Consider the following 81601-nt stretch of genomic DNA (forward strand, 5'->3'; position numbering starts at 1 on the left):
CTCATTTATCAACCCTTTCTCTCTCTAAATCGACAACCAGATGAGTTAGCTTGCAAAAATAAGATAGCGGGGCCTCTTCATCAGCTATTTCCAATTTTGCCCTGCCGGGACACCAGGAACAGAGATACCAATAGAGACAAGTTTTACATTTAGAATTGGTTTTAAATTTTTTATTTCTTATTTCCGACAATAATCTATTATGACTCTCCTGTATAGAAGCAGTTGTATCTAATAAATTAATCGAAGGTTCTCTTACCAAAGTACATAAAATCATTTCACCGGTAGGTGTAATATGAAATGTATCCAAACCAATAGCGCAACGAAAGAGATTATCTGATGGAGGTTGATTAGCTACATCGGTTGAGAATTTTATATTAGGCATCTCATCCTCTTGCATAGAATTAAGTCTAAATCTTTCATTTATCTCTAAAACCTTCTTAGGGGAAAGTCTTAGAGTAACTGGTGTCAAATCTCCATTCAAACAAGCATTGAGTATAGCAGATACCCTAAATTTAAGACCCCGCTTTTCAATAAATTCTTTAATGGCATCTAATTCCTGATAATTCTGTTTTGTAGCCTGAGTTTTAATCTTTAAGGAAATATCTCTTTTTATTAAATTTTCTATTCCATTTAATGCTAACTTAAATGAACCTTTAACCTGAGAAATCTCTTCATATATTTTTTCTGTTACTGCATTCAATGTAATCTCAATACAAAAAGGTGGAAATCTTTTAAAATAATCTGCTATTTTTTTATCAATTAATGCAGCATTAGTAAAAACAGTTATAATAAATCCTTTCTTTTTGGCATAACTATAAATTTCTATAAAATCTTCTCGTTTCAATGGATCTCCCCCTGTAAAACAAAGCCAGAATATACCTTCTTTATATAATTTATCCAAAATATCAATTACTTCTTTAGTATTAAGCTCTCTCTTAAGATATTCAGAATTATTATAACAATTAGAATAACAGTGCCTACAATGCATATTACACCCAAAGGTAAGTTCAAATTGAGCAACTACAGGGTTTTTTTTCTGCCATTTTTTTTGATGCAGTTTTAAACTAAAGTCTCTATATTGGATTTCTTCCATTTTAACGCAAATTTATATAAATCCTACTTTTGACAAAAGAGATAACTCAGATTTTCTCTTCCTATCAGTTTCATAAACCCCATTTTTTATATACGTTTTTTCATTGCCAAAATTTACTAAATATTCTATCTTGTAATCCATTGTTCTTGGATAATAACAAAATTGCTTTTCAAATATTTTGGGCATACTTAAAACCAATTTTATCTCAACAATTATTTTATTCTTAATTATAAAATCTGGCTCATAAATTTCTATCTCTCTCTCCTTCTAAATTTAATCTTAAACCTTTTATCATTCTGGTATTTTTTCTCTTCTTTATTAAAAATTAAAAACCACTTTTAAAGCTCTATGATCAATCTATCTTTTATGAACAGGGCTTAATTCGTTATAAACTTTATAGAAATAACCTACAATCTTAAAAAATAAATACTTCTATAAGAACTTTTTATTTAAACCTCTATCCACCTGTAGTTATCTACATTTACTAACTAAAAATTTTTTCTGCTTTTTTAAGTGCTCTCATATCTCCTTCCAATTTAGCTAATACCATCGCATAGCTACGATGGTAAGAACTGCAGGCATCAAGCCTACCTTCTTCAAGAAGGCCTCGCGCCGGACACCAGGAGCAATATTTAGCCAAAGGGCAACTATTACATTTATAATCAGGGCCAGGCTTTATATTCTTTACAAAATCTACTATTTTACTCCAACCTTCTTCTAAGCTTCCGTTTAATATATTATATTTGGGATAAGAGATGTCTATACAAGTTTTCATTTCTCCATAAGGAGATATAATAACATCGGTTTTCCCTGCTCCGCAGTTAAAAAGTACTTTTCTATTTTTCTTTATCCCCATTTTTTTTCTTAGCTTACCATCTTTATCGTATTTTTCAAATAATTGAGGATAATATTTTCGGCGTAAATTTTCTGCTTCTTCAGGTAATATACGGTAATTCAATGGTACCTTACATCCATCACTCCTATGAGAAATAAAAGTATCATAGCGAAATATGATACCTAAATTTTCTACAAGTTCCTTCATTTTTAAAAATTCTTTAATATTTGGTTTTATAATAATTGATTTAAGTCCCAAAGGTATACTTCTCATTTTGAGTAAATCAACTGCTCTATAAACTTTTTCAAATGAACCAGATATACCAGATATTTTATCAAAGGTTTTCTTTGTTGCCCCACGTAAAGTTATATCAACTTTATTGGGAGAAAGTTTTTCTATTTTATCAGCAACTTTTTCATCAATCAAAGAACCGTTAGTCAAAAGTATTATTTCAAACCCTTTATTTTTAGCATAAAAAAGAATATCAAAAATATCGGGACGCATAAATATCTCACCGCCAGTAAAACCAAGATAGAATGTTCCCATATTATAAAGCCCATCAAGAATAGAAAAAACCTCCTTCGTAGTAAGCTCTTTCTTTTCTGGCTCAGGAACAATATAACAATAGCTGCATTTATGATTACATTTATGAGTCAATTCAAATAAAGCTCTCAAAGGAAAACGTTTCTTATCCGCTTTTTTAAGTAACTTTAATGAAATATCACTAGAATCTACTTCTTGCATAATCTTTTCTCCGTTGGTATTTTGCTTTGGCTAAGCGACAGAAATATTCAACCGGAGCTTCTTCATTCCCTGCTTCTAAATATGTTCTGGCAGGACAATGAAAACAGACAGACCGTAAATCGCAATTTTTACACTCAGAATTAGTTTTAAATTTTTCCTTGAGCAACTGAGGAAACACATTAAAAAAACCTTCTTTGAAAGAAACTTTCTTTAAATCAGTACTAAATCTATCTGTTAAATAACAAAATTGTAATCTGCCGTAAGGATTTATAAAAAATTGAGTTAGCCATGCATTGCATTGATAAAGATACTCGGAAGGTCTTTCAAATTTATACGGTTGATGAAATCCTTTTTCTATCTCCTCTCTCATATCTGGATCCTGCGATTCAAGTTTTAATATTTCCTCCGGCTCAAGTCTATACTGACAAAGCTCCATTGAACCATCAAGGCGGGCAGTTACGAAAGAGTCGAATCTGAATTTATGTTTACCTAATAAACTTTCAGCATAGGATTTAATCTTCAGGATTTCATCTCTATTCTGTTTTAATCCATTGGTCTTTAAAATTAAAGGTAATTTTTTTTCTACTAATACCGGAATAATACTCATTATTCTCTCAAAAGAGCCAGGAATTCGAGTAATTGTCTCATAAGTATTTTTAGTTATGCCGTTTAAAGTTATCTCAATTGAATATGGAGGATACTTAGATAGGTAATTAATTATAGACCGGCTCAATAGAGAACCGTTTGTGAAAATTTTTACCAAAAATCCTTTTCCTTTAGCATGAGAATATATATCTAAAAAATCTTCTCTTAGAAGCGGCTCCCCACCTGTAAGGCAAAGCCAAATACATCCCTCTTTATAAACCTGGTTTAAGATATTTTTTATCTCTTTTAAAGTTAATTCTCTATCTTCTAACTCTTGACCTTTGACTTCCGAACCTTTGCAGTAACAATGGATACAGTTAAAGTTACAGCGGTAAGTAATTGCGAACTGACCGCTTAAAGGTTTTCGTACCTTAAATTTCTTATAAATATTTTCTACAAACGCATCCTGTTTGACTTCGTTCATTTAAATAATAGCTTCTATCTCTTTCAAATCCTTCAAAAATGCTGAGAGTTCTTTTTTTAATTCATTTCTTGTGGTGTCAAATTCTTTCAAAAGTATTTGTTTAATTTCACTTAATGTTTTTTTTCCATTAATTAGCTTCCAAACTCTTGCTGCCACATCATTTAAGGTATAAAGATATTTAATATCTTGGGAAGATTTATACAGAGGAAGCAGAATAACTTCTCCTTCAATTTCACGAACAACAAATTTTTTACTTTTCTTTAATACTTGAGAATCTTTTGTCATCCTAACCTCTCCTTTTTTATAAATTATCTCAATAATGGCCTAAACTTCCTGTCTTTTTTGCCTCCCTGACTGCAAATTTAAAAAACAATAATGAAGTTGGAAACAACAATATTGCAAATCCCGACAAAATAATTATATCATAAAATACCTGATAAAAAGAGTAATTTTGCAATAACGCATACCTTGCTGCTCTTAAGGAATAAGTAATAGGTAAAAGGTGAGAAATCCATTGTAATTTCTCTGGCAATACAGTAATGGGATAATATACTCCTCCAAATAACCCTGAAAAAATCCCCATTAGCCACTGAATAGGATTGCCTTGCTTAAAAACTATGATAAATCCAGCTGACATTATGCCAATACTTGAAAATATTAGAATAGTTAAAAATAGAATAAAAAACACTAGAATCCAATTAGCATTAAAAAAATTGCCGGCTAATAATATCCCGACTAGAAAATAAACAATAATATTAATAGAAGAGAAAGTAAATCTCCATATGCTACTCCCCAAAATAACAGTAGAAAGGCGGGCTTTACTCACTAGGATATACTCTAAAGTTCCCAGCATCTGTTCTTGCCTAATACTGCTGCTAAAAGAACTCAAGGCAGTCGAAATATACTGTGAAAATGCTAAACCAATTAAAACAAAAGGAAAATAACTTCCTCCATAATCTTCTAAATAAGGGTTAATTCTATTACCAAATAATTTAGAAAGGAAGAAAAATGTTAAAATATTGACAACCATTCCCCACCAGCTGAATATAAAAGACATCTTATAACTAACCTGTATTTGAAAATCACGTTTAACAAAATAAAACATTCCTCTTATGAAATTAAGATATCTCATTTTTCTTTAGTAAGTTTAACAAAACTTTCTTCCAAATTTTTACTATTAGTAGCCTTGTTTACTTGATTCAAATCACCTTTATATTTAATCCTACCTTTATGTAGAATTGCCAACCGGTTAGCCAATTTTTGAGCCTCATAAAGATTATGGGTTGTAAACAGAATCGCTTTCCCTTGCCTGGCAATCTTTCTTAAAATTTCATGAACTTGAGTAGCTGAAGCAGGGTCTATGCTTTTAGTAGGCTCATCCAGCAAAAGCACTGCCGGGTCGCTAAGAAGACCTCGTGCAATGTTTAACCGCTGTTTCATACCGCTAGAATAAGTCTGAAATATTTTGTCAAGATAATCTATCTCTAACAGATTGCACAATTGTTTAATCTTAAATTTAGCTTTTTTACCATAGAAACTATACAGAGAAGCAAAAAAAATCATATTCTGCCATCCTGTCAAACGCCAATAGAAACTACGTTCTTCGCCAGATATAAAACCTATACGAGGCTGAATTTCCTTTTTACATTTCTGGATATCATATCCATCAATATAGACAATCCCTGCTGTAGGGAGAATGAGTGAAGATAAAATCTTAAGTAAAGTTGTTTTACCAGCCCCGTTTTTCCCCAAAAGAACATAAACTTCTCCTGAAAATACGCTCAGATTGATATCTTGAAGTGCAATAATTTCTTTGGATTTCGTCAAGGGGTGGAGACACCATTGAGATAAACTTTTCGTCTGTTTGAAAATTTTACTAAGATTGTCAATTTTAATTGTCTCTTGAAACATAAAAAAATTATTTCTTTACATTCTACAAATATTATTTTTTATAAGCTACCATTTAAAAAACAAACTTTTGACGAAATCTCATCATTACCTATAAAAAACCGCATAATGTTTATAATACTCTTTTTAGATGAGTTGCTATTTTATGATTATCACTAAACTACTCTATTCTCAATTTTCCGATATTTGTATTAAATACATTTACTCAGAAATCATATCGATTATATTCAATCTTTTAATATTCCGCCAATAATTTTCAAAGTCTACTCTATCTCTAAAAGATTTAATACCTAGTTGAACCAATTTAACTCCATTAAGACATATAGATCCTGGTATGTCTATTAAAAATCCGGGTTGATTTCGTTTTGATTTTAAATTTTCAAAAATTACAAATGTATTATTTCTATGAACACTCAGGGGGAATGCAGACTTTTGTATAATACTTTTCAAAGAGGTGTATTTCAATTGTTCAGTCTTTTCCTCTATAGGAAATAAGATTATAAATATCTCCTTATCTTTATCTAATAGCTTGGCACTAATCTTAAATTCATTACCGCTTTTTATGATTTCAAAATTCAATTTGTGTGGAAAATCACGCCAGCAAAACCGCCCTTTAATTTTATCAGAAGCAACTTTTACATAATCACAGGTACCCATCGTTGAAGATATAAGAACAGAAGGTTTTTCTACGATAACAAATTCAATTTTGAATTTGTTGTTAGATTCAACCTTAGAAATCAATGTTATATTTTTATTATCTATTGTTACATAGAAAAACTCATTTTCCAGAATTTCTAATTTCTGAGCATAGATATACGCAGTTTTACCTTCCGGTAATTTAATTTCATCTACAAATTCAAATTTGGCCCTGGTTTTTAAAATCCAGTTTGGATTAATATCTTCAAGCAATTGATTTGATTCATCTAAAGAGCAATGGTGTTTTTGATCAAACCGATCTTTATTTTCAGCAACTATCACTTGAAAGACAAAATGTCTCGAATTTATCGCTGGTAAAAAAAAATGCTTTATATTTTTTCTGTTTTTCAACTTATTAATTATATCGAAATAAGCAATAGAAAATCTTGCATACCTTGTCCTGTCTCTACTAATCAATACATATTCTAAAGGTAGATCAAACCTGTTTTCTTTGTTATATTTTTCAATAACATTTAATATTTCTTTATACTTCCAGTCTTCTCGACTCGGAGCAGCATAGCCTGAGATGAAAGAATTTTCTCCTCCTTCTACTTGCCTTGGCATATAACCCAATAACTTATATCCAAAAGCTAAAGGAACATAGGAAATAAGGAAAAAATTGATAAAAGCATATCCGATAAGAAAAATAAATAGATACTTTACTTTTTTATTCCAAAAAATATCTAAACCATATCCCGCAATAAGAGATACCGGAACTAATAAAGGAATCAAATGCCTTTCGTTGCAAGATTTTAATAAAGATGTGAACAGAATTGGAAATACAATTGTCAAAAGCAAAGAATATTTAAATTGAAATTTTTTAAAAGAAAAAACATATATACCGGAAAATATAAAAATTAAAAAAAGCGGTAAAGAACAATATTGAAAGACTGCTATTTTTAGATAAAAAAATATTTCTTTCATATAATTCAAAAATGTAAGAGATTCTTGATCTCCACATAAAATATAACTTTTTGCCTTAAACAAAAACTCTCTAATATGATGGGGGGTATACCAAACTATTATTACTGTTGATATAGCCGAGAATAGCAATAAAAGATATTTGTTTTTATCTTTTTGTGGCATACTGAAATACAGACTGCAAAAAAGAGGAAATAGAAAAATAAAAAATGACCATTTGATTAATGCCCCGATTAAAAGTACTACAAATAGATAAATAAATTTTTTAAAAGACCAAGACTTATTAAATGAAACAACTGCATATACACCTAAAGCCACAATGCTTGTTAAAGCAAGTTCCAACATAAAAGTTCTACTACAACCATATATAGTAGGAGACAAAGAAATGAATAATAAAGAAAAAATCCCTGACCTAGCATTAAACAGTGTTTTGCCTGTAAGATAGATAGAAATAAGAAGTATGATAAAATAAAACAAATTTGTAAAAAGAACTGTAGATATGTAGTTAGAAGAAGATAAAAAACTGAAAATAGCTCCTGTAATATAATATAAAGGCGGCCAAAAAGAATGTCTGTATATCTCAATCAGATGTTTTAGCCCCTGTTCAAAAAAATGTATATGATAACTTAGAGAAGTAACAAGATGAACGAATTCATCTTCTGCTGATGGCGATTTATTTAACGAAAGCCAGATATAATTGTTTATTGCATAAAAAACAACACATACCGTAATTGTTATAATAATCTTTTTATAAGTTTTCATGCCCCTCTACTATTTTGTTAAAAGACATTTTTACTCCCAATTGTTAAGAAATAATTATTTCCGCAAGAAAACAGAAATTCATAACTCATGCAATTTCAATACGTTGTGCTAAAAGAATATTGACTTCTTATAGCTCCTGTTATCTTTTAACTATATATAACTGGGTCAATATAACAATGAGCAACGTATAGGTCAAGTTTTATTTTTTTTATTATTTTTATTATTATTTTTTTATGCTTTTTATTTCTCCTTCTTCATCAACATCTTACATGAATTATTCCACATTATTTACGAGAGAACCAAATTTATTATTCTTTTCAGCAAATGGAAATTATTGATGTTATTAAAACGGTAACCTTGGCTGATAAATTATTCTATCTATTCCTAATTTTTTTAAATATTTATCAGAAGGACTCTTAGATTTATAGAATACTGTGTTCCCAATACCATAAAAGGGAACAGGCAAAGTATTATTTTCTAAACGCAGGAAATATTTCTTGCATTCTTTTTTGCAAGCAGCATAAGTTAAGGTCAATCTCCCGCATGCTCTTGCAGTAGTAATATAACCATAAGGAAGGTAAATTGAAACTTTCACCTTTCTATTTACCTTAACATTCATTTTCCAAACCAGATTATCAATTTCAACTCGATTAATGTTTTGAGATAAAAGGTATTTTTGAAAAATAGGACTATTTATTATAGACGCCTGATAATGTTCAAACAAAGCATAAGGAACCTTTTTGGGGTATACCATTGCTTTTATTTTATTGTTTGGGTTAAGAATTTTTATAGTTTTCTGTTTATGCAAAAATATTTTCAGTATCCTTGGGTCTCTACGCTGCTTGGTCAAAAGCCTTCCTAAAACAGGATCGAGGTTTTCGAAATTATCCTTTATTAGTTTAAATACACCCCAATCATTACACACTACCTCAACATTTTTTTGACTGTTCAAAAAAGTCAGTAGCTTTTTAAGCTTTTTCAATCCGAAGTTAGTTACAAAAGGAGTAACAAAAGTGAATTCTTTGTTTCTGTTTTTAGTAAAAAAGTACCACCTTTTTAAGGCATCAAGAGTGGGAATTAAATTTTCACAAAACTCATTTCCAAAATAGATTCTATCTATATTTTTCTTAATATCTTGTATTCTATTTACAAATAAAGCTTTTTCAAATTTATTTTTCATTTTTTATCCAATGGGGTGAAAAGTAACAATCGAATTTTGTACATCTACGTTTATTTTTAAAGATGATTTTTGAAAATAAATCTTTACATTTATGCTGATAATCTCTTTTAGAAATACCACCGCATGTTAAATAAGACAACGCCTCGGAAACAAGCTTAACTAATTTAGTATTATATTTCGGGTCCATTCCCCTTCCAATTATTTTCAGACTTCTTATTGGATATTTTTTAAGATCGTATAAATCGCAGATTCTGCAACCAAATGATAGATTTTTATTATATTGGAACTTTAAATTACTTTTTTTCTCTTTATGCGATGTAGCACTGAAAATCTTAAAACGCCTTCCCGCCAATTCCTCCATAAAATAAAAATTACAACCTTTGCAAGCTTGTTCTGTATTATATAATGGATACAAAAAAGTGTCGCTTTTTATTTTCATATCTTTGGTAAATTTGCTTTCACTTTCATGAGAATGAAAAAAGGTGCAATATCCATCAATAAATTGGCAACTTTCAGCAATAATAAATATTTCAAAATCTATTTTGGATTTAACTTCTTCAATAATATTTCCAATTTCGTTCGCTGTTAATTGTCTAGGTAAAACTATTCTACTAGCACCAAGATTTTGATAGAAGTCTGCCGTATTAGAATTGAAACATGTTCCTCCTGTGCTAATATGAATTTCTTTCTTAAACTTATTTTTTATCAGGGTAAGCAAAAAACCTAAATCAGCAATGATAATTCCTTTCACACCTTTTAAAAACTCAATTTTCTTCACTAGGTCAAGTAATAATGGATATTGTTCAGGAGTATAAAGTCCATTAATGGTTACATAAACAGGTAGATTATGTTTATTTGCTTGATCAACTGCCTTTCTAAAAATGTCATAATTTTCAAAACTTTGACCTTCTCCTCGACGATTCAAAATGTTAAAAGCCAATGGCCACTTTTTAATTAATTCCTCAGTAACATAGCCACAGTAAAGCTCATCCGCACCTGTATTTTTTAATAATTTGATATCTTCTATATGAGTAAATGGAGCTAAGATTCTAAAGTATTTTTTTCTCATCTTTCTCTTTAACTATAACAGGGATTCTCTTCCAATAAGTAACCAGCTGGGTTAAATACTGTTTTTATAGTATCATTTCAATCGATAATTATCAATAACTTCCAAAAAATGACTTAAATTTTTGAAGGTACTTTCTCCGCTTTTTCATTTCGACTTCCTGGTTTTAATAGCTATATCACATTTTTTACTTCCTCTAAAGGGAGGCTTCACACTAACCAATGGTCTAAATTCGGAGAAATACTACAATACACTGAGCTATTTAACGACAAAAAACAAACTTTCTTTTTAGTAAGTTTGAAGTTATTTAAAGGAGGACAGGGTTTACTTTATTTTGCAAATTTTTAAAATAATATTAAATAAAGCTATGCCTTATTTTATGTTTAGAGTTGCTGCTTGTTGAATTCTTTTGAATTTCAGAACCCCCTTTTCTAATTCTTTACTAGCTTGCTCTGTTTGACCAATATTTTTGTAGTAATTAGAAAGAGAGAGATTCACATGAAATTCTTCCGGGTTTATTTTTTCAGCTTTTTTAAGCTCTCTTATTGCTTTCTTATATTGTTTGGTTTTCTCGTAACAAAAACCTAAGATTAAATGGCCTTCTTTGTAATTTAACTCTATTGCTTTATTTGCTTCTTTAATAGCTTCTTTATAGCGTTTGAGAATAAAATAGGCTTTGGCCAAATCTATATAAATAGCGCCTTTATTTGGAAAATTTTTTAAAATTCTCTTGTACATCTTTACAGCTTTTTCACTTTCTTTAATCCTAATTGGATGGGATGGATCTAAAAAATAGCTGTTAGTTATAACTGCTTCGTTCACTAATTTACTGCAATAATTACATTCATTACAATTATGGGTACATTTAAGCATTTTTTTGAAAAAGTTATTCTCATTAAGCACTTTAGAATCAACATAGCTAAAATAGGGTAAGAGACCTGCACAATCTAATAATAGCAGTAGATTACCATTGAAATTTTGATTTATATATGCTTTTAACCTAAATTCAATTAAAGAAGTGGAAGAATCCCTGCTTGAAATTTTAAAATAGTCTCCAACCTGAGTATAATATTTTAAGGCATCAGGTGAAATAAACGGGATACTAAAGATTTTTTCAGGGTTTTTGGAAAAAATTTTCATACACCACTTTTCGAAAAAAATTCCATCTATCATCTCAACTTTGGGATTTAACTGTGCATGTGCTATAAAATTAAAATGCGCTTTTCTAAAAGGGCAGTTTCTTAAACATCCTTCATTAAGTAGTATTTTTATTTTAAGTCCGGTTTTATCCTTAATCTCTTTAATCAAAGGAATGTCTCGATTTATATCTCTATCGACAGTTAGAATATCCACACCTAAATCCTTAAGATATAGAGCATGCTCTACTGTTTTTACGTAACAGTTAATAGATGATTCTATTTCAATTCCCTTAATTTGTTCCTTAATCCCAGAGATATAAACAGAATTCGTAACTATTACACTTTTTAATCCTAAATCTTTCAATTTCTGAATATAGTTAATGATTTTTAAAAAGAATTTCTTCTCTAATCCTAATTCTCCTGCGCATGTTGCATTTAATAGCAGCTGAGATTTTATATTTAGCGAGTTGCATTTTTTAATTATTTTGGGGATTTCATTTACATAATTACTTTTTTGAGTAATATGTCTTCCTGAACCTAAGTATTGACGGGGGATTGGGAAATAAAAAGCCTCGATATTGTCTTCATACACATCTAGAAGACTTAATAGCTTGATATCATGATTATAGCCTATGGAGAATTTCATTTTTATTAGTGCCTTAAATTTTCACCTTACTCATTCTATTATTTTATCTGCTTTTTAGTTTAAAACTTTTTTAAATAATCCATTTAGTAGAACTTCTAAATATCTGCAATTGTCAATTATTTGAATTAAGGTTACTTTGTAAAATCCGATTCTATTTCGCCAATGTAACAAAAGGAATATTAGTTAGTCTCTCCTAATTTCTACTACGATATTTTTCCTACTATTTTATCTCTACAGTTCATTACTATTACAATATGATGTTGTCAATACACTTTACAAACTTAGTAATATATTAGCACTTCGACAAAATAAAAGTAAATTAAATCTTGTCCTGGTTCAAAAACAAAGATAAGCAAACCTTGCACTGTTTTACATGTATTTTATTTACTTTTTTACCTTCCTTACAACAAGTGCACAGTTCTGCCATTTGTGTATTTTTTGTAGCATAGACAGGACGAATTAAAACAAGAAAATAAAATCCATTTTATTCTATAAATTATGATAAAATGAAACTAACTTAGAATATAACATTAGTAAAAAATTGAAGCAGCAAATGAAATTATTGGAAGAAAAATTAGTTTATTCAGCCGATATTTCACTTAACACATTAACTAAAATCGGATTCAATCTTATAAAATAACCGAAAATTTAAGCTATTAAGAAAACACTGACATATTAAAAGCATCTATTAGCAAATTGCTAAATTAATAGATTTTGTTTACGGGATTTTTAGTCTAGCTCTTTAGTTTTTGGTAAGATAAATCTATATAATACAAAATGAAGATAAGAAATTGTATGAAAGGGTTTGTTCAAGGAATAAATAGAGTTATTCCACCCGAACAAACATGTAAAGTTGTTCTGAGGAAAATTCAAAATATAGATCCTCTTATCTTAAAGGGATATTTTGAAGTGCCGCGACCGAGCAAAATTTTACAATATAGGTTTATAGGAACTGATTATTACCAACAAATTGTTCAAGCAGAAGGAACTAATGGAAAAGGTCATTTTAAAGAACAAGCGTTGGCAAGCGGCATCATGGAAATGGTAGAGAGATATTCATGCTATAAATACCTTCGCAGTAAAAATACTTTCAAAATATATTCTTTTGAAGATTTAAAACATAATACATTTCAATTAAAAAATATCTACTCTAACTTTATTGATGATACTCATGTAAAGATACTGAAAAATAAAGAGATAAAAGCTGCTAAAATACGATGGTACAGAGGATACTCTTTGGATGGCAGGAGAACGTACTTACCAATGAGTCTAATTGCATATCTTCTAGAAGGTACAAACGGAATGGCTGCAGGAAATTCTCTTGAAGAAGCATTGTTACATGCCATCTGTGAAGTGATTGAGAGACACTGTTTATCCCTAATAAAAATAAACAAGCTAAAGACACCTCTTATTGATATGTCTACCATTAATTCTTCTATAGCAAAGGAACTAATAAAAAAAATGCAACTTCTAAAATATCCAATTTTAGTTAAAGATTTTTCTTTGGGTATTGGTTTACCAGTAATTGGTGTCATTAGAAAAGTAGATAAAACAAACTGCATTATTACTGCTGGTGTAGCTACGACTCGAGAGGAAGCATTAATAAGAGCTCTTCTTGAAAATTCACAGACTGAATCTAAAGAAAACTATATAAAAATTCATTTAGCCAAATACTATTTTGTAAATAACAAAATTATATCTATAAAAGATATTCCAAATGTAAATAACAAAAGTATGAAGTTAGAACTTGAAAAAATTGAAAAAATATTAAATAAGCAAAAAATGAAGATTTTTTTTATTGATACTACAGACAAAATTTTAAATATTCCCAGCGTTATAGTATATATTACAGGGGCAAAATTTTTTAGTAAAGAGACATCGTACCGAAATATATTAATAGGACTCATTGAAGAGTATTTAAGGAATGAGAATTACAGTGATATCGAAAGATATTTGAATAAAGCTGATAAAATAGATAAGAACAACAAACTTATATATTTTTATTTTAGAGGATTAATTTTAAAACATCACTCTCGATATAGAGAGGCAATACAGTACCTTTCAAAGGTTACAGAGATTAAAATAGCTGAATTTCAAAAAATTAGCCTCATAAATCTTGGCCTTTGCTACCAAGCAATAAACGATATGGATAATGCAATAGATTGTTATGCAAAAGCCATAGATTTGTTTCCCGACTTTAGTATTGAGTATCTTAGATTCTATTATGATAATGTACCTTTACTTTTTAATAATAGAAACCTTTTTGATAATGCCAAAAATTTGTATTATGAAATTAAATTATTTAGGAAACATTTTCCTATTATTAATTTACAAAAAATAAAAACTCCATTTTATAAATATCAAAAAAATAAAAAAAACATATTAATCCATCTCGAAAAAACTCAAACTCATTTTATTTCTAAACAATATAAAAAAGCTATCGAAGAAGCAAATAAAATAACAGGGTTAAGTAATACAGCAAGCAAAATGCACAATGTATATTTAATTTTAGGTTTTTGTTATGAGAAAACCAAACAATATAAGAAAGCGATAAGAGAGCTTAAAAAAGCTGAAAAAATAAACCCGGAAGAATTTCAGGTGAATCTCTCTCTTTCCAATTGCTACAAAAATATTGGTCAAACAGAGCAAGCTAATAAAGAATTAGAAAAGGGGGTTCTGAAATTCAAAAAAATTCAACAAATAGCAACTCTGGATATAAAATAAAGTAAATTTTATTTTCTTTTAAATGATTTTAGACTTACTACAGGAAAAGTTTATTTTTCTATCACTCATCATCTTTAACATTAGAGAATTTAGTACTGTTGCTGTTTGTATAAATATATTTTAAATAATGCAAGCTGCAGAGAAATGAGTTGTTCTATTTTAGATTAACTGTAGAAGCAAGCTGTATTTGGACCATAGATTAGAAGCTATTTGAAAGCTTTATTTCGCAGGTTTGAAAAAAACAATAAAAATACTGCCAGCTAAAATATGGGGTGTTTTTGAAAAAAAAGCACCTTCTTTCGAGAAATTCCAAAGGTACCGACTCTCTAAATAGCGAAAAAAAAACGGGATTTGAGAATAGTTGTCTCAGCTTATAAATATTGTAACTTCTATAATATATTGACTTTTTATCCTCTAAATTTTACCATTGGTTAGGAATAATGTTAAAACAATTTAAATCTAATCCAAAAAATATAGCTCTCATAGTTATAACAGGAACTATCCTTCGTCTATATAAATTAGGCTATCATGACTTCTGGTATGATGAAGCGATGAGCATAGCGTTGGCTCGAGTACCTCTAAACATTACCACTCCCCCTCTCTACTATCTTCTTCTTAATATATGGATGAAATTGTTCCCAATTAATGAGTTTTATCTTCGATTACCTTCATTGCTTTTCAGCGCTGTATCTATACTATTAATTTTCATTCTGGGTAAAAAATTATTCAGTCCCAACATTGCTCTTTTTGCAGCTGCTATAATGAGCTTTTGCCCTTTTCATATCTGGTATGCTCAAGAAGCCCGTCCCTATAGCCTGCTTTTATTGTTAGGCCTTTTATCTACTTTTTTACTTTATCAAGCCTTAACCAAAAACAAAACATACCTTCTAATATTATTTATATTAACTTCTGTTTTAGGACTCTATACAAGCTATTTTTTCGGAGTCCTTTTTGCCTGTCAATTATTGACTATACTTTTTCTTTTCAAAAAATTTAAATTTAAATTCACAGGAATATTTTTCCTCTTTTTTACCCCGATATTTATCTTCTTACCCTGGCTATTAAAATTTTTAAGAAGATTATGCTACATTTACCAAGGCTTCTGGATACCTGAACCTAATTTTAAATCTTTGCTGATAACTTTAGAAAATTTAAATGTTGGATACAATGCACTGCCCATTATCTATATCCTCGCAAATGTTGTAACACTAATTTCAGCAATTTATATTCTTTTAAATATTAATAAATTACCCTGGAAAAAGGTAAATTTAGTTTTTATATTATCTCTATTTTTACTTCCTATTTTCCTAATATTTGTATTTTCAAAATTTGTTACTTCCATCTATTTAGACCGAGCATTCTTAATATTTAGCCCTTATTATTACTTGTTTTTAAGCCTGGGTATCTGCTCGATTAAACCGAAGCGATTCAAAAACATTGTAATCTCTCTATTTTTTATTTTACTCTTCTATGGAAATTATGCTTATTTTACTGACAAGATGCCCTCATCAGAAATTCATCATATGGGGGCAATGCTTAAAAAACAGGTTAAACCAGCAGTTGAATTTATATCTAACAATTATAAATCGGAAGATTTAATTGCCTATACTAATTTTTCTTTTCCAATATTATTCAATTATTATTCTTCACCTGAAGCTTTAGAGACTAACTCTCACACTATTTTCAAATTCTTTAACAAGAAGAATTTACCGCAGCATACTTCTTCACACAAAACTTCTGCAAAGATGGTTAAAACCTTCGATCAGAAATACTTTATAATACCGTCTGCTCAAGACCCCTACTGGAGAAGAGGATATGCAGCTGACTATAGTATTATTAATTTGGAGAAACATTCTCCGGCTAAAGAGATTAAGACCATTTGGCTTATTTCAACTAACTGGCAAAGAGATGGTCAGTTGGATGAAAATTCCCAAGCTGTAAACAGATGGATGGATAAAAATTATAATCTTATTCTTGAAAAAGAATTTCAGGGTATATTTATATTTAAATATGTTAAAAACTTCCGAGATTAATCTATTACTTTCTTTAATTCGGAATAGTAATCCTAAAATAAAAAAAGATATAAATTGGAGCATATTTATACAGCATCTCATTACTCATGAATTAATGCCTTTTGCTTACCAAAGATTAAAACATAGAAAAGATATAGTTCCCTCCAGTATCTATAGTCGTCTTAAAAACAGTTATTATTACAATCTATCCCGTGATAATAATCTCTGGCAGGAATTTTTAAATATTGTTGATAATTTTAAGCGCAGCAATATAACCCTATTACCTATTAAAGGTATGGATTTATTTCTAAGATTCTATCCTGATTATTACTGGCGAGCTATGTCTGATATAGATATTTTGATAAAAGAAGAAGATTTCGATAAGAGTAATAAAATTTTATCCCAATTAGGCTATAAAAAAGAACTGTTAGGACATAGAGAAAGATATTGGCGTAAAAACCAATGTCATGTTTCGTTTAAAAAATTAGGTATATTCTTAGAGGTTCACTGGGCATTGGATTTTAAAAGGAAAAATAGAATTTTATTAGATCATCTTTGGAGAAGAATAAAACAAGTAAATATAGAAAATAGAAAGATAGATATTTTATCTGCAGAAGATTCGGTATTTAGTCTTGCTTTACATAACCGCCGTATGGGAAGAATACTTTCTCTAAAGCAGATCTTAGATACATCAAATATTATAAATAGCACCCTGCGTTTTGACTGGAACTATATATTAAAAGAAACACAGCAAAGTAAATTACAGGCAACAATTTATTTTTCTCTTACACAGGCGAAATTTTTTACTAATGCAAAAATACCTTCATCGTTTATCCAAAGACTGACTATACCCTGCTGGCAGAAAGAAACAATTCAGAAATTTATATTCAACAATACATTTCCTCAAAATTTCAATTTTGATATCAAGAGAGACTATCTTAAAACACATTTTCTTATTTATGATAAAATACGAGAACCCATCTGTTACATTATAAATATTCCTTATGAGCAATTCTGCAAATTTTACAACTTGAAATTATATAGAGAAAAAACAAATCTTTTATACAGAATGCGTTTAATTTTTATCCCGTTCAATCTGTTTAAAAAGATATTTTCCGGAAAAATACCTTTTTAAAAGGCCTAAGAATTATCTTTGCAATAGGGGCAAATTTAACAATGGCCCAATTCAGATACTTACTCCATATTCTATCCAGCCTTGATATTCGACCATTTCGTAAAATACCAACAGCTTTACCTATGAGCTGTTCTTCAAGTATCGGTGAATTTAATTTTATCTGATTATCTCCGCGCGGATATAAGAAATATCTGTTTTGAGAGATGATTTTTTTTACCAAACGATGGCAGGTAATCTGTTTATTAGAACGGTATACTATTATATCTCCGATATGTAAATTACTTGACTCTGTTTTCTTTACTACGACTTTCTCACCACTTTTAAGAAAAGGCCACATACTAAAACCAACTGTCCCCAATACAAACATATCCTTCTTCTCTACCGCAAAATCTCTATTCATCTGTATCTTTAGATCCATCTCTGATTTTGAGCCTCTACAGATCTATAATTCTAATTCCGTGCTTATCTGTGACTTACACTTCTTATAAACCGTACTATTTCTCTCTCTTTACGAAAACCTAATTTAAAACAGGGGATTTCCTTTATTAAGTCTAAACAGAAAGAACTTGAAATATTCATCTTATTTTCATTCCAAAAAACAGGAAATATATTAGGGAACATTAACTCAAAAGCTTTCCTATTACTTACATTCTTAATACTATTTTTTTTACTATGATAAATAAAGAGTATTTTCTTTAACTTTGCCGGCTCTGTTTCTGACTTAAGATAATCTTTAAAATCTCCATGCCAAGGTGTAGCATAAAGAGAATACTCCCCATTCTGTTTCCTTACAATCATTCTATCATCATTCAATATCTTTGCCCGGCTATATCTATGCCATAATCTTGCCATTGTAGATTTCCCTGCCCCAGATGGACCAATAAATAACATTCCACTCCCATCAATATCTTTAATTCCTGTACCATGAAAAAAAATTCCGTTCCTTTGAGTGAGATAATTTATTAAAAGAACCTGCAAAAAAGTATAAATTATCTGGTGACTATTCCACGACCACGAATCTTTACGAATTATACTTGAATTATCCCGAATTTTTAATCTACGATGACCTGCTCCTGGTTCATAATAATTTATGTTTTTAAAGCTGTTTTCATCTGTATCCGATAAATAGACATCTCCCTGATTAAAATCTTTATTTAAAAAAATAATACCTTCTATTTCTCCCGGATTGTGGAGAGCATACTGCTCTAAAACAAATCCTCCACCCCTCTTATATATCCTCCAGTTATCTGCATTATCTACAGGATGGATTGTCTCAAACAATCTCTCTGCCTCACCTACTTTAGGTAACCTGTCTACTACTTTTATTTTAAGCCTGATAGCAGGGCTTTCTCTGCCTTTATAAACAAAATTAGAAAACCTCCAGTCATAGGATTTGTTTAAAGGTTTTAATGGAAATTTACTTTTACAGGATATAATTATATCACCAATTTTTAATTTTAAACTATTATCCATTTTTTATATACCGATTGATACCAGAACTAAATCATCTATAGAATATCCCATCAAACTATTAGTAAAGCCAAGAATACCTTAATACTTTTCCCGTCTTATGTTTCAGCACAAAAGAACCGTTCTGTAATTTTTGACTCAATTATAATTATCTAAAGTACCTTTTCTATATTCACCCTGTCAAATTTAAACATTCTTCTAAACAGTTTTATACCTTGTCTTTTTATCAAACAGTAAAAGTAAAAGTTTTTGAATCTTAAAAGTTCTCATTCTTGGTTAGAGTTAACTATCTTGGTCTTCTCAGGATGAAGTTTAAATTTTAATATCTCTTTTAATAAATTCCTTACCGCATTCTATTCTGACTAATTCTTATTTAATCTTATCCAAAATAACAAAATTACTACAGCAATGCAAATAAAATTTTTGTTTATGCTGCTGAGGAGTGAACTGTCCGGTTTTACAAATGCTATAATTATCTCTCAAGAAAGGAGGCAATATGATAGAGAAGGCTATTATCACAATGGTGTTACAATAAAAATCACCCACTTTATATCCTAACTTCAGTTAATAATATACTGCATAATCACAACTCCCAGATCCATACAGCTTATACAGCCTCCGGATGAATTTAAATCTATAAGCATTGCAAGCTTATCAGGGTCTGGCTCTCTTCCCTGATAGATCAACCTATCCTCTAACTTCATAAGAGCAAACTCTATATAAGCAACACCCTTCTCATCTATTATCTCTATCTCAATTATTCCTGCATCATATAGGGCATCACTAAAGAACTCCTTAATGCTAGGATAATTGACAACAATATCATTAAAACTATTGTAATCATTTTTAGAGGCTTGGCGAAGCAGGTTATACATAACTTTAACATCTCCATTCTTCTCTCTATCTATCTCCTTAACTTTTTCCCTGATAATAGAATCTATGTTTAAATCACCGCGATAGGCATAATCAGAAGCATAAGAACGGAGAGTTAGCAACAAATTAAATATCAGAAACAGCCAAACAAACTTTCCCATAATATTATCTCCTTACAAGATAAGTAAAGTAAGCCGGGAATGTCTTAAGCAGAGCAAACTGAACATTGCGACTCTGCATAAAGTTCTTCCAGATAAACTCGGAGAAATAGTTCTCAACCATCAGAGCCGGAAAGATCACATCCATTCCGACTATCCAGTGAGAGTTTACTTCCGGCACACCCTCTCTATCTAAAGAGCCTGCATCCATCGATTCAACCAAAAGACCCGACCTATCAAAGGCTTTATCGCGTATCTTATAGAACATTAGGAATGCGGGGTTATCCAAGATGGCATATTCCTGAAAAAATGGCATCGAACCTATTGCTGCATAAGGAGCAACCGGCTTAATCCCGTTCTTTGAATTATAGAATCTCTCAGCTTCTCCAGCACCTGAAAGCGCTCCGCCAACTCTATCTCTATATTCCATAACACTTGAACCCATAGAGACCTTAGACCAGCATGCGCTTATACCAAAGATATTTTCTGGATAGTTATTATCAGAACACCATCTAATGTCAGCTAATACAGCATCTTTCGTATTCTCCCACCAGTCAACATTGTAAAGGAGATCATTGTCCAACCTTCTAAAATCAATAAAAGCATGAGCAAAGAGGTAAGTAAAGAGTGAACCGTACCAGGAATAGACATACTTACGGTCTTTATAGATACCCTCTTTCACTGTAATATTTCCAAAAGAGTCCCTGATATCTATTCTATAATCTACAACAGGTGAGCCCTGAGCAAGTATTGATATCAAAAGTATCTCATCTGTATAATAGTCCCAAAAACCAAAGAACCCGCTGTTCCAACCCATATGAAACTGCCTTCTACCGCTATGAAAGAACTCTCTCCACTCTATATTGGAATAAAATTCATTCGCCTTCTCTCTACACTCAGGATAACCCTGAGATATCAGATATTCAGATGCTGTGATTATACCTGCTAAAAGAATCGAGGTATCTATTATCGAAACTTCAACTCCGGATTTATGAACAAAACTCTTACCCGATATATCTGGAACATAAAAATGATAGAGAAAACCGGAAAAATTCTGACCTTTGGTTTTCTGAAGTTTTAAACAGCTTTCAACTGTCTCTAAAAACATGTCTTTCGCCTTCTCTTTTGAGATCAAACCTTTTTGAGCAGAGAGAGCCAGACCGGCAAGAGCAAAACCTGAAGTCGCTATATCAACCTCTTTGATGTAGGGCGAACTTTTATAAAGCCCGTTTATCCTAAAGAACTTTTGATAGCAATAATTTAACTGCTGAGTCTGAAAATCCTTCAGCATATCTACGGCCTGATAAACCTCTAAATTTGAAGCTAAAACAGCTCTGACCTGAACTGTTAAAATCAGAGCAACTACTATCTCTCTTAATATCTTCATCTTAACTTATAAATAGCAATATATATGCCAAATATAAATAACAGAGCTTATTACTGTAAGTAATTATAGACAAAGGTGTTAAGCGGAAAATGCTTTTTGACTCCCTAAAAAATTAAAAGTACAATAGTACAATATTTTCTAATCTAACTTAATAAATATTTAATAAATGCATTTAAGATTATATTACCTAAATCGTTAAAATTAAATGGGGTTAGAGTAAACTTTAGTTGCAGTTTATGGGTAGAGGCAGGTCCGTAAGCCGAATTCTGTTTTAGATAACCATCTGTCTACTATCCGAATTGCTTCGGATATTTAGCGGTTAACCCGCCCGCTGGGCCGGGCCAGCCTTAAACGCGGACTATTCAACCTTAACTCGCATAGAGATTGCCACGTTTCACCTCTCCCAGTTCAGGGAGAACTCGTCTCTGCGGCTCTTATCCTGACAGGTCTAAAAAACCTGCGTTCCGACGTTATCGGAATATGCTCACCCTCTGAGTTCGGACTTTCCTCCCTTTCAAAAGAAAGAGCGGCTATCCAACCTGCCTCTTTAAAATAAAACATCCTTGGATTCTGCAGCAGAATAAGCAAGCTTATCCGCCTCTCTATTCTCTTCCCGCAAAATATGATTAAACTCTATACTTTCAAAATTATTCAGTAAGTACTTTATATTTACAAGGAGAGGTTTTAAATGTTCCTTCTTTGTCTTATACTCCCCCTTAACCTGCTTAACCAGCAACTCGCTATCTAAAAACACCTTTAAATCATCTATCCCTAAAAGCAGCGCTTCGGTAAGACCAACGATAAGGGCCAAATATTCAGCAACATTATTAGTACTAGAACCAATGGGCAGAGAGAGCTCTTTTAAGATAACCCCATGAGAATCTTTGATCACAACACCAACCCCGGCTGGGCCAGGATTACCGCGGGAAGAACCATCTGAATAAAGCCTAAAACTACTCATCGAGATAGAATATCCTAGAGCAGCGCTCACAAGTAACAATACTGCTTGCTCTCTTTATCTCATTTATAGTTTGAGGACGTAAACTTAAATGGCAGCCACCGCAAGCACCATCAACAACTGGAACAATAGCTAAACCATCCTTGCTCTCAATCAATCTTTCATAAATAGAGAGAACCTCAGGGTCTACCTCTTGAGCGATTTTGCCTCTCTCTACTTTTTGAGATTGAATCTTCTGTTCAATTACAGCCACATCCTGCTTAACTTTATATTCTTCCTGCTGAAACTCTTCTTTAAACTTCTTGAACTCATTCTTCTCTCTGTTAAGCCTTAAGTCTATCTCATCCATGCTATCCATTAGCTTCAATATCTCGTCTTCAATGCATGAATTATCGGCCTTCTTACCCTCTATCTCACCTAAAAGAGCTTTATACTCTTTGTTCGTCTTTACTTGAAGAAGCTGCTGCTGAAACTTCCGGATCCCCTCTTCGGCAATCTGGAGTTCTAACTCCTTATCTTTTATCTTAACCTGCAGATCCTTGATCTCTTCTTCAATTCTATCAATCTCTTCTTTTTTCTGATCTAACTCAAGCCTAAAGTCCTGAAGTTTTTTAGGCATATCCTCTTTACGAAAACTCAAATCACGGAGCCTGGAATCATACCCCTGGAGCTCTTTTAAAAATTCTATCTGCTTTTTAAAGTCTTGCACTTTCATATAAGTTCATCAACTGGGCGATAGAGGACTCGAACCTCCGACATCCACGATGTGAACGTGGCGCTCTAACCAGCTGAGCTAACCGCCCGCTCAACACTTTCTAACCATACTATTAAATGGTCCCGCCAGGACTTGAACCTGGAACCAACTGATTATGAGTCAGCTGCTCTGCCAATTGAGCTACGAGACCAATCAATCAGCAAATGTTAATTTTAGCATATCAAATTAAAAAAGCAACACAACTTTACTAAAACTTGCCCAGTTTAGGAACCAAACCGTTTAGGTTTAATCCTTGCCGAGTTACCTTCTAAAGATATGATTCTTAACATCTCCTGGTGCAATAACCCGTTAGAAGAGAGTATATTAGGATAGAAAGGATTGAAATCTCCCCCGTCCATTCGCGTAACCCTGCCTCCAGCCTCTTCAATGAGGAGAATACCGGCTGCGGTATCCCAGGGATTCAAGCCCAGTTCCCAGAAACCATCCAATCTACCAGATGCGACATAAGCAAGGTCTAAAGCCGCAGCACCGCATCGACGTACACCTTGAGCATGGTATATGAAATTAGAGAAATGTTCTATGTTGGTATCTGACTGATCTTTAAAATCATAGTAGAATCCTGTTGCAACTAAGCTACGGCTTATCTTATCTATTTTCGAGACTGAAATCTTCTTTCCGTTTAAGCAGGCACCCTCTTTTGATATTGCTGAAAAGATCTCTTTTCGCGTTGGGTCATAGATAACTCCAAGAATAGGATTCTTATCTTTTAACAATGCTATTGAAACACAAAAAACCGGAAAAGTATGAGAGAAATTATTGGTACCATCTATCGGATCAACCAGCCAGTAATACTCACTATCGGCATCTCCTCCGAACTCCTCACCTACAAAATCAAAAGCAGGATACTTCCCAAAGAGATAACTCTTTATCATCTCCTCAGACCTTTTGTCTATTTCGGTGACCAGATTTCGCTCACCTTTAAACTCAATATTTTTTACCCTGCCAAGATTAGATAGAACATAATCTCCTGCATTTAAAGCAATATACTGAGAAGATTTGAGTATCTTCTTTAGATTCAAGCCTATTTTTCCTTCTTGTTCTTATTTGGCTTACCAGACATCCGCTTTCTTCTTCGCCTATTTTTCAGTCCTCTTGTCAACTTCTTACTCACAACTACCTCCTTTTCTTAAAAACATAGAATAATCTAACAACTAAAGATTAAAAAATCAATAAGAGTTTAAAAAAGATTATTATCAATCAGTTAAAAACTAACTTAAAGGACTCTTCTTTATATCTCTAAAGACTCTCTCTATTTTTAGCTTACCTCTAGGCTTATTGATATCATCCGGAATTACAATCTTATTGTTTACAAGAGATGCCCCAATAACACCACTCATCGACTGATGAAACAACCAGCCGGCAGCGCCGGTATACCCACTCCAGATCATACGTCCAACCTCGAAATTAGTAAGAATATCAGCCGGCTGCTTATTGGGCTGACCGCCGTAAATCTCTATCTTATCTTCTCCAACATGGCCAATGGGTGTTATCTTACGCCAAAGCCTATAACTGATGGCTCTATATTCATCAGCCTTCTTATAGTCACCCAACTTCTCAAAACGCTCTGTGAGAACTCTGGAAGCTCTTATGAGCCACTGTACACCGTGACAATACATTCCGTTTTCACGCACCCCCTCAGGATACCTTGAACTCCTTCCAAGGTAAGGCTTGGTATCCTCGCGTAACGCCGGCCAACCAAGCAAAATAACATCTTCTTTCTCAAGTACTTCCAATGCAGTATGGAACACTATCAACGACCTTTCTAAATTTACACCCGCTTTAACAGCCCAGGCAGCCGTTAAAGCATCTATCTCCCAGACACCGCTATCTTTTATTCCAATCTCTGTACCGTCATCGTGAATGGCACGTAAATACCTATCCTCTCTCCATGTACCTTCAAGAACATCTTCAAGTTTCTGCATCTTTCTTAGGTAGTGTTCTTTACGACCATGACCCTCTCTCTTTTCAATTATAGGAAGCATATGCCTTAAAACATAGTAGAGGAAGAACCCGAGCCATATACTCTCACCCCGCCCTTCGCTTCCTATTTCATCCAGGCCATCATTCCAATCTCCCGTTCTTATCAAGGGTATTCCATGTTCTCCCAATCGTTTTTCTAAAATAAGATCTATAGATCTTAAAGCATGCTTATAAACAGAATCTGCTCTGGTTGAACGATGATAGATATGACCCCAGCCTGTCTTATTATGCGGCAAATCGGCAAACGGAAACTCTGACCATACATATGATGTCATTTCATCCAATAACGAATAATCACCGGTAGTCCTAACATACTCTACAATGGCCCAGGGAAGCCAGAGCGGGTTATCTGAAGCATGGGAACGACAGGCAAAAGCAGTTCTGCCATCAAGCTGAGTAAAGAACCAGTGATAGACATCGCCTTCGAAGAATTGATGAGAAGCATGGAGAATAATCTGCTTTCTAGCCAGCGCAGGGTCTACCCAAATAAGGTTTACAGAGTCCTGAAGCTGATCCCTGAAACCATAGGCTCCGCTTGTTTGGTAAAATCCCCTCCGAGCCCAGATTCTCTCCGCCAAAGCTTGATATTTAAGCCAATTTTGATAGCGATCAAACTCAACTTGATTCGTCTTCACCTCTACTGTTCCCATTAAATTCAACCACCAACTACGCGTATTATTAAGACTCTTCTTAACATAATCCAAACTTTTATACTTTTTGGCTAATTTAAGTGCTTTATCTCTCTTATCTGTCTGACCAAGAATAAATGCGATTGTGTAATCTCCGCCTGCAGGAATATCCAGGGTGCTTAAAAGGGCTGCTATCTGTCTATCATCGTAGAGCTGAGCATTGTCAGCCTCACCCTTCTCTACCATAAACGGATGAGTTATACCTCTACCCAAACCAAAGAATCTCCCCCTCTTTGTCTCCACACCCTCAGAGAGAGTTGAGCTTGAAACAAAAGCCAGCCTTTACGGAACATATTACGAGGATTATAGAATAAAAGGACATCATTATCTTTGTCATAGCTTATCAATAACTCACCTGAGCGCTCAGGCATAAACTCAAGCACCATCTGGAAATAAGGAGCAATGCGGAATCTTTTTTTACGGCCGCTATTGTTCTTTATTTTCAAAAGATATACACCTAAAGGGTCATCCGGCGGTACAAAAACTGTAAGCTCGGTTGAAATATCCTTTCCTTTCATATGAAAGACCGCACTGCCATCGACACTGAACTCAGAGATATTTTTGACACTATTATCATTAAGCGGAAAATAGGTCGGAGAGTACCAGCTCTCTTCATCTATATCGTATAGATATATCGCCTCTCCGGGAATCTCTCTTGTAACCGTATCAGGCCAGTCTGGAGTCAAGCGGTTCTGCTGAGAGTTACCATTACAAGATGTATGAAGACCGCGATTTGTAACCATAACAGAGTGCCCCAGAGAGTTAGACATAGCATGGTCATAAGGTCTGGGAGTATAGGGAGTACGGACTAAAATTTTGTTTCCATTATCCATATATTCAGAATAAGGCTGCGGTGTTCCGGGAAGAATCTCTCCATGACCGATAAGTAATCTCTTCTCTCTCCTGGGTTCATAACCTACGGCAGTCTGCTTAGGTTGTAACAGTCTCTTCACCAGATCAAGAGCGCCGTTACGGCTCTCCTCGTATCCAATCATAAGATGTATAGTCTTAGAAGAGTTAGGGTCGAGCTCCACGTTAAGCATAAGACTCCCAATCGGGTCAAATGTCGGATAACGCTCGGTATTCTCGGCCTTCATGAAATCTAAAGTCTCAAGCACTCTTGGATTCCAGATGCTCTGAGCACGGCCAATGAAGTCCATTCTGGAAAATAGAATACCTTCGGGGGAAATGTCTGTCGCTAAAATACCCATAGAGTTAGTACATTTTTGCCAGGATAGAAGTGTATTAAAACCATTGATATACTCCATCTCAGGAAATAACCGCGCATACTGAGTATGGAACCTGTCATGCAAACCTCCATTAAGCACCCACTCTAAGTAGGGAACAACTTTTAAATTACGCTTGCTATCTTTAAGGTTTTTAATATTTATCTTCCATATCTCCGCCCTGCTCTCCTGATCAGATAAGGTTATATCAATAGTAGTTTTAATGCCGTTTGAAGAGTTGATAACTTTAAGAGAATCTGAGTTCATCTTGATCTCAGAAGGTTGAAACTTATCTTCCGGAAAATTACCCACTACAGGCCAATAGCGCTTTTCAGCATCGGCAGAGTTGTCAACTAAATACAGAATTCTACCGCAAGGATCTATAATATCGTAAGAACGTCTGGTAATATCATATTCCGGAGGATAGACGCCACTCTTCCTGTGGTCAACCTGACTATATATCTCTCCATTCTCCTTAAGAAATGTCCTGTACCCAACTCTATTGGCTATATGGTAGGTCTTTATGAATCTCTTTCTTGAACGCCGTCTAAAAGAACGGACCAAAAACGATATTCCGCTAAAAATAAAAACAGCAACAAAGAATGATAGCAACCTCTGGTATAGAACAACACCTTCTAAGAAAGCAAAAATACCTCCTCCAAGAGAATCACGTATAGCCGCTGATCTACTCCAGGCATAATTCCACTCCTCACCTCTTGGGAGATAAAACGGAATTAAAAGAGGGCCCCAGGTACAGAATCTTTTAACCGCTTCCGGAATGTAGCGTTGAGCTGTATCTATTTTGATAAACCGCGCAACTTTATCATCAAGCTTATCCAGTCCTATAAAACTTAAGTTGACCAACGTTGCGACACGCAGACCCATATGGTCCATCCAGATAAGAACCCTAAAGAAATCAAAAGCAAGTACATATACAAAGAGATTAAGGCTCCACTGTCTAAATGCCTGATCTGACATTGTTAAGTTATGATATATAGCAGAGAGCGTACGAATAGCTCCATCCTGATTATACCAGGTTGGATCCGGCATCATCCGCAAAAAGGTAAATATAATTGGCGACATCCATAAACCCCAACGCAAAACATATATCATATGTTCTATAAGCTGAGAGAATCCTTCTCTTGAGAAGAAAAATTTAATTGGTGCCTTATGTTTTTCAAAAAAAGCAAGAAGAAAGACTTTATTTATGGCAAATAACCAGGCGGCTATAGCCCAGTTAATAACTCCGGCAAGCGATTCATCAAACAATAATCTGACTCCGCCGCGATAGATTCCCAGATCTATCCGCCCCCACTTATTGACTAAAGGGTATGTAATATATTCCATAGCTTTAAACCCCGAGCTTGTATACAGCTTGAACTTCGCTACAACAACAGGGACCTGTAAAGCATCAAGATAGAAAGCCAACGCACTACCAATAAAAACACCTATGATAGCATCGACAAAATACCGTCTCCAGGATTGAATTCGCCCCTGAGATTTAAATCTATAGGCAGCGTCTCTTAAAATACTTATCCCTGCAGATGAGAAGATACCAAAGACTGCACCAAATATAACTCTGCCCGACATATTCCAGTTAATAAAATCACTGCTTAAAGCATAGGCAACCCCTATGCCTAAAATAGCTCCTCTTGCATAAAGCACATGGTCACGATAGCTGTAACGTGCCCTCTGAAAAAAAGGCAGGCTACCATCAAAAGTCTCTATAATGGTTTTAAACAACGGTAGGGCCAGTGCCCCGATAAAAATACCCAAAAGAAGGGGAATCTTCTCTGCCGATAGTTGCAATAGATTAAAATCCAGGAGCAGATAGATTGAGTACATGAACCCCATTAGAAGAGCACTGTAAGCCATTCCCTTTTTTACGCCTGTCTTTACATGTCCAGTCACGCTTTCCCATGAAGGAGCTACCCTGCGTCCGTAATCAAGAGCCATCCCAGTTAAGAAATAGACCACCCCCCACAGTCCTGCAAAAGAGAGCATGCTCGTCAATATAACCACAAATATCTTAACCACTTCAGGCAGAGATTCAACTCCGGCAGTAGAACCTAAGTTCGCAATCATAGGCGCAAGAACAACACCGACAGAGATAAATAAAATAAAGAGATGAAGCTTGCGTTTTTTAAGCAGTTCTCTCTTAACAACTAGGCTAAAACTATTGGCAATAGCCTCATTAAATCCAAATATAACAACAACTCTGCCCAAGGATTCTAAAAACCACCTAAATGAAGACAAAAACCCTAAAGTCAACACATTACCCAGTTGCTTAAGAAGTACCGGGGTCTGCAAAACCATTAACCAGTTAAGAAGAAAAGGTGTTAAGATGATAGAGAACCCTGTAAGAGCCCTGACGTGCTTACCACCAATTGCTAAAGAACGTGCATTGGACACCTGGTAGATTAAAAAGATGATTACTGCAGCATATTTATTTAACATTAGAACCTGACCAAAGGTAGAAGGAGCGAATAGAATACCTAGCTTGCTTGAAGATGCAGCTAAAAGCCCGACAATTAAGATGTTCTTGAATACCTGAAAAGGACTAAGATGCCTGCCTATAATTGTAAATTTAAGCAATTCTGCAATGACCGCACCCATCAAACTCAAAAAGAGAAACTCCAAACTGAAACCCTCATTTAAAGGGCAGATTGTACCAAGATAGCATATCCCAAAAGCAACCGCAGCTATTAATGTAAATGTCGACCCATAAAGCAAATCCTTTTTCACTTTAGTAAGAATAGAATTATCTGAGGAGTTGGATTTAACCCTAGACTCTGAATACCTTTCTATAGACCTTCTCTTCAGCAGTTTAATCACTGAATTAGCAAAAAAACCTACAATCGCACTCAACAAGAGAACTATAGCCAACCTAAAGAAGATATAATTTTTATGCAGAAAACTCTGTTTATAGAACTCAACATCAAAGTATAGAAAACCCTCTAATGCTTTATCTCCTGAAGCACCTCCAGAGGCAATAATCTCTTCCGCACTAGATATGGTAGTTACAACAAAACATACCTCTCTGAGATCACCTATTGTATTCCAGGCAACCTCCTCCCTGAAATATTTCCAATCATTCCTGAGATCAAGAGGTATCGATTGCATAGCGTTAGAACCTTTGATCTCCATCTTTACAGAGATTTCTTCCAACTGCTTTTTATTGGGCGCCTTGAGGGATATTTTAACAGCATCTACGCTATCTTTGCTCAAACTGGCAGGATAGTCTTTTGTCCATACCCCTACGATAGAACCTTGAGGCAACCAGTATTTAAACCTTAAGACATCCTTATCTATGACTTTGTCAAATACTCTGTCTGTTGAACCCAGCGCAACACCGATATTGAACGTTCCTTTTTGATTCGAATCTAGAATGCCGAAAGAGCTATCAACACTAGAAAACGCCGGGAGAGAGAGAAAGAATGAGATTAAAAAAACTGTGATTATTCCTGGATAGCAATTGCATTTTCTACAAAGTATCTCTTCTATTCTCATAACTCTAAACATTTTAAGCAATTAAAACAACTGGATTCCCAACAACCCCCCCCATCTTAAGCAATACTCTACATGGAGTCATTATTGTATAATATATTTTCAAAGAATGCAAATATAAATAGCTATTAAAAGAATACCTCTTATATGAAAACGAAATACCTCTTACCTTGGTATGTAATGGTGCAACTCAACCTCTCCATTTTTGGTCACAAAATATCTCGACATTTCTAAATCAGATTTAAGATAGAGATATCTCTTTAAAAATCTATCCGCTTCAATAGCAAGTACACCTCCAACCCACGGAAGCTTTGAGTTCGACCAAACTATATACCAAATTCCCGACTCTTTATCTATGGTAGGCATACCGCCCAAACCTATTCCTGCAACTGTGCTCTCTCCATCGTAATAATAACTGAAAGCACCGAGTGAAAAATCAGGCAATAACCAGATTTCATCCTGAATAGACTCATTCTCCTCAATATAATCTGCAATATTACCCCATGCGCTTTTTGGAATCTTAAAATATAAAATAGTATCATTAATATAAAGGCAACCCCAAAGAAGAATAAACAGCATTGCTATTTTTTTGCTTCTCTCATAAAGTCTAGCCATGGTATCTCCCCAACCTATAGCTATAAATGGCAGTAGATGAAAGAAGTATCGGGATTCAAACTTATAGCTTAAAGATAAAGATAGAAAAGAAACCAGCATCAATGTCAGACCAATTCTTTTGTGCTCTTTAGATAACTTTAGTAAACCAAATACAGACAATATCGCAAATAGAACAAATATAACAAAGTAAATCAAGGTCAAACTATAAGGGAGATCATAGAAACTCATTTCAGAAAAACCGGTTATATCCTTAAAAAATCTCAGGACCCAACCAATCATGTTAAGCAGCTGTGTCTTTAAAGCAAACTGGTGCTTGAGATAATAGCACTCCATCTCTATATTAAGAGACCGAGACAATATTGAAGAATATAAAAACAGGAAAGGAATCAAAACAAATATAGTCAAAAAAGATATCCTCCTATATATCTTGTTTTTAAACTTAAAAAAAAGGAAAGACAGCACTCCCAGATATGGAATTATACAAACGCTGCCATTGAGTAAGAACAAAAAAAGCGAACAGGAATAGAGAATAGAATATCTTGGGTAATCTTTGATAATCTTAATTAGAAAAAAAATCCAAAGACAGAAGAACAGTAAAGCCGCTGAATACATCCTTACCTCTTGAGCAAGAGTTAAACCGTATACTGAAAAAGAGAAGATAAATAGAGACCAGTGCCTTGCAATATTTGCTTTCAGCAACAACTTGCTTATATTAAAAAAGACTATTAATGAAAATATAGATGGAATTAAAGAAGGTAGGCGCAAAGAAAATTCTGAATCTCCAAAGACCATAATCCAAAATTTTAAAAACAGAAAGTAGAAAGGAAAATGGCCTGCATAAATTCTATCTGCCCAAATATTGTTTAAAGACAAGAACTTTGCTATATACCAACTAGTCCCCTCGTCTATCCACAGAAAATGAGTCTCTAACTTATGGAACCTTACAGCTGCTGCAACTATTATTATGACCGCAGGCAGATACCAAGCATCTCTTCTCATATCTTTAAAAAGTCAAGGGCTGTAGACAGATAGATGTTGCCATCTACTCTTTTGATTTAAGACGGGGACGACGGGAATCGAACCCGCGATCACCAGATCGACAGTCTGGGGTCTTAGGCCAGGCTAGACGACGTCCCCGTAAATGAGGTACGAATGCAAATAGTAATAGATTTTTTTATATCTGTCAACACTTAACTATTTCAATTTATCCAGTATCTGATCCAAGTTTTCAAACTCCAGTAAAACTTCCTGGCCTCTCTTCCTCAACTCAAACTTACCCTCTTTTACATAATTGGAACCCACTACTATCTGATACGGAATGCCTATCAAATCTGCATCATTAAATTTGTTTCCTGCTCGAATTGGCCTATCATCAAAAAGCACTTCCAATCCAGACTTCTCAAGAAACTGATATATCTCTTCAGATTTCCGGAGTATTTCCTCGTCGTCTATGTTTGTAGCTATAATGATCACTTTATAGGGCGCCAGAGCAGAATTCCATATAATACCTTTAGTATCATTGTTCTGCTCAATAAAAGAGGCTGCTATCCTATTGATCCCTATTCCATAGCAACCCATGATAATTTCACTGCTATTGCCTTTATCATCGACAAAGAGAGCCTCAAGAGGTTTGCTATAGCGGTTCCCAAGCTTGAATATATGTCCTATCTCAATCGCGCTTTGAATTTTTAAAGCCTTACCGCACTCAGGACATAAGTCAGACTCTTTGACGTTTCTGATATCACAAAACTCATCCAACTTAAAATCCCTGCCTTCTGATAAGTTCACCAGATGATAATCCTTTCTGTTTGCTCCTGCAACAGCACCTGATATACCTCTAACATCAAAATCAGCAATAGTTCTTAACTTTAAACCCAGAGGACCCGAAAATCCCGCATCTGCCCCAGTCTCACTCTTTATCTCAGAAGTTGTTGCCATTCTCAGCTCGCTGCATTTAAGTTTTTTACGCAGCTTAGCCTCATTAACATCGCTCTCTCCTCTCACAACTACAGCAATGAAGCTATTGCCGGATCTATATATTATGGTTTTTAAAAGCTTCTCAGCTGAAACTCCTAGAACTCCAGAAACATCAGCAACAGAACTAACACCCGGAGTATAGACTTCTTTAACAGGTTCTCCCCGGCTCTCTTCTCCCTTGACTACTTCCTCTTTTCTTCTTGCAACATCCAAGCTTGCTGAATAGTTACAACTAGAGCACAATACAACCCTATCCTCTCCGTATTCAGAAGGAGCCATAAACTCATGAGAGATATCTCCTCCCATTATCCCGGGATCCGCTTCAACGCTGAGGTAATTAAGCCCGCAGCTTTCAAATATATTGCAGTAGGCCTGGTGAATCTTTTTATAGCTATCATCCAGCGACTCCCAGTTAGCATTAAAACTGTAAGCATCCTTCATGATAAACTCACAGGTTCTTATTACACCGAATCTGGGCCTGGGCTCATCCCTGAATTTAGTTTGAATCTGGTAGAGGACCAGCGGCAGCTGTCTATAAGACTCAATCTCTTTTGAGACCAGCCAGGTTACAATCTCTTCATGGGTAGGCCCCAATATCATATTCTTCCCAGCCCTGTTTTTAAACTGAATTATATCTTCACCCAAAGTAGAGAGTCTGCCGGTTTTCTGCCAAAGCTCCTCAGGGTGTATAGCTGGAAGAAGCAGTTCTTGAGCTCCGGCTTTATTCATCTCTTCCCTCACTATAGTTATGACCTTCAGTAAAGTCTTAAAGCCTAAAGGAAGGTAAGAGTAAAGCCCTGAAGCTAAACGTCTTATCATGCCTGACTTAAGCATCAGTTGATGCGATATAGCCTCTGCATCCTTGGGCAGCTCTCTAATTGTCGGTAAAAAACCTTCTGAAAATCTCATATCATTTCTCTTACTTCCCGAACTAAAACAGTTATCAAACCCGCTTTATCCAGCTTTTTAATCTGTCTCCCTTTTTTAAATAGGATAGCACAGTTTTTTCCTCCTGCAACACCTATATCAGCGTCTTTAGCTTCGCCGGGTCCATTGACTTCACAACCCATAATAGCAACCTTCAGTCCCTTCCCTCTCTTTACCTTGACCAGCTCCTCTTTTGCTCTATTAGCCAAGTCCAATATATCAATCTGAGCCCTGCCGCATCCAGGACAAGATATAACTTCGATCCCAAACTTACGAAGCCCTAAAGCAGAGAGTATCTCTTTTGCAACTTCAACCTCACGAAACGTTGAATCAGTAAGAGAGACCCTGATAGTATCGCCCACTCCCTGCATAAGAAGAGCCCCGATGCCGATACTGGATTTAACAACAGCAGATATTCCCAGCCCTGTTGCAGTAACACCGACATGGAGTGGATAGTCAAACAAAGAGGCTGCCTTCAAATTAGCCAAGTAAGTATCCATAACAGTATTAGCTTTAAGGGATAGAAAGATATCTTTAAAATTTAAACCTTCCATATAGCTTAAATACTCCTTAAGAAGCTCTAACATTGAATCAACAGAGTCATATTTTTTTCTATAAATCTCAGGAACCGAACCGATATTAACCCCTACCCGAATTGGAATATTCTTTCTCTTAGCCGACAATACAATCTCTCTCAAACCCTCTTTTGAGATATTACCTGGATTAATCCTTACTGCATCTGCTCCAAGCTCTATCGCCGAGAGAGCAAGTTTAAAATCAAAATGGATATCCATCTCAACAGGAAGAAGGCTCTCTTTTATAATCCTCCCTATAAACCCAGTCTCATCTTCTTCTCTATATGCAATCCTTATAATCTCAGAGCCCGCTTCTTTTAATTGAGCTATCTCATCTATTATCTGGGAATATTTATCGGAACTCTTTTTGATCATGGTCTGCACAGAGACCGGATTATCTCCCCCGATCTCAACATCACCAACCCTGACCACTCTTCTCCTTCTCATTTAAAGAACACCCGCATTAAATCAAAATATGTAAGGTATAAAAGAAGAAAGAGCAACAAACCCATTCCTGCCTGAGTAAACCTCTCCTGGACAATAATAGAGACAGGCCTGCGGCGAATCCTCTCTATCAGGATAAAGAAAAGATGACCTCCATCTAAGACCGGAATAGGCAGCAGGTTAAAGATTGCAAGGCTAACATTTATTAATGCCATCAGAGTTAGCAGATAGCTTATGCCCATATCGGCCATCTTAGAGGATATATGAATGATACCTACCGGCCCTACGACTGAATCTTTAAGAGATAGCCTGCCGGTAACAATATTCAAGATAGCTCTTAGAGTCTTAGCAGAGATATCAAAGACAGTGGCTACTGACTCTTGAAGTGACTTATAAGGCCCGTATCTCTTTATAAATACATCCTCATCGTCCGGCGATATACCCAATAATCCAATTATCTTTTTCTGGCCGTCTAAGTCTAAGAGCTCCTTATCTTTAGTTTTAACTGCATAACTAAACTCACCCTGATTACGTTTTATGGTTATCTTTAGCTCCTGATTCGGCCTTGGATGTACTTCTGCTATTAAATCCTCCCAGCTTTTAACCTCCTCATTATCAACAGCAATTATCTTATCGCCAACTTTTAAACCCGAATCCTGGGCAGGATACCCCTCTTTAAAGCCGCCTATAGTAGTACCTATCACAGGAAAACCGCTGCTATAAAGTATAAAGAAGAGTATAAAAGCCAAAAGATAATTACCAAGAGGACCACCCAATATGATCAAGCTTCTCCTGCCGGGAGGTTGAGAAAGAAACTCACTTCTTTCGCCTTTTAACTCCTCTCTGGGGTTCTCGCCTGCCATCTTCACATAACCTCCAAGAGGAATAAGTGAGATCTTATACTCTGTTTCAGAGCTTTTAAAAGAGAATATTTTGGGTCCAAACCCAATCGAGAAAACCTCGACAGCAACACCCATTCTCTTAGCAACAATAAAATGGGATGCCTCATGCACAAATACAAGAAAACCAAAAGCAATGATAACTAAAATCATATCTTACCAACCTCCTTTATAATATCAGTAGATATCTCTTCTGCATCTCTAAAAACTCTCTCAATATCCTTCAGTGAGTCTATCTCAAAAACATCATGCCTCCTTACAGCTTCTTCAACAGAAGAGATTATATCTTTAAAAGCTATCTTAGAACCCAAAAACTCATTGACTATGATCTCATCAACTTTAACAATAAAAGCGGGTAAGCTTCCACCTCGCTCTAACGCATCATAAGCTATTCTTAAGGCCGGATAACTCTCTATAGATACCGCTTTAAAACTCATCTTCTCTAAGCTTCTCCAATCAATCCTCAAACCTGAATCAAACCTGTCAGGATACCCTAAAGCATGCGCTATAGATACCCTCATATCAGGCAGAGCCATTTCAGCAAATGTTGTTCCGTCTTTTAGCTCTATCATGGCATGGATAATTGCTTCTGGATGGATTATCACCTCCATAAAATCCGAGGAGAGACCAAAGAGATAGCAAGCCTCTATTACCTCAAAACCTTTATTCATCAAAGTAGCCGAATCTATTGTGATCTTATTTCCCATCTCCCACCTGGGGTGAGAGAGAGCCATATCCAAAGATACGTTCTCCAGTTCTCTATCTGAAAAATCCAGAAACGGCCCTCCAGAACAGGTTAAAAAGACCTTAGAGATCTCGTCTTTATCAACTCCTTTAAGAAGCTGAAATATCGCATTATGCTCACTGTCTAAAGGAATGATTTCAGAGCTACTGCTTGCTCTTATATTATTAACAATAGATCCTGCAGCTATTATCGCTTCTTTATTTGCAATAGCTAAATTAATATCGTTCTCTAGGGCAAATATTAGCGGTCTTATTGCATCTGTACCGGAAAGAGCTAAAATTAAAAGGTCTACCTTCTGACCAGCTACAAAGTTTAAAAAATCATTCTGGGATTCAAAAACCTCAAAGGGTAATCTGCCGATATCTTTAGCTCTATTTAAAAAAATATTATCTACTTTAAACTTTTTTGCCTGCTGAGCGAGAAGCTCTATATTTCTGTCAGAACCCAAAGCAACTATCTTAAAAAGACCGTTACTTTTCTCAACTATATCAAGAATCTGCCTGCCAACGCTGCCTGTTGAGCCCAAGATAGCAATCTTCTTCATTTAATTATAAAATTATGCATATAGATATAGTAAAACGGTAAAGCTATCAGGATGCTGTCTGATAGATCCAGTACACCGCCCAGACCAGGAATAGTCTTACCAGAATCTTTAACTCCGGCATCACGCTTAAGAACCGATTCTGAGAGATCCCCAAACTGAGCACATACACCCAAGATAAAACCTACGGTAAAAGCATGATAAAACGACATTACCCCCCAATAGATAGAGGCTGCACAGGAAACCGATATTGCAAACATAATACCGCCAATAAAACCCTCTATAGATTTTTTAGGGCTTATTCTAGGAATCAAAGGATGTCTGCCAAATTTTACACCAACGAGATAAGCACCTATATCTGTTGCTTTGATTACACAGATATAATATATTACTAAAGAGATACCTCCTTGAAGCATTCTAATCTTTATTAAAAATATTGCCGGTATCGTTATATATATTAACCCCAGCATGGTAAGCCCCAAACATAAAGCCGCATCTTTATTAGTCTTTCTCACCATCTGATAAAGAAAGAGCAATATTAATGCAAAAGAGAGCGGATATACAAGATATGCAAAACCAAGATTCTCTTTTAAAGAGACCGCGAAGAGAAGGTATGAGACTATAAAGCCAATACCGGGGTATATGCTGCCGTATCTCTTTGCAATAATCCTGTAAAACTCCCAAAGTGCAACCGTAGCAAGCATTACGATCAAAGAGGTATATATAAAGAGGTTGGCAAATATTATAACCCAGAATATAAACAGGATTATTACTATACTGCTAATAATTCTTTTAACTAAATTCCTATCAAAGAGATCCATATTTTCTCCTGCATTTTTTATAGTTTTTTATAGCTTTTATTAAATCTGACTTTCTAAAGTCAGGCCATAGTTTTGTTGTGGTATAAAGCTCTGTATAAGCTGCCTGCCAAAGTAAATAATTGCTAATACGGTATTCTCCTGCAGTACGAATCAAGAGATCGGGGTCGGGTAAATCAAAAGTATAAAGATAGTTGCTTAGGAAAGGTTCGTTGAATTCTTCAAGTTTAATCTTGCCAGATTTAAAATCGCTGGCAATTCTAACTGCTGCATTAACAATCTCTTGCCTAGCACCATAATTTATAGCTAAAGTCAGATTGAGCCTGTCAAAACCCTCTGTCTCGTGAATAACCTTCTCTATCTTCTGAGGAAGCTCACCAGGAAGAACTTTCCAATCTCCGATAATACGTACTCTTATATTCTTCTCCTCTGCAAGCTCGGTTAGATTGCTGCCTATATTCTCCTCCAACATCTTCATCAACATGTCAACCTCTTTCTTAGGCCTCTTCCAATTCTCTGTTGAAAAAGTATAGAGAGTCAGATACTCTATCCCTAACCCCAGGCAATAATCAATTACTCTGCGGACAGACCTTACCCCTCTGCTATGTCCATACCTGCGAGGAAGACCTTTGTTTGCAGCCCAGCGACCATTGCCATCCATTATAATCGCTATATGTTTTGGAACATTAATAATAGAAACCATGAATAGTTATTAGAAAATCTTAGCGTTGAATATCTGACATATCTTAAGGCTGAATCCCAGCTAACAGTTCTTCTAGTTTACCCAATTTGTCTCTAAGTTGGCTTATGCTCTCTGCAGCTTTCTTGAGTTTTATTTCAAGCGAATCTATATAATCTTCTTTTGCTTTGTTAACTTCGAACAGTTCATCTCTCTTGACGGCAATACTATCAAGTTTTTCCTGAAAACTCTGAATTTTGTCCTCCAGATAGACGCTATTTTTAACTGTTGTATGATAGTTTGATTCCAGCTTATAAAACTGCTTTGCGGTTTTAACCCTCTCTCTCCTCTCCAGTAGAGCCCAAACAAGAACGAATGCTAAAATAAAAACAAAACCAGTATAAATCTTTCTCATTTAAGACCCTCCTTCATTATTTAACATGCTCTTTAATTCTTCTCTGGCGGTCTTCTAACACTTTGCCAAGCTGCTCTAAAAATTCGGTCCGAATCTTGGTAAGTTTTTTAGGAAGCACTACTATCTCGACACGCCTATTTTTCTGCCGACCTTCTTTGGTTTCGTTTGAATCAATAGGCTTATACTCTCCGTATCCAGTAGCCTGTACACGGGCAGAGTCCAAACCTCTTTTGTCAGCAAAGTAGTGCAATACACTCAACGCTCTCGCTGCAGATAGCTCCCAGTTGGATTTCCAGGGTGAATATTTTATAGGAATATTATCGGTATAGCCCTCTATTGAAATCTTTCTATCGGGTACATCTTTTTCAAGAAATGCCGCAACCTTATCAAGCATGACATATGCTTCAGACCGCAACTCAGCCTTACCGGAATCAAAAAAAACTTCAGCAACAAACCTTAAAACCAGACCCTTCTCTTCCAAAGATAATCTTACCTCGCTATCGTCTATCTCTTTCCTGAACCTACTCTCCAAACTCTCTTTTGCCAATTCTAATTCTCTTATCTCCTGATTTTTCTCGGATTTCAATCTTTCGATCTCAATCCTTAGGCGCTGCAGCTCTCTTCTCATAATCTGTACTTTTTCAATCTCTTCCGGCGGTGTTTTCTTAAAAGTAAAAGCGCATCCTGAAACTAAAAAACTAATGGCCAATAAAACAACCCGGCTTTTTTTAAACATTTAACACCTCCTAAAGTTATCTTGCAATCGCTACTTTCAAATATTAACACCACTCTTTTTAACAGTCAAGGAAGTAAGGTCTTATTAAGAATAAGCGCAGCAAATACAATGGACGCCATAGACATTATTTTAATGAGAATATTTATAGACGGTCCAGCTGTATCCTTGCAAGGGTCGCCTACCATATCACCAATCACAGCTGCCTTATGGGCATCAGAACCCTTACCCCCAAGGTTACCCTCTTCGATATATTTCTTTGCATTATCCCAGCTGGCACCAGAATTGGCCAGCATGACAGCAAGAACAAAACCGGATACAAGCGATGCGATAAGCAGCCCTATATTGGCTTCAACTCCAAATAGTATTCCCACTAAAATAGGAGAGAGCAATGCTATGGCAGCCGGTAATATCATCTGCTTTTGCGACTCCAGAGTCACTATCTTAACGCAGCGCGCATAATCAGGCTTGGTCTTACCCTCCATCAAACCTTTTATCTCCCTAAACTGTCTTCTAACTTCAAAGACTATCTTTGAAGCAGTATTACCAACAGACCTCATCATCAAAGACGAGAACAGAAAAGGAAGCATACCTCCTATAAATAGACCTACTATGATTTTAGGGTTTAGTAGTGAGAGGTCTAAATCTGCACCTAAAAACTCGAGCCTCTCTTTGTAAGCCACGATAAGAGCCAACGCAGTCAAGGCAGCAGAGCCTATCGCAAAGCCCTTGCCTGTTGCAGCAGTAGTATTACCTAAAGAGTCTAACGCATCTGTTCTCTCTCTGACTTCAGAGGGAAGCCCAGCCATCTGAGCATTGCCTCCAGCATTATCAGCAACAGGACCATAGGCATCTGTTGCCAGAGTAATTCCCAAGGTACTTAACATACCTACTGCAGATATACCCACCCCATAGAGACCAATATTAAAATTCGAAAACCCGCCTGAGAAATAAAAACTCAAGAGTATAGCCACAGCGACAGTAACTATCGGAATAAAAGTAGATGCCATTCCAACGGAGAGCCCCGAGATTATAACAGTTGCCGGCCCGGTTAAAGCCGACTTAGCCACCGAGCGTGTTGAAAAATACCTATGTGAGGTATAAAACTCGGTTGAAAGCCCTATCAAAATACCAGCTAAAAGACCTGTTATTACCGAATAATAGATACCTAAATGTTCGAACCCTAAAACCCGGGTAATTAAGAAATATCCCATAACTGAAATTAAAATGGCTGAGAGAAAAGTGCTTCTTCTTAAAGCCCAGAGCAATGCAGATTGAGTAGACTTCTCCTTACTCCTTACGGTAACTATCCCTACGATTGAAGCGATAACACCCAGAGCAGCCATAGTCATCGGTATCGTAACTCCGGCTGCACCCAATCCGGCTGCAACAGCAAGAGCCATCGTAGCTACAATTGAACCTACGTAAGATTCATATAGGTCTGCGCCCATGCCGGCAACATCACCAACATTATCACCTACATTATCTGCTATAACCGCCGGGTTTCTAGGATCGTCCTCCGGAATCCCTGCTTCAACCTTCCCAACAAGATCGGCTCCTACATCAGCAGCCTTAGTATATATACCGCCGCCCACTCTGGCAAAAAGAGCCATAGAACTAGCTCCCAGTCCAAATGTCAACATAGTAGAAGTAATATTAAATATTTTCTCGCCTGTCTCCATGTTGCTGTAATAAAAGTCGAGAATATAATACCAGATAGATAGGTCAAGTAATCCCAAACCTACCACAACAAGCCCCATAACAGATCCTGAAAGAAAGGCTATCCTTAAGGCAGAATTAAGACTGCTGCGAGCTGCATTTGCCGTACGGGCACTGGAGTTTGTCGCTACTTTCATACCGATAAAACCGGCCAATCCTGAAAAAAACCCCCCGCTTACAAATGCATAAGGCACAAAAATTGCTATATAGCCTTGTCTAACCATCATCATAAGAAAAACAAAAGCCAAGAGAAAAAATATTGCTACCGTAGTATATTGCCTTTTTAAATAGGCTTTTGCACCTTCCCGAACCGCATTAGCAATCTCAATCATCTTTTCGGTCCCTTCATCTTTTCTTAAAATCCAGATTACAACACCAGCAGAAAAGAGAAGTGCTAAGATAGAACAGAACGGAGCTAACCAAAACAACTCTTTCATGATCTCCCCTTAATGTTCAAAAAAAATAACAATTTTATTTCCATTTTCTAATATTTTTTCACATCTTTAACCCTTAAAATAGAAAGTCTGCGCCCTCTTGGAACCAACCGATATAATAGATATTTTAGACTCTATTAATTCCGATATTCTGTTAATATATTTTATTGCATTGGCAGGCAATTCAGATAAAGAGTGAGCTGCGCTTGTATCTTTACACCAGCCTTTAACCTTTTCGTAAACAGGAATAGTCTTCTGCCAAAAATCAAAATCAGCAAGAGGATATTTATACATCTTGCCGTTATATCTGTACCCAACGCATATCTTTATCTCTTCCAGACTATCCAAAACATCCAGCTTTGTTAAAGCAATCTCATCTATTCCATTTATCTTAACTGCATAATGAACCATACAAGCATCAAACCAGCCGCACCTTCTGGGCCTTCCGGTAGTAGCGCCAAACTCATTACCTTTAGACCTAATTTTTTCCATCAAATCATCCTCAAATTGAGACGGAAAAGGACCCTCCCCTACACGCGTAGTATAGGCTTTTGCAACCCCGACAACCCTATCTATCCTGGTGGGACCAATACCGCTGCCTACACAGGCTCCGCCTGAGAGAGTCGAAGACGATGTGACAAAAGGATAAGTGCCGAAGTCAATATCCAAAAAGGCCCCCTGAGCACCTTCAAAGAGCACGCTCTCACCAGCTCTAAAAGCCTCATCAATATAGATAGCGCAATCTTTTACAAACGGCGTTAATCTCTCTGCGTAAACAAGATAATCCCGGTAAATCTCATCCAGATCAAAATTTTGGTAATTGAAAATTTTTGTCAAAATATTGTTTTTAATTTCAAGGTTTATCTTTAATTTTTTATACAGAGTATCCTCATTAAAAAGATCTATCATCCTGATACCTAAACGGTCAAACTTGTCAACATAAGAAGGCCCTATTCCTTTACCGGTAGTACCTATCTTTAAGTCACCGAGCTGATTCTCTTTTAGTTTATCCCAAACCTTATGATATGGGAAAACAACATGTGCCCTGTCGCTTATAATGAGATTTTCTGGTTCAACCTTATAACCTTTAGAGACTATTTCTTCTATCTCTTCTATTAACACTTTAGGGTCTACAACCACTCCGTTACCTATAACGCAGACTTTATCCTGATGCAATATCCCTGAAGGAATAAGGTGGAAGATATATCTATCATCTCCCACAACTACTGTATGGCCGGCATTGCTCCCACCCTGATACCTTACGATCAGATCAACATCCTCACTTAGCCAGTCTATTATCTTACCCTTTCCTTCATCTCCCCATTGTGTACCAACCAATATTCTATTCATAGTTCTCCTATGGTCTAAAAATTTTTAAACTGGTGAAATAAGACTTAGAGTTTAATCCCTTTTACAACACGTATATATTTAAAATCAAGCAACTCTTTTATAACAGTAGCATCGACGGCTATATCAAGATTTAAAACCATTAAAGCATTGCCGCCGGGTTCTTCTCTACCGAATGTCATTCCGGATATATTAGCATTATTCCTACCGAAAATAGTACCTATATGACCTATGACACCAGGCTTATCTTCGTTATATATAACAAGCATATTTCCTACTGGAGGCGCCTCAAGATAATAACCGTCAATATTGACTATTTTGGGATTGTTATTACTGAAGAGTGTTCCGGCAACCTCTTTTCTCTCTTTGTTGGTCTCGACAATTACCTGAATTAAATTACTAAAATTATGAACCTTTGAAGATTTGACCTCCTCTACACTTATCTCTCTCTCTTTTGCAATCACAAGAGCATTTACATAATTTACAGATTCAGCGAGTATCGGAGAAAAGAAACCTTTAAGTACCGCCGAAGAGAGAGGGGTAGTATCGTGTTCCAAAATATCTCCGCTATATTTTATCTCAACCTTTTTAACGTTACCCTCTACAAGCTGACCAAGCAGCGAACCCAATTTTTCAGAAAGATTAAAATAGGGCTTTAAAACCTCAGCCGTCTCAGGCTCAATAGAAGGCATGTTTACAGCATTCCTGATAACATTATTTATCAATGCATCCCTAACCTGCTCTGCAACCTCAACAGCCACATTGAGTTGCGCCTCTTCAGTAGATGCCCCTAGATGAGGAGTAAGAATAATGTTATCTAACTCAAGAAGCGGACTACTCTCCGGAGGTTCATTTTCGTAAACATCCAATGCAGCACCTGCAATCTTTTTCTCTGAAAGAGCCCTATGTAGAGCCTCTTCATCCACAACGCCGCCGCGGGAACAGTTTATAATATACGCTGTATTTTTTATCATCTTCAACTCTTTATCAGAAAGCATATGATAAGTATTATCGGATAAAGGAATATGGAACGTTATATAATCCGACCTTTTCAAGAGTTCATTGTGCTCAACTAGCTCAACCTCAATCTTAAAGGCTATATCTTCAGAGATATAAGGGTCAAAAGTAAGAACCTTCATTCCAAATCCGATAGCTCGCTTGGCCACCTCTCTCCCTATTCTTCCCAAACCCACAACGCCTAAGATTTTACCATACAACTCTTTGCCCATAAACTTTTTCCGTTCCCATTTATTCTCTTTCATCGACAAGTTGGCCTGAGGAATATTTCGAGCCAAAGCTAAAATAACAGCCATGGTATGTTCCGCAGTCGATATAGTATTACCCAAGGGAGTATTCATTACAATGACCCCCTTCTTGGTCGCAGCATCAACATCTACATTATCCAAACCGACTCCAGCACGGCCTATAACTTTAAGACTATCTGCAGCGTCTATAATAGAGGATTTAACCTTTGTTCCGCTACGGATTATAATACCATCATAGCCCTTAATCTCTTTTACAAGCTCCTCTTCGCTTAAACCTGTTTTCTTTGTAACTTCAATGCCTGCTTTGGTTAAAATATCAATGCCATCCTGAGCTATGTTATCACCAACTAAAACCTTAACCACTTTAGGCCTCCTTCTTGTAGCTTTTAAGAAACTCTTCCTCTAGTTTTAAAATTCCCGCACCAAGCTTAAACTTATGTCCAAAATAATGCAACCCAAATTCAACAGCTGCAATACCTGATAGAACATCAAAAAGATTTATGTAACCCATGTGGGCAATCCTGATTATCTTACTCTTCAACTCTGCCTGACCGCCAGCTATGCTTATACCGAACTCTGCGCGGATAAACTTGACCATCTCTGCAGAGTCTATACTCTCCGGCATCAAAACGCTGGTAACAGCGCTGGAAGGACGCTGAGCAAAGACTTTAAGCCCTAAAGAAGTAACCGCTTCACGTGTCATAGCCGCAAGTTTAGCATGTCTTCTCCACACATTCTCAATACCCTCATCAAGTATCATCTTGAGGGCTGTCCGTAAAGCTACTATCATATTCACGGCGGGAGTCCAGGGAGTATCAGACTTAGATGCCGCCTTACCAGCTTTAATCAAGTCAAAGTAATATTTAGAAGAACTGGACCTCTCTATTAAAGATTGTGCTTCTTTGGATAGGCTTATGAAGGCAAGACCCGGGGGAAGCATCAAGCCTTTCTGAGATCCGCTAACAACAATATCCAAACCCCAATCGTCCATTCTCAGTTCATCAGCTCCCAAACCACTTACAGCATCAACAACAATTAAAGCGTTGAACTCTTTAGCTAGGATAGCCATACCTTTTATATCATAGTTTACACCTGTAGAGGTTTCGCATAGTGTCGTTAGGATAATCTTACGGCTATTACCTATTTTTAACTTTTCTCTTAGAGAGTCTAAGTTTGGAGCACTCCCCCACTTTAGATCTAAAGTATCATACTCTGCGCTATAGGCTTTGGCTATCTCGGCCCATCTCTCACCAAACTTTCCTCCTACAACAGGTATAAATCTAACACCATCCTGCATTAGATTAGCTACCGCAGCCTCCATAACACCAGTACCTGAAGAAGAGACAATTAAAACCTGGTTTTTGGTTTGGAAGATAGTCTTTAAATCCTCCGAAACATCTTTAAGTATAGAACGGAACTCATCTGTTCTGTGATGAATTGTAGACTTCGCCTGCGAAAGTAAGACTTCCTCGGGAACAGGAGTTGGACCTGGAGTTAAAAGACTTTTTTTGTAAGGTTTAATCACCTCAATCCTCCTCTTTAAGATTTCTTCTTTTTAGTATAAATAACCTCGTCTATTATGCCGTAATCTTTTGATTCTTCCGCGCTCATAAAATAATCTCTATCAGTATCTTTCTTAACCTTATCAATTGATTTAAAAGTATGGAAAGAGATCAACCCGTTTATCTCATCTCTTAAGCGAAGTATCTCTTTAGCCTGAATATGAATATCTTCCGCAGCTCCCTGAACACCACCCCAAGGCTGATGAATCATTATCCTGGAATGCGGCAGAGAGAACCTCTTTCCTTTAGCGCCTGCCATAAGCAATAATGCTCCCATGCTGGCCGCCTGCCCTACGCAATAAGTAGAGATATCGGGTTTTACAAACTGCAGTGTATCGTAGATTGCCAATCCGCTCGTAACAGAACCTCCTGGTGAGTTAATATAAACACTTATATCCTTATCCGCATCCTCAGACTGCAGGAAAAGAATCTGGGCAATAATAAGATTGGCTACATTGTCATCAATAGGAGTACCTATAAAAACTATCCTGTCTTTCAACAACCGAGAGTAAATGTCGAACGCACGCTCACCTCTTCCGGTCTTCTCAACTACCATGGGAACAAGAGTCTGAGACTTAACAGGCATTATTCACCTCCATTTTTAATATTAATTATTTCAGCATGCTGCTTTAAAAATTCTATAACTTTCTTCCTTAATAAGCCAGCTTTTATATTCTCTAATCCATTATCTTTTTTAAGACTGGATTCTAACTCCTCCAGAGTACTGTTTTGACGCTTGGATAGAACTTCTAAATGTTTGCTCAATTCTTGACCCGAGACCACTATACTTTCTTTCTGAGCAATCTCTTTTAAAATAAAATAGACCTTAAGCTCTCTCTGAGCCTCTCTTTGAGCCTCTCTCTGTATCATTTCTTTTTGGGTCTCCATATCTTTTCTAGGAAACCCCCGATAGAGCAACCTCATGGTTATATCTTCAGCCGAAACACGTACTTGACGGCTTAAAAGCTGAGGCGGCAACTCGATCTTGGAATTTTCGATAAGTTCAGATATAAGGCACTCTTCTAAATCTATCTCAGCCTCCCTAATACGATGATTTTGCAACTCTTCCCTTATAACCCTCTTTAAATCATCGACATTGCTATGATTGCCAAGCTTCTTCGCGAAATCATCGTTAAGCTCAGGCTCCTTTTTCTCTTTAACCCCTTTTACGCTGACCTTAAAATCGCACTCTTTGCCAGCAATCTTTTTATCTCTATAATCATCGGGAACCTCGAGCTTAAACTCCTTGACCTCGCCGGAACTCAACCCCTTAAGATTCTCTATAAGCCCGGGAAAGAGGCTCTCTTCACTAAGATACAATGAAAGAGCTTCTCTCTTATCTAAATCACCATCTTTTGACTTTATCTCTATGTCTGCTACAATGACATCCTCAAAAACGGACGGCCTCTGGACATCCAGCCACTGGGTCTTCTCCTTCTTGATATCATCTAAAACCTTATCAATATCTTTATCCTCTACACTTGCGTCCTTTCTCTTCAATTTTATATTCTTATATTTCGACAATTTAACTTTTGGGACTTCCTCTATCTTCAATGTAAACCTATAGTCGCCTCTCTCCCCCTGTTCAATGCCAAGCAACACTGGAGCCGATATCGGATCCACTTTTGAAGCCTCTACAGCCTTTCTATAAAAAATAGAGACTACACTATCCTTGATATCTTTTTCAATCTCAACACCATATTTAACCAGCACCATCTCCAGCGGAGCTTTACCTTTTCTATAGCCAGGAATTGCAACCTTATCTTGCCAATCAGACTCTACTTTTCTTTTTAAAGACCCAATCTCTTTAGGATCCAAATAGACTTCCAGATCACTCTCAACCGTATTGATTTTTTTAATCTTTATTTTCATCTTTAAAATCCTTATCTCTATGTCTATGCATCTTTATTCTATCTTCATATTTTAAGACCTGCTGCTTTAAAACGTCGAACGATTCGTCGATGGCTAAATACATATCTTCATTTTTTTCCTTAACTTTAAAGTGAGAACTCTTAAGGTTCACATTGATCTCGACCACAGAAAGATGTCTCTCAATCTCCAGTACAACATGAACATTTATTATATCATCAACATATTTATCCAGATAGCTGATCTTACCTTCAATATAAGACTTTAAAGCGCCGGTTGTATTAAAATGCCTGCCTGTTATTGTCGTTTTCAAAATATACCCCCTTTTAATCTTTTACATCTTAAACCTTTCTCCAAGGTAGACTTCTTTTGCTTTATCATCGTTAATCAAATGGTCCGCATCTCCTGAAAGGAGGATACTGCCCTCAGAGACTATATAAGCCCTATCCGTTATCGCCAAAGTCTCTCTTACATTATGGTCAGTCAGCAATATTCCAATACCTTTTTTCTTAAGATCTAAAATTATATCCTGACATTCAGCGACAGCAATAGGGTCTATTCCGCTAAAGGGTTCGTCTAAAAGCAAGAACGATGGATTTATAGCCAGAGCTCTTGTAATCTCCAGCCGTCTTCTCTCGCCGCCAGATAAAGTATAGGCTCTGTTCTTCGCTAAATATGATATCCTTAACTCTTCCAACAGCATTTCAAGCCTCAACTTTCTCTCCTGCGGATGAATGATTAAAGTCTCCAACACCGCCATTATATTATCCCTGACACTTAGGTTTCCAAATATAGCCGGTTCCTGCGAAAGATAACCTATTCCCAAACTTGCTCTCTTATGCATAGGCAACCTTGTTATATCAACATCCTTAAAGTATACACACCCCTTATTAGGAGCAACTAAACCCACGATCATATAGAAAGTAGTGGTCTTGCCAGCTCCGTTAGGACCCAGCAACCCGACTATCTCAGAGCCAGCTACATCAAGCGAGATACTATTTACCACCCTTCTGTTTCCGTACTCTTTTATTAACCCCTTAACCTTTAACATATTTTACTCAGGATATATCTCAAGCTTAGGGTGCCCGAGAAGATTGATCTTTCCCTCTTTTAAATCATATATCGCTTCAGAAGAATAGGTAAGCGAACTGCCGCGCCTAAGTTTTACATTGCCTTTGGCGTGAACTCTAGTAATGCTTTTTTCATCTTTGTCAAAATATACAGTCAACTTATCGCAGAACAGCTCTCCTTTTCTATCTAAGACATGGACATTGTCGTTGAAGACCGCAATGTTTTTGGTGTAATCTATATTTAAGGGTCCGTCGGATTTAATTATAGCCTGAGGCACGGCTTTAAACTTGACGTCTTTTTTAATAACCGCCTTCGTTAATTTTGTATCAATCTCGCCGCCTTCGCCTGACACCTCGCTATCGTTCTTCACTATTCTCAATCTCTCTTCTGTCCAGACAACCTCTCTATCCTGATCCCAGTGTAGTATATCCGTAAAAAGCGAATCGCCTTCTGAGTTTTTTATAACAACATTTCCTGTTAACTCTACCTGCCTATTCACTCTATTCAAAAAACCTCTGTCTGCCCGCATGTTTACAGGACCATTATCACCATAAAGCCTTGCTTTAACCGATCTTAAGGCTACATCCTCTTTACTTAGCTGCGCACTCTCTCCTTCTATCTCCCATTTTTTATTATTCTGCTTATCATAACCTGTTAGAGTAAAATTATTTAAGTTCTCTTCCGTTGCATAGGAGCTTCTAATCGAAAACACCAATAATAAGACTACTATCTTTATCAACATTTTAAACCCGCCTATCCTAACATGGCAACAGAACCAAGTCAAGCTGGAGATAGACACCGAATATTAAAAAATACAACAGAGAGAGCTAATCCAATATCAGATTGGTTATTGTCTTTGTAATACCCTCTATTGCACGTAATTCTGTTACAACGAATCTCATCAACTCTTCATAGTTAGAAGCTTTAATCTGGGCTATAACATCCTGCTCTCCAGAGGTTAAATTTGCATCAATTACATTTTCAAAAGACTTCATTTTTTGAATAACCTCTCTCTCTTCACCCGGCTCTACGTTAATTTTCAAATAAGCTCTGGCCATCTCTCTCTCCTCTTTTAAATTTAAATTAATCTCTCCTCAACTTAAAGACCCTATCATGAGAACGGACCCGCTCTTTAACACCTAGGCCTACAATCTGCCCCGGCAATATCTCATTGACAGTCTGATGCTCAATCTGCATAGAGTTCACATCCATCTCAAAATCGGTTGTATGTCCTTTTATTTTGATCCTATCACCAGCCTTCAAACTTTGAGCTGTGATCTCTATGATGGCAGCAGAAGGTTTGGCATAAAAATTCGTAACAACACCTATCTCGATCCATTCTTCAGACATAACCTCACCTCCTTAAAAGATACTTTTTCAAAGATAACTAAGACCTTCACTGAGAGCAGAAGTTATTAAAGTTTTATCTAGATCCGAAGATACTGCCGCAGAACCTATAGAGTTTGGTAATACAAACCTTATGGCGCCAAATTTGGCTTTCTTATCATAAAGGATGCTATCCAAAATTTTTTTCTGCTCTATCTTTCTGTTTATTCTAGGCAGAGTCTTAAACTTCAAGATTAGACTTATTACTCTCTTCAAATCCTTCTCTTTCAAGACCCCAATCTTATTGGCAATCAAACTCTCGACAACAAGACCGAAAGATACCGCCTCCCCATGAGATACTCTCTCGTAATCAAAGACTGTCTCTATAGCATGGGCTATTGTATGGCCTAGGTTTAAGACTATTCTTACGTCTTCACTGTCACGCTCATCTCTTTCAACAAGTGACGTTTTTATTCTGCTGCATCTTGAAACTATCTCACTCCATAAACTCAGTGAGAAAGAAGATGGGTCTTCGTTTTCAGATTCCAGTAATTCAAAGAGCCCTGAATCTCCCAGAATTCCATATTTTATAATCTCGGATAACCCATTAGAGAGTTCTCTGGGAGGTAGACTCTTTAAGAAATTCAAATCAGAGAGAACCAATCTAGGCTGATAGAAAGCTCCCAATAAATTCTTGCCCCATTTTAGATCTATAGCAACTTTCCCGCCGATACTTGAATCGACTTGAGCAAGAAGAGTCGTCGGAATCTGAATAAAAGGTACACCTCTCTTGTAAATAGCCGCTAAAAACCCTACTAAGTCTCCGATAACTCCTCCTCCAAAAGCTATAAAGAGCACGCTCTCTGCCTTAGAAAACTCAACGGTTGATCTTAGGAGATCGAAAAGAACCTGCCAGGACTTGCTCTTCTCAGAATCCGCAACTTCCAAGAAAAGGCTCTCTTTGAATATCTCTAAATAAGGCTCTAAATAATCCCTGTGGAGAGAGCATATCTTTCTGTTGGATACCACAACAGCTGAATACTTCTCTAGATTTAACCTTACGACTTCATTTTTTAGAGACGCCAATGCTCCCTCTGAAACCAGAATATCGTAAGACCTATCCTTTAAATTTAGACTTATTCTCTCCATTTAAAATATGGACCCGGTTTAAGACTTTTCTTTGACAGAATCCTCTGCAGGCTTATCAGTCCGGCCTTCTACTGCCTGCTCTGCACCCTCAAGCTCTTCTTTCTTAGGCTCTTTCTTAAGCGCTTTTAACCTCTTTCTCTTGTATTTCGGTAACTTAAATACTTCTATCCCTTCCTCTCCGGACTTCTTCAAAAACATAGCTATTCTCTCAAACCTTTTGAGCACATTTCTATGCTGTAAATCCGAATCTTTAATCTTTAAACTTGGGTGCCTTGACATTACCTACCTCCTTTCAATTCTTTCATAAAAGCATCTTTGTATATTTTTCTTAATTTTACTAACACGTTCTGAGCTCTATCCTGCTCGCTATAATCTCCAACAAAGACAATCTTGTATCTGCCCTGCTCACGAATATAAGAAGGGAGACCTGCCTTTTTAAGTTTATCCCTTTCGGACTCAGCGTAGGATATATTTTTGTACGTTACAACCTGTAGAGCAAACCTTAGATCCGAAGACTCTTTTTTATTATCCAACCCGCTATCGTCAGACTCGGAAAGAATAAAACCGTAATCAACAAATTTATTTTCAACTGCTTTCTCCTTATCTTCCACCATTATACTAGAGAGAAGAACATCCGCTTCTTCTTTTGCACCGCTAACAGTTATACCTTTTTTATAACCGCCGATATAACTACCGACCATCAAAAAAAGAAAGACCATAACAGCTGTACATAGCTTCTCTTCATTTACTCGAATATACCTCTCCGTTATTAGCTTTAACCTTTTTCTTTTTTTTCGCCTGATAACATTCTCGTCAATATCAGGGAACAGATTCTCTTTATAATCTTCCATAGGTTAAACTATTCATGTTTAAAGTCGAATTTAAAATCAATCCTTCCTAAGGCTTCATCATTTACATCAAAAGAAGTCTTTATATTAGACATAATCAGCTTTACATCTTTAGCTTTTGAATTTGGCTTAAGAAAACAGAGATAGCCATCGTAAACAACGCCTGGATAGAGATAACCGCCGCTTAGCTCTATAGATTTAAGCAAGGCAAATTTTTTCTTTAAGCCTCTGCCTGCCAAGCCTTTGGCCATATCCAGAGGAGCTCCATAGATACCAGGGGCTAACGAAGACGTCGATTTTGTAAAATTATAGACTGAACTTTTAGCTTCATAAATCTCTTTAATCCTCTCCGGGCTTATATAAAGATACTGAGTACCAAGCTCATCCAGTAATACAAAATCACCGGGATTTATAAATATCCTGGATTCGGTCTTGTTCTCAATTCTTACCTTCATAACTATCATGCCATCCGGGTAAGGATTCTTTCCTGCATAGGTTCCGTATATTTTTTTATCAAGAAATATATTTTTTAAATTCTCCTCAGGCAGATACTCTACCAATATCCATATGCCCTCCTCTTCCTGCTGCTGCTGAACAGGAATAAGAGCATAGGCTATCTCTCTGCACTTTTCTACGGGCTCAAACCTGCCTTTAGTCTTCTTTCCATAAACATAGCCGCCAGCACAACCTGCCATGGATAGACATAAAAGAACAAGAGTAAGCTTTTTAATCATATCCTTCCTCTTCCATAAACTCTTTGACTGCTGCAATAATATCTCTATCTTGCGTATAAGAGTAAGCTACTGTAGTATAGCTCCTATCTTTGTTTAAAATATTCTTCTTCGTGAGATATTCCAACTGCTTAACAATGAGAGCCTCTTCCTCATCTATCCATTTGGCAATATTTTCAGCCGTATCAATACAGCCGGGATTGTTGTAATAAAATTTCAGCACTTTTTTCAAGATTAAGTCTCCGCTTATTTTTTTTAAAAATTCTTTCATCTCTTTTTCTTAATCTCTTCCATCATACGCTGAGATATTTTTTTAATCTTTCCTTTATTAGCACAGACCATAAAAGCATCTACAACATCCGGGTCAAACTGCTTAGCTCTCTGTTTCAATATCTCCTCCACGGCAGTGCTGTAATTCTTAGTCTTCTTATAAGGCCTGTGACATACCATTGCTTCAAAAGAGTCAGCGACAGCCAGTATCCTTGCCCCAAGCGGAATCTTATTACCCTTCAGACCTTTAGGGTAGCCCTTCCCATCAAACCTTTCATGGTGATGCAATATTATAGGCACAGCAGGTTTCAAAGCCTTGACCGTCTTGATTATCTCAGCACTTTTAATTGGATGCTCCCGGACAGAGCTATACTCTCTCTCTGTTAAAAGATCGGGTTTCTTAAGTATCTTCTCCGGAACAGCAACCTTCCCGGTATCCAAAAGTAAAGTTGCATATTTTATATATTCCCTCTCTTCTTGAGAAACACCGTATTCATCAGCAATAGCAAGTACCAAATCAATAAAACTTTTCGGATGGGTATAGATACTAGGAGACTTTACCTCTAAAACCTTTGAGAGAGCTTGCAAGCTCTCTATTAAAATCTTACTTTGAGTCTCATATAACTTGGCATTCTTTATAGCAACAACAGCCTGTTCTGACAAAACAGATAGAATCTCTCTGTCGTTTAAGTCGAACGGTCTTCCGTTCTGCTTCGACTTTAATCCAATTGCTCCGATAAGATCTTCTTCAATTAGAGGCACCCAGAGTGCATTCTTGCTAAGAATAAGGGTTCCGGCTTCCAGATTTTTACCAATCTTAGAATTAAAAATGTCTATCTTATGAGGCTTCTCCGAAGAACTAACAGAAGCAACGGTCTTAGGCTTTAAATAGTTTCCGGCTCTCAGATATATAACGCAACTTTTAGCCCGTATTACCTGAAGGCATAACCTTGCAAGACGAGGCAAAAGCTCGGCCATGTTAAGGGTTGAAGATATCAAACGATGAACAGTGTGAACCGAAGAGAGAGCAATAGCACGGGGCCGCAGAGTACCATGAACCTTTATCAACTCCAGCTCCTTTAAAGCTTTCTCTAGAGAGATGGCCAAATAATCCTCAACAAAATCAAGCACCTCCTTGGATAATTTTCCATTCTCTATAATAAGACAGATATAACCATAATTAGCTCCTCCATGAATAAGAGGAAAGATCCAGAGACTCTCCGTAAATCTACATCTCACCTCTTCAAAATAGCCGCTTCGAGATACTTGTCTCATTTTGCCCTTCATCTCTCCTACGGCTACTTTTTCAATCTTAGTTTTTAGATCGTACTCTTTTGCTATCTTTTTAATCTTCTTCAGCAGCTCTTGAATCGGCCTTTTTGACTCCAGCCTGGAAAAAAGAATCAATACCACATTGGAGTCTGACAGCTTATCCAAATGGAATTTTAGTCTTTCCAGATCCCCCCCCTTATCCAGGGTCTCAACAACATTTCTCTCTAAGACTATTTCATTCATATGCAATTATTCTACAACAAGAAGTAATCTTTTTCAACAATGGATAAAACAATTGGGGTATCAGATAATCAGAATCTAACTATTTAGTAACTATATAGTTAGATTAAACTATTTCCATGGGATCAAACAGCTTGCGGTATTCACCTGCAGCAAAGCTATCAGTCATAGAGGCTATATAGTCAGATATGGTACGTTTAAGTCCCTCTTTTTTTATCCTGCGCTGGATATCATCAGGTAGCTGAGCAGGTTTTTTATAATAAACATTGAATAACTCTGTTAGAATCCTACTGGCTTTATCAGACATTCTGACAACCCGATAATGGTGATAGAGGTTCTGATAGAGAAAATCTCTTAAAGGCTTTCTTCTCCTCTGCATAGTAACGCTAAAACCTATAAACCTTTTAGTTGCCGTTCTCACGTCTTCTACGGAACGAATTGATTCTAAATTCCTGAATGAACTTTTAATTAGGTCTTTAACATCCATATCTATCAGGGATCTGATTACCTGATGCTTCTTAAACCTTGCAGATATACTTGAGTAGCGCTTCTTAACTCTCTTCTCCGCCTCTCTCCATAGTTCTATCTTCTTTAAATCCGAAATAGCAATTAAACCCGAAGTTATTCCATCGTCTAAATCGTGACTGTCGTATGCAATTTCATCCGCAATATTTACAACCTGGGCTTCAAGCGTAGGCTGTTCTTGATTGTAAAACTCGCTCAGATTTAACCTGCCATATTTTTTTAAGCTCTGAGGGTTTAAATTCTTATACCCGTTATCATAACGCGTGCTATGTTTTAAAAACCCCTCTCTAACCTCCCAAGTAAGATTTAACCCGTTAAAATCCGGATACCTTAACTCCAAACAATCCACTACCCTCAATCCCTGAAGATTATGGTCAAAACCCCCGACATCGGCAACCAAATAATTCAAAACCTCTTCTCCTGAATGACCGAAAGGAGTATGTCCGACATCATGACCTAAGGCTATAGCTTCAACAAGATCTACATTTAATGACAAAACGCGGGCAACAGAACGCGCAATCTGAGCAACCTCAAGACTATGAGTCAGGCGAGTCCTATAATAATCGCCTTCATGTATCAAAAAAACCTGAGTCTTGTACTCTAAACGCCTAAAAGCAGTGGAGTGTATAATCCTATCTCTATCCCTCTGGAAGCAAGTCCTGTAATCATCTTCGGTTTCACCGTACTTTCTACCCCTGCTAAGCAAACTTTTAAATGCATAGGACGCTAATATTTTATTCTCTAAGTTTTGATATTCTTTTCTATTCATCTGACATTAGAAGCTGGTATAAATTATTCAAAGATTGAGATAAAACTTTGGTATCAGACAGAAGCGGCATAAAATTCGTATCTCCAACCCAGCGAGGCACAATATGAAAATGTATGTGGTCTTTTATTCCGGCGCCAGCTGCTGCGCCGATATTTAACCCAATATTAAAACCTTCGGGATTTAATCTCTTTTTCAATCTCTCCTTAAAACTTTTGATTAACTTAAAGATCTCGCTTAACTCAGAATCATTTAAATCAGTAATATCCGGAACATGCCTATAAGGAGCAACCATCAAGTGGCCATTATTGTAGGGGTATATATTGAGTAAGATAAAGGAATGCTCGCCTCTTGATAAAACATAATTAGTCTCATCATCCCTGCTCTTGAATTTCCTGCAAAATATACAATCCCTATCCTTGTCAGGATTTGAAACATATTCCATTCTCCATGGAGCCCAGATATTCTTCATAGTTAAAATATTATTATTAACGGAACTATTAATAAAAGCAACAGCATTAACTCGTAAGCTCTCTTTAGCTTTCTGGACCTAAGCAGAATAAACAATGTCAATGTTGTTATCTCTACAGCTGCAAGAGTATAGAGATGAGAGAGCGACGCTTCTGAAAGAAGAGGTATCCTGAAAGAGATTACCTCTAGGATAGGTATTATAGCTATATCTAACGCATTACTTCCTATTATATTACCTATAGCCATAGCGTGAGACCTGTTCATAAGCGCTGAAACTGTTACAACAAGCTCCGGCAGGGAGGTAACAAAACCTAAAAACAATGTTCCAAAAAAAACATAGTTCAGCATAGACCTCTCAACAATAATCTTGGATTGAACAACTGTAAGTTGAGCAAAAAACGCCATTGCAATCAAAGCAACTACAAATATAGCCCATTCTTTTAAATAATTTTTGTTATTGCTGGATTCGGAAAAAATGTTATCAGCCTTATTGTCTCTTAGTTCACCTTTAAGAAAAAAGAAGTATAGAATCACTATTAAAATATTCTCTAATCCAAAGTTAAAAAGATTCGGATTAAAACCAGTAAAACTCCTCAGGATAATTGAAACCACAATCAAAGCCTGCAATATTAAGACTATAAATATTCCCTTAAAATTCTTACTTCTCTTTAAAAATCCGCCCTTGGATACAAAAATATCCAGCAATATTAAAATAAAAAGATTGATTAAAAGAGATCCGAATATATTTCCTAAGGCCAGATCAAAAATCTTATTTTTAACAGCAATGGCAGAAGTGAACAACTCTGGCGAAGAGGTAGCCAGAGCAAGAAAGAAGACACCCATAAAACCTTCGGATATTCGAGTCTTCTTTGCTATCAGGTAACCATACTTACAAGATATATAGCCAAACAGAAAGATGGCAATAGCATAGGCTGTGAATTTAAGCCAAGCTATCAACATTATTCTTCCCGGTTACAGAATAAAACTCACAGAGTTTAATTAGAAATTCCATATCCCAAAGCCAAAATCCCATAGTCTTTAGTATTAAATTTACACTGTTACCCCCCAGTTGATTAGGAATAATTGCCACCTTCTGGTTAAATCTTACCTGACTATCTTTAAGTCTCTCTACAATGGTATAACTATCCTGCTCTTTAAACCCCAGGGATACTACAAGGAAGAGCCAGCATCCCGACCCCTCTCTCTTAGCGCGAAAGAGAGTATAATCTTGCCCTTGAAACTCTTTTTCAAAAGAGAAAATCTTAGGCAACTGCTTCCTTTTTCCGGCTAAATCTATAAATTCATTATCGAACCTCAAGATAAGCTCTTTGACAACAGCCTCTATCTCTGAGATCGGCTTATCGCTACAGAAAAGATTGGAACCGGAATTAACGCAGTCCAACTCTCTCTCTAACATCTCCATACGAGTTTTAAAACCTATTCCCAACCCCATAAGATCTGCGCTGTAAGCATAGAGAAGCCATATTCTGAAAAGCGGGTCCTTTATCCGGAAAAAACTGCCATTCTTCTCCAAAAAACCGTTCATAGAATAGCCAGAGTTAGCATAGGAGAGATCCAGCTTCTTAAGGCTCTTTTTCTTTGTATTACCTCTTGCAACCTCAATAATAAAAGGCAGAAATTCCTGAAACTTTTCAACCCCGGGATAATTTCTCAATTTTTCACTGAAAAACCTATAAAGAAAACCTTTATTGTTAATCAGATTCTCCCTAATCATTAGAATGAGGCTTTCAGAATCAAAGCTATCTACATTCTCTTGGACCCAGGATGTCAATATATCAAGATAGAGAGGTACACCCGCAGTTAAAGTTATTAGCCTATCTATGGCAGTGCTGTCTATCTCCTTTATTTTCCTCATTCTGGATTCTATAAACCCTCTAGACTCTTGATATAAGAACTTATCCAACTCCATAATTTCAAAATTGCCAAATAACAGAGAGAACTCTGAATTTAAGACAGATTTAGATCTATCCTGATCTGAACTTATCAATATAAATAGAGCATGCTCATCCAGCATAATATGCTCTCTTAATATCTGCATCCAATAATTTAATTTAAGCTTACCCAGGCCAAAAAATTCATCTATCACAAAGAGAGAGTTCTTTTTAAACTCTTTCTTGATCTTAAGCGGAAGGCGTAATATTGAATCCATCAAAAACTCGTAATTATTATTTTTAAGACCTGCCTCTATGTTTCTTATAATAGGACTGAAGGCTGGATAATCCCTTTCGATAACCCTCCCGCTATCAGCCGCATTATCTATAAGAAAATTACCATCTATTGAGGAAAGCTTACGCAGGGAATGGAGTAAAAATCCTAAAAAACTCTCTTTCAAAAACCCTTCTTCAAGGTTGAGATAGATAGGAAAAAGGTCTCCTTTTAAATCATCGTGGATGAATTTAAGGATGAGCGATGTCTTGCCGATGCTCCAAGGACCCAGAATAGCGAGATTTCTCCTGTAACCATCAAGATAATCGTTCTTTATCTTCTTTAATCTTTTTAGCTCTCTCTCTCTTGAAGAAAACTGTTCTTTTATTACAGGGCCTATTTTTATCATTAAGTAAAAATTATTTTAAAAATTTTAACGGGTCTAAAGGGTTATTCTCTCTTCTTAGCTCAAAGTGCAATACCCCGCTCTCTTTATCAATACAGGATATGAAATCCCCTTGTTTGACATAGTCACCTTTTTTAACTAAAAGAAGATCGTTATAAGCATAGAGCGAATAGAGCCCTTCTCCGTGATCAATCATGACAACCTTATCATAGCCTTTTATATCTTCACCAGAATAACAGACCTCACCCGAAGCCGCGGCAACTACTCTCTGAGACGAAAACAGTCTTATATCTATACCTTTATTAGCTCCCTTAGAAGTTGTATCTTTAAAATAGGATATGACTTTACCTTCAACAGGCCAAATAAAATTAGAGCTGGATATATTCGGCTTTACAGTTCTATCCGGGATATACAACAATTGGCCCTCCTTTATTCTGGAAGGATCTTCCATGTTATTAGCAATTATTACATCTTTTAACTTTACTCCATAAGAAGAGCATATTTTATAGAGAGTCTCTCCGCTTCTAACCTTATGATATTGACCTTTGGCTTTATCCCAGTAAGACTCCGTACAGACTTTAGATGCAGGTAAAAATTCAACACTCCTGCTGCTGGTTGAAGTACAGCCCCATAATAACAGCATAGCAAGAAAAATTATCATCTTCATACCACAGACTTCAAAAGACTCCTATTACTGGAGCGAGTGAGGGGGATCGAACCCCCGACATCCAGCTTGGGAAGCTGACGTTCTACCGCTGAACTACACTCGCTTATTATTTGACTAAAAACCAAACAATAGTCAAAACAGTAAAATTAAACCGCAAATTTTTTATTTAAATACTTCTCTACAATCTTTATAGAACAAAACTTGCTGCACATAGAACATGTATCTTTTATCCCAGGCGGAATTTTATTGTGATACTCTGACGCTTTTTCACTATCCAAGAAAAACTTCATCTGTTCTTCCCAGTCTCTCTCTTTACGCGCTCTATTAACCTTCAGCTCTCTCTGGACTGCCCTCTCCTTACCCCGGCAAAAGTTTACTGCCTGGGCGGCTATTTTAAAAGCCATAATCCCATCTCTAACATCATTGATATCAGGAAGAGACAAGTGCTCTGCAGGAGTGAGATAACATAAAAAATCGGCTCCGGAATAAGCCGCTATGGATGCTCCAATCGCAGCATTTATATGATCATATCCAGCAGCAGAATCTATAATTAGAGGTCCTAAGACATAGAGCGGAGCTCCTCCAATTATCTCTTTTATAGCCTTAATCTCATGCTCAATTTTATTTAGCGGAACATGGCCGGGACCCTCAACCATAGTCTGAACACCGTAATCTCTGGCTCTCCTCACAAGGTCTGAGACTATAAATGTCTCATGGTATTGCAACGAATCCCCGGCATCAAATATTGACCCTGGCCTTAATGCATCTCCAAGGCTTATAGTAACGTCATACTTCTTGGTAATCTCAAGCACTCTGTCAAAATATTCATAAAAGGGGTTCTCTCTCTCATTCACTATCATCCATTCCAGCATTAGAGCTCCGCCTCGACTAACTATATCCAGCTCCCTCTCATACCTCTTTATCTTATCAATACAGTCAGCTGTAATACCGGCATGTATTGTAAAAAAATCTACCCCTTCGCGAGCCTGCCCCTCTAAGACTTCAAAAAAATCTTCAGTTGAAGCAGTCGCAAAAGACCCCTCTCTATCGGAACATCTTGCCGCAGCTTCATAGAGCGGTACAGTTCCAAAAGGAAGGACAGTCTTAGAGATCAACTCTCTTCTTATCTTAGCAATATCTCCCCCGACAGAGAGATCCATTATCGTATCAGCCTTAAGGCGCTCTGAGAGCTCGATCTTTCTGGTTTCAAGATTCAAATCAATCTTATCCAGAGAGGTACCTATATTGACATTTATTTTGACATTCATCCCTTCGCCGATAGCAACCCTGCGCTTATTAGAATGGGCCTCATTGTCAGGTATCACCGCTCTGCCTTTTAATATTTTATCTAATAAAAAATCTTCGGTAACTTCTTCGAAATTCGCAATCTCTTTTATAAAAAGAGGTATATCTCCTTTTTTAATTTTATCTATAAGTGTCATCTGGTTATCACCTTTCTTATCTCGTCTATATATCTCTTCTTATCCCCTGCAGCTTTAAGTGAGGAGATAACAGCTACATTGGAAAAGCCATAATCTCTAACCTCGTTTATATTCTCTAAATTGATCCCTCCTATCGCCACCTGAGGAAGCTTGATATTCTCTGTTATCAATTCTATTTCATCTCTCCCTATTGTTTCAAGATCTTTTTTAGTATTACTCTTAAAGACCGGGCCGATACTAATATAATCTAAATTTAAATCTTTAACATCTAAAGCATCCTGATAACTATGGCAGCTATAACCCAGAATCTTATCCTCTCCCAATATAGACCTAACCTCCTTAGGCAGCAGATCTTCAACTCCTACATGAATACCGTCTGCATCCACAAGAAGAGCGACATCAAGCCTATCATTGATAATAAACGGTTTCCCAAAATCAGCTGCTATCTTCTTAAGAGTAATCGCAATATTGTAAAATTCCCTGTCAGAGAGATTTTTATCTCTTAACTGAATTATATCTATACCCGAAAACAGAAGCTCTTTAAGATATTCTATTTGATCAAATCCCGTATCAGATACTCCATAAATAGTGCAATCTTCAAATATTTTCATATAGCAGCAAAAGAGTCTTTCTCGATATCATAGACCTTAAAACGCAACCTCATAAACTTCTGCTTTAACTGAGGCTTTAAAACCTGAGAAACCTCCTCTAATACTCTTAATGCTTCTGTAACTCTTTGAAAGTTAAACCGCAATATATCATCATACCTGAACTTAGAACCTTTGGCATATCTAAACTTACCTTTATCTGCCCTTAGATCTCTTCTTTTGAGGAGCTCCTCTCTGCTCAATTGCGCTATTATAAGCGATAATGATCTTCTTGTCTTCTTTAGCTTAAGAGCAGAATCGGACTTGCTATAGATAAAGCGCATTATATCTTCGCAGACTCTTAAACCCTCTCTCGCCCTATTGAAATTGGCATCTACTATGCGGAAGGATTCTTTCTGCATATCTTCTTTAAAATAGATGTTGTACTATAACCTTTGAGGTAGGGTAAGAGCTTAACCTTCCCCCCATATTCCCTTAAGATATCTCTCCCCACCACAATTTTATCCCTCCAGTCTGCTCCCTTAAAAAGATAGTCCGGCTTTATCAGGAAGATAACTTCATACGGCGTCGGTTCATCAAAGACGACTATATGATCAACATCCTCTAGTGCTGATAGAACTTCAGCTCTATAATTTTGGTTATTAATCGGCCTACTCTTACCTTTAATAGCTCTAACCGAACTATCTGAGTTTAGACCTACCACTAAAGAGTCAACATGTTTTTTAGCTTCGGATATAAAATCAACATGGCCGGGATGGAGAATATCAAAACAACCATTAGTAAACCCTATAACTTTACCCTCTTTTTTGAGATTTTTGATTCTTCTCTGCAAAAGAACAAGAGAGAAAACTTTATTTTTCATATTTAAGCTTGAAATATAAGTTAAAACAATCCTTCTTCGATTAAAAGACAGAGCAGGTGTGCCAGGGTTATATGAACCTCTTGAATAATTGAGGTTTTCTTTGACGGAACAATGAAATTTAGATCTGAAAGTTCTCTCATCTTACCGCCATCTCCTCCTGTAAAAGATATCGCATAGCCATTATTATTCCTTAAGAATTTTAGAGCCTCTATCACATTGGAAGAGCTGCCGCTTGTTGAAATAGCAATCGCTATATCGCCCTGCTCGTAAAAAGCTTCGAGCTGCCTTTTGAATACAGCTTTATAACCATAATCGTTTGCTAGAGCTGTAAGGGAAGCAATATTGCCGGTTAAGGAGATAACAGGAAGAGGTTTGCGTTCTTTTCTAAACCTGCCAACAAGCTCAGCAGCAATATGCTGACTATCAGACGCACTGCCGCCATTACCAAATATGATCAATTTCTTTTTATCTTTAAAAGCAGCGGTTAATTTTTCAGCAACCTCTTCTATCTTATCAATATTAGCCTTAAAGAATCTCTCTTTGACCTCTATGCTCTCTTTAAAATAGCTCTCAATTATATCTTTCATCAGCCAAAGAAAGTAGCTGCAATACTATAAATTTTATCATCTACGGTCTTCAGCTTACCCAGCACATCTTTAATCGGTATATCGGATATCTCATTACCTTTTAATACTACAACACGCCCAAACCTACCATCATTAACCAGCTCAAAAGCTCTGATTCCATATCTTGTACCCAAGATTCTGTCATATGCTGTAGGTGATCCGCCTCTCTGAATGTGACCTAAGACTGTTACTCTAGTCTCATAACCTGTCTTCTCCTCCAGCCTATCTGCTACTTGCTGACCTATACCTCCTAACTTAATATGACCAAAAGAATCTAAGTTGTCATCTTGAACCACATCAGCTCCTCTTTTAAACTTCGCACCTTCAGCAACCACTACAACAGAGAAGTCTTTACCTCTTGAATGGCGCTTCTTTATCAAGGAGCATACCTGATCCATATCTATCGGCTTCTCGGGTATCAAGATAGCATCGGCGCCTCCAGCAAGACCGGCGTAAAGTGCAATCCAGCCTGCATGTCTGCCCATAACCTCAACAACCATAACTCTATTGTGAGATTCGGCTGTAGTATGGAGTTTATCAATACACTCCATCGCAATATTAACAGCTGTATCAAAACCAAAAGTAAAATCTGTACCCGAGATATCGTTATCTATCGTCTTTGGAACTCCAATGACGGGAAGTTTAAAATCACGGTATAGTTTTGCAGCTACACCCAGGGTATCTTCACCTCCTATCGGTATTAGAGCATCAAACCCAAGAGACTCAAAGTTATCTACCACCTTCTGGATCTCCCCCTCACTCTTATAGGGGTTTGTTCTAGAAGTCCTTAAAATAGTTCCACCCCGATGCAAAATCCCTGACACAGAGTCTATATCAAGATTGACAACATCTTTATCCAATAGACCCTTCCATCCATTCTTTATACCTAATATCTTATAGTTTTCAATTAAGCCTCTTCTTACAATAGCTCTGATTACCGAATTCAAACCGGGACAATCGCCCCCACCGGTTAAAATGCCAATGCTTTTCATCTCTCACCCCTCTCCTTTCTTAAAACTCTCTATAAGGAGGAACAACATCCTGAGGTTCCTCCCCCTGCTTGAGCTTCTTTTTTTTATCTTTTTCACCTATTTTGGATATAAAGACTTTAACGATAACAGGTTCTTCCATTCCAAGCATCTCCTGAACTTTGCTTCTCAATTCAGACTGTATCTTCTCGGTTACAGAGGGGATATTAATCTCGGACAACATTGCAGCCTTAAGAGAGATAACCAATCCGCGCTTCCTAACCGTTACCTTGCTGCGCAGATCCCTTACATCGGGGTCATCTCTCATTATCTTTCTAACATAATCCTCAATAGCAGAGAGAGAGACTAAGACCTCCCCATAATCTGTTTTAAAAGCTATATTCTTCTCTGCAGCCGCACCTGACCATACAAAGTTAAGCAATGCAATCACAAGTACGATAAGCGCTGTCCCAACAAAACCTGCAAGAAGCTTTAAGGGAATAAGCTGCTCAGATTCGGCTAGAATAAAACTTAAATCCTGTTGGGAGATAAAATCCAGAGCATAGAGAACCATAAAGACGCCTATTACAAGGTAGAATAATCCGAACATTAAAAGAACAAACTTAGCCCTCAATTTCATCTTTACCCTCCTTTGACAACTTTTTATCAAATTTTATCTTCTCTATTACTCCGTGGATAGACATATCTTCAACTCTCTCTACTTCAACATTTATTCTCTCGGGAATAATACCTATCATCTGATCAAGCATTCTCTTAATGCTGGATTGAACCCCGTTTACAATGTCGGGAATATTAACACCTAAAGCAACAACTATTGCTATCGAAACCTTCAACTCTCCATCCTTTGACTCATCAATAGTTACTCCGCGTGAGAACTTTTTGCGGCCCAAAAAAGAGAGCAATCCTTTTTTAAAACCACTGGCAATCTTCTCTACGCCTTCAACTTCAAGCGCAGCCTTACGCATAATAACAGTTATAACCTCATTATGTATTTTTACATCCCCATTATTACCTTTCTTAAACTCCATAAACCTACCCTTTCTCTTTCTGCAAGAATCTCTCTACGAAATCAGTATAGTAACTACCTTGACAAAATCTCTCATCCTGAACTATCTCTCTCAAAAAAGGAGTCGTAGTCTTAAGCGGCCTGATTAAAAGTTCGTCTAGAGCACGTCTCATATTTATTAAAGCTTCATCTCTATTCTGCCCATAGGCTATAACCTTGGCAATCAAAGAATCGTAAAAAGGCGGAATATTGTAGCCTGAATAGACATGAGTATCAACTCTCAACCCAAACCCTCCGGGGAAATAGAGTTCTTCTATCTTGCCGGGAGAAGGCAGAAATCCATTGTAAGGATCTTCAGCATTTATCCTGCATTCAATAGCATGACCACTCACTTTAATCTTAGGTTGCGAAAGCCCAAGCTTCTCACCTGAGGCGCTCTTAATCTGTTCTTTAAGAATGTCAACTCCTGTTACAACTTCAGTAACTGGGTGTTCAACCTGTATTCTTGTATTCATCTCAAGAAAATAGAACTTATTATTTTCATCAAGCACAAATTCAACCGTTCCGACATTATCATAGCCAATAGTCTTTACAAGCTTTAAAGCTACCTCTCCGAGTTTCTTCCTTAGTTTACTATTTACCCTGGGAGACGGGCTCTCTTCAATCAGCTTCTGAAACCTTCTCTGAACCGTACAATCTCTCTCTCCGAGATGGATTGCGTTGCCGTGCTTATCAGCTAAAATCTGTACCTCAACATGTCTAATATTTGAAACAAATTTCTCGATATATACATCCTTATTACCGAAGGCCTCCTCAGCCTCTCTCTGAGCAGTAATATAAGCCGACACTAACCTAATATCATTATGGCAGACACGCATCCCCTTACCTCCGCCTCCGGCAACAGCTTTTATCACCACAGGATAGCCGATACGATTGGCAACGGCAATCGCCTCCTCTTCATTGGTAACAGGACCATCAGACCCCGGTATAACCGGAATATTGGCTCTCTTCGCAACCTCTCGAGCCCTAAGCTTATCACCCATTAATTGTAGATTTTTAGAACTTGGGCCTATAAAAGAGAGCTTGCAAGATTTACATACTTCGGCAAAATGATAGTCTTCTGCTAAAAATCCATAACCCGGATGTATTGCCTCAACGTCTGTAATCTCTGCAGCACTTATTATAGCCGGAATATTGAGGTAGCTATCCTTAGACGGCGCAGGACCGATACACAGCGCCTCATCGGCAAATTTAACATGGAGGCATTCCTCATCCGCCTTAGAGTAAACAGCAACTGTCTTAATCCTCAAATCCTTACAGGCGCGTATTACACGCAGTGCTATCTCACCCCTGTTTGCAATTAATATCTTTTCAAACATATTTTTTATTCAGGTATAATTTTAAAAAGAGGGTGGCCAAAATCTACCGGATCACCATTCTCAACAAGAACATCTGCAACCCTGCCTCTATATTCAGATTTGATCTCATTCATCAACTTCATAGCTTCGACAATACATACGGTATCTCCCACCTCTACCTTCTTATTTATATCAGTATAGGGAGCAGCATCCGGAGCAGGGGTCCTGTAAAAAGTTCCGACCATAGGAGAGTTGATATAATACACACCCTCTTCTGCTCTATCTACCTCCTTAATATACTCCTGAGGTTGAGTTTGAGGAGAGAGAGGCTGAATCTCTCTAACCGGCTGCTCTTCTTTCTTACGCAGTTTTATACGCTTACCCTCTTCCTCCAATTCGACTTCAACAAGGTCTTCTCTGTTCATAAGCTCAATCATCTCTTTAATCTTTTTTATATCCATATCTATACCCTCTCTATATATCCAGCGGTTCTAGTATCAATTTTTACAACATCGCCTTTATCTATAAAAAGAGGGACCTGTATTGTAGCGCCGGTCTCAAGCTTTGCCGGCTTTGTCCCTGTCTTGACCGTATCACCCTTAAAACCGGGGTCGGTTTCAATGATCTCCAATTTAACAAACATAGGTAAAGAGAGGACAACTATCTTACCCTCATACATTGTTGCATTAATATGGGAGCTCTCTTTAAGAAAATCTTTTATCTCTTCAATATCATCCGCTGCTATAGCAACATCTTCGTAAGTCTCATCGTCCATAAAATGATAACTCTGAGAATCCCTGTAAATATAGTTCATCCGTCTCTCTTCAACGTAAGCATTGTCAACCTTCTCATCTGTAGAGATAGTACGCTCTATCACCTGCCCATTTGATACATCTTTAAGCCTCACTCTTAAATAGGCTCCGCCTTTACCAGGCTTTGTGTGTGAAAAATTGACAACAGCAAAAAGTTTCTCTTCTAACTTAATCACCATGCCTCTCTTTATCTGATTCGCAGGAATCATTACAATACCTTAAGCCCTCTCTTTTTAACCACAACTACATCTTCTACTCTAACACCGCCAATCCCAGGAAAATATAATCCCGGCTCAACAGTTAAAACCATACTCTCTCTGAATATCTCTTTTGAGCTCTTATTAAAAAATGGCTTCTCATGTACTTCAATGCCTATCCCATGCCCTAAGCTATGCCTTAGGGCAGACTTAAACCCTCTTCGCTCGATTAACTTCTCAGCCTTGGCTGCAATCTCCCCCATTTTAACACCTTCAGATAGAGAAGAGAAAATAAAATCTCTCACCTCTTCAATTACCCCGTAAGCCTTTTTAACTATCTTGGGAATTTTATCCCAAAAGAAGACGTGTGTCAAGTCAGCACAGTACCCCCTAAAGACCGCTCCGCAGTCAATAAGAACAAATCCATCCTTTTTTCTTATTTTTTCAGCTCTTGCCTTTGCATGAGGCAGAGCACTTCTTGCCCCGGAAGCAACTATAGAAGGAAAAGCAGAGCCATCGGCTGCTCTCTTTCTAAACTCAAGCTCAAGCAATCCCTGAACTTCAAGTTCAGTCATCCCGCCCTTAAGGCTCTTACTCAAAGAAGCCAATGAATCTTTCGTTATTTTAACCGCTCTGGATATCTTCTCTATCTCACTCTTATCCTTAATCTCTCTCAATTCAGCTACCGAATCTGAGCCCATAAACTTATGCTTATTGAGATTGTTTTTAAGTTTAATATAACTTGAAAGAGGGATACTGTTTTCAAGAGCAATCTTATGGGGCCTCTTTTTTAGTCTTAACATTTTTATCAACTCATCTACAGGAGAGTTCTCTCTTATAATCTTTTTAAACCCGGGAGCTTTTATTCTATCGAGCTGCTCTCTATATCTTAAGTCGGATACAATTAGATTATCAGAACCGGATTGGGATATAAAGAGAGCTGCCTCTATATCTGAATTTAGAAGATAGCGTACATTGTTGCAATCTAATAAAAAAATAGAATCAAATCCGGATAATGAGAGACTATTTCTTAACTTTAAGATTCTTTTCTGATTTAAAGACATCTTTAGGAGAGGTTTAAGATCTTAAGAGCCGCCTCAAGAGCAAGCAGATAACTATTCTTACCAAACCCCGAAATCTGCCCGCGGCAGACCGGCGCTATAAGCGAGTTGCTTCTAAACTCCTCTCTGGCGTAGATATTTGAAAGGTGAACCTCAATAGCAGGCAGAGCAGATGCCTCTATTGCATCTCTTATTGCTACAGAGGTATGGGTATAACCTGCGGGGTTTATAATGACCAAGTCAAACTCTTCCCTGGCTTTACCTATCTTTGATACTATATCTCCTTCTGAATCAGACTGAAAGAATTCAATATCCGCATTATTACCCCGGGCAATCTCTTTTAACTCCGAGTTTATCTCATCCAATGTAAAAGTTCCGTAGATATCAGGCTCTCTCTCGCCCAGCAGGCTCAAATTAGGACCGTGAATAATCAATATCTTAACCATTACTCATCCTCATTGTAAGGGAAGGCTTCATCGATAAGCATTACAGGTATACCGTCTTTTACAGGATAGAGCAGTCTGCAGCTCCTGCATAACAGACCCTTCTCTTCAATAAGCTCTATATCGCCTTTACATTTAGGGCAGGCCAAGATATCAAGCAGCTCTTTATTTATCATCCTTACTCTCCGCTTTGTCTTCTATTTTATCTTCTACGATCTCTGATTTGCTATCTTTCTCTACCTCACCTGAATCCAAATCTTTATCTTTAGGTTCTTCCTCTCCCTCTGCATTCTTCTCTTCCTTATCTTCTTTCTTTTCCTTATCTTTCTCACCTTGAATCTCCACATAGACCATCTTAAGATAAGAAGATAGCTCATCTATTATCTTCTGCTCATCATCCTTAAGGTTACCCTCTGTCTTCTCTTTAAGCATATCCAGAGTATCTATTATATAGCGAACCTGCTTGGGGTTTACCTCTTTACGCTTTGTAAGAGGATTCTCTATCTTACCCAGCCCCACCAAGCACTCTAAGCCTAAACCGTTTATAAAATTAACAAAATTTACTTCCCAAACTTTGTCTTTTATATCTTTATTTTCTTCCATCTTTTATATTTTACACCTTTTTAACTCTTTTTTCTACTCTTTTTCAATCCTGCCTACCCTGATAATAGCCGCTTTCAGAGGGTCGATATAAACCTCTAAGAACTTAACAATATCTTCTTTGCTAACCGCAGCTATCTTCTCTAAATATTGATCTATCTCACGATAGCCGATTCCTAAAACCTCATACACGGCTGTCCGAAAAGAGATTGAAGAGTTGGTTATTATATCTCTTAAATAACGGCTCCTTAACATCTCCTTAGCATCTGCTATCTCCTTAACGGCTATATCTCCGCTCCTGATCTCACTTAATATCAAAAGCATCTTCTCTAAAACCTGCTCTTCTTTATCCGGTGTTGTTGCAACATAGAAACTCATAATCCCAGGATCAGGGCCTAAGAACAACATCCCGCCTAAAGCATAAGCACCGCCCAGCTCTCTTCTGATCCTGTTAAAGAAGAGTGAGCCCTGGCCTGTAACCATCATCTGTATCAAATCCATAACATATCTATCATCCGAGGATATCTCCGGAACCATAAAACCGATCTCAACCAATACCTCTCTTTGAGGTATAAACTTATCTACTCTCTTCTGCTCACCTGGGTAGAGATCTCTTGTTTTTGAGAACTCCGGCTCAATCCCTCTCCATTCCCCAAGCTCTTTCCTTAAAACCTTTTTAACGCTATCCTTGCCTATATCACCTGCAACCGATATCACACAGTTAGCAGGAGTAAATACCCTATCTTTGAAGTTGTATATATCTTCCATCTCTAGTGACCCTACTGACTCTACTGTTCCATCCGGCATCATCCTGTAAGACTGCTCTTTAAATATAGCCTCACGCATAATCTTGGATGCCTGATAGAAAAGATCTATCTCAGAGTCTTTTATCTTCCCAATTTGAATATTCTTAATAACCTCTAAATCGTCTTTCTTAAATTCGGGGTTCTTCAGGAGGTTTGCCGTTAGACTTAATACTTCGGATATCTCCATCTCCGGTGTCTGAATCGAGAATCCAATGCTGTTATTTCCGGATACCGGCTTAACGACAGCCCCCAGGTCAAGGAATCTCTGCTCTATCTCAGATGTTATAAGCAGGTTGGGCAGAATTTTAGAGATACCGTTTATATCTTTATCCTCAGCCCTTAATCCGCCTTCAAAAATAACTGTAATTGCAGTAAGAGGTGAAACATCGGAGTCAGAGAGAATAACTCTAAGCCCGTTATCGTAATCTATCTTCTCAAAACTCCTTTTCTTAAACTTAAGCCTCTCCTGCTGCTCTTTTTCTACTTCAGGGATAAGTTTTACCTCAACTGCTCTCTCTAAGTTTAAGTATCTATCAGCTACTCTACTCAGACCTTCCTTATCTATAGATAAAAACCTATTTAGGTATTTTAGGTTGTACTTATAATCCGATGCTAAGCTCTCACTCCTTGATAAACTCTGCGCAATATCAATAGGTCTCTCCTGCTCTTTTAAGAACTCAAACGAGACTCTCTTTTTAAGACGCCGGATCCTCTCATCATTAAAACCGCCTCTCTCTATCTCAGAGAGAAACTTTTTAAACTCTCTCTTAAAATCTCCAATATTTTTATCTTCAAGAACCACAAAGAATCCGAATAGACCTTGGGAGTAAGGCGTATAGCTGACTGTATCTATCGAATAACATATTCCTCTCTCTATAAAACGCTTATAGAGAGGGGCATCTTTACCCCAGCTTAGATATTCAGATAAGAAATCCAAGCTCTCTAAATCCGAATGAAACATAGATACACCGGGAAAGGATATAAATATATAACTGACCTTACCCGGGTAATGCTCTGTATATTCTAAAGGATGACTTCTCTCTTCATCAGGAAAAGACTCTTTCCTAATACAGCCGGGTTTAAGTTTAGAGATTAAACCCTTTAAGCGCTTATCAACCTCTTTATAGTCTAAATCACCTGTAATAGATATGACAGCATTGTTGGGAACATAGTTCTTACTGTGAAACTCTATCAAATCGTCCAGAGTAACTTTTTCTATAAGCTGGGTCTCACCGATTATCGGATAACCATAGGGATGGTCCCTGTAGGATTTCTTAAAAGCAATCTTAGATATTCGGGATGAGGGATTATCATCTCTAAACTTGGCCTCTTTTAAAACAACCTCTCTCTCTCTGGAGAAAACCTCCTCAGTTAACTCAGGGCTAAACATAGCAGGGATAAAGATCTCAAGAGTCTTGTTTAGGTTTTCCTTAGGTACTTCGAAATAATATAGCGTATGATCAAATGTAGTATAGGCATTGGATGACGCCCCATACTCTCTCATCTTATCCTCTAAATCCTTCCTGCCTTCAAAGACAAGATGTTCTGTAAGATGGGCTAAACCTGAGCCTAAAAACTCAGCCTCATCAGAGCTCCCGGTAGCAAAACATATCGATACCGCAGCTATATCAGAGGGAAAATGCTTATAGATGAACTTGAGACCGTTATCATATTCTTTCAAGTTAACACCGCTATAAAAACCATCCATATTCTTCATAACCCACTCCTTAAAGTGATTTAAGTTATCTTTAAATAACGGGATAGCAGAAAGAAAAAACAGAAGAGATAAAAACCTTATATGTTTTCTGTAAATTCCGGTAAACACTTAAAGTATAGGGAAAGGAGTCTATTTACTCCTGCGTTTTTTCTTCATCATCTTTCTGCGCTTGATTTCACTAGGCTTCTCATAATGCCTAATGGCGCGCAGAACCTTCATCAGGCCTTCCTGCTCAACCTTTCTTTTAAAACGGCGCAATGCCTGATCCAGGCTCTCGTTTGATCTAACTTCTACCTTTGCCACTAATTATCACATCCTTTCCGTTAAATTTTCTAAATTATAATTATTGTAACCATAAAAGTCAAGATGAAAGGGTTTAAATGAAAGGGTTTTAAGTTTCTGAGATTAAACAGAGTATCAAAACAAAATCATTATGATATTAAAACCTGCAGAGATTTAATAATAGAAAAACTTTTATTTCAAATGTTCAAAAAAATGACTAAAAACATAATCTTTACTTCTAAATCAAAACTTTAATTCGCTCCCAAGTCTTGAAGAATAAGATCTAATACTTCTATTACATCATCTATTACATCATCTACATCATCTATTGATAATGGAGGAGTGATCAAACCATTTAAAACAGCTTCTTTTATCATTAGAATTGCTTGCTCCTGAAGCTCTTCAAGATTATCTCCTGCTATAGATTCCAATGCTTTATCAAATTCCATCTCATTAGCAGCCGGGATAATCACAGCCATTACCTCATTTGTCATTCCTAAATCAGCATGCATGATATACTTAACTGTCCATTCTGAAAATTCCATTATATTTGTCAAAAAATCCTCTAGCGGCATTTCCGCTATGTTTGCAATCTCTTCACTGTATAGACTTAAAAAATAACTCTGACCATCAGCTATGGTTATATTAAACACACCGCTTAACTGCTCATCAGTCAACAAGCCTAAAGAAGCAAGATATGCTCGGGCTACGGCTTCTCCTCCATTATCAAGCGCTAACCTGTAACCATTGATATGGTCTTCGCTTAACCCGTAACTTGACAACTTACTTCCCTGATTTTTCAGAATTCCCAATCTATTGTCTGCAAGATATGCCTCATCTATAGCTCTGTATTCTTCCACCGCTTCTTCAGCCCAATCCTTAACTGTATTAATTCTCGCAAGTACTGAAAATTCCTGCAATTGTTTTTTAACTTGATTCGCTATTAGAGAAGTATTATTGGGAGGAGTTCCAGGATCTGGAGAAGTTCCAGGATCTCGAGGATTACGCTGGGCGGCAGGATTAGCAGGATTAGCAGCAGCAGGATTTAGTAAATTTCCATCTGCATCATAAAGATGATAACTAATTTGGTCCCCAGTTACAGGATCATAAAACATATCTACGGAAGCAACGGTGCCAGTGGAATCTTTCACTTCAGCTGCCGTAATATTATTTCTTTCCGTATCAAACCATCGTACTCCTATCATAGACTCTAAACCCCATATTTCCTCTCCATTTTTCTCAACAATAACATCTCTTCGAATTTCTGAAGTGAAAATAACCAGACCACCAGCATCTTGTGTTATATCAAAAAATTGACCCTCTCTTGTCCCTGAAGTTCCATTATAAGAATCTTCGTTAAATAGCGAATACTCCTCTAATAGTTTAGACACAGTTGGTTCTTGCCCAGCTTCCGTTGGTTCCACCGTTGTTGTTTCTTTTTTTCGCATATAAACCGGTTCTAAGCTACCATCATTATTGATGTCTCGCAAAACAGTAAAAGTCTCAGTAGTAACAGTATAAGCAGGATTAGTATCAGTAGCAGCATGCGGCTCCTTAATCTCATTTGTAAGAACAATATCTTCTTCAGTGAAATCAGGGACACTTTCCGGTTTTATTCCACTATCAGGGAACTCTGAAATCTGAGAAATTAAGGCTTTCAAATCATCACTATACTGTTTTGCAGCATTAAGGTCGCTAAAATGTGCTACTTGGACATTATCTGGGTCTATACCATTTCGCAGAGCTGCAGCTTTAACAGCACTCATTATAGGATCATCTTCTGCTACATCGACAAAGGTTGGTGGTGCCGTCTCTGCTGGCGCTGCTTCTGGAGCTTCTTCCTCTGGTAGTGGTGCTGGTACTGTTTGCGGAATATATTCGTAGGGGTCGCCAGAATAATAACTACCGCCATAATAGTAGCCATCCGCTATATTGCTAAAGAAAATCGGTAGCAAGAGAAATAAACTTGCTATTAAAATCAATCCTGTGTGTTTTTCTTTAATTTTTTCCATTATTGACCTCCTACAAAAGTACCGCTAAGAGTGGTTGAATAATTGTCAATACCATTCTCGAACCATTCAGTATCTACCACAAAAACCGTAGTCGTAATACTGGTACCCGTATGATCTGTTACTATTGTTATAGAACGCACTAATTGACCCTGATTATTATAGGCTCTATTTGTTTCCGCTCTAGCCTGATTAACATTTATATTACCACCATATAAGTTTGCTACATCTTCAAGAGTTTTTCCTGTTTCGTTTAAAACCTCACTGTTGGTTTCTATAGCAGCTATTAGCAAGTCCAAGTTTGACCAATCTATACTTTCACGATTTACCACCTCAATATACAACGAATTGTACCCCAATAGTTCACGGTCATCAATATTATCTTCCGGATTAGGGTCACCGTATTCAAAATCAGTACTCAAATTCAGCGTAATAGTACCATCTGCAGCCACAACGGTTGTTAACTGCCTATATGTCTCTCCATTTATAGTCCATGCTTCTGTTACTTTTAAGCTATCTTCACCATTCTCATCTGTAATTGTTGATGTTGTCCGAGTATAATTTCCATCAGTGGTTGATTCAATGAATGATTCAAAATGGAATACCCTTTGTACCCACTGCTCTTCACCGTTAACCAACTCCAATGTCCAAACAATTTTATCACCGGCCTTACCATATATCTCCACACCATCAACGATCATGCTTATTTTCCCACTCGTTTCTGCAGTAAAATTCCATGCGTTTATTGGGGCACTATCTCCTGGTGGTGTAACATTTGACGGCGGATCCTGCCAAACTACAGGTAGATTGTCAACTTCAGGAGGAAGATTCCAGTCGCCCGAAACCTCAAAAGCAGATATTGAAAGAATAAATAAACCTAAAACAACTCCGCATGTACTTCTTAATATTCTCTTCATCTTTCTACCTCCCTTGTTAACTGCATTAATTTGTTTTATCATTTTTCTTCACTTTAATTATACCACATAAATCTATTTTTGTCAAACATAACCATACCTTTTTAAAACTATTCATATACTTCCATCTCCTTTTCGCAGCGCTGAAGAAAAGTAAGAAACCACTTTGGAATATTGTATCCCAGCTTCACGGCTTTGTTATAACCCTTCTTTGCCAATTCTATACTTGGTTCTTCCTTCTTAAGATAAGCCACAGCTATAGCATAATTGGCTTTTGGAGAGTCAGGGTTTAATTTTAAAGATTGATTAAGCGAATTTATCGCTTTCTCAAAATTGCCTTCTTCCATATAGCATATCCCTAATTCACGCCAGGCTTTGGCATATTCAGGATTAAGTTTTAAAGCTTCCTCAAAGCAGTTTTTTGCCTTAGCAATATCTCTATTTATATAATGCAATCTGCCTGATTTAAAATATTCTCCTGATTCTTGAGCTGCTGCTGGTTTTTGCAAAAATGCTGCAAAACCTATTAGCATTAGAAGAAGACCTATTGAATTAAATTTCTTTTTAAGTTTCATTATGCCACTCGTCTATTTGTTCAATTGCAATTTCTAATGCATCCTCAAAGCTCATACCATCATTTTCTGCCATAATATCTGCAACATATCTTGCCCCATCAATAAGAACAGTCATGTCATCATATATATTAAAGGAACCGTAATAAGATTCAACCGCAGCCCTTAATCCCTCATCATTCAAAGCCTTATAGACATTTCTTCCGTATTCTAAGGCCTCTTGATAAGAGAGATCACCTCTTAGATTGCTAACGATAGAAGTATTTATTGCTTCACCTAAACCGTCATATATAATCCCCAATGTTAGAGCAATAGTTATTGCATCTGATGAAGAATCTCTATATATCTCTAACGACTGAATAAGCTGACCGAAACTGTTGTATTTTATCTCTTCCTTATGAATATGAGTAACAATACCCGGGGCTACGGAACTAACTCTATCTTCATCATATTCTATTACTTGACCCCAAGAATTATACTGTGTGTTTAAACGAGTTATTGTAGTAGTAACTCCTTCTGTAGTAGTTGTCTGAGTATAGCTAAGCACACGGCCGTTATCATCATATACCATATCAGACATTTCTAACATCACAGTCTTAGACTGATCTGAAGCAAGGTGGTCTATGGTAGTAATCTCTTCGGTATAACCTGTAACCTGCTCTAACTCGTTGTAAGTAGTACTTGATCTATTCGTTGTTGTAGTCGTATCTATCTGATGTACTACCCCCTCTTCATCAGTATAACTTCCATATCTATGAGTAACTTCAGTATAAGTCGTGCTTAAACCTGAATCCCATTCATCCTCTTCCCAATCCCACACAGACGGCTGATTATAACTTATGTTAGTTTTTTCAACGATTGTAGTTAAATCCGGAGCAGCTGAATTATGGATAGTCTCATAAGAATATACCGTCTGACCATCGACAGAATCTCTTTCAAACTCCGTAGTAATTACCAGGTCAGGATTGGCCTCATCAGTTGTAACCGAAGTACCTGTAGTATGGCTTTGATTACTCTTGGTGCCGCATTCCGTCTGAACTCCATACCCGTCATAAGTAGCTTTCCAATCAGTCTGAGAACTACCGCTAGAACTATAGTCTGATACAGTCTTTCTACCGGGATATCCTGCATAAGTAGTAGTAGAGTGTCCTGTACTATTAAATGTAGAACTGCCTTCATAGCTTATCATCTGCCCTAAAGTGTTGTACTTCATATTGGTAACAACGCTGTGGGAGCTGCTCGTAGATGTAGTCACGGTTGTTTGTGAGCCGTCTTCACTGGTATCGGTATCACTTCCTGAACTCGTACTATCTGAAATATATCCAGTTCTCTGCCCGTAAGAATTGTAAGTTATACCGTATGTATGAGAGGTATATTGATTATCCTCGGTATCAATTCCGCTCTCATTATATTCAATTATTTGATTCAGCTTATTATAGCGGATATTGGTTCTATCAAAAGAGTATGTTCCATCCTTATTGCTGCCTTCTTCATGATAGCTGCTCTTATTACCATTCTCATCATATATTATATTGGTTATACAAGACTCCCTATGTTCGTCCTCACCATCGTAAATCTCCGTATAGCCGGTAACTTGATTATTATCATTAAAACTGTTATAGATTCTCTCTAAAGTATAATGGTTGTCTAACCCCTCTGATGCACCCTCATCCGGAAGACCTACTGCATGCCCCTCTTCATAATAACGGACTACTCTATCAAAAATCTTCTCATCGTACTCAACCTCTATATGAGCATATACAATCTTATCCGGTGTAGTAGAATCATATCTTTCCTCATCCCAACTGATCTCCCGGCCTTTGCTATCATAGCGAATATTCGACTTTATCGTCGTAACAAACCCTTCTTCACCTTCATCTTCCTGTTCACTATCTTCTGATTGTTCTCCCGAATCACCCTCTAAAATAGGCTGCATCTTTTGATCATCATTACCGCTGCTCACCGGAAGCCGCCCTTCTCTATCGTTACTCTCTTCAGACTCTTCTGCAAAGGATATAACACTATTAAATAAAAATAACACTACTATAACATTCGCAATTATTACCAAATATTTATATCCATTCTTATCCATTTTTTCGTAAAACCTATTCGCCTTCATCTTGATTTAAATTTAATTCTTCCAAATCTAAAGGTCTAACACCTACAACCTCGTCCCCTTTTTCATTATATGTATATTCAACAGCTTCTATTATAGTTGTTTCACCATCAGGCCAATTAATCCCCCTAATCACAATCTCAAAAGGAATAACCGGAATACTCTCTCCTAGATTATTAATCATTTTATCTTGTTCTCTACCATCTATTCTAGTTTCAGGCATAACACCTGTACGAGGTTGACCGGTAGGATCAGCACAGTATCCAGAGATACTCAATCCAAATAATAGAATCAAACTTAACAAAATTTTAATTTTCATATCTCTTCTCTCCATCAACAGTATTTATAACACATAAATGTCTGACTGTCAAACTTACTAAAAATTTTTTATAACTTTTTAACCAAAAGTTACATCTTGAAACTTTTGTTGCTTTTAAATACATTTTTAACATCATCTGAAATATTATCTCTCTCATTGCTTCACCTTGTCTATTTACAATCAAAATCCATGCCTGAAATATTAAAAAACTTACATTTTATCCTCTTTGATAGTAACATCTTAGAGCTAAAAAATATCTCTTGCCGTCTTAAAACCCTTTTTTACTGTAACTTTAGTTGCAAACATAGATATTACTCTTCATAGACCTAAACTACAGTTCTGCCAGTCAACATCAACTTTAGATTCACCTGATATGGGGAGTATAATAACTACAGGTGAGAGAATTATCGAGATCCCAAAGATAACAGCTCTATTTATCATAATTCCATCTTCTATTAAAACAGTACAACTTAAACCTCTCTCTGCTGCTCGTCTAAGTATAGACCCGGGTTTAAGATTGTCGACTTGAAAAACAGAATCATCAAAAAAATCTTCCGCTTACTCCCCTTCCATTATATATATAAGGAGAAAACCTTCTCTCTGAACCGCTTCTTGGGATAATAATAGGCCTGCTTGGGTTAATCTCTGCTTCACCTTTTCTTGAAAAAGGCACAAATATAGATTTAACAAAATTAGGATTAAACCTATCCATAAAAATGCTTCTCACCAGAAGAAACGCAAACAATCTATAAACAATTTCGCTATCAGAAACAATCTGTTTTGGAGTCCGGCTGAATGGCTTACTCACAGTAATATTCGGTAGACCAACGACTTTATTATTATTCCTATCATTATTTAAAATTATCCTTGAAGCTTCATAAGCCCCAATATCATTCTTATCCATAAGATTAGCAATATCACCTGCAACATGCGGAGATGAGAACGATGTACCTGCATACTTTGCCGGCGCCCAGACTTTTCCAAGTCCGGAATATTCAGCCGCTATATATCTCTTGCTACGGTAGTCGTACTCAAGCGCTCCAACCGATATTACCCCGGGTAATGCCGCAGGATAATTTGTAGAGTATGGGCCGTCATTACCAGCAGCCGCAACAACTACTATGCCTGCATCTTGAGCATCTTTGATCGCATTAGCTAAGGATTGAGAATAATGAGAAGAACCCAGGCTCAAATTTAAAACAACCCCTTCATTGCGCAGCTTACTATCACTCTCCACCTTATCAATAACATCCTCAATGGCTGAGATTAAATCAGCATTAGAAAAATAACGGCTATTGAAATATTTTTTATTACCATTTTCTGAATACGTCCAATTTTTAAATATAACATCAGCATCGGGTGCCCGCTCCTGGATTATATTACGAACCTCATAACCATGACCATTATATGTAGAATCGATAATAAAGACAGTAGACGCGAATGCAGATACTGACAGCAGAACCAACAAAGAAAAAACTACAAATACCCTTTTTGCCATCTTCCCTCCTTAAGCCAAATGTAACACATATTAAGAAAAAAATCAAATTTAAAAATAATTTAAAAACAATAAGCCCCATGTTTTTAGAAACAACCTGGTATTTGATATCATTGTAGTATAATCACATCTGAACCTTTTAATAAAATTCCAAACCACAAATAAAAGTTAACAAAAAACAAACGCTTAACAGAGAAAATTTGCCCACTTACAGATGGCGAAAATTCGTAAATTAGACGGCTTAATTAACCCTCTTCAGACTCTTTGTAACTTATATTCTATAGGAACAAACTGGTTGACGAAAATTTATTAATATCCAGTTCCATTCTTTTAACAAATCGCAAATTGATATATTCTTACATAGACATCTTTTCAACCGTCTTCAGGGAATCAAGAGAGGTTTTTAGATATCGAGTATTTGAAATTTTCGGCTGCTGCTGCGAAAGAGTTGGTTATTCAAGTTTTGTTTTAACATATTAACCACCACATTTTCAATCTTTATCAAAGTTTTTTATAGTAAGAATAAAAAAAACCTGGCAGCGTCCTACTCTCCCACCCCGTCTCCAGGGCAGTACCATCGGCGATACCGGACTTAACTTCCGTATTCGGAATGGGAACGGGTGTAGCCCCGGTTCTATAACCACCAGGAATATTTTATATATTATTGCTATCAGCCTATAGCTCTTAAGGCTATAAGCTGATTTTATTAAAGGATATAAAGTTATAAGTAGGGCGGTCAAGCCATTCGGCATATTAGTACCCCTCGGCTAAAACCATCGCTGGCCTTACACCTGGGGCCTATCAACCTCGTAGTCTCCGAGATGCCTTATCTCTGACCGAAGTCAGAGGGGATGCCTAATCTTGGAATGGGCTTCGCGCTTAGATGCCTTCAGCGCTTATCCGCACCGAACATAGCTACACGGCATTTGCCCTTGACAGAAC

At 36.7% G+C, this 81601-nt stretch carries 77 protein-coding genes, 4 tRNA genes, 2 rRNA genes and 1 other RNA gene; 3 read left to right on the plus strand and 81 right to left on the minus strand.

All coding sequences use genetic code 11. From position 1 onward, the window contains the following. Position 1 precedes the first annotated feature (1 nt). The 10 genes from P9L98_03885 to P9L98_03930 all read right to left on the minus strand — a co-directional run bounded on the left by P9L98_03885 (position 2) and on the right by P9L98_03930 (position 12059). On the minus strand, positions 2–1093 hold the full coding sequence (locus P9L98_03885; GenBank protein MDP8216442.1) for a radical SAM protein: 1092 nt from the start codon (positions 1091–1093) through the stop codon (positions 2–4). A 484-nt stretch (positions 1094–1577) separates the two neighbouring features. Further along, positions 1578–2672 carry a radical SAM protein gene (locus P9L98_03890; protein ID MDP8216443.1) on the minus strand — a complete coding sequence of 365 codons (1095 nt, stop codon included), beginning with the start codon at positions 2670–2672 and terminating at the stop codon, positions 1578–1580. Next, positions 2653–3741 carry a radical SAM protein gene (locus tag P9L98_03895; protein ID MDP8216444.1) on the minus strand — a complete coding sequence of 363 codons (1089 nt, stop codon included), beginning with the start codon at positions 3739–3741 and terminating at the stop codon, positions 2653–2655. Before P9L98_03895 ends, P9L98_03890 begins: the two co-directional genes overlap by 20 nt. Then, positions 3742–4026, minus strand: a complete 285-nt coding sequence (locus P9L98_03900; GenBank protein MDP8216445.1) for a PqqD family protein — start codon at positions 4024–4026, stop codon at positions 3742–3744. It lies immediately after the preceding gene. Between the two features lie 28 nt (positions 4027–4054). Further along, the gene (locus tag P9L98_03905) at positions 4055–4846 is read right to left on the minus strand and encodes an ABC transporter permease (GenBank protein ID MDP8216446.1); all 792 of its coding nucleotides are present in this window, start codon (positions 4844–4846) and stop codon (positions 4055–4057) included. A gap of 23 nt (positions 4847–4869) precedes the next feature. Continuing rightward, complete coding sequence (locus P9L98_03910) at positions 4870–5652, minus strand: ABC transporter ATP-binding protein (GenBank protein ID MDP8216447.1); 783 nt, start codon at positions 5650–5652, stop codon at positions 4870–4872. A 198-nt stretch (positions 5653–5850) separates the two neighbouring features. Further along, positions 5851–8028, minus strand: a complete 2178-nt coding sequence (locus P9L98_03915) for a glycosyltransferase family 39 protein (protein MDP8216448.1) — start codon at positions 8026–8028, stop codon at positions 5851–5853. Positions 8029–8371: 343 nt separating this feature from the next. Beyond that, complete coding sequence (locus tag P9L98_03920; protein MDP8216449.1) at positions 8372–9208, minus strand: hypothetical protein; 837 nt, start codon at positions 9206–9208, stop codon at positions 8372–8374. Next, positions 9198–10277 (minus strand): U32 family peptidase, encoded by a 1080-nt coding sequence (locus tag P9L98_03925; GenBank protein MDP8216450.1) that lies wholly within the window; start codon positions 10275–10277, stop codon positions 9198–9200. Before P9L98_03925 ends, P9L98_03920 begins: the two co-directional genes overlap by 11 nt. A 369-nt stretch (positions 10278–10646) precedes the next feature. Continuing rightward, positions 10647–12059 carry a tetratricopeptide repeat protein gene (locus P9L98_03930; protein MDP8216451.1) on the minus strand — a complete coding sequence of 471 codons (1413 nt, stop codon included), beginning with the start codon at positions 12057–12059 and terminating at the stop codon, positions 10647–10649. Between the two features lie 795 nt (positions 12060–12854). Here P9L98_03930 and P9L98_03935 point away from each other — a divergent pair. The 3 genes from P9L98_03935 (at position 12855) to P9L98_03945 (ending at position 17930) form a co-directional block, all read left to right on the plus strand. Continuing rightward, positions 12855–14783, plus strand: coding sequence for a YcaO-like family protein (locus P9L98_03935; GenBank protein MDP8216452.1), 1929 nt, complete (start codon positions 12855–12857; stop codon positions 14781–14783). A gap of 440 nt (positions 14784–15223) precedes the next feature. Further along, positions 15224–16816, plus strand: a complete 1593-nt coding sequence (locus P9L98_03940; protein ID MDP8216453.1) for a glycosyltransferase family 39 protein — start codon at positions 15224–15226, stop codon at positions 16814–16816. Beyond that, positions 16794–17930 carry a nucleotidyltransferase family protein gene (locus tag P9L98_03945; protein MDP8216454.1) on the plus strand — a complete coding sequence of 379 codons (1137 nt, stop codon included), beginning with the start codon at positions 16794–16796 and terminating at the stop codon, positions 17928–17930. Before P9L98_03940 ends, P9L98_03945 begins: the two co-directional genes overlap by 23 nt. Here the strand turns inward: P9L98_03945 and P9L98_03950 are convergent. The 71 genes from P9L98_03950 to P9L98_04300 form a co-directional block, all read right to left on the minus strand. Further along, entirely contained in the window at positions 17896–18348 is a 453-nt protein-coding gene (locus P9L98_03950) for a S24/S26 family peptidase (protein MDP8216455.1), read from the minus strand. The genes P9L98_03945 and P9L98_03950 overlap by 35 nt on opposite strands. Positions 18349–18392: 44 nt before the next feature. Then, positions 18393–19403 carry a hypothetical protein gene (locus P9L98_03955; protein MDP8216456.1) on the minus strand — a complete coding sequence of 337 codons (1011 nt, stop codon included), beginning with the start codon at positions 19401–19403 and terminating at the stop codon, positions 18393–18395. A gap of 557 nt (positions 19404–19960) precedes the next feature. Next, on the minus strand, positions 19961–20434 hold the full coding sequence (locus P9L98_03960) for a hypothetical protein (protein MDP8216457.1): 474 nt from the start codon (positions 20432–20434) through the stop codon (positions 19961–19963). A 4-nt stretch (positions 20435–20438) separates the two neighbouring features. After that, positions 20439–21818: a glucoamylase family protein gene (locus P9L98_03965; protein MDP8216458.1), complete on the minus strand. Its 1380-nt coding sequence runs from the start codon at positions 21816–21818 to the stop codon at positions 20439–20441. Positions 21819–22057: 239 nt separating this feature from the next. After that, positions 22058–22364, minus strand: an RNA gene (rnpB, locus tag P9L98_03970) — RNase P RNA component class A. A 1-nt stretch (position 22365) separates the two neighbouring features. After that, the gene (locus P9L98_03975; protein ID MDP8216459.1) at positions 22366–22779 is read right to left on the minus strand and encodes a ribonuclease HI family protein; all 414 of its coding nucleotides are present in this window, start codon (positions 22777–22779) and stop codon (positions 22366–22368) included. Beyond that, the gene (locus tag P9L98_03980; protein MDP8216460.1) at positions 22772–23491 is read right to left on the minus strand and encodes a C4-type zinc ribbon domain-containing protein; all 720 of its coding nucleotides are present in this window, start codon (positions 23489–23491) and stop codon (positions 22772–22774) included. Before P9L98_03980 ends, P9L98_03975 begins: the two co-directional genes overlap by 8 nt. Positions 23492–23505: 14 nt before the next feature. Beyond that, positions 23506–23579, minus strand: a tRNA-Val gene (locus P9L98_03985). Between the two features lie 29 nt (positions 23580–23608). Then, positions 23609–23681, minus strand: a tRNA-Ile gene (locus tag P9L98_03990). A 73-nt stretch (positions 23682–23754) separates the two neighbouring features. Next, entirely contained in the window at positions 23755–24570 is an 816-nt protein-coding gene (locus tag P9L98_03995; protein MDP8216461.1) for an inositol monophosphatase family protein, read from the minus strand. Positions 24571–24759: 189 nt separating this feature from the next. Further along, complete coding sequence (locus P9L98_04000) at positions 24760–26463, minus strand: hypothetical protein (protein MDP8216462.1); 1704 nt, start codon at positions 26461–26463, stop codon at positions 24760–24762. Further along, positions 26418–30956, minus strand: a complete 4539-nt coding sequence (locus tag P9L98_04005) for a hypothetical protein (GenBank protein MDP8216463.1) — start codon at positions 30954–30956, stop codon at positions 26418–26420. The genes P9L98_04000 and P9L98_04005 overlap by 46 nt, the downstream gene beginning before the upstream one ends. 162 nt (positions 30957–31118) lie before the next feature. Continuing rightward, complete coding sequence (locus P9L98_04010; protein ID MDP8216464.1) at positions 31119–32567, minus strand: glycosyltransferase family 39 protein; 1449 nt, start codon at positions 32565–32567, stop codon at positions 31119–31121. A gap of 62 nt (positions 32568–32629) precedes the next feature. Continuing rightward, a tRNA-Asp gene (locus P9L98_04015) sits at positions 32630–32705 on the minus strand. A gap of 57 nt (positions 32706–32762) precedes the next feature. Continuing rightward, entirely contained in the window at positions 32763–34454 is a 1692-nt protein-coding gene (locus P9L98_04020) for a proline--tRNA ligase (protein ID MDP8216465.1), read from the minus strand. Then, positions 34451–35494 (minus strand): flavodoxin-dependent (E)-4-hydroxy-3-methylbut-2-enyl-diphosphate synthase, encoded by a 1044-nt coding sequence (gene ispG, locus P9L98_04025; GenBank protein ID MDP8216466.1) that lies wholly within the window; start codon positions 35492–35494, stop codon positions 34451–34453. The genes P9L98_04020 and ispG overlap by 4 nt, the downstream gene beginning before the upstream one ends. Further along, positions 35491–36543, minus strand: a complete 1053-nt coding sequence (gene rseP, locus P9L98_04030; GenBank protein MDP8216467.1) for an RIP metalloprotease RseP — start codon at positions 36541–36543, stop codon at positions 35491–35493. The genes ispG and rseP overlap by 4 nt, the downstream gene beginning before the upstream one ends. Next, a complete protein-coding gene (dxr, locus tag P9L98_04035) occupies positions 36540–37679 on the minus strand; it encodes a 1-deoxy-D-xylulose-5-phosphate reductoisomerase (GenBank protein ID MDP8216468.1) in 1140 nt (379 codons plus the stop codon). Before dxr ends, rseP begins: the two co-directional genes overlap by 4 nt. Then, the gene (locus tag P9L98_04040; GenBank protein MDP8216469.1) at positions 37676–38497 is read right to left on the minus strand and encodes a phosphatidate cytidylyltransferase; all 822 of its coding nucleotides are present in this window, start codon (positions 38495–38497) and stop codon (positions 37676–37678) included. Before P9L98_04040 ends, dxr begins: the two co-directional genes overlap by 4 nt. Next, positions 38484–39197, minus strand: a complete 714-nt coding sequence (uppS, locus tag P9L98_04045) for a polyprenyl diphosphate synthase (protein ID MDP8216470.1) — start codon at positions 39195–39197, stop codon at positions 38484–38486. The genes P9L98_04040 and uppS overlap by 14 nt, the downstream gene beginning before the upstream one ends. A gap of 43 nt (positions 39198–39240) precedes the next feature. Then, positions 39241–39588, minus strand: coding sequence for a hypothetical protein (locus P9L98_04050; GenBank protein ID MDP8216471.1), 348 nt, complete (start codon positions 39586–39588; stop codon positions 39241–39243). A 16-nt stretch (positions 39589–39604) separates the two neighbouring features. Further along, positions 39605–40324: a flagellar motor protein MotB gene (locus P9L98_04055; protein ID MDP8216472.1), complete on the minus strand. Its 720-nt coding sequence runs from the start codon at positions 40322–40324 to the stop codon at positions 39605–39607. A 65-nt stretch (positions 40325–40389) separates the two neighbouring features. Beyond that, complete coding sequence (locus P9L98_04060) at positions 40390–42477, minus strand: sodium-translocating pyrophosphatase (protein MDP8216473.1); 2088 nt, start codon at positions 42475–42477, stop codon at positions 40390–40392. Between the two features lie 66 nt (positions 42478–42543). Then, a complete protein-coding gene (locus P9L98_04065) occupies positions 42544–43824 on the minus strand; it encodes an adenylosuccinate synthase (GenBank protein MDP8216474.1) in 1281 nt (426 codons plus the stop codon). A gap of 44 nt (positions 43825–43868) precedes the next feature. Beyond that, positions 43869–45449: a phosphoglycerate dehydrogenase gene (serA, locus tag P9L98_04070; protein ID MDP8216475.1), complete on the minus strand. Its 1581-nt coding sequence runs from the start codon at positions 45447–45449 to the stop codon at positions 43869–43871. A gap of 1 nt (position 45450) precedes the next feature. Continuing rightward, on the minus strand, positions 45451–46611 hold the full coding sequence (locus tag P9L98_04075; protein MDP8216476.1) for an alanine--glyoxylate aminotransferase family protein: 1161 nt from the start codon (positions 46609–46611) through the stop codon (positions 45451–45453). Between the two features lie 14 nt (positions 46612–46625). Beyond that, a complete protein-coding gene (gene clpP, locus P9L98_04080) occupies positions 46626–47234 on the minus strand; it encodes an ATP-dependent Clp endopeptidase proteolytic subunit ClpP (GenBank protein ID MDP8216477.1) in 609 nt (202 codons plus the stop codon). Beyond that, a complete protein-coding gene (tig, locus tag P9L98_04085) occupies positions 47234–48520 on the minus strand; it encodes a trigger factor (GenBank protein MDP8216478.1) in 1287 nt (428 codons plus the stop codon). Before tig ends, clpP begins: the two co-directional genes overlap by 1 nt. Continuing rightward, positions 48504–48830 carry a ribosome-associated translation inhibitor RaiA gene (gene raiA / locus P9L98_04090; GenBank protein MDP8216479.1) on the minus strand — a complete coding sequence of 109 codons (327 nt, stop codon included), beginning with the start codon at positions 48828–48830 and terminating at the stop codon, positions 48504–48506. The genes tig and raiA overlap by 17 nt, the downstream gene beginning before the upstream one ends. 21 nt (positions 48831–48851) lie before the next feature. Continuing rightward, positions 48852–49568 (minus strand): LPS export ABC transporter ATP-binding protein, encoded by a 717-nt coding sequence (gene lptB / locus P9L98_04095; GenBank protein MDP8216480.1) that lies wholly within the window; start codon positions 49566–49568, stop codon positions 48852–48854. A gap of 3 nt (positions 49569–49571) precedes the next feature. Beyond that, positions 49572–50330, minus strand: coding sequence for an LPS export ABC transporter periplasmic protein LptC (gene lptC, locus P9L98_04100; protein ID MDP8216481.1), 759 nt, complete (start codon positions 50328–50330; stop codon positions 49572–49574). Positions 50331–50415: 85 nt separating this feature from the next. Beyond that, positions 50416–50646, minus strand: coding sequence for an Lrp/AsnC ligand binding domain-containing protein (locus tag P9L98_04105; GenBank protein MDP8216482.1), 231 nt, complete (start codon positions 50644–50646; stop codon positions 50416–50418). Positions 50647–50671: 25 nt separating this feature from the next. Further along, entirely contained in the window at positions 50672–50938 is a 267-nt protein-coding gene (locus P9L98_04110) for a translation elongation factor-like protein (GenBank protein MDP8216483.1), read from the minus strand. A gap of 27 nt (positions 50939–50965) precedes the next feature. After that, on the minus strand, positions 50966–52063 hold the full coding sequence (gene aroB, locus P9L98_04115) for a 3-dehydroquinate synthase (GenBank protein MDP8216484.1): 1098 nt from the start codon (positions 52061–52063) through the stop codon (positions 50966–50968). Positions 52064–52081: 18 nt separating this feature from the next. Then, on the minus strand, positions 52082–52342 hold the full coding sequence (locus P9L98_04120) for a hypothetical protein (protein MDP8216485.1): 261 nt from the start codon (positions 52340–52342) through the stop codon (positions 52082–52084). Further along, entirely contained in the window at positions 52342–52914 is a 573-nt protein-coding gene (locus P9L98_04125) for an SPOR domain-containing protein (GenBank protein ID MDP8216486.1), read from the minus strand. Before P9L98_04125 ends, P9L98_04120 begins: the two co-directional genes overlap by 1 nt. Positions 52915–52922: 8 nt before the next feature. Then, on the minus strand, positions 52923–53645 hold the full coding sequence (locus tag P9L98_04130; protein MDP8216487.1) for a hypothetical protein: 723 nt from the start codon (positions 53643–53645) through the stop codon (positions 52923–52925). Continuing rightward, a complete protein-coding gene (locus tag P9L98_04135) occupies positions 53638–53913 on the minus strand; it encodes a hypothetical protein (protein ID MDP8216488.1) in 276 nt (91 codons plus the stop codon). Before P9L98_04135 ends, P9L98_04130 begins: the two co-directional genes overlap by 8 nt. After that, on the minus strand, positions 53910–55427 hold the full coding sequence (locus P9L98_04140; GenBank protein MDP8216489.1) for an HD domain-containing phosphohydrolase: 1518 nt from the start codon (positions 55425–55427) through the stop codon (positions 53910–53912). Before P9L98_04140 ends, P9L98_04135 begins: the two co-directional genes overlap by 4 nt. Before the next feature lie 103 nt (positions 55428–55530). Beyond that, entirely contained in the window at positions 55531–56718 is a 1188-nt protein-coding gene (locus P9L98_04145) for a deoxyguanosinetriphosphate triphosphohydrolase (GenBank protein ID MDP8216490.1), read from the minus strand. Continuing rightward, positions 56711–57187: an HIT domain-containing protein gene (locus P9L98_04150; GenBank protein MDP8216491.1), complete on the minus strand. Its 477-nt coding sequence runs from the start codon at positions 57185–57187 to the stop codon at positions 56711–56713. The genes P9L98_04145 and P9L98_04150 overlap by 8 nt, the downstream gene beginning before the upstream one ends. A gap of 2 nt (positions 57188–57189) precedes the next feature. Next, a complete protein-coding gene (locus tag P9L98_04155) occupies positions 57190–58146 on the minus strand; it encodes a hypothetical protein (GenBank protein MDP8216492.1) in 957 nt (318 codons plus the stop codon). Further along, positions 58127–59761 carry an ATP-binding protein gene (locus P9L98_04160; protein ID MDP8216493.1) on the minus strand — a complete coding sequence of 545 codons (1635 nt, stop codon included), beginning with the start codon at positions 59759–59761 and terminating at the stop codon, positions 58127–58129. Before P9L98_04160 ends, P9L98_04155 begins: the two co-directional genes overlap by 20 nt. A 10-nt stretch (positions 59762–59771) precedes the next feature. Then, positions 59772–60425 carry a LysM peptidoglycan-binding domain-containing M23 family metallopeptidase gene (locus tag P9L98_04165; protein ID MDP8216494.1) on the minus strand — a complete coding sequence of 218 codons (654 nt, stop codon included), beginning with the start codon at positions 60423–60425 and terminating at the stop codon, positions 59772–59774. Positions 60426–60453: 28 nt separating this feature from the next. Beyond that, positions 60454–60528: transfer RNA gene (locus P9L98_04170), tRNA-Gly, on the minus strand. A 43-nt stretch (positions 60529–60571) separates the two neighbouring features. Further along, positions 60572–61867 carry a phosphomethylpyrimidine synthase ThiC gene (gene thiC / locus P9L98_04175; protein MDP8216495.1) on the minus strand — a complete coding sequence of 432 codons (1296 nt, stop codon included), beginning with the start codon at positions 61865–61867 and terminating at the stop codon, positions 60572–60574. After that, positions 61864–62478: a thiamine phosphate synthase gene (thiE, locus tag P9L98_04180; GenBank protein ID MDP8216496.1), complete on the minus strand. Its 615-nt coding sequence runs from the start codon at positions 62476–62478 to the stop codon at positions 61864–61866. Before thiE ends, thiC begins: the two co-directional genes overlap by 4 nt. Beyond that, entirely contained in the window at positions 62475–62876 is a 402-nt protein-coding gene (locus P9L98_04185; GenBank protein MDP8216497.1) for a thiamine-phosphate pyrophosphorylase, read from the minus strand. Before P9L98_04185 ends, thiE begins: the two co-directional genes overlap by 4 nt. Further along, positions 62852–63337, minus strand: coding sequence for an adenylyltransferase/cytidyltransferase family protein (locus P9L98_04190; GenBank protein ID MDP8216498.1), 486 nt, complete (start codon positions 63335–63337; stop codon positions 62852–62854). The genes P9L98_04185 and P9L98_04190 overlap by 25 nt, the downstream gene beginning before the upstream one ends. A 20-nt stretch (positions 63338–63357) precedes the next feature. Further along, positions 63358–63924 carry a D-sedoheptulose 7-phosphate isomerase gene (locus P9L98_04195; GenBank protein ID MDP8216499.1) on the minus strand — a complete coding sequence of 189 codons (567 nt, stop codon included), beginning with the start codon at positions 63922–63924 and terminating at the stop codon, positions 63358–63360. Next, positions 63924–64955: an ATP-dependent 6-phosphofructokinase gene (locus P9L98_04200; GenBank protein MDP8216500.1), complete on the minus strand. Its 1032-nt coding sequence runs from the start codon at positions 64953–64955 to the stop codon at positions 63924–63926. Before P9L98_04200 ends, P9L98_04195 begins: the two co-directional genes overlap by 1 nt. 19 nt (positions 64956–64974) lie before the next feature. After that, positions 64975–65571, minus strand: coding sequence for an alkaline shock response membrane anchor protein AmaP (gene amaP / locus P9L98_04205; GenBank protein ID MDP8216501.1), 597 nt, complete (start codon positions 65569–65571; stop codon positions 64975–64977). Next, positions 65555–65980, minus strand: coding sequence for an Asp23/Gls24 family envelope stress response protein (locus P9L98_04210; protein ID MDP8216502.1), 426 nt, complete (start codon positions 65978–65980; stop codon positions 65555–65557). The genes amaP and P9L98_04210 overlap by 17 nt, the downstream gene beginning before the upstream one ends. Positions 65981–65984: 4 nt before the next feature. Continuing rightward, positions 65985–67337, minus strand: coding sequence for an acetyl-CoA carboxylase biotin carboxylase subunit (accC, locus tag P9L98_04215; GenBank protein MDP8216503.1), 1353 nt, complete (start codon positions 67335–67337; stop codon positions 65985–65987). A 5-nt stretch (positions 67338–67342) separates the two neighbouring features. After that, a complete protein-coding gene (accB, locus tag P9L98_04220) occupies positions 67343–67777 on the minus strand; it encodes an acetyl-CoA carboxylase biotin carboxyl carrier protein (GenBank protein ID MDP8216504.1) in 435 nt (144 codons plus the stop codon). 2 nt (positions 67778–67779) lie between these two features. Beyond that, the gene (gene efp, locus P9L98_04225; protein ID MDP8216505.1) at positions 67780–68337 is read right to left on the minus strand and encodes an elongation factor P; all 558 of its coding nucleotides are present in this window, start codon (positions 68335–68337) and stop codon (positions 67780–67782) included. Further along, positions 68337–69389, minus strand: coding sequence for a Xaa-Pro peptidase family protein (locus tag P9L98_04230; protein ID MDP8216506.1), 1053 nt, complete (start codon positions 69387–69389; stop codon positions 68337–68339). The genes efp and P9L98_04230 overlap by 1 nt, the downstream gene beginning before the upstream one ends. Positions 69390–69391: 2 nt before the next feature. Next, the gene (gene aroQ / locus P9L98_04235) at positions 69392–69832 is read right to left on the minus strand and encodes a type II 3-dehydroquinate dehydratase (protein ID MDP8216507.1); all 441 of its coding nucleotides are present in this window, start codon (positions 69830–69832) and stop codon (positions 69392–69394) included. Further along, positions 69832–70005 carry a Trm112 family protein gene (locus tag P9L98_04240; protein MDP8216508.1) on the minus strand — a complete coding sequence of 58 codons (174 nt, stop codon included), beginning with the start codon at positions 70003–70005 and terminating at the stop codon, positions 69832–69834. The genes aroQ and P9L98_04240 overlap by 1 nt, the downstream gene beginning before the upstream one ends. Next, positions 69995–70432, minus strand: coding sequence for a DUF1844 domain-containing protein (locus P9L98_04245; GenBank protein ID MDP8216509.1), 438 nt, complete (start codon positions 70430–70432; stop codon positions 69995–69997). The genes P9L98_04240 and P9L98_04245 overlap by 11 nt, the downstream gene beginning before the upstream one ends. A gap of 33 nt (positions 70433–70465) precedes the next feature. Then, positions 70466–72952, minus strand: coding sequence for a pitrilysin family protein (locus P9L98_04250; protein ID MDP8216510.1), 2487 nt, complete (start codon positions 72950–72952; stop codon positions 70466–70468). A 129-nt stretch (positions 72953–73081) separates the two neighbouring features. Continuing rightward, positions 73082–73255, minus strand: a complete 174-nt coding sequence (gene rpsU, locus P9L98_04255; GenBank protein ID MDP8216511.1) for a 30S ribosomal protein S21 — start codon at positions 73253–73255, stop codon at positions 73082–73084. 230 nt (positions 73256–73485) lie between these two features. Further along, positions 73486–75246: a hypothetical protein gene (locus tag P9L98_04260; GenBank protein ID MDP8216512.1), complete on the minus strand. Its 1761-nt coding sequence runs from the start codon at positions 75244–75246 to the stop codon at positions 73486–73488. After that, positions 75246–76160, minus strand: a complete 915-nt coding sequence (locus P9L98_04265) for a hypothetical protein (protein ID MDP8216513.1) — start codon at positions 76158–76160, stop codon at positions 75246–75248. The genes P9L98_04260 and P9L98_04265 overlap by 1 nt, the downstream gene beginning before the upstream one ends. Before the next feature lie 107 nt (positions 76161–76267). Continuing rightward, positions 76268–76732, minus strand: a complete 465-nt coding sequence (locus P9L98_04270; GenBank protein ID MDP8216514.1) for a tetratricopeptide repeat protein — start codon at positions 76730–76732, stop codon at positions 76268–76270. Beyond that, positions 76722–78848 carry a hypothetical protein gene (locus P9L98_04275; protein ID MDP8216515.1) on the minus strand — a complete coding sequence of 709 codons (2127 nt, stop codon included), beginning with the start codon at positions 78846–78848 and terminating at the stop codon, positions 76722–76724. Before P9L98_04275 ends, P9L98_04270 begins: the two co-directional genes overlap by 11 nt. Next, positions 78835–79179, minus strand: coding sequence for a hypothetical protein (locus P9L98_04280; GenBank protein ID MDP8216516.1), 345 nt, complete (start codon positions 79177–79179; stop codon positions 78835–78837). Before P9L98_04280 ends, P9L98_04275 begins: the two co-directional genes overlap by 14 nt. 303 nt (positions 79180–79482) lie before the next feature. Beyond that, positions 79483–79605 (minus strand): hypothetical protein, encoded by a 123-nt coding sequence (locus tag P9L98_04285; GenBank protein MDP8216517.1) that lies wholly within the window; start codon positions 79603–79605, stop codon positions 79483–79485. A gap of 100 nt (positions 79606–79705) precedes the next feature. After that, positions 79706–80662: a S8 family serine peptidase gene (locus tag P9L98_04290; GenBank protein ID MDP8216518.1), complete on the minus strand. Its 957-nt coding sequence runs from the start codon at positions 80660–80662 to the stop codon at positions 79706–79708. Between the two features lie 528 nt (positions 80663–81190). Next, positions 81191–81307 (minus strand): 5S ribosomal RNA (gene rrf / locus P9L98_04295). An 84-nt stretch (positions 81308–81391) separates the two neighbouring features. Continuing rightward, positions 81392–81601, minus strand: a 23S ribosomal RNA gene (locus P9L98_04300); the annotation flags it as partial.

This window comes from Candidatus Kaelpia imicola, assembly GCA_030765505.1.
Classification (GTDB): domain Bacteria; phylum Omnitrophota; class Gorgyraeia; order Kaelpiales; family Kaelpiaceae; genus Kaelpia; species Kaelpia imicola.

Coding starts and splice junctions, on each gene's coding strand:
- P9L98_04245 (MDP8216509.1), bottom strand. CDS start 70,432: ATGGAAGAAAATAAAGATATAAAAGACAAAGTTTGGGAAGTAAATTTT.
- P9L98_03890 (MDP8216443.1), bottom strand. CDS start 2,672: ATGCAAGAAGTAGATTCTAGTGATATTTCATTAAAGTTACTTAAAAAA.
- P9L98_04040 (MDP8216469.1), bottom strand. CDS start 38,497: ATGGATCTCTTTGATAGGAATTTAGTTAAAAGAATTATTAGCAGTATA.
- accC (MDP8216503.1), bottom strand. CDS start 67,337: ATGTTTGAAAAGATATTAATTGCAAACAGGGGTGAGATAGCACTGCGT.
- P9L98_03950 (MDP8216455.1), bottom strand. CDS start 18,348: ATGGATCTAAAGATACAGATGAATAGAGATTTTGCGGTAGAGAAGAAG.
- P9L98_04110 (MDP8216483.1), bottom strand. CDS start 50,938: ATGTCTGAAGAATGGATCGAGATAGGTGTTGTTACGAATTTTTATGCC.
- P9L98_04210 (MDP8216502.1), bottom strand. CDS start 65,980: ATGGAGTTTAAGAAAGGTAATAATGGGGATGTAAAAATACATAATGAG.
- P9L98_04280 (MDP8216516.1), bottom strand. CDS start 79,179: ATGGAGAGAAGAGATATGAAAATTAAAATTTTGTTAAGTTTGATTCTA.
- P9L98_04105 (MDP8216482.1), bottom strand. CDS start 50,646: ATGGCCAGAGCTTATTTGAAAATTAACGTAGAGCCGGGTGAAGAGAGA.
- P9L98_03930 (MDP8216451.1), bottom strand. CDS start 12,059: ATGAAATTCTCCATAGGCTATAATCATGATATCAAGCTATTAAGTCTT.
- P9L98_04150 (MDP8216491.1), bottom strand. CDS start 57,187: ATGAAGAATATCTGGGCTCCATGGAGAATGGAATATGTTTCAAATCCT.
- P9L98_03935 (MDP8216452.1), top strand. CDS start 12,855: ATGAAAGGGTTTGTTCAAGGAATAAATAGAGTTATTCCACCCGAACAA.
- P9L98_04290 (MDP8216518.1), bottom strand. CDS start 80,662: ATGGCAAAAAGGGTATTTGTAGTTTTTTCTTTGTTGGTTCTGCTGTCA.
- P9L98_04270 (MDP8216514.1), bottom strand. CDS start 76,732: ATGAAACTTAAAAAGAAATTTAATTCAATAGGTCTTCTTCTAATGCTA.
- P9L98_03910 (MDP8216447.1), bottom strand. CDS start 5,652: ATGTTTCAAGAGACAATTAAAATTGACAATCTTAGTAAAATTTTCAAA.
- P9L98_04145 (MDP8216490.1), bottom strand. CDS start 56,718: ATGAATAGAAAAGAATATCAAAACTTAGAGAATAAAATATTAGCGTCC.
- thiC (MDP8216495.1), bottom strand. CDS start 61,867: ATGACACTTATAGATAAAATTAAAAAAGGAGATATACCTCTTTTTATA.
- P9L98_04050 (MDP8216471.1), bottom strand. CDS start 39,588: ATGAGAAAGATTTATACTGGTTTTGTTTTTATTTTAGCATTCGTTCTT.
- P9L98_03905 (MDP8216446.1), bottom strand. CDS start 4,846: ATGTTTTATTTTGTTAAACGTGATTTTCAAATACAGGTTAGTTATAAG.
- P9L98_04135 (MDP8216488.1), bottom strand. CDS start 53,913: ATGAAAGAATTTTTAAAAAAAATAAGCGGAGACTTAATCTTGAAAAAA.
- P9L98_03885 (MDP8216442.1), bottom strand. CDS start 1,093: ATGGAAGAAATCCAATATAGAGACTTTAGTTTAAAACTGCATCAAAAA.
- P9L98_04285 (MDP8216517.1), bottom strand. CDS start 79,605: ATGATAAATAGAGCTGTTATCTTTGGGATCTCGATAATTCTCTCACCT.
- aroB (MDP8216484.1), bottom strand. CDS start 52,063: ATGGAGAGAATAAGTCTAAATTTAAAGGATAGGTCTTACGATATTCTG.
- P9L98_03925 (MDP8216450.1), bottom strand. CDS start 10,277: ATGAGAAAAAAATACTTTAGAATCTTAGCTCCATTTACTCATATAGAA.
- P9L98_04165 (MDP8216494.1), bottom strand. CDS start 60,425: ATGAAGATGATAATTTTTCTTGCTATGCTGTTATTATGGGGCTGTACT.
- aroQ (MDP8216507.1), bottom strand. CDS start 69,832: ATGGTTAAGATATTGATTATTCACGGTCCTAATTTGAGCCTGCTGGGC.
- P9L98_03940 (MDP8216453.1), top strand. CDS start 15,224: ATGTTAAAACAATTTAAATCTAATCCAAAAAATATAGCTCTCATAGTT.
- tig (MDP8216478.1), bottom strand. CDS start 48,520: ATGAAAATAAAGATTAAAAAAATCAATACGGTTGAGAGTGATCTGGAA.
- P9L98_04275 (MDP8216515.1), bottom strand. CDS start 78,848: ATGAAGGCGAATAGGTTTTACGAAAAAATGGATAAGAATGGATATAAA.
- P9L98_03915 (MDP8216448.1), bottom strand. CDS start 8,028: ATGAAAACTTATAAAAAGATTATTATAACAATTACGGTATGTGTTGTT.
- P9L98_04200 (MDP8216500.1), bottom strand. CDS start 64,955: ATGAAAAGCATTGGCATTTTAACCGGTGGGGGCGATTGTCCCGGTTTG.
- ispG (MDP8216466.1), bottom strand. CDS start 35,494: ATGAGAAGGAGAAGAGTGGTCAGGGTTGGTGATGTTGAGATCGGGGGA.
- P9L98_04010 (MDP8216464.1), bottom strand. CDS start 32,567: ATGAGAAGAGATGCTTGGTATCTGCCTGCGGTCATAATAATAGTTGCA.
- P9L98_04230 (MDP8216506.1), bottom strand. CDS start 69,389: ATGTCTTTAAATCAGAAAAGAATCTTAAAGTTAAGAAATAGTCTCTCA.
- P9L98_04065 (MDP8216474.1), bottom strand. CDS start 43,824: ATGAATAGAATATTGGTTGGTACACAATGGGGAGATGAAGGAAAGGGT.
- P9L98_03975 (MDP8216459.1), bottom strand. CDS start 22,779: ATGAGTAGTTTTAGGCTTTATTCAGATGGTTCTTCCCGCGGTAATCCT.
- P9L98_04005 (MDP8216463.1), bottom strand. CDS start 30,956: ATGAGAATAGAAGAGATACTTTGTAGAAAATGCAATTGCTATCCAGGA.
- P9L98_03920 (MDP8216449.1), bottom strand. CDS start 9,208: ATGAAAAATAAATTTGAAAAAGCTTTATTTGTAAATAGAATACAAGAT.
- rseP (MDP8216467.1), bottom strand. CDS start 36,543: ATGATTTTAGTTATCATTGCTTTTGGTTTTCTTGTATTTGTGCATGAG.
- P9L98_04130 (MDP8216487.1), bottom strand. CDS start 53,645: ATGATTAAAAAGCTTACTCTTGTTCTTTTATGTCTATCCATGGCAGGT.
- P9L98_04240 (MDP8216508.1), bottom strand. CDS start 70,005: ATGATAAATAAAGAGCTGCTTGATATCTTGGCCTGCCCTAAATGTAAA.
- P9L98_04140 (MDP8216489.1), bottom strand. CDS start 55,427: ATGAATGAAATAGTCTTAGAGAGAAATGTTGTTGAGACCCTGGATAAG.
- P9L98_04020 (MDP8216465.1), bottom strand. CDS start 34,454: ATGAGATTTTCAGAAGGTTTTTTACCGACAATTAGAGAGCTGCCCAAG.
- P9L98_04265 (MDP8216513.1), bottom strand. CDS start 76,160: ATGAAGAGAATATTAAGAAGTACATGCGGAGTTGTTTTAGGTTTATTT.
- lptC (MDP8216481.1), bottom strand. CDS start 50,330: ATGTTGATAAAGATAGTAGTCTTATTATTGGTGTTTTCGATTAGAAGC.
- P9L98_04125 (MDP8216486.1), bottom strand. CDS start 52,914: ATGGAAGATTATAAAGAGAATCTGTTCCCTGATATTGACGAGAATGTT.
- thiE (MDP8216496.1), bottom strand. CDS start 62,478: ATGAAAATATTTGAAGATTGCACTATTTATGGAGTATCTGATACGGGA.
- P9L98_03955 (MDP8216456.1), bottom strand. CDS start 19,403: ATGGATAATAGTTTAAAATTAAAAATTGGTGATATAATTATATCCTGT.
- P9L98_04060 (MDP8216473.1), bottom strand. CDS start 42,477: ATGAAAGAGTTGTTTTGGTTAGCTCCGTTCTGTTCTATCTTAGCACTT.
- P9L98_04190 (MDP8216498.1), bottom strand. CDS start 63,337: ATGAAAAATAAAGTTTTCTCTCTTGTTCTTTTGCAGAGAAGAATCAAA.
- efp (MDP8216505.1), bottom strand. CDS start 68,337: ATGATTCCTGCGAATCAGATAAAGAGAGGCATGGTGATTAAGTTAGAA.
- dxr (MDP8216468.1), bottom strand. CDS start 37,679: ATGAAGAAGATTGCTATCTTGGGCTCAACAGGCAGCGTTGGCAGGCAG.
- P9L98_03945 (MDP8216454.1), top strand. CDS start 16,794: ATGTTAAAAACTTCCGAGATTAATCTATTACTTTCTTTAATTCGGAAT.
- P9L98_04120 (MDP8216485.1), bottom strand. CDS start 52,342: ATGTCAAGGCACCCAAGTTTAAAGATTAAAGATTCGGATTTACAGCAT.
- P9L98_04195 (MDP8216499.1), bottom strand. CDS start 63,924: ATGAAAGATATAATTGAGAGCTATTTTAAAGAGAGCATAGAGGTCAAA.
- P9L98_04185 (MDP8216497.1), bottom strand. CDS start 62,876: ATGCAGAAAGAATCCTTCCGCATAGTAGATGCCAATTTCAATAGGGCG.
- P9L98_04250 (MDP8216510.1), bottom strand. CDS start 72,952: ATGAAGAATATGGATGGTTTTTATAGCGGTGTTAACTTGAAAGAATAT.
- P9L98_03895 (MDP8216444.1), bottom strand. CDS start 3,741: ATGAACGAAGTCAAACAGGATGCGTTTGTAGAAAATATTTATAAGAAA.
- P9L98_04155 (MDP8216492.1), bottom strand. CDS start 58,146: ATGTTGATAGCTTGGCTTAAATTCACAGCCTATGCTATTGCCATCTTT.
- P9L98_03900 (MDP8216445.1), bottom strand. CDS start 4,026: ATGACAAAAGATTCTCAAGTATTAAAGAAAAGTAAAAAATTTGTTGTT.
- accB (MDP8216504.1), bottom strand. CDS start 67,777: ATGGATATAAAAAAGATTAAAGAGATGATTGAGCTTATGAACAGAGAA.
- clpP (MDP8216477.1), bottom strand. CDS start 47,234: ATGCCTGTTAAGTCTCAGACTCTTGTTCCCATGGTAGTTGAGAAGACC.
- lptB (MDP8216480.1), bottom strand. CDS start 49,568: ATGTTAAAGGTTAAGGGGTTAATAAAAGAGTACGGAAACAGAAGGGTG.
- P9L98_04055 (MDP8216472.1), bottom strand. CDS start 40,324: ATGTTTAAAAAAAGCCGGGTTGTTTTATTGGCCATTAGTTTTTTAGTT.
- uppS (MDP8216470.1), bottom strand. CDS start 39,197: ATGGTTTCTATTATTAATGTTCCAAAACATATAGCGATTATAATGGAT.
- P9L98_04260 (MDP8216512.1), bottom strand. CDS start 75,246: ATGGAAAAAATTAAAGAAAAACACACAGGATTGATTTTAATAGCAAGT.
- P9L98_03960 (MDP8216457.1), bottom strand. CDS start 20,434: ATGGGAAAGTTTGTTTGGCTGTTTCTGATATTTAATTTGTTGCTAACT.
- P9L98_03980 (MDP8216460.1), bottom strand. CDS start 23,491: ATGAAAGTGCAAGACTTTAAAAAGCAGATAGAATTTTTAAAAGAGCTC.
- P9L98_04160 (MDP8216493.1), bottom strand. CDS start 59,761: ATGATAAAAATAGGCCCTGTAATAAAAGAACAGTTTTCTTCAAGAGAG.
- P9L98_03965 (MDP8216458.1), bottom strand. CDS start 21,818: ATGAAGATATTAAGAGAGATAGTAGTTGCTCTGATTTTAACAGTTCAG.
- amaP (MDP8216501.1), bottom strand. CDS start 65,571: ATGAAATTGAGGGCTAAGTTTGTTCTTTTAATGTTCGGATTATTCTAC.